This is a genomic window from Pseudoalteromonas sp. APC 3250 (assembly GCF_030407915.1).
In the GTDB taxonomy this organism is placed as follows: domain Bacteria; phylum Pseudomonadota; class Gammaproteobacteria; order Enterobacterales; family Alteromonadaceae; genus Pseudoalteromonas; species Pseudoalteromonas tetraodonis.
Map to the genome: position 1 here is coordinate 1 of NZ_JASDCM010000006.1, position 115,343 is coordinate 115,343.

The 115,343-nt window shown below is 40.6% G+C and carries 90 protein-coding genes, 5 tRNA genes and 1 other RNA gene (1 of these 96 running past the window's edge); 32 read left to right on the forward strand and 64 right to left on the reverse strand.

Annotated features, from left to right (window positions below):
* Positions 1–278: 278 nt before the first annotated feature.
* From QL986_RS08010 to QL986_RS08025, 4 genes are all read right to left on the reverse strand, one after another.
* The gene (locus QL986_RS08010) at positions 279–3,170 is read right to left on the reverse strand and encodes a TonB-dependent receptor (RefSeq protein WP_058154990.1); all 2,892 of its coding nucleotides are present in this window, start codon (positions 3,168–3,170) and stop codon (positions 279–281) included.
* 483 nt (positions 3,171–3,653) lie between these two features.
* Positions 3,654–4,349: a 2OG-Fe(II) oxygenase family protein gene (locus QL986_RS08015; protein ID WP_013465377.1), complete on the reverse strand. Its 696-nt coding sequence runs from the start codon at positions 4,347–4,349 to the stop codon at positions 3,654–3,656.
* Between the two features lie 66 nt (positions 4,350–4,415).
* Positions 4,416–7,187, reverse strand: coding sequence for a TonB-dependent receptor (locus QL986_RS08020; RefSeq protein WP_058154991.1), 2,772 nt, complete (start codon positions 7,185–7,187; stop codon positions 4,416–4,418).
* Between the two features lie 416 nt (positions 7,188–7,603).
* The gene (locus QL986_RS08025; RefSeq protein WP_096038922.1) at positions 7,604–9,949 is read right to left on the reverse strand and encodes a DNA polymerase II; all 2,346 of its coding nucleotides are present in this window, start codon (positions 9,947–9,949) and stop codon (positions 7,604–7,606) included.
* A 60-nt stretch (positions 9,950–10,009) separates the two neighbouring features.
* Here QL986_RS08025 and dinG point away from each other — a divergent pair, with 60 nt between their 5' ends.
* From dinG to QL986_RS08055, 6 genes are read left to right on the forward strand one after another with little or no spacing between them, the layout of a single operon-like run.
* Entirely contained in the window at positions 10,010–12,085 is a 2,076-nt protein-coding gene (gene dinG, locus QL986_RS08030; protein WP_028834065.1) for an ATP-dependent DNA helicase DinG, read from the forward strand.
* Positions 12,085–12,861, forward strand: a complete 777-nt coding sequence (locus tag QL986_RS08035; RefSeq protein WP_016898974.1) for a TSUP family transporter — start codon at positions 12,085–12,087, stop codon at positions 12,859–12,861. The genes dinG and QL986_RS08035 overlap by 1 nt, the downstream gene beginning before the upstream one ends.
* A gap of 1 nt (position 12,862) precedes the next feature.
* Positions 12,863–13,471, forward strand: a complete 609-nt coding sequence (locus QL986_RS08040; RefSeq protein ID WP_096038607.1) for a primosomal replication protein — start codon at positions 12,863–12,865, stop codon at positions 13,469–13,471.
* Positions 13,471–14,358 (forward strand): histone deacetylase, encoded by an 888-nt coding sequence (locus tag QL986_RS08045; RefSeq protein WP_290191450.1) that lies wholly within the window; start codon positions 13,471–13,473, stop codon positions 14,356–14,358. The genes QL986_RS08040 and QL986_RS08045 overlap by 1 nt, the downstream gene beginning before the upstream one ends.
* A gap of 50 nt (positions 14,359–14,408) precedes the next feature.
* Complete coding sequence (locus QL986_RS08050) at positions 14,409–14,681, forward strand: late competence development ComFB family protein (RefSeq protein WP_013465384.1); 273 nt, start codon at positions 14,409–14,411, stop codon at positions 14,679–14,681.
* A complete protein-coding gene (locus QL986_RS08055) occupies positions 14,674–14,826 on the forward strand; it encodes a YbaM family protein (protein ID WP_138764509.1) in 153 nt (50 codons plus the stop codon). Before QL986_RS08050 ends, QL986_RS08055 begins: the two co-directional genes overlap by 8 nt.
* A 2-nt stretch (positions 14,827–14,828) precedes the next feature.
* Here QL986_RS08055 and QL986_RS08060 read toward each other — a convergent pair whose 3' ends face one another.
* Together QL986_RS08060 and QL986_RS08065 are read right to left on the reverse strand one after the other, a co-directional pair.
* Positions 14,829–15,356 carry a sel1 repeat family protein gene (locus QL986_RS08060; protein WP_290191451.1) on the reverse strand — a complete coding sequence of 176 codons (528 nt, stop codon included), beginning with the start codon at positions 15,354–15,356 and terminating at the stop codon, positions 14,829–14,831.
* A 240-nt stretch (positions 15,357–15,596) separates the two neighbouring features.
* Positions 15,597–17,753: an exonuclease domain-containing protein gene (locus QL986_RS08065; RefSeq protein WP_096038610.1), complete on the reverse strand. Its 2,157-nt coding sequence runs from the start codon at positions 17,751–17,753 to the stop codon at positions 15,597–15,599.
* A gap of 486 nt (positions 17,754–18,239) precedes the next feature.
* Here QL986_RS08065 and QL986_RS08070 point away from each other — a divergent pair, with 486 nt between their 5' ends.
* The 4 genes from QL986_RS08070 (at position 18,240) to QL986_RS08085 (ending at position 21,947) form a co-directional block, all read left to right on the forward strand.
* The gene (locus QL986_RS08070; RefSeq protein ID WP_096038611.1) at positions 18,240–19,664 is read left to right on the forward strand and encodes a sugar porter family MFS transporter; all 1,425 of its coding nucleotides are present in this window, start codon (positions 18,240–18,242) and stop codon (positions 19,662–19,664) included.
* A gap of 201 nt (positions 19,665–19,865) precedes the next feature.
* Positions 19,866–21,125, forward strand: coding sequence for an outer membrane protein transport protein (locus QL986_RS08075; protein ID WP_096038612.1), 1,260 nt, complete (start codon positions 19,866–19,868; stop codon positions 21,123–21,125).
* A gap of 3 nt (positions 21,126–21,128) precedes the next feature.
* Positions 21,129–21,542, forward strand: a complete 414-nt coding sequence (locus QL986_RS08080) for a YeeE/YedE thiosulfate transporter family protein (protein WP_076922230.1) — start codon at positions 21,129–21,131, stop codon at positions 21,540–21,542.
* A 3-nt stretch (positions 21,543–21,545) separates the two neighbouring features.
* The gene (locus QL986_RS08085; protein ID WP_076922229.1) at positions 21,546–21,947 is read left to right on the forward strand and encodes a DUF6691 family protein; all 402 of its coding nucleotides are present in this window, start codon (positions 21,546–21,548) and stop codon (positions 21,945–21,947) included.
* A gap of 74 nt (positions 21,948–22,021) precedes the next feature.
* On the opposite strand, the gene QL986_RS08090 is transcribed toward QL986_RS08085, so the two are convergent.
* The 3 genes from QL986_RS08090 to QL986_RS08100 form a co-directional block, all read right to left on the reverse strand.
* A complete protein-coding gene (locus tag QL986_RS08090) occupies positions 22,022–24,778 on the reverse strand; it encodes a hybrid sensor histidine kinase/response regulator (RefSeq protein WP_096038613.1) in 2,757 nt (918 codons plus the stop codon).
* Positions 24,779–24,980: 202 nt separating this feature from the next.
* Positions 24,981–25,077, reverse strand: an RNA gene (ffs, locus tag QL986_RS08095) — signal recognition particle sRNA small type.
* Positions 25,078–25,216: 139 nt separating this feature from the next.
* On the reverse strand, positions 25,217–26,095 hold the full coding sequence (locus QL986_RS08100) for a DUF3014 domain-containing protein (protein ID WP_016899296.1): 879 nt from the start codon (positions 26,093–26,095) through the stop codon (positions 25,217–25,219).
* Between the two features lie 346 nt (positions 26,096–26,441).
* Between QL986_RS08100 and QL986_RS08105 the strand changes: the two genes are divergently transcribed.
* On the forward strand, positions 26,442–27,587 hold the full coding sequence (locus tag QL986_RS08105) for a patatin-like phospholipase family protein (RefSeq protein WP_290191452.1): 1,146 nt from the start codon (positions 26,442–26,444) through the stop codon (positions 27,585–27,587).
* Positions 27,588–27,605: 18 nt separating this feature from the next.
* Here the strand turns inward: QL986_RS08105 and QL986_RS08110 are convergent, their stop codons facing one another.
* Positions 27,606–29,579 (reverse strand): monovalent cation:proton antiporter-2 (CPA2) family protein, encoded by a 1,974-nt coding sequence (locus QL986_RS08110; protein WP_096038614.1) that lies wholly within the window; start codon positions 29,577–29,579, stop codon positions 27,606–27,608.
* A gap of 127 nt (positions 29,580–29,706) precedes the next feature.
* On the opposite strand from QL986_RS08110, the gene QL986_RS08115 reads away from it, so the two are divergent.
* Positions 29,707–30,603: a GGDEF domain-containing protein gene (locus tag QL986_RS08115; protein ID WP_024601811.1), complete on the forward strand. Its 897-nt coding sequence runs from the start codon at positions 29,707–29,709 to the stop codon at positions 30,601–30,603.
* Between the two features lie 55 nt (positions 30,604–30,658).
* Here QL986_RS08115 and QL986_RS08120 read toward each other — a convergent pair whose 3' ends face one another.
* The 6 genes from QL986_RS08120 to lpxB form a co-directional block, all read right to left on the reverse strand.
* Positions 30,659–31,000, reverse strand: a complete 342-nt coding sequence (locus QL986_RS08120) for a hypothetical protein (RefSeq protein ID WP_008467489.1) — start codon at positions 30,998–31,000, stop codon at positions 30,659–30,661.
* On the reverse strand, positions 30,997–32,307 hold the full coding sequence (tilS, locus tag QL986_RS08125) for a tRNA lysidine(34) synthetase TilS (protein ID WP_096038615.1): 1,311 nt from the start codon (positions 32,305–32,307) through the stop codon (positions 30,997–30,999). The genes QL986_RS08120 and tilS overlap by 4 nt, the downstream gene beginning before the upstream one ends.
* 112 nt (positions 32,308–32,419) lie before the next feature.
* Complete coding sequence (gene accA / locus QL986_RS08130) at positions 32,420–33,376, reverse strand: acetyl-CoA carboxylase carboxyl transferase subunit alpha (RefSeq protein ID WP_008467493.1); 957 nt, start codon at positions 33,374–33,376, stop codon at positions 32,420–32,422.
* A gap of 16 nt (positions 33,377–33,392) precedes the next feature.
* Positions 33,393–36,884 (reverse strand): DNA polymerase III subunit alpha, encoded by a 3,492-nt coding sequence (gene dnaE, locus QL986_RS08135; protein WP_096038616.1) that lies wholly within the window; start codon positions 36,882–36,884, stop codon positions 33,393–33,395.
* Between the two features lie 2 nt (positions 36,885–36,886).
* Positions 36,887–37,486: a ribonuclease HII gene (gene rnhB, locus QL986_RS08140; RefSeq protein ID WP_096038617.1), complete on the reverse strand. Its 600-nt coding sequence runs from the start codon at positions 37,484–37,486 to the stop codon at positions 36,887–36,889.
* Complete coding sequence (lpxB, locus tag QL986_RS08145; RefSeq protein WP_096038618.1) at positions 37,476–38,633, reverse strand: lipid-A-disaccharide synthase; 1,158 nt, start codon at positions 38,631–38,633, stop codon at positions 37,476–37,478. Before lpxB ends, rnhB begins: the two co-directional genes overlap by 11 nt.
* Positions 38,634–38,925: 292 nt before the next feature.
* Here lpxB and QL986_RS08150 point away from each other — a divergent pair, with 292 nt between their 5' ends.
* Genes QL986_RS08150 through cydC form a run of 5 tightly spaced genes read left to right on the forward strand, consistent with a single transcriptional unit; the run spans position 38,926 to position 45,316 of the window.
* Positions 38,926–40,509 carry a cytochrome ubiquinol oxidase subunit I gene (locus tag QL986_RS08150; protein ID WP_013465416.1) on the forward strand — a complete coding sequence of 528 codons (1,584 nt, stop codon included), beginning with the start codon at positions 38,926–38,928 and terminating at the stop codon, positions 40,507–40,509.
* Positions 40,506–41,645 (forward strand): cytochrome d ubiquinol oxidase subunit II, encoded by a 1,140-nt coding sequence (gene cydB, locus QL986_RS08155; RefSeq protein ID WP_096038619.1) that lies wholly within the window; start codon positions 40,506–40,508, stop codon positions 41,643–41,645. Before QL986_RS08150 ends, cydB begins: the two co-directional genes overlap by 4 nt.
* A gap of 12 nt (positions 41,646–41,657) precedes the next feature.
* Complete coding sequence (gene cydX / locus QL986_RS08160) at positions 41,658–41,822, forward strand: cytochrome bd-I oxidase subunit CydX (RefSeq protein ID WP_013465418.1); 165 nt, start codon at positions 41,658–41,660, stop codon at positions 41,820–41,822.
* Positions 41,812–43,587, forward strand: coding sequence for a thiol reductant ABC exporter subunit CydD (gene cydD, locus QL986_RS08165; protein ID WP_058155029.1), 1,776 nt, complete (start codon positions 41,812–41,814; stop codon positions 43,585–43,587). The genes cydX and cydD overlap by 11 nt, the downstream gene beginning before the upstream one ends.
* Positions 43,580–45,316, forward strand: a complete 1,737-nt coding sequence (cydC, locus tag QL986_RS08170; protein WP_096038620.1) for a thiol reductant ABC exporter subunit CydC — start codon at positions 43,580–43,582, stop codon at positions 45,314–45,316. Before cydD ends, cydC begins: the two co-directional genes overlap by 8 nt.
* Here the strand turns inward: cydC and QL986_RS08175 are convergent.
* From QL986_RS08175 to rpsB, 14 genes are all read right to left on the reverse strand, one after another.
* Entirely contained in the window at positions 45,313–45,720 is a 408-nt protein-coding gene (locus tag QL986_RS08175) for a septal ring lytic transglycosylase RlpA family protein (RefSeq protein WP_013465421.1), read from the reverse strand. The genes cydC and QL986_RS08175 overlap by 4 nt on opposite strands.
* Before the next feature lie 178 nt (positions 45,721–45,898).
* The gene (lpxA, locus tag QL986_RS08180; RefSeq protein ID WP_013465422.1) at positions 45,899–46,669 is read right to left on the reverse strand and encodes an acyl-ACP--UDP-N-acetylglucosamine O-acyltransferase; all 771 of its coding nucleotides are present in this window, start codon (positions 46,667–46,669) and stop codon (positions 45,899–45,901) included.
* Between the two features lie 2 nt (positions 46,670–46,671).
* Positions 46,672–47,124: a 3-hydroxyacyl-ACP dehydratase FabZ gene (gene fabZ, locus QL986_RS08185; protein WP_008110974.1), complete on the reverse strand. Its 453-nt coding sequence runs from the start codon at positions 47,122–47,124 to the stop codon at positions 46,672–46,674.
* Between the two features lie 27 nt (positions 47,125–47,151).
* Positions 47,152–48,174, reverse strand: coding sequence for a UDP-3-O-(3-hydroxymyristoyl)glucosamine N-acyltransferase (gene lpxD, locus QL986_RS08190; RefSeq protein WP_013465423.1), 1,023 nt, complete (start codon positions 48,172–48,174; stop codon positions 47,152–47,154).
* Positions 48,175–48,181: 7 nt separating this feature from the next.
* Positions 48,182–48,700: an OmpH family outer membrane protein gene (locus QL986_RS08195; protein WP_008467513.1), complete on the reverse strand. Its 519-nt coding sequence runs from the start codon at positions 48,698–48,700 to the stop codon at positions 48,182–48,184.
* A gap of 11 nt (positions 48,701–48,711) precedes the next feature.
* Positions 48,712–51,183 carry an outer membrane protein assembly factor BamA gene (gene bamA, locus QL986_RS08200; protein ID WP_058155514.1) on the reverse strand — a complete coding sequence of 824 codons (2,472 nt, stop codon included), beginning with the start codon at positions 51,181–51,183 and terminating at the stop codon, positions 48,712–48,714.
* Between the two features lie 106 nt (positions 51,184–51,289).
* Entirely contained in the window at positions 51,290–52,642 is a 1,353-nt protein-coding gene (rseP, locus tag QL986_RS08205) for a sigma E protease regulator RseP (RefSeq protein WP_058155036.1), read from the reverse strand.
* Between the two features lies 1 nt (position 52,643).
* A complete protein-coding gene (ispC, locus tag QL986_RS08210) occupies positions 52,644–53,846 on the reverse strand; it encodes a 1-deoxy-D-xylulose-5-phosphate reductoisomerase (protein WP_138764499.1) in 1,203 nt (400 codons plus the stop codon).
* Positions 53,843–54,709 (reverse strand): phosphatidate cytidylyltransferase, encoded by an 867-nt coding sequence (locus tag QL986_RS08215; protein WP_008110985.1) that lies wholly within the window; start codon positions 54,707–54,709, stop codon positions 53,843–53,845. Before QL986_RS08215 ends, ispC begins: the two co-directional genes overlap by 4 nt.
* Positions 54,710–54,730: 21 nt before the next feature.
* The gene (locus QL986_RS08220) at positions 54,731–55,510 is read right to left on the reverse strand and encodes an isoprenyl transferase (RefSeq protein ID WP_008110986.1); all 780 of its coding nucleotides are present in this window, start codon (positions 55,508–55,510) and stop codon (positions 54,731–54,733) included.
* A 256-nt stretch (positions 55,511–55,766) separates the two neighbouring features.
* Entirely contained in the window at positions 55,767–56,324 is a 558-nt protein-coding gene (gene frr / locus QL986_RS08225; RefSeq protein ID WP_008467521.1) for a ribosome recycling factor, read from the reverse strand.
* Between the two features lie 14 nt (positions 56,325–56,338).
* Positions 56,339–57,088, reverse strand: a complete 750-nt coding sequence (gene pyrH, locus QL986_RS08230) for a UMP kinase (protein ID WP_290191453.1) — start codon at positions 57,086–57,088, stop codon at positions 56,339–56,341.
* A gap of 158 nt (positions 57,089–57,246) precedes the next feature.
* Entirely contained in the window at positions 57,247–58,098 is an 852-nt protein-coding gene (tsf, locus tag QL986_RS08235; protein WP_013465429.1) for a translation elongation factor Ts, read from the reverse strand.
* A gap of 104 nt (positions 58,099–58,202) precedes the next feature.
* The gene (gene rpsB, locus QL986_RS08240; protein WP_013465430.1) at positions 58,203–58,931 is read right to left on the reverse strand and encodes a 30S ribosomal protein S2; all 729 of its coding nucleotides are present in this window, start codon (positions 58,929–58,931) and stop codon (positions 58,203–58,205) included.
* 272 nt (positions 58,932–59,203) lie between these two features.
* Here rpsB and map point away from each other — a divergent pair, with 272 nt between their 5' ends.
* The 5 genes from map (at position 59,204) to QL986_RS08265 (ending at position 67,126) form a co-directional block, all read left to right on the forward strand.
* Entirely contained in the window at positions 59,204–59,989 is a 786-nt protein-coding gene (gene map / locus QL986_RS08245; protein ID WP_008467527.1) for a type I methionyl aminopeptidase, read from the forward strand.
* A 167-nt stretch (positions 59,990–60,156) separates the two neighbouring features.
* On the forward strand, positions 60,157–62,775 hold the full coding sequence (gene glnD / locus QL986_RS08250; RefSeq protein WP_013465431.1) for a [protein-PII] uridylyltransferase: 2,619 nt from the start codon (positions 60,157–60,159) through the stop codon (positions 62,773–62,775).
* Positions 62,776–62,784: 9 nt separating this feature from the next.
* The gene (gene dapD / locus QL986_RS08255) at positions 62,785–63,612 is read left to right on the forward strand and encodes a 2,3,4,5-tetrahydropyridine-2,6-dicarboxylate N-succinyltransferase (protein ID WP_013465432.1); all 828 of its coding nucleotides are present in this window, start codon (positions 62,785–62,787) and stop codon (positions 63,610–63,612) included.
* Between the two features lie 236 nt (positions 63,613–63,848).
* The gene (locus tag QL986_RS08260) at positions 63,849–64,865 is read left to right on the forward strand and encodes a tetratricopeptide repeat protein (RefSeq protein ID WP_016899279.1); all 1,017 of its coding nucleotides are present in this window, start codon (positions 63,849–63,851) and stop codon (positions 64,863–64,865) included.
* Positions 64,866–65,095: 230 nt separating this feature from the next.
* The gene (locus QL986_RS08265) at positions 65,096–67,126 is read left to right on the forward strand and encodes a BCCT family transporter (RefSeq protein ID WP_013465434.1); all 2,031 of its coding nucleotides are present in this window, start codon (positions 65,096–65,098) and stop codon (positions 67,124–67,126) included.
* An 81-nt stretch (positions 67,127–67,207) separates the two neighbouring features.
* Here the strand turns inward: QL986_RS08265 and QL986_RS08270 are convergent, their stop codons facing one another.
* The 8 genes from QL986_RS08270 to pspA form a co-directional block, all read right to left on the reverse strand.
* A complete protein-coding gene (locus QL986_RS08270; RefSeq protein ID WP_013465435.1) occupies positions 67,208–67,552 on the reverse strand; it encodes a 4a-hydroxytetrahydrobiopterin dehydratase in 345 nt (114 codons plus the stop codon).
* A gap of 38 nt (positions 67,553–67,590) precedes the next feature.
* Positions 67,591–68,388: a phenylalanine 4-monooxygenase gene (gene phhA / locus QL986_RS08275; protein ID WP_013465436.1), complete on the reverse strand. Its 798-nt coding sequence runs from the start codon at positions 68,386–68,388 to the stop codon at positions 67,591–67,593.
* A 238-nt stretch (positions 68,389–68,626) separates the two neighbouring features.
* Positions 68,627–69,808 (reverse strand): methionine gamma-lyase, encoded by a 1,182-nt coding sequence (gene megL / locus QL986_RS08280; protein WP_290191454.1) that lies wholly within the window; start codon positions 69,806–69,808, stop codon positions 68,627–68,629.
* Positions 69,809–69,943: 135 nt separating this feature from the next.
* Positions 69,944–70,972: a TIGR01620 family protein gene (locus QL986_RS08285; RefSeq protein ID WP_028834044.1), complete on the reverse strand. Its 1,029-nt coding sequence runs from the start codon at positions 70,970–70,972 to the stop codon at positions 69,944–69,946.
* Entirely contained in the window at positions 70,969–72,387 is a 1,419-nt protein-coding gene (locus QL986_RS08290; RefSeq protein ID WP_290191455.1) for a YcjX family protein, read from the reverse strand. The genes QL986_RS08285 and QL986_RS08290 overlap by 4 nt, the downstream gene beginning before the upstream one ends.
* A gap of 63 nt (positions 72,388–72,450) precedes the next feature.
* Positions 72,451–72,849 (reverse strand): envelope stress response membrane protein PspC, encoded by a 399-nt coding sequence (gene pspC / locus QL986_RS08295; protein ID WP_013465440.1) that lies wholly within the window; start codon positions 72,847–72,849, stop codon positions 72,451–72,453.
* Positions 72,846–73,079 (reverse strand): envelope stress response membrane protein PspB, encoded by a 234-nt coding sequence (pspB, locus tag QL986_RS08300; RefSeq protein WP_008111014.1) that lies wholly within the window; start codon positions 73,077–73,079, stop codon positions 72,846–72,848. The genes pspC and pspB overlap by 4 nt, the downstream gene beginning before the upstream one ends.
* A 66-nt stretch (positions 73,080–73,145) precedes the next feature.
* On the reverse strand, positions 73,146–73,805 hold the full coding sequence (gene pspA, locus QL986_RS08305) for a phage shock protein PspA (RefSeq protein ID WP_016899278.1): 660 nt from the start codon (positions 73,803–73,805) through the stop codon (positions 73,146–73,148).
* Between the two features lie 186 nt (positions 73,806–73,991).
* Here pspA and pspF point away from each other — a divergent pair, with 186 nt between their 5' ends.
* From pspF to QL986_RS08335, 6 genes are read left to right on the forward strand one after another with little or no spacing between them, the layout of a single operon-like run.
* Entirely contained in the window at positions 73,992–75,053 is a 1,062-nt protein-coding gene (gene pspF / locus QL986_RS08310) for a phage shock protein operon transcriptional activator (protein ID WP_013465442.1), read from the forward strand.
* 14 nt (positions 75,054–75,067) lie between these two features.
* Entirely contained in the window at positions 75,068–76,675 is a 1,608-nt protein-coding gene (locus QL986_RS08315; protein ID WP_013465443.1) for an ABC transporter substrate-binding protein, read from the forward strand.
* A complete protein-coding gene (locus QL986_RS08320) occupies positions 76,675–77,709 on the forward strand; it encodes an ABC transporter permease subunit (RefSeq protein WP_008111022.1) in 1,035 nt (344 codons plus the stop codon). Before QL986_RS08315 ends, QL986_RS08320 begins: the two co-directional genes overlap by 1 nt.
* Positions 77,696–78,589 (forward strand): ABC transporter permease subunit, encoded by an 894-nt coding sequence (locus tag QL986_RS08325; protein ID WP_013465445.1) that lies wholly within the window; start codon positions 77,696–77,698, stop codon positions 78,587–78,589. The genes QL986_RS08320 and QL986_RS08325 overlap by 14 nt, the downstream gene beginning before the upstream one ends.
* Complete coding sequence (locus tag QL986_RS08330; protein ID WP_008111028.1) at positions 78,590–79,582, forward strand: oligopeptide/dipeptide ABC transporter ATP-binding protein; 993 nt, start codon at positions 78,590–78,592, stop codon at positions 79,580–79,582. It abuts the gene before it with no gap.
* Positions 79,582–80,343 (forward strand): ATP-binding cassette domain-containing protein, encoded by a 762-nt coding sequence (locus QL986_RS08335; RefSeq protein ID WP_290191456.1) that lies wholly within the window; start codon positions 79,582–79,584, stop codon positions 80,341–80,343. Before QL986_RS08330 ends, QL986_RS08335 begins: the two co-directional genes overlap by 1 nt.
* Before the next feature lie 51 nt (positions 80,344–80,394).
* Here QL986_RS08335 and ppiD read toward each other — a convergent pair whose 3' ends face one another.
* The 11 genes from ppiD to QL986_RS08390 form a co-directional block, all read right to left on the reverse strand.
* Complete coding sequence (gene ppiD / locus QL986_RS08340) at positions 80,395–82,296, reverse strand: peptidylprolyl isomerase (protein WP_028834040.1); 1,902 nt, start codon at positions 82,294–82,296, stop codon at positions 80,395–80,397.
* A gap of 174 nt (positions 82,297–82,470) precedes the next feature.
* On the reverse strand, positions 82,471–82,827 hold the full coding sequence (locus tag QL986_RS08345; protein ID WP_255314649.1) for an HU family DNA-binding protein: 357 nt from the start codon (positions 82,825–82,827) through the stop codon (positions 82,471–82,473).
* A gap of 126 nt (positions 82,828–82,953) precedes the next feature.
* Complete coding sequence (lon, locus tag QL986_RS08350) at positions 82,954–85,314, reverse strand: endopeptidase La (RefSeq protein WP_013465448.1); 2,361 nt, start codon at positions 85,312–85,314, stop codon at positions 82,954–82,956.
* Between the two features lie 149 nt (positions 85,315–85,463).
* Positions 85,464–86,747: an ATP-dependent protease ATP-binding subunit ClpX gene (clpX, locus tag QL986_RS08355; protein ID WP_013465449.1), complete on the reverse strand. Its 1,284-nt coding sequence runs from the start codon at positions 86,745–86,747 to the stop codon at positions 85,464–85,466.
* Between the two features lie 131 nt (positions 86,748–86,878).
* Positions 86,879–87,496 (reverse strand): ATP-dependent Clp endopeptidase proteolytic subunit ClpP, encoded by a 618-nt coding sequence (gene clpP / locus QL986_RS08360; RefSeq protein ID WP_013465450.1) that lies wholly within the window; start codon positions 87,494–87,496, stop codon positions 86,879–86,881.
* 159 nt (positions 87,497–87,655) lie between these two features.
* Positions 87,656–88,960: a trigger factor gene (tig, locus tag QL986_RS08365; RefSeq protein WP_024601794.1), complete on the reverse strand. Its 1,305-nt coding sequence runs from the start codon at positions 88,958–88,960 to the stop codon at positions 87,656–87,658.
* Positions 88,961–89,314: 354 nt separating this feature from the next.
* Positions 89,315–89,391, reverse strand: a tRNA-Pro gene (locus QL986_RS08370).
* A gap of 54 nt (positions 89,392–89,445) precedes the next feature.
* Positions 89,446–89,522, reverse strand: a tRNA-Pro gene (locus tag QL986_RS08375).
* Between the two features lie 17 nt (positions 89,523–89,539).
* A tRNA-His gene (locus QL986_RS08380) sits at positions 89,540–89,615 on the reverse strand.
* A 24-nt stretch (positions 89,616–89,639) separates the two neighbouring features.
* Positions 89,640–89,716 (reverse strand) — tRNA-Arg (locus QL986_RS08385).
* 55 nt (positions 89,717–89,771) lie between these two features.
* Positions 89,772–89,848 (reverse strand) — tRNA-Pro (locus tag QL986_RS08390).
* Between the two features lie 347 nt (positions 89,849–90,195).
* Here QL986_RS08390 and folD point away from each other — a divergent pair.
* Positions 90,196–91,050, forward strand: a complete 855-nt coding sequence (folD, locus tag QL986_RS08395) for a bifunctional methylenetetrahydrofolate dehydrogenase/methenyltetrahydrofolate cyclohydrolase FolD (protein ID WP_013465452.1) — start codon at positions 90,196–90,198, stop codon at positions 91,048–91,050.
* A gap of 31 nt (positions 91,051–91,081) precedes the next feature.
* Here folD and QL986_RS08400 read toward each other — a convergent pair whose 3' ends face one another.
* Both QL986_RS08400 and cysS read right to left on the reverse strand, forming a co-directional pair.
* A complete protein-coding gene (locus QL986_RS08400) occupies positions 91,082–91,978 on the reverse strand; it encodes an EamA family transporter (protein WP_028834036.1) in 897 nt (298 codons plus the stop codon).
* Between the two features lie 188 nt (positions 91,979–92,166).
* Entirely contained in the window at positions 92,167–93,546 is a 1,380-nt protein-coding gene (cysS, locus tag QL986_RS08405) for a cysteine--tRNA ligase (protein WP_290191457.1), read from the reverse strand.
* A gap of 144 nt (positions 93,547–93,690) precedes the next feature.
* Between cysS and QL986_RS08410 the strand changes: the two genes are divergently transcribed.
* Positions 93,691–94,182, forward strand: a complete 492-nt coding sequence (locus QL986_RS08410) for a peptidylprolyl isomerase (protein ID WP_013465455.1) — start codon at positions 93,691–93,693, stop codon at positions 94,180–94,182.
* Positions 94,183–94,249: 67 nt separating this feature from the next.
* Positions 94,250–94,984 (forward strand): UDP-2,3-diacylglucosamine diphosphatase, encoded by a 735-nt coding sequence (locus QL986_RS08415; RefSeq protein WP_138687235.1) that lies wholly within the window; start codon positions 94,250–94,252, stop codon positions 94,982–94,984.
* Positions 94,985–95,003: 19 nt separating this feature from the next.
* On the opposite strand, the gene QL986_RS08420 is transcribed toward QL986_RS08415, so the two are convergent.
* The 3 genes from QL986_RS08420 to miaE all read right to left on the reverse strand — a co-directional run bounded on the left by QL986_RS08420 (position 95,004) and on the right by miaE (position 100,128).
* Entirely contained in the window at positions 95,004–96,941 is a 1,938-nt protein-coding gene (locus QL986_RS08420; protein WP_290191458.1) for a HAMP domain-containing sensor histidine kinase, read from the reverse strand.
* A complete protein-coding gene (locus QL986_RS08425) occupies positions 96,934–99,162 on the reverse strand; it encodes an EAL domain-containing protein (RefSeq protein WP_138687233.1) in 2,229 nt (742 codons plus the stop codon). The genes QL986_RS08420 and QL986_RS08425 overlap by 8 nt, the downstream gene beginning before the upstream one ends.
* A gap of 195 nt (positions 99,163–99,357) precedes the next feature.
* Complete coding sequence (gene miaE / locus QL986_RS08430; protein WP_013465460.1) at positions 99,358–100,128, reverse strand: tRNA isopentenyl-2-thiomethyl-A-37 hydroxylase MiaE; 771 nt, start codon at positions 100,126–100,128, stop codon at positions 99,358–99,360.
* Between the two features lie 199 nt (positions 100,129–100,327).
* Between miaE and QL986_RS08435 the strand changes: the two genes are divergently transcribed.
* A complete protein-coding gene (locus tag QL986_RS08435; RefSeq protein WP_008111059.1) occupies positions 100,328–100,927 on the forward strand; it encodes a Yip1 family protein in 600 nt (199 codons plus the stop codon).
* A gap of 86 nt (positions 100,928–101,013) precedes the next feature.
* Here the strand turns inward: QL986_RS08435 and purF are convergent, their stop codons facing one another.
* The 10 genes from purF to fabB all read right to left on the reverse strand — a co-directional run.
* On the reverse strand, positions 101,014–102,540 hold the full coding sequence (gene purF / locus QL986_RS08440; RefSeq protein ID WP_013465461.1) for an amidophosphoribosyltransferase: 1,527 nt from the start codon (positions 102,538–102,540) through the stop codon (positions 101,014–101,016).
* Between the two features lie 18 nt (positions 102,541–102,558).
* Positions 102,559–103,053 carry a CvpA family protein gene (locus QL986_RS08445; protein ID WP_024601787.1) on the reverse strand — a complete coding sequence of 165 codons (495 nt, stop codon included), beginning with the start codon at positions 103,051–103,053 and terminating at the stop codon, positions 102,559–102,561.
* A 302-nt stretch (positions 103,054–103,355) separates the two neighbouring features.
* Complete coding sequence (locus QL986_RS08450; protein WP_013465463.1) at positions 103,356–103,979, reverse strand: SPOR domain-containing protein; 624 nt, start codon at positions 103,977–103,979, stop codon at positions 103,356–103,358.
* A gap of 11 nt (positions 103,980–103,990) precedes the next feature.
* Complete coding sequence (folC, locus tag QL986_RS08455) at positions 103,991–105,256, reverse strand: bifunctional tetrahydrofolate synthase/dihydrofolate synthase (protein ID WP_016899265.1); 1,266 nt, start codon at positions 105,254–105,256, stop codon at positions 103,991–103,993.
* Positions 105,257–105,281: 25 nt separating this feature from the next.
* Positions 105,282–106,157 carry an acetyl-CoA carboxylase, carboxyltransferase subunit beta gene (gene accD / locus QL986_RS08460; protein ID WP_013465465.1) on the reverse strand — a complete coding sequence of 292 codons (876 nt, stop codon included), beginning with the start codon at positions 106,155–106,157 and terminating at the stop codon, positions 105,282–105,284.
* 176 nt (positions 106,158–106,333) lie between these two features.
* Positions 106,334–107,128, reverse strand: a complete 795-nt coding sequence (gene truA, locus QL986_RS08465) for a tRNA pseudouridine(38-40) synthase TruA (protein ID WP_016899264.1) — start codon at positions 107,126–107,128, stop codon at positions 106,334–106,336.
* Between the two features lie 166 nt (positions 107,129–107,294).
* Positions 107,295–112,148 (reverse strand): FimV/HubP family polar landmark protein, encoded by a 4,854-nt coding sequence (locus QL986_RS08470; RefSeq protein ID WP_290191459.1) that lies wholly within the window; start codon positions 112,146–112,148, stop codon positions 107,295–107,297.
* Between the two features lie 351 nt (positions 112,149–112,499).
* Positions 112,500–113,516, reverse strand: coding sequence for an aspartate-semialdehyde dehydrogenase (locus QL986_RS08475; protein ID WP_013465468.1), 1,017 nt, complete (start codon positions 113,514–113,516; stop codon positions 112,500–112,502).
* Positions 113,517–113,561: 45 nt separating this feature from the next.
* A complete protein-coding gene (locus tag QL986_RS08480) occupies positions 113,562–114,683 on the reverse strand; it encodes a 4-phosphoerythronate dehydrogenase (protein WP_290191460.1) in 1,122 nt (373 codons plus the stop codon).
* A 108-nt stretch (positions 114,684–114,791) separates the two neighbouring features.
* Positions 114,792–115,343, reverse strand: the final stretch of a protein-coding gene (gene fabB / locus QL986_RS08485) for a beta-ketoacyl-ACP synthase I (protein ID WP_013465470.1). It continues 660 nt past the right edge of the window; the window shows 552 of its 1,212 coding nt (coding positions 661–1,212); the start codon falls outside the window, past its right edge; the stop codon is at positions 114,792–114,794.

Consider the following 115,343-nt stretch of genomic DNA (forward strand, 5'->3'; position numbering starts at 1 on the left):
TATTCATGCTGTTGTGTGGTAACAAGCCTAATTGCACGTTCACGAAATTCTGATGTATAGCGATTTGATTTTTTCATAGTTCCAGTTTCTCAAGTTATTGAGTCTCTGGCAAACACGGGGCGATTCACTGTTTATAAATTTAGAGAACTATATTATGTATAAATATAAAAAAATACCCTTAATCAAAATGATTAAGGGTATTTAATTACATACTTAACTTATCTGCAATTCTAAGAAACTCTATTAGTATAAAAATATTATATTAATAGGTAATAGCTTTAAAATTTGTAAGTAGCTTGTAGGTAGGCAAATCGACCAATATTATCGTAAATCGCTGAGCCTGCACCTGTGCCAGTCGTACTTCCTGGTAAGCCACGATTGAATAAGTTATCAACACCTAACTTAAAGCCAACACCACTGTCAAAGTTATAAGCGACTGAAGCATCAGTTATAAAATATGAACCGTAACGCATTTCATTTGACGGGTTAGGGTTTGCTTCTATTTGTGTAGGATTGTATAACTCAACACCGTTAATAAAGCGTGTGCTAAAATCTACAACCAGGTTTTCATAAGTATAATCAACAGAAATACTACCCTGCCATGTTTCATTACCTAATACACCTTCATAGTCTGTGTAATTTTCAGGCTCAGCTGAGAAAGGATAATCCTTTGCTTCAATCAAATAAGTACCAATAAAGCTAGTACCAAAACTACCACCTAGAGCATCAAAATCATAACCCACCTCAAAATCTACACCAGAATTAAGACTGCGTGCGATATTAAGTGCAAAACCTTTTAATAAGGTAATTTCACTTGTATTTGGATCACGAGTTATAAGACCACAGAATTGATTGTCAATACCAGTTGGTGAATCTACACAACGGTCTATGATAGTTTGAAACCCAATACCACTAATTGTGTCATCAATATCAATTTCCCAGTAATCGGCTGTTACACTAAAGCCTTCTAACCATTCTGGCTGGTAAACAATACCTGCCGTAATTGATCTAGATTCTTCTGGCTGTAGGTCTGGATTACCACCAACTAAAGTCTCAAGCGTTGCGCTATCATAACTTGAGTCAAAATCAGCAGGTACACCAAGCGCTGCACAGTTAGCTGCACGAATAGCTCGGCCTGCATCACTCAACTGATCAAGCTCAGATACTTTACATTTATCATCTACATTGGCAAATGACTGACTTTGTCCAGAAAAGAGTTCATCAATGTTTGGCGCACGCATCGCTTCAGATACTGTAAAACGAGCACGTAATTCAGGCGTAATAGTCCAATCTAAGCCTAATTTCCAGCTTGTAGCATCACCTATAGTTGAATAATCAGCATAACGTACAGCTGTGTCAAACACTAAAGTATCGATTAAGAATACATCTTCAATTAATGGTACTGATAGTTCAAAAAACGCTTCTGTTACATCATAACCACCATCCGTTTCACCAAGTGCATTAAAGAATGTAGCCCCTGTTTTAGCAAAAGCATCTTCAATCGTCACACTTGTTTCATCACGGTACTCAACACCACCAGCAAAACCAACCATACCCGCTGGTAGTTCATAAATTGCCGAATTACTAAATGTTGCATTGAATACAGTTTGCTTGATTTCTGATGTACCAATTGATGTTGTTGTCACATAGTCAATTGCTTCTTGGCTAATTGCGCCGTCACCCATAATATTTGCTGCAACACAACCATCTGCACGAGCAGTTTCACTACGACAAACGATATTGCCACTGTCATCAAACACAGCATCAATAGCGTTAGCATAATTAGCCAAAATAACATTTGCGCCATTAATACGTTCTATCTCTGACTTACCATGAACTAAAGAGATATCCATAGACCAATCATCAGTAATATAGCCTTGGATACCTGCTACAAACCGAGTTGTTTCACGAGTATTTTCTTCTAAACGGCGACCAACATCGTTGTACATTTTGTTTACACCGATCATTGATAGCCCTTCTTCATCCATCAATGCTGCAGTGTCAGCTGATAAAAATGCATTATCTCGCTGTATCATATTTGCGCCACTAAAGAAGCGGAAGAAAGGTTGGCCTATATTTTCACCTTCTGTTTTAGAATATTTAGCTTGAAAATATGCGTTTAATTCATCTGTTACGTCATAATTCGTTTTAAAGTTAAAATTAACGCGATCAAACTTAGGTTGTATTTCTGAATATTGGCGTAAGTTAATGAAATCACAACCAGCGCTTCCACAGAATTGGCCATCATCAATAGCACCTGTATAAACATCGTTTAATGAGCTATCACCATTAAATTTACCTAAAATACCACCTGTATTTGGATTCCAAACAGTTCCTTGATTTGAAATTAAATAATAACCAGCATTAGGGACTACTATTCTATCCGGATAAGCTTCGCTATCAATTTGACCTTCTGGGCGAGATTGACCTGTCACAACATCATATGGCATGGATGCATACGATGTTGCAGTCCAAGGGTTGTCTAAAGCATTCAATGAGTTTTGTGTATTATATTCTACAGAGAATGCAGCATTACCACGCCCTTCAGCAAAATCTTTACCGTAAGAAAAAGTATATTTTTCATTTTGATAAGAACTATTATCTGCAAAACCTTTCGTTGCAGATACATTAAAACCAGTAATATCTTTCTTTAATATGAAGTTAACTACACCCGTTACCGCATCGGCACCATATACCGCAGACGCACCACCAGTAATAATCTCAACTTTTTCAATCCAAGAGCTTGGAATGGTATTCGTATCAACAGAAGATGTTCCTGGGGCACTAGAAACATGACGTTTACCGTCAACTAGTACTAATGTACGTTCACTGCCCATACCACGTAAATCTAATAAACTGATACCAGCAGTACCGATAAAACGGCCTGAGTTTGCAAGTGAATAGGTAGTTGCTAAGGCTGGTAGTTTGTTTAGTACTTCACCGATATTCAAAGCACCAGTGCTAACTAAGTCTTCGCCCGTAATTACGGTTACCGGCGATGGTGAAATAGCGCCTTCACGTAATATACGTGAACCTGTTACTTCAATGCGTTCTACTTTTTCTGCATTTTCTTCTTCTGCAGCAAATGAACTTGCTGAGAAAGCAGCTGTAGAAGCTGCACCAAAAGCTATCGCTAAACGAACAGCTTTTGAAACTTTATTGTTCAACATTAAATTCTCCCTAAGGTGTTATTATATTTTTTATTTAACTAAACAGGCAAATATCAGCATTAAAACCTGTCTGTTATTTAACATCTTAAGCTTAATTTATGCACAAGGTCAACAACCCATTTACACATAAATTACAAGAACAAAGTTTTTAACTTTATTTTTTTACATTATCACCAAGTTCTTTCAAAAGTTAAATAAACGATTTAAATTAAAAGTATACTTTTAAAACAATTAATTATTTAATATCAAAAGCTTGGGCTAATTATAAAGTTTAAATACTAAATAACTTAAGTAATTATTTTGTATGAGGTAGTTATCACAATACTTGCTTTATTTAGAGCAAATAATAATTTTTTCATCTATCAATTTCTTAGAATTACATGGCTCCTCGTCTAAATAGAATTTTACTGATTACCTATTACTCATATTAATAAAGATGTTAATTAGTCTTAATAAAACTAACTTGGCGTCGCTTAAATAATATTATTTTAAGTTAAACCAGCCAGTAATTGAGTATCTTGCAGCACGAGCAAATGGAGTTACATAAGAAACAGAATGTGGTAATTGCACATCAAAAAGGGATAAAACATTACTTTTGGGCATAAACGTCTCTGTCAGCTTTCCATCCATTTCATAAAAATGTAACAAACCACCCCAGTCTGGGTGCCACTGTGGTGTAAAACCAAAAACAAAAGCGATTGCTCTTTGCTTTGTAGGGAGTACATCATTATGTCGTGTCAAAAAATTCCCTGGTACATAGCGTGTTAATTGCACACTTGCACTTTTTAAACCCTTTACACCTGTAACATCACTAATCAATTTTAAAACTTCTTGGCCATTAAGATAATTAAATAGATCCTTTAGTAACTCATCTTTTTCATTCTGAGTTATTTCATATCGCCCATAAAAAAAGCCAACCCCTTTACTCGCATTTTCATAAATAGTCTGCTGAAGCGCTCTCATTTTATTGGGAGACATATTTTTTAATTCATCATCTGATGATTGAATGTATTGGCCATTTAAAGAATATGCATTCAAATAAGGAATATTGTGTTTTAATTTTTCTGTAATTTTAGAAAAACCATCAAACTCTAAAACACTATCAACCATAATTCTCTTATTTTTAGAGTATTCCCTATGTAAATTAACTACATCAATATTTTTATTTAGTTGAATCATAAATATTCCAAAAATAAAAAAGCCACTAAAAAGTGGCTTTTAAATAAAGTTTAAGTTTCTAAGTTATTAGAACTTAATTGTAGCTCGTACATATACAAAGCGATCCATATTAACGTCGTACTCTGTAACAGAGAAGTTGTTAGTTGAGATTGCAAAGTCATTGTTAGTGTATTCACGAGAAGGTTCTTTCGCGAATAAGTTCTCAATACCTACACTAATTTTAGTGTTGTAAGCGTCTAGCGCATAACCTACAGATACATCATGTACAAAGTAAGAACCAATGTAATCAGCCATACCTGGGTAATTTTCTGCGCCGTAAGCTATGTCATAGTAGTTTTGCATACGGTCAACATAACGTGTTTGCCAATGCGCATCAAAGTCACCTTGAGACCAATCTAGAGCAAATGTGCCTTTATATTCAGGATAACCAGCATCACCATACTGCACGCCTACTTGATCTTCGCCATCGAACTCGTTAGTCATTACATAAGACAAATCAAGAGATGTTCTGAAGCTACCGTACTCAGTATCAAACTTGTATGCAGTATAAAAATCTATACCTTCAACATTGTAGGTACCTGAGTTTTGTAGGAAGTTACGTAAATCAACGATATTACCGTTAGCATCACGGTCAATGTAATCACAAGAAGATGCATTACTTCCTGAAGTACACTCGTTCAATATACGATTAGAACCGTAACGACCAATTGAGTTTTCAACTTCGATATCGTAGTAATCGATTGTGAATTCTAAACCATCAACATAGCTTGGGTTATAAACAATACCAAACGTTTTAGATTCTGATTCTTCTGGTTGTAAATCTGGAGAAGAAACGCGAGTTTCACGAATCTGTGTATTAGCTTGCGTGTAACCATTTGGTACGCCAGCACAACCAGGTAGGCTTGGAACAACACCTTCTACAGAGTTACACGGGTCTGTTAATGTAGGGTATGCATCTGCATTACCTGCATATAAGTCAGAGATTGAAGGAGCTCGGTAACCTTCAGCCCAAGTACCACGAAGAAGTAAATCATCCATTGGACGGTATTCAACACCAACTTTAGCTGTAGAGTTGCTACCATATGCACTGTGGTCAGAGAATCTAATTGCTGGTGCAATAGTTAAACCATCAAATACTGGAATTGAAAGCTCTACATAAGCTTCATCTAAACGGAAGCCACCTGAAGTTGCATCACGTTGGTTACCTGAAGTTTCACCACTTTGAGTTAGTGGATCAGGCGTATCGTAACCTGACTCTTCACGACGTTCAAAGCCAACGGCCATACCTACAACACCTGCAGGTAACTCAAATGCATCACCAGCAAAGTTTACTGTGTAATCTTTAAGTTCTAAACCTTCACGAGAAACACTGTCAAATGTTACAAAATCAACCATATCTTGTGTAATTGAGCCAGCACCACCAAATAGGTTAAGTGGTACACAAGAAGTAGATGCATTACAGTTGTCACCTAATGCTTGGTTTATACGAGTAAGGTTAAGTAGACCTGTTGTTAAAACGTCTTGGCTATTCTTACCATAAATGTAAGAAGCATCCCAAACCCAAGATGTATCACCAATACCGCCCTCTAAACCAACCATTGCACGGTAAGTAGTATCATTTTGTCTGTAAATACGGTTACCAGCTTCTACAAAACGACGTTGACCAGCAAATGGGATATAACCTTCTACACCTGAGCGAGAAGCATCACCATACAGTGTTTCACCAAATGGGTTGTAGATATTATTTTCGTGGATGTCTACTCGGCTAGCTGCTGCACCAAAAGATGCACCAATTGTTAATGGCATCGCTGCAAGTAGCTGTGAAGATTTACGGTTAGTCATCATGAAATCTGAAACGAAACGAACGTCATCACTTAAGTCATAAAAAGCTTGAACATAAAAACTGTTACGCTCTTGTGGCGTTGCAAGGTAGTTTTCAGGCGCGTAGTTGTAAACATCACCAGCTCGGTCACGGAATGAATCTAAACCTACAGCTGAACCTGCACCATTAGGAACTAAATCAAAACCAGCGTTTGACTTACCAGCGTTGTTTTCAGTGTAACCTTGAGCAAGTAAGCTATCTCGAAGATCAGGGCTGATTGCACTTGAAGTAAGACGTAAACGGCCTTTTTCAGTTGTAGAGCTGTTACCCATAGAAGAAATATCGCGATCACCTGCCCAAATTTCTTGTTGAGTTACATGGCTAGCATTAAACATTAAGCCACCGCGGTCTGAAGTAGTACCAACAGTGATGTCTGCAGAATACTGGCGACCATCGTTGTACTTTAAGTTTTCACCACCGTATACAGAAACCTCAACACCTTCAAAATCTTTACGAGTGATGATATTTACAACACCAGCAATAGCATCAGAACCGTAGATTGCAGAAGCGCCGTCTTTAACAACTTCAACACGTTCAATCGCTGACGATGGGATTGTGTTTAAATCAACTGTAGAACCTAAAGATGAAACCCAGCGCTTACCATTTACTAATACAAGAAGACGTTGTGCGCCTAAGTTACGTAAATCCATGTTTGTTGCGCCAGTACCACCGTTATTAAAGGCAGTATTAAGTGCAGCACCCGCAGCTGGAATTTGTTGAAGAATGTCACCGATGCTTAATTGACCACTAACATTTAAATCATCACGGCTAAGAACTAAAACCGGGCTAGCACTTTCTAAATCAGTACGCTTGATGCGTGAACCTGTAACCTGAATACGTTCAACTTTTTCTGCGCCTTCTTCTGCAGCAAATGAACTTGCTGAGAAAGCAGCAGTAGAAGCTGCACCAAAAGCGATCGCTAAGCGAACTGCTTTTGAAACTTTGTTATTTAACATTTGATTCTCCCTAGAATACTATTTGTTTTTGTATTTTTTTGATCACACCTTGTTAATTAATTTGTGATCACGCTTCAGATGATAATACTTCAAACACAAGGCGGTCAACATTAAATTAACTTTAAAAGCACTTTGCATGACTTTTCATTATCATTTTTGGCGGTATTTTATTAGTTTTTTAAATTAATTTATGGATACGATTTAGAAACAAACTTGATAATTAGAAACAACATCATGGTAAACAATTGATTTTTATGAGTTTTAATAAATGATTTTTTAAATTACGCTTTGTATTCTTTTTAGATAAAATTGTAACCAAGGCCACAATTGTTAATTTACCTTTAAATTTTTTATTCACCTTTGAAGTTTATAGGCGAATAATTAACTATAAAAGACTTTTTAAGCTCATAGTTAAGCTAAAACAACGAGGCTTGTGTAGATTCAGATGCTGTGTTTAATGCGCTTAATATCATTTGCGCAACAGGGTCGAGCTGTCTTTGAATGTACAGTGGGTAGTTCAGAGTGTTTTTACCGCTATAAAGCTCAGCGCCGGTTACTGCGTAAACATATTCAATCACTTGCCCGCGTTTTATTTCAAACTCAGGATGATTCGCTTTGTATTTTTTAACAGCTTGAACATGAGGAGGAATATTTTTGATGTAATCGTTAAGGTGCTGCCCTAACCGCTTTCTATATACTAATTTACGGTCGAACTCACCATTATAAAGTTTTTGAGTGTAGCTATTTATAATATCGTGCAGTTGCTGTATTTCGAAGTTGTCAGTAAATAACGTCTCAAATAATTGTGTTTGAAACTCTTGTGCAAACTCAGTCCAGTCACTACGTACCGTTTCCATACCTTTAAATACCAGTTTTTTTTCATTATTTTTGGTTACTAGCCCTACATATCGCTTTTTAGAGCCTGTTTTTTTACCTCGTATAGTTGGCATAAAAAACGGACTGTAATGAGTTTCAAATTCAATTTCTAAATAACTATGTAAATCATAGCGTTGTTTTAAATCAGCTTGCCACATGGTATTAATATGATGAACAAGTTGGCAGCCAATTTCGTTGCATTGCTCAGGGCTTTTATCTTCACAAAGTTTTACAAACGTAGAGTCGGTATCACCATATATCACCTCAAAGCCTTGCGCTTCTATCCATTTACGGGTTGTTTGCATTATCTCATGGCCACGTAACGTGATAGAACTCGATAAGCGCGGGTCGTAAAACCGACAACCCTTAGAGCCGAGTACGCCATATAAACTATTCATAATAATTTTAATCGCTTGTGAGAGCATAGGTTGATTAGTGTCTTTTGCCTCTTGGCGAGTTTGTGTCAGGTGTGCAATTAATTTGGGTAGATGGTGCTGCGTTCTTGAGAATAACGCCTGATTAAACCCTTCAACCGCTTGCTCTGGTGCATTTAACCCTGCGATTAAACCTAGTGGGTCAATACAAAACGTACGCATAATTGAAGGGTATAAGCTTTTAAAATCCAATACCAAAACGTTTTTATACAGCCCTGGAGTCGACTCCATCACATAGCCACCTGGGCTCTCAAATGAGAGCCCATGATCGCCTAAATTGGGGGCAACATAACCACTGCGGTGTAATAACGGTAAGTATAAGTTTGTAAATGCGGCAACCGAGCCACCCATGCGTTCCAGTTCGAGCCCTGTTATTTGGGTTCTGACAATGGCAAATTCAAATAGCTTTAATTTTTCGAAAATTTGATTAACCAAAATACAATCTTGACGATTATAAGCCGCTAGAGAAAGCTTATCTTCGTTAAATTGACGAACAATTTCAGTTAGTCGGTTGTCGGTTTTTATTAATTTAGATTCGTTAAGCACACGCTCTGCAACATTGGCTAATGAAAAGCTGTCAAATCGGTAAGTGGCATTTTTTAATGTATCAATGCCATCAATGACGCACCGCCCAGGAAGCGTTAATCGGGTGTAATGACCCTTATTAATATATAAAGGTTGATTATCTCGGCCAAAGTTTAGAGTAAGTCCTAACGCCTCTGCGCGTTCTTGCAATAAACTAAAGTCAAAATCAATAACATTCCAACCAATAATAACATCAGGATCGTTATTTATAATGTACTGCTGCAACTTGGTAAGCAGGTTAATTTCGTCATAGCACCAGTCTATTTCAAATGTCGAATCACTTTGCTGCGGCTCCCCTATCATCAATACACAATCTAAGCCATTTCCCACCAGTGCTACACTAAATAACACCCCATCGCCATTACATTCTATATCCAAAGAAATAGATGTAAGCGTTGGCGTGTAATCTTTGTTTGCTTTTAACTTTGCGTCACTAATTTCAATAAAGCCATTTTTAGTTGTGGCGTTACCCGTTACCCACACACCTCCTTTAATAAAGCGCTCCATTAAAAAGCGGTCACTGTGGCGTACATCGGCTTCGTAAATAGGCATTGCTTGCTCTAAAAGAGCGCGTGCAGTATATAAACTTTTTATATCGTTAAAGTAACAGGCAACACATTCGTTGCCACTAAAATGACACAACTCAACCTTATTAAACTGCGCTTTTATATTTGCCTGTGCGAGTAAAGTATTTGCAGTATGTTGCGCTGACAATGGGATGAAAAACACTGCCTGCTGGTTTTCAATAATAACTTTAAGTGGGCCATGATCAGAGCTTAGCCAATAACACAAAGTAATACCTTGCGTATTTTTAGCGCTGTATTGTTGCCTTGATAAAATAAAGCCCTGATAGATTGCTTGTGTCAATGTTCGATCCCACTTAATATATACACTGTAATTATATACATATTTTAGGTTAATCATCACATGCTATCGAGCTCACTTAAAAAAACAATTAGACAAGTACACCAGCATGTTGCAAATAACCTAACCGATTACCGCCCTCGCAGTAGTCAAAACTATTTAGTTGCTGAAATAGCAAAAACATTAGCCGGTGAATACCATAAAAAACAACGTATTTGTGTTATTGAAGCAGGCACAGGCACCGGAAAGTCATTAGCTTACTGCCTAGGCGCTCTGCCTCTGGCATTAGCACAAAAAAAGAAACTGGTTATTTCTACGGCTACTGTGGCTTTGCAAGAGCAGTTAATCGCTAAAGAACTGCCGTTTTTTAAAAAGCACTCAGGACTCGATTTTAAATTTGATTTAGTCAAAGGTCGCCAACGTTATATTTGTGCACACAAACTTCATAATGCACTAAACAGCGATAGCCAAACTCAAATGGAGTTTATGCCTACCCTTACATCGCCATTAAGCGATATGGAAACTAAGTGCTTAAAGCAACTTTACGATGCCTATATCAATAAAAAATGGCAAGGTGATAGAGACAGCTGGGCCGATACCATTCCTGATAGAGTATGGGGGCTCATTGCTTGCGATAAGCATGCTTGCCAACGCCAGATGAAAGCACACCAAACATGTCCTTTTCAACTCGCCCGCCAGCAGTTAATGCAAATGGATGTATTGGTTATAAACCATTCGTTACTGTTAGCCGATTTAGACTTAGGGGGCGGAAAAATTTTACCCGAACCCGACAACACCATTTATGTAATCGATGAAGCGCACCACCTTGCACATATTACCCGCGACTTTTCATCTGCTGCAGCTACGATAAAAGGCACGATAGATTGGCTCGACAAACTTACTAAATTCAGTGGCAAAATGGCCAAAGTGTTAGTGGGTCAAAAAGGCATTGGGCAAAACTTTAAGTTATGCGATAGCGTTAACGATGCCAACAAAGATTTAAAAGTGGTGCGCGATATACTCGACAACGCCGATTTTGAATATTCAAAAGACGATACCTATCGCTTTGAACATGGTGAAATTCCTAAATCGTTACACGCAAAAGCAAAAGACATTAGCGAAGCCACGCTTGATGCATTACGGTGTTTAAATAAGATGCACGATACCCTCACACAAGATGTAAGCGACGGTGATATTAAACCTTATGTTGCCGACCCCATTCTGGCTGAAAGTGGGCAATACATAAACCGGTTAGAACAACTTAATAAATTATGGTTTAGTTACGCTACTAAAGGCGAAGGCACACCGCATGCGCGATGGATAAAACGACTTGAATATAAAAGCCATCATGATCACCTGCTTAGCGACTGCCCTATTGAAGTCGGTTACTATTTAAAAGATAAGCTATGGAACGAATGTGCTGGAGCCGTGTTATGTTCAGCTACCTTGAGCGCACTCGGTTCATTTGATCATTTTGCCTATGAAAGCGGCCTTGCCAAAGAGGAAGGGGTGAAATTTATTAAAGTCCCCTCTCCGTTTGACTACCCAAAACAAGCCACTTTACGCATTCCGGCCTCAAGTATAGAGCCAACAGATAAAGAGTTTAGCGATCATATTGCTAAAACATTACCCGAGTATCTAAACACTAAAAAAGCCAACTTAGTGTTATTTGCCTCTTACTGGCAAATGGACCATGTAAGTAAGTTTCTTAGAACAAAAGGATTTAACTTATTAGTACAAGGTGAAATGTCGCGAGAAGCTTTACTCAAATTACATACTAAAAATATTGATGAAGGCAAAGGCAGTATTTTATTTGGTACCCAAAGTCTTTCTGAAGGGCTTGATTTACCTGGAAAATATTTAGAAAACCTGATTATTACCAAAATTCCGTTTGCGGTGCCCACCTCGCCAATAGAAGAAGCACAAGCGGAGTTTGTGCAAAGTAAAGGGGGGAATCCGTTTTTATCGATAACCGTCCCAGACGCAGCAAAGAAATTGGTACAAAGCTGTGGTAGACTGCTGCGCAAAGAAAGTGATGCAGGCACAATAACTATTTTAGATAGACGCCTAGTCACCAAACGATATGGCAAAGCCATGCTTGACACCTTACCACCTTTTAAAAGACAAATAGATTACTGATGTTTGAACTTGCACTCGACCCAACAACTTGGGCTATTTTATGTGGCGTTGCACTTTTAGCGGGCTTTATTGATGCTATTGCTGGCGGCGGTGGATTACTCACTGTACCAGCACTGTTAACGGCAGGATTACCTCCTCATTTAACGCTTGGCACTAATAAATTGGCCGCCAGTTTTGGCTCGTTAACGGCCAGTATCACCTATTATAAAAAACAACTATTTAACCCACGATTTTGGTTTGCTTCTATTATGGCTACCGCCATAGGTGCTTTGTTAGGCACACTTATTGTTGATCATTTAAGTATCGAGTTTTTAAATAAGCTCTTACCCATTATTATTATTTTAGTGGCTTGCTACAGCTTGTTTGGTAATTTAAGTACCACACAAAGTGATGATCTGCCTAAATTAACCCGCACAATAAAAGTAAAACAGTGGCTACAAGGATTAAGCCTAGGTTTTTTTGATGGTTTAGCTGGGCCTGGAACGGGAACTTTTTGGACTGCCTCAAACGGTATGCTTTATAAAATGAGTTTGCTACTCAATTGTGGTTTGGCGCGTTCAATGAATTTTGTTTCTAACTTCATCTCTCTGATCACCTTTGTTGCACTTGGCCATGTTAACTTTTTACTGGGAATTACAATGGGCTTCTTTATCATGCTTGGTGCATGGTTTGGCGCACATTCAGCTATTCGTTTTGGCAGTAAATTTATTCGCCCAGTATTTAATACTATGGTTATACTTTTAGCGTTAAAACTAATTTACGAGGCATACTTTTAAGATGCAATCTGCTGCTTTAGACAAACTACGCCAACAAGTTGCTACGCTTAAGCAACAAGCTGAGCAATTTGATAAAGCAAAATTATTTGCTAAAAATCGTTATATGCAGGCACAGCCAAGCTTATTTGACAGAGCCGTATTTAGCACCAAAAGCATGAACTTGGTTGATTACGTAGTAGAAATAGAAGATGAAATAGCCAGCCTACCACCGAGCGATCACCGCCATGCCTACACTTACGCACTTGAGCGCATTGCTAGTCAGGTACAAGCGGTCTTTAATGTAATTAAATCGACCCCTATTTGGGTGAAAGAAAACAAAAGTCATTATAAGCCTCGTGCCAAACAGCCTATTTACAAACAAGCAGTGCAAAAAATCATGCAATCATCCCATGAGTTATATGATGAGCTTAAACAAAACCATGAGTTTGAACGCCGCCTAGTACTGATGATTGAAGAGCGTAAGTTACAAATGGAAAAAGCATCACCTGCGCAAACACAAAAACTTAATCAAGAAATTTTAACCACTCATGCACGACTCGGGCGTTGTAGAAAAGCAATTTCTGCCACCGAAGACAAAATTCAACAAGTAGAAAAACAACAGTTACGCTAATGCAGCTTTATTATCACCATCTGTACTCGCAATTAGAGTTACCTGAACGCCATCGCTTTCCAATTAAAAAGTATCAGCAGCTCAAGCATGAAGTTGAATTTTTAGGCTACACCCAGTTTATATCGCCTTCGCCTGCAACTACAGCGCAGTTAAGCTTATGCCATAGCTCAGATTATATTGCTGACTTTTTAAACGGGTCGTTGACTGACAAAGCGGTGAAGAAAATGGGATTTCCGCACTCACCTGAACTAGTCGAGCGAACCCTTTATTCTGTTGGTGCCAGTATTCAAGCAGCTGAGAATGCAATGCAAACCGGCTTAGCGGCTAATTTAAGTGGCGGCTACCACCATGCTTACAGCAATTACGGTAGTGGCTTTTGTATTTTTAATGATTTAGCCATTGCGGCAGCCCACCTTATTGCAACAGAGCAAGCCGACACCGTATTAATATTTGATTGTGACGTGCATCAAGGTGACGGCACAGCACAAATAACCCAGCACCATGAGCACATAATTAGCTGCTCAATTCACTGTGAACAAAACTTTCCTCGGCAAAAACAGCACTCAAACTACGACTTTGCCTTACCTGCAAACACCACTGATGCAGAGTATTTAACAACACTAGAGCAAGCTCTTGAGTTATGTGTTCGCCTCCACCAGCCCGATATTATTTTATATAATGCGGGCGCCGATATTTATACCAAAGACGAACTTGGCTTATTTGATGTTTCTTTGGCTGGCGTATACGCGCGCGACTTTGCTGTTCTTAACTTTTGTAAGCAGCGAAACATCCCGCTTATGTGCGCTTTAGGTGGGGGTTATCAACGTAACATCAACAATTTAGTTAGTGTCCATAAGCAACTATTTAAAGCGGCTCTCGATTTATAACAATCCTTGGTATAGACTCATTACAGACAATAAAAAAGAGTGACAGGAATATGCGATTAGATGATGACATACACAACTTTTACGAAAAACTCGTTTTAGAAGAAATAGAAAAACGTAAACTTAATGAACGTTACAACGACGATGTAATGGCTGACTTTTGCTGTACCGTGCTCAATCAGTTACCACCTCGCTATATTCGATACGATGTAGACATGGCGTTTTATCTAACCCAAACAGATCGTTTAGATATGCAGCAACGCGTTGAACTTGCCATTAACTTTGCGATTGATCAGATTGCTAAAAAGAAAGATATTAATGAGTAACTCGCTAGAAGACGCCCCTACACACATAAAACTGGCTGTTGATTTAATTATGATATTAGAGCAACACGATGTAGAGCCCGAAGAAGTATTAAAAGCGCTCGATATCGTAAAAAGTGACTTTGAGAAAAAGCTAGTTAGTAACTAGCTTTACTCTATTGTTTGTATTTCATGAACGGTGACAATACCATCGTGTTTATTACAATCAATTTTAATTTCGCCGAATGTTCGTCTCGGTGATGTTGACCTACGGCAGGTCATGTTTTGAGCTTTAACACCAAACTGCTCAATATAAACGGCAACAATTGCATCTATTTCTTGTTTGTCTTCTGTTGTCGCTGCGGCATAAAAAGTATCATATTGTTGTGACCAATTTTCAACGCCAGCTTCTGCTGCAACACCTAACCACCCCATACCAAGCTTAGTTGATTGCTCTAGATATTGCCCTTTTAAAAACATAAACGCTAGGGTGTATTGTGCACTTTTATAACCCAATGCAGCAGGCTCTTCTAAATAGTTAAAAGCTTCTTCAAACTCCCCTTTTTTGTATGCCTTAACACCATTATATTCTTTTTTCTTCATGGTATTATCGCTGTAAAGACTTATTGGTGACGAATTACAGCCAGTTATTAAAGCCATCAATACCAGCAAAGTGGCACTCAATTGTCGATGATTCATTATTATCCTTAATTTATTATTGTTTTTGCCCAGAAACATACACCACTTTTAAAGCATCTGCCCTAAAACCTGTTAACATAAATTTAATATTATCATGGGATTGCAAAGCTTACAGCGATTATTTTTATAAGCGCAGTTTTAATCGCCCATTAAAAATAGATAAACCTATTTTTTAATACCCTGTATTTATACATAAGGTACTTTACTTTACGCACAATGCATTTAACTGACGTAAATCTATCACTGACTGTCCGTTTGCTGAACCAGTAATAATAACTGCGCGGCCGCTTTGGCATCGTCTAATGCACGGTGATGATTGGTTAAGTCTAAATTAAAGTGTGCCGATAAATTACCGAGTGAGTATGACTTTAATCCCTTAAATGCTTTGCGTGATTCAACGACTGTACACAGTTTCGGCATTTTAAAATTAATCCCTATCCTCTCAAGCTCTTTTTTAATAAATCCATAATCAAAATTAACATTATGCGCCACAAAAATACTGCCTGATAATTGATTCAGTAACGGCGCTGCAATCTCGCTAAATATGGGCGCATTGCTTACCATGGCATCGTTAATGCCTGTAAGCGAGGTAATAAAACGCGGGATGGGACGCTCTGGGTTTATCAATGTGGTCCATGTATCAACTATTTCGCCCTGCTTTATTTTAACAATACCAATTTCGGTAATGCGGTTACCGCCTTTGAGGCCTCCTGTAGTTTCAATATCAACTACACTATAAATACGGTTAGGGTCTACATACCACTTCACCGCTGCAATATTGACTTTAAAACCACTGTTTTTTAAATTATCGATGCTCACTAGCTGGTTTCTTTTAAGCTTGTCTCCGGGCGCTTTTACCTCTTCAAAATGAACTGCGCTGTTATCAACAATCATTAAATCGGGGTAACCATCTTTTAATTGTCGATAGTTTTTTGCCATGTTTTTTAAATGGCTTAATAGCGCATTTATCGGGCTGTTTAAAATAAGCATCTCTAATGGCTTTAATACATCTTTGTGCCATCTAAATAAGCCATTTGGTTGCTCATAATACTTCGCTGCATGGTGACACACTAAACGCAGCAATTTGGAGGTACTATTACACGCAGCCAGCCGCGCTTCTATTTGTGAGGATTGATTTAAGTAAAAGGAGTCTGTTTTTAACGCTTGCGGGAAAATATCAAATTCATTGCAGGGGGGGGTTGGGGTTTCAATAAAAAGTTCCTGCCAAAAAACCAGCGCAAATAAGCTTTGCCACAAGGTATTCTCAGTATAAAAAACCTGCTTGCCTTGACGAGTGTAGTGATCACTTACACCTAACTCAACATCGCCACGGTAAAGTTCATCAACTTCTATAATACAGCGTGTACTGGCTAACATTTCACTAAGCCGTGAGCGTGTTTGCTTGTTAAATTTGCGCATTAAAAAGTCATCCGCAAAGTACAGTAACTCATCGGTGAGCGGATTTTCTATAATTTTCTCAAGTTGCGCCTTTACCCATTCTTTATTACCTAAACGGTATTGCTCTCTTATTTGAATTTCTAGTGCGTGCGTATCGTCTTCGCAGGCATTAAGTACATCAAACGCTAATACAGGGTTAGTTGTTTTTAGTTGCTTATAAAGTATGACCAATAACTTATTCTTTAGCTCTCGAGCTATAACCCCTACTGCTAATTCATTAATTAATTGTTTTGCTAGCATCTCATTTTCATTGTCATCTTTCGCGTTTTTAACAGCTAACCGAAAACGGTTTAACACATAGTTAGATTGCGCTTCCTCAATTGAGTCAAAGCGAGACAAACTTTCATTATGCCCTTGCCTAACAGGAGTTACCCCTAAATCTCTTAGTACAAACCGGTTTTGATGATTAACATCACCGGCACTGAGCCTGCCAATATACAAAAATTCAAAATACTCGTAATACTCTTCTCTATTATTGATCACGTACTGATTATACAAATGCGAAAGACGCTCTGGCTTAGATTCAAAAAATGAAATAGCGACTTCAACTAAACAACTTTTAGCAGCACTTTTTTTAAATAATGGTGGCTGCTCTTGTTGAGCTAACAACTCAATTAAGGCCGGCTTTGTTAGATGACTAAGCAGTTGCTTAGCGTCTGTTTGTGAGGGTTCATATACTAATCCGGCTGTTTTTAAATTAAAAAGTGACTGATAAGGCGAAATAATCTCTTCATAATTTAATGACTGAGTTTGCACTAAATAAGGCTTACGAGAATAAATTCGTGCTAGCATGCATTGGCTTTGCTCGTCGAGCGTGTTTATTTTATTAATAAATGTAATGTGCTTTTGCTCAAGTAAATGCATACATTTATCGCTCACAAAGCCTATTAGCTCTTTAAAATGTGCCAAATAATATTTTGCTGGTAACTCTTTTCTCATAAAAACCGCCAATGCTGTATATAAAAACAGTATAATTATTTGAGCGCTTTTAGCAACCCAATTAGGAGTTAATAGCCTTTTAGAATTTAAATTGATTCAATCTCGGGCGCTTTAATTTCAGCGAGGTTTGTTACCTAATAAACTAAGTTAAAACCGAGCACCCTTTTTATACCCTGCACCTTATCTTCACCTGTGTAGATAGCAGAACCCTTCAAGCAGTGCGTGTTTAACATTAACGAAGCGTTAGTACCTATTTACGGGCATTCACATGGCAAAAGATCTATTTTGCTTAAAAACCAAACACACTGCTGAAACTTCAATCTCAAAAGATAAACAGACCCTCGCACAACTCAATTAATTTATTTATGCATACGTATTACTATTGAAATATCTTTTTTAGCGTGATTACTCTGTGCTAAGGTTGCCCGCAAATTATTAGTGGTACTTTAACTTCATTACACATAATAAAAATTAGGATTGAACAACATGACAACACAGCATGCAACTAAAGGTGAGCAAAGCGCAGCGGCAAAGTGCTCACTTTTATACGTTATTTTTATATCGGCTGTTGCCGCCATTGGTGGCTTTTTATTTGGTTTTGATTCAGGCGTTATAAACGGCACTGTATCGGCATTAGGTAATACATTTAACTCAAGCAGTGTAGCAACAGGGTTTAATGTTGCCTCTGTTTTACTTGGTTGTGCGCTGGGTGCTTTAGCTGCTGGCCCATTAGCTGACAAATTTGGCCGTCGCGCTATTATGATTGTCACTGCACTTATATTTGCTATCAGTGCATTTGGCTCTGGTATTGCTGATAGCTCAGCTGAGTTTATTTTTTACCGCTTATTTGGTGGATTAGGTATAGGTGCGGCATCTGTTTTAGCGCCGGCTTATATTGCAGAAGTAGCACCTGCCAGCTTACGCGGCCGTTTAGCAACACTGCAGCAGCTTGCTATTGTGCTGGGTCTGTTTGCTGCCTTTTTAAGTAACTACCTAATTGCTAATGCCGCAGGCGGTGCCGAGGGTATTTTACTGTTAGACTTAGCTGCATGGCGCTGGATGTTTTGGGCTGAACTGGTTCCTGCAGGCTTATTTTTGATTGGCGTACTTTTTATTCCTGAGTCACCGCGTTACTTAGTCGCACAAGGCAAGCTTAAACACGCTAAAACTGTATTTAATAAAATCTCAAATGACGATGCTGATACACAAATCAGTGACGTAAAGCAGTCTCTGAAAAGTGATAAAAAACCAAGTATTCGCGACTTATATATTGATGGCAGTAAAAAAGTACACCCTATTGTTTGGGTGGGTGTGGCCTTGTCAGTGTTTCAACAATTTGTTGGTATTAACGTGGTATTTTATTACGGTTCAGAACTTTGGCAAGCCGCTGGTTTTGATGAATCACAATCACTGTTTATAAACGTGCTTGCGGGTACCACTAATATTTTGTCTACTTTTATTGCCATTGCTTTAGTTGATAAAGTGGGACGTAAGCCATTGTTACTGGTAGGTAGTATAGGTATGTTTATTAGTTTAAGTGCACTTACCTACACCTTTGGCAGTGCAGGCCTTGATGAAGCGGGCAAGTTAGCACTTAGTGAAAATATGGGTACCTTTGCTTTAATAATGGCTAACCTGTTTGTGGTATTTTTTGGTTTAAGCTGGGGCCCAATTGTGTGGGTACTGCTTGGCGAAATGTTTAATAACCGCATCCGTGGTGCAGCGCTTGCAGTTGCTGCTAGTGCGCAGTGGATAGCTAACTTTGCTATTACTATGACCTTCCCTATCATGCTAGGTAGTATTGGTTTAGCAGGCGCCTATGGTTTTTACACTCTCTCAGCGTTTATTAGTGTGTTCTTTGTGGTCAAATACATTAAAGAAACACGCGGCATGAAATTAGAGTCAATGTAATTACTTGGCTGGAGTAAAATAGCGCTTAATAATGCTGTTTTACTCCAGCGTATTTAACCCTCCTTTGTAAGCACTTTCATTACCTGTTCCTCATCCACAAACAATATGCTTTTTTAGTATATATAATCTTTTAAAGTTCTTTTTTGGAATATAAAAAGTTAGCTATTGTTCACCAACTTTTTCTACTTAATCTCAATTTAAATGAAAAAACAGTTACTCTCAGGCCTTGTTTTCACCTCTGCGTTAAGCACATTTAATGTATTTGCAACGAATGGCTATTTTACCCATGGCTACGGTATGACTCACAAAGGCATGGCAGGTGCTGGTGTAGCGTTATCAGAAGAATTAATGTCGGGTGCAAATAACCCGGCTACTTTTTCAGCTAATGGCACGCAAATGTCGGTAGGTATAGAATTATTTGCTCCTGAGCGTAACTACACCGCTGCAAAGGTCGATGAATACTTTCCCAATGCACTGTATTTGGACGCAACCACCAAAAAAAGTGATAACAGCTTATTTGCAATTCCCGAATTTGCTATTGGCCATCAACTAAATGAGCGCATTAATATTGGCCTATTAGTTTACGGTAACGGCGGAATGAACACAGAATATGTGGCTGATTCTGCCCCTCAAGGCACATTTTATGGCGGCACCACTGGTGTTGACTTAAAACAGTTATTTGTCAGCCCAACCATGAGCTATCAATTAAATGAACAAATACGCCTAGGTGTATCTGCTATTTATGTAGTGCAACAATTTGAAGCACAAGGTTTGGCAAATTTTGCCGCCTTTTCGCAAAAGCCAGAGGCGCTGTCTAATAATGGCGTTGATACCAGCACAGGCATTGGAATGCAACTTGGGATCAGCCACATTATTAACTCGTCATTTAGCTGGGGCGCCAGTTACCGTTCATCAGTGTCTATGGATGAATTTGACCGTTACAGCGGCCTGTTTGCAGAGCAAGGCGGGTTTGATTTACCAAGCTCTATTCAGCTCGGTACCGCTTGGCAGTTTTTACCATCGCACCAAGTGGTGTTTGATTGGCAAAAAATAAATTACAGTGAAGTAAAAAGTATCGCCAACCCTATTACTAATTTAATGTCAGCGCCACTAGGGGCTGAAGCCGGAGCAGGCTTTCGTTGGCACGATATGAGTATTTATAAACTGGGTTATCAATGGCAACGCACTGAGCAACAAAAAATTAGGTTTGGTGCTTCTTATACCGAGCAACCCATTCCATCATCTGACATTTTATTTAATATTTTAGCGCCCGGTGTACAAGAATGGCATTTTACAGCAGGCATTAGTCATGCACTTAGTGACGCGGTGCAATTTAACGCAATGGCTTTTTATTCACCTTCTAAAAATGTAGCAGGTGCAAACTATTTAGCGCCTAATCAACAACTATCAATTTCAATGGAACAATCAGGATTGGGTGTATCCCTTGCTTGGAGGATTTAAACGATGACAACCGAATTCACACCACTATCTGGGGCTATTGGCGGTGGTTTAATTGGTCTAGCCTGCGCGTTATTACTGGTTTTATTTGGTAAAGTGGCGGGAATTTCAGGGCTTATAAAATCAATTTTTAATCCACTGGCAGCAGCTTCTCGTTGGAAACTTTGTTTTATGATGGGGTTATTACTAGCAGGTGTATTTATTCAATTATTTGCCCCTGAGCTGTTAGTAGGTGAATTAAGCTTATCCCCTTGGATGATTATTATTGCAGGGCTTTTGGTCGGTGCGGGAACCACGTTAGCGAATGGCTGCACCAGTGGTCACGGCGTGTGTGGTATGTCGCGCTTTTCGGCTCGTTCATGGGTATCAACCTGTACGTTTATGGCAATCGCCATTATCACCGCTAATTTAGTAGGGTAAATCATGCACGCAATTATTACGCTTATTTTAGGGTTTGTATTTGGTTTGGGACTAATTATTAGTGGCATGACCAACCCAGATAAAGTGCTTAACTTTCTCACTTTTAATCAGCAATGGGACGGTAGCTTAATTATTGTTATGGCTGTTGCAATGACCATTATGATGGGCGCATGGTTTTGGCTCACTAAAAAAGGCACGCCGGTGTTTACCGACAAACTAAGCCTTAGCGATTTAAAAAAGGTCGATACGCGGTTAATTACTGGCTCTATTTTATTTGGTTTAGGTTGGGGCTTAAGCGGCGTGTGCCCGGGCCCCGGGCTTGTACAACTGGTATCACTTAAAACAGAGTTTTGGTTATTTTTTGCTTCCGTACTTGGCGGTATGTGGCTGACCAAAAAAGTATAATATGAATTGCCGAGCACGCCTCGGCCACTTAGCATGCTAACCGTGATCTATGCTGTGTGCTCTTCAGCTGCTGCTCAACTGAGTATATTACCAATCACTGTATATAAATCATCGCTATTAAAGGGTTTGGCTATAAAGTCATCCATACCAACAATTAAACAGCGCTGCTTATCTTCTTCATAAGCATTTGCAGTGATCGCCACTATAGGTACTCGTAAGCCGGTTTTAATTTCAGTGGTTCTAATCGCGCGAGTGCATTCATAGCCATCTATGTTCGGCATTTGGCAATCCATTAAAATCAAATCAAACGACTGACTCTTCAATACTTCAAGCGCCTTTAAGCCATCTTCAGCCATTGTTAAACTCACTTTAGTAGGCTCAAGCATTTTTGCAATCACCTGTCGGTTAATCGCATTATCCTCTACCAACAGTATGCGTTTATCCAAAAGATTTGGCTGCGAAGCTGTTTTTTTAGGTAACTTTGAAGGAACGTCTGCTGATTCTGGCGCACTAATACTAAAGGTGAACGTACTACCTTTACCCTCTTCACTGTGTAAATGAATTTCACCGTCCATCATTCTTATTAGCTTTTGAGAAATAGCCAGCCCCAGCCCTGTTCCGCCATACTTACGTGCAACGCCCACATCAGCTTGAGTAAACTCACTAAATAATAATGATTGCTGTGTCTTTGCAATACCAATACCGCTATCTTCAACGCTAACCTGAAGTTTATTATCGCTATAATCGAACGATAACCGCACAAAGCCTTGCTCTGTAAATTTATACGCATTAGAGAGTAAATTAATAATCACCTGATTTAAGCGTAATTCATCAACACTAATGTACAGTGGTAAATTTGTGGTTTGAATTATGCTAAATTCTACTTCTTTAGTACTAACAATCGGCGTAAATAAAGAGCGTATATTTTCGATAAATGGAGCTAGCTGCGTGGGTCTACTATTTAGCTCCATGGCATTTGCTTCAATTTTAGAAAAATCTAAAATATCGTTAAGAATATTAAGCAAATTTTTTGCGCTTTTTTGCTGCGTGAGCAACAACTCTTTTTGTTCATTACTTAAAGACTGATCTCGAAGCAAAACCTCTCCCATACCTAATATTCCATTCATAGGTGTGCGAAGTTCGTGACTCATATTAGCTAAAAATTGTGACTTAGCGATATTTGCTTCATTAGCGAGTTTAACGGCTTGTGTTAGCTCAGTTGTTTGTTCTGCTACTTTATCTGCTAGTTGCTGATTAAATTGACTAAGTTGTTTATTAAGGTCTTCATTTTTTACATTAGAGGCTTGCAAACTTTTGATTGAATGCTGAAGTGCATTGCCCAGCATTTCAAATTGTTGCTGTAATTGCAGTACTTCATACCAACTAGAATCGGTATTAAATACGTGTTTTTTAGTTTTACTAAAGCTGTTGATTAAATTAGTTAACTCTATGATGGGTTTAACCAGCAAATGGGTGAATTTATAAATAAATAATACCACCAGTGCAATGGAAAATAGCCCCAGCAACATAGTGGGCAACCAAGCAGCCACTACCACCAAGCTTAAATATTTACGATTGTAAAGCGATATAACCTGCCAACCTGTGGTGTCGTCAACATACTGATTTGTATGATACACCTCGTTATCATTAGAACGAAAAAGCTGATTACCACTTAAACGTTGGATACTAAGATCCTGCTGTTTAAAATCAGTCAGCACCGTAAACTGACTTAACGAGCTAAATACCACTTTTTTATCGGCATCAAGAATAAGTAAATCCCCTTTATACTCAAATAAATTGGGAATAAACCGCTCTAACTGATCTAGCTTGAGCGACCCCTCAACTACACCATAAAACTCATCATTTTTATAAATGGGAGCCGAAAGCGCAACAATAGGTTGATCGCCTAATCCTCTGCCTTGAAAAACGCCACTGCTGTAGCCTAAGGGGAACTGCTGAGCCTCAGCGAAATAGGGACGATCATTAACATAACGCTGACTCTGACTTAAACCACTGAGCAATTCACTGGGTATACTTTTCTCAACATAACCTTCGGAGCTCGCATACAGACTAGTTGCAAAACCAGGGTATAAAGCCATTAGCCGCTCAAGCTGCTGCTGTATTGGTACTCCGGCACTCATTGCATCACTGGTTATTACCATTGCATTTTTATGAAACAACAAATAGTCACTAAGCTGGGCACTGATCGAGCGTGATTTTTCTTTAAGTTGCGTATTTACTTCGTATTCTAAGCGCGAGTAATGCTGATTAACCAAAAAGACACTGGTGATCAAAACCACCAAAACAATAATGATACTGACAACATAACTTAATATACGGGCCAGAGGCTGCCCTTGATAAGCCCGGCTTGCGTGGGGAACAAACACACTCACTAAGTCGACCAAAGCTAACGCTATCATGGCATTGATAAAGTATTTTGAGGCAGCCACAACAAGCGTGAGCCAAGGCAGGCCTATAACAAAGTGACCCAAAGCCCACACCAGTGGTAAGCCGACTAAAAACCAAAACACTGCGCCTAAAGGAAGTATTGGCTTAGAACGCTTTAAGCAAAAGGTATAAAGCCAAAACAGCTCAAGCACATAAACAATACTGGTCCAGCTATGCCCCCAGCGATAAAATAAAAAACCAGTGACAATAGTTAAACTAAGGAGGGAATAACGAAGCCCAGCAAACACTAAACTGAGTATTACAAACGTCTGACCAAATAAAAATTCAGAGCTATCAAAAAAATACAGAGGTAAAAGGTTAGCGCATCCCCCCAAAAGCCCTAATAATATAGCAAGCGCCCACTTATTCCTCTGAGACGTCATATTGACCCTTAATAGCTTATTAAACACCTGCGGCGTAAAGTATAATCATGAGTTTTAATTATTGCTCACTCATTAGCTATTGTCTATAAAGGTAAAAATTTAGCTAAGTGGGTATGATCTAGAATTAGTGTACGAATAATATAAATAAGAAATATTGAAAAATGGAATTTTAATACACCCAAATGAGGAATTTGGGTGGCAGTCTTACCAGCCACATCTCGGCACACACGTCACAAACTGTGGCTGCTCCCTTCCGGGCCTGACCAGGTTCGCCTGCTAGTGTTGCGAGAGGACCAATAAGACTACCATTGAGGGCCTTGGTTGGCGCAATTGAGATTATCTCTACTTTTACTCTGTTATTCAAGGGATAATCAAAAAAGAAAGTGCGATTGCACACTTCATATACAATCGCAGGGTATTTAGTTATTAAAGCGGTTATTAATTACTCTCTAACTGCGCTTTTATATTACGTAGCGCTGCTTTTACCTTTTTCATGTTCTCTGGGCCCATGCGTAAAAGTTGTTTTTGTGCAGCGGGTAATTGCTCCCACTCAGAAAACGCATACTGATAAGTAACCGAGTCACGCAATAAAGGTAAGCTGCCTTTTGGCTCTGGAGTATCAAGTAGCAAGTCAATGGCATCTTCAAGTGTTTGTGTAAACTCATCATCGCCATAGCCAATTTCAGTGTATGCACTGTTGATTAGCGGTTTATATTCTTCATATAAACGAACAGCTTGTGCGGCACTCATACTTGTTAGTACTTTTACATATGGGGTGTAGCGTTCATAGCTATTAGGATCAATGGTTAAAATATCGCCTTCGTTTACGCTAAAACCTTCTTCTAACTTTACAACTGGGGTATGTTTCTTAGCTACCTTACCTTTTGCTAAGTTATCGATAAACACCACACCACGACGAATAACATCATCGTTTAACACTAGGCTCATTGCCGCATCGCCTAAGTATTCATCTAATTTTGCAACCACGACAGGATCACTGTCATTTAATGTTGGTAAAGGCACAACCTCAGACTCTGGCTCAACGTCTGGGCGCTGTGTTGGCACTGCTAACTCTTCAGGTTTTTCTGGCTTAACCGATGGTGCACCGACCACTGGGTCGTTTTCAGGTTTTAGCTCCATAACGGGTTGCTCTTTTATGGGTTCTTCAACCTGCATAACTGTTTCTGGGGCTTCGCTTGGTTTTAATAATACAAACGCGGCGGCAATAATAATGATTAATAAAATAACCCCTGCGAAGATAAGGTTGTTATTCGGTGGACGTTTTTGAACATCTGATTCTGATGGTTTATCTGACATACGAACTCCATAAATATAAAAATGCGATACCGTTTAGAGTACTCTAAACAGATTTAATTCCTAACTTACACTAATATTCATTAATAAGTAGGGTCTGTTGACCTTTCCGGATTAAAATTTGTTCAGCCCCCTTGGGTAGAGGATGTTTAATTTTTAAGCTACGTTATCACCTATTTTTGGGAAGTAACCACAATACATAGGCTCAGCCTTGCCTAAAAAACAAACACACTACTAAAAATTCAACCTCGAAAGATAAATAGACTCTAACATATCCTTTGATTCTTCTAGCTTAAAGACTTACAGTAAATAAATAAAGTAAAGACAGCGAACAGTTTAAATACCTAACATGAAAATTAAGCAAGTCGATCCTAGTAAACCTAAAATTGCCTTATTACTAACAGGTGGTGGTGCCCGAGCGGCTTATCAAGTGGGTGTTTTGAAAGCGTTGGCGCAAAGTATGCCCAGAACCGCCCCGCTCCCCTTTAGAGTGATAAATGGCACCTCTGCCGGTGCAATTAATTCTGCGGCCTTAGCATGTTACGCCTCATGTATGCATTTAGCGGTAAGAAAACTAGAAACAGTTTGGAAAAACTTTTCAACTTCGATGGTATATAAAAGCGACTTTTTAAGTGTGTTTGGTCATATTACCCGTAATATTTTAACCAGTTTCCAGTCAGAGCATATAAACCATCCACCAGCAAGCTTGTTAAATAACCGACCACTTAGAAAACTGTTAAACGATATACTGGATTTACATCGTATTGAGCGTAATTTACACCGTGACTATTTAGAGGCGCTGTCTATCACTGCATCCAGTTATACTACTGGCGATTCTGTTGCTTTTTTTCAGTCAAATACGCAGCATTCTTGGCAACGAGCCAAGCGCGAAGGACGCGCTACTCGTATCAATGTTGAACACCTAATGGCCTCAAGTGCCATTCCTATGGTGTTTCCAAGTGTGAATATTTATAACTATTACTTTGGCGATGGCTCAATACATCAGCTTTCACCTTTAAGCCCCTCTATTCACTTAGGGGCAAATAAAATATTTATTATTGGGGTTGATCAACCCAAAGAGCCACATCCTCCAGGGTACTCTGCACATTTCCCAGGGCTTTCGGCCGTGGCAGGGCATTTACTCGACAGTGTATTTACCGACACTATGCAATCTGATTTAGAGCGCTTGGACAGAATAAACCGCACACTCGGTTTACTGCCCAATAAGCATAAGCATCAAGAATTGAAACAAATAGATAGCTTTATTATTAATCCATCGCAAAACTTCAATGCCATTGCCGCGCAGTATTACGATGATATGCCTTGGGCGATAAAAGTTTTATTACGTATGATCGGGGTAAAAAAGCGCTCTCAGTCGAGTTTGACCAGCTATTTGTTATTTGAAAAACGCTACACCCAGCATTTAATTCAAATCGGATACGACGATGGTATGAAACAACTCCCTGAAATCAGAAAGTTCTTAGAGCTAGAGTAAGTTTTTTTGCTTGATGGGCTACTCTATACCATCAAGTAAATAATGCTCAACACGTTCTACACGCCGTGGTTTACCTTGCAGCACTAGAATATCATTAGCATACAATATTGTGTGTTCTTGTGGTGTGTCTATTTCTTCGCCCTCGCGGCGAAGCGCCTTAATTAGCACTTTTCTTTTTGCTAAATTGAGTTCGCTAATTGCTTTATTAACCGCAAATGCTTTATCTGGTAAGGCTATTACATGTAAATACTCTAAACGCTCTGGCAAGTTGGTATCGCTGTCAATATTTTCGCCGGCAAAAAAGCTTTGCAATAATTTATAACGGTTTCGTCGCTCACTACTAACACGGCGAATAATACGGCTCATTGGCACACCAGACATTGACAAAGCATGCGACACCAACATTAAGCTTGCTTCAAGCGCCTCAGGCACAACCTCAGTAACCCCTAGCGCTTTTAAGCGCTCTAACTGACTATCATCACGGGTTCTTATGAGTATTTTAACCTTAGGTGCAACCTGTTTAATGGCATTAATGACTATTTGAGTTTGTTGAAATTCGGTAAAAGTAATAATGACTAGTCGCGCTCGCTCTACCCCCGCACACTTTAAAATATCTTTTTGCTCAACATGACCAAATATTAAAGGCTCGCCCGCCGCTTTTCCTTCTTGTACTAAAATGGGGTCGCTCTCTATTGCCACATAATCAATTGCCTCTGGGGATAAAAAGCGGGCAATAGTTTGTCCTACTCGAGAAAAACCGCATATCACCACATGGTTATGATAAAGAGTGCTACTTTGAAGCTCGTCTTCAAAGGCAAACTTTGCGCGCTCTAACATGCCTAGTCGTTTCAAAATAAAAGGGGTTTTATCAATTAAATAGGGCGTAAGCGCCATAGAAATTACGCCCATGGCAATTAAAAATGATACTTGCTCAACGCTCAGCAAGTTATGCTGTGCAGCGAGTGCAATTAACACAAAGCCAAACTCACCCATTTGCCACAACATTATAGCGCACGCTAACGCATCTTGTTTTCGCTCTCCCATAAATAAAGAAGATAACATCACTACGGCAATTTTTAAGATTAAGATGCCCATCAAGGCAACAATAATAATACCCGCATGATCAACAACAAAACCAATGTCTAACTGCATCCCCACGGTTACAAAAAATAACCCCATGAGAATATCGCGAAACGGGCGAATATCGGCCTCTAATTGATGACGATAGTGGCTCTCCCCTAGCATCATGCCTGCTAAAAAAGCCCCTAATGCCATCGATAAACCAAAAGAGTATGTGAGTAACCCTGCAAACAAAGACACCAATAACGTGGTTAATACAAACAGCTCATCGCTTCGTGCTAGTGCCACTTCTTTAAACACCTTGGGCAAAACCCACTTGCCAATAGCCCATAGCAATACACACACAAACGCGCCTTTAGTCAGCGCAAACAGTAATGCCCAACCAATACTATTGGGATCACTGCTGGCAAATAATGGCAAAATAATGAGTAACGGCACAACCGCAATGTCTTGAAATAGTAAAACACCGATTGCCAATTGCCCTCGGCGTTTATTTAAATCACCACTCTCTTTTAATAATTTAGCAACCACCGCCGTAGAGGAGAGCATAATAATAATGCCGATGGTAAAACTAGTTAATAAACTAAAATTTAATAAATAAAGGATTAAAATAAGCAAGATACTGCTGACTATGACTTGCAATGAGCCTAAGCCAAATACGATATTTCGCATTGCCATTAAGCGCGATACAGAAAACTCCAGCCCTAAACTAAATAACAAAAACACAATACCCAGCTCAGCAATAAAGTCCATTTCATGGCTTTGTGCCATCCAACCAACGCCATGGCCACCAGCTAGTAAACCTACCGCTAAATAAGCTAATACAGGGGGAAGCCCTATTCGCTTAAATAGCCATACAAATAGAACCGCAGCAACTAAAAGTCCAAAAACCTGAGCATTAATATTTTGCAATGCAATCCTTATAAGCAATCAATGGAATGTAACTTAACTATAGCAACCGTATAAGTTTCAGCCAGAATGTAAATATGGCATATAACCTGCTTAGTTATAAAAAGTAATACTATAGGGGGAAGAAATAGTGGAAAACGTTCATATTTTGACACAACGTATCTCTGGTCGCGGCGAATTTTTGCCGTTCTCAGCAGAGCAATATAATAGCAATACACCGACAGCACTGCATGAGCTAGCAGCTAAACTGCAAACGAGCTTAGTTTTAGAAGATATTTTAGGAACGTTTGCAAATTTTGCAAGACAACTGCTTAATTTTTCTGGTGTGCATTTTAAAGCAACAAGTATTGATGTAAAAACACCCAATAGTGATGTTGAAAATCCAGCGTACTCGTTTGATTTAAAAGTTGAAAATGAGTACTTAGGCACATTAACTTATTATACAAAGTATCCGCTTAGTGCGGCTATTGAGAAAAAGCTACAACACTTTCATAGTGTACTAATTTATCCATTGCGTAATGCGCTTATGTATAACCGTGTATTAAGGTTAGCCACAAAAGATTCATTAACCGGATTAAACAACCGTAGTCAATTTAATGACATGTTGCTACAAAAGCTTGAAAATCATCGACGTAACGGTCATTCGTTTAGTTTAATGCTGCTTGATTTAGATAATTTTAAGCAAGTAAATGACAACTATGGTCACAAAATTGGCGATGACGTTTTAATCGAGTTTGCTGCGGTTTTATCTAGTAGTATTAGGGGGACTGATTCGGTATTTCGCTTTGGTGGCGATGAGTTTTCAATATTAATCGAAGACCCGGCTTTTACCACCAATAAAGTGGTGGCTGAACGTATTATGCGTTTAGTCAGAAACTCACCGATTATGTCTAAATACAACGTCACAGCCAGTATTGGTTTTACGCTGACTAATAGCGACGATTGCCAGAACGAGATATTTTCTCGCGCAGATAAAGGCTTATATAAAGCAAAAGCATCTGGGCGAAACTGCGCAAAAGCCTATTAAGTAATAAAAACATTATTTTTAAAAAGCCTAGCCTCCCCCGCTGGGCTTTTTTACGCTACTTTTTTAATATCACGTGCTTATAAATGAGCAACATGGCGCAAAAGCCAAAAAAGAAGCCACTGAGTAAATTAAGCAATGCGGCAATTGTCGCAAGCGGTGTAAAAAGCACTAACAGTAAGGGCATACTCACCCCTAAAATGAAAAATACGCCCCCTTTACCTAACCAATAGGCAAGTAAAATGGCGGCACATACCATACCGCCCAACACAGCGTAGCCTAATGTAATTATATTAAGGGTTAAAAATACATTCGCTAAAACCGCAATCAATAGCGTAATTAATATGCCAGTAGGTGCCTTATTTATAAGCGACAGCCCAACATGAGGTTGTTGACTCATGATTTATACTCCCAAATAACTCCATTCTCATCTTTATGGTTATCACTAACAAAATAACCAACCACTTGAACTAGCTCATCATTGTAAAAAATTAATGGAATATGAGCACGCAGCCAAGGGGCTACTTTTGCATCTTTAAACCAATGTTTAAGACTATTACTGCCTGGTTTTTTGAGTGGTTTAATACGCGCACTATTACAGTTAAAACGAACACTGACTTGTTCATCAAGTTTAGGGGCGCGTATACCCACTCCCTGCAGGCATTGTAGTATTTGTCCGTCATTCAGCACTAATTCGTGATTTGTTACGCGTTCAATATTAACGGCTAAAGGCGTCGGTTGCACAAAATACAGATAACCTTGATGACGGCGTATTTGTCCATCGCTTAGCTCAATAACCATTTGCGCATCAGCTTTGGCATGAATAGCCTGACTCATTATTTGCATTAACTGTTTTTGCGAAGGCATGGTATGAGTAAATAAAGCCAGCCATGCGCGCAGAAGATTCGCAATGCGAATAGCGCTGTAATGAGCCATATTTTGTATATTAAGCGCCTGATGTTGGTTAATACACTGTGCGAGATCTTGCTGGGTATATTCATCAAGCAGTGCTTGTTGCTGTTGTAATAATTCTATACTACGGGCTGTACACTGCTCAAACCCAGTAAAACGCTCAGCCAACTTAGGCACGATTTGTTGACGCAAAAAATTACGATCAAAGCGTTCATTGGAGTTTGACTCATCAGTAATATGGCTAATATTAAATTGCTGAGCAAACGCTTCTATGTCGCTGCGTTTTACCCCAAGTAATGGCCTGTAGCACTCACGGCCACTTTCAAGCACGCGAGTTTGCTGCATAGCGCCGAGCCCTTTTAAGCCTGAGCCGCGCTTTAAACGAAGTAGAAATGTCTCTACTTGGTCGTTTAAATGCTGGCCTAACAAAATGACACTATCACTTGGGCTGTGTTCATCAAGCGCTTGATAACGCGCTTCGCGAGCCTGCGCTTCAATACTGGTGCGCGATTTCGGCTCAATAATGACGTTTGCCGCCTTAAAATCAATTGAAAGCTGCTCACAGCGTGCATGGCAAAATTGCCGCCAGTGATGGGCGTTATCACTTAAGCCATGATTGACATAAATTGCACTTAAATCTAATTGCGGGCACTGCTGTTTTAACGCATGCATTACCTGCAACAGCACCACCGAGTCTACCCCACCAGATAAGGCTACTGTAAATGTGAATTGCCCATTTTCTAAGTAGTGATTAAGGGATTTTTTTACCTGCAGATAAATAGGTGTTTTGTGCATTAATATACCCAATGAGTAAATTGCTAATAACCCGAACAATAAAGGCTCTACGTTACGGTATTTTAAAACAAAAAAAGCCGCATAGGCGGCTTTTTTCTATATTTAGCTATTTTTAACAATAACCAAACGACATTAAACGCTTGTAACGTTGGTCAAGCATCTCTTCAAGCGATAACGCTTGTAGGTCTGCTAAATCTCGCTTAAGGCGTACTTTTAAGTTACGTGCCATCGCATCATAATTACGGTGCGCGCCGCCTAGAGGCTCTTCAACTAAATTATTAATTAAATCTAGCTCTTTAACACGCTCTGCTGTTACACCCATTGCCTCTGCAGCCAATGGTGCTTTGTCAGCACTTTTCCATAAAATAGAGGCACAACCCTCTGGTGAAATAACCGAGTAAGTGCTGTATTGCAACATGTTTACTCTGTCGCCCACACCAATGGCTAATGCACCACCTGAACCACCTTCACCAATAACAGTACAAATTGTTGGTACTTTAAGTGCGGCCATTACTTTTAGGTTACGTGCAATTGCTTCAGACTGACCACGCTCTTCAGCGCCAACACCAGGGTATGCACCTGGGGTGTCGATAAAGGTCATGATTGGCATTTTAAAACGCTCTGCCATTTCCATTAAGCGCAATGCTTTACGGTAACCTTCAGGTTTTGGCATGCCAAAATTACGTTTGATTTTTTCAGCAGTACCACGGCCTTTTTGCTGACCGATCACCATTACTGGCTCACCATCTAAACGGGCTACGCCGCCTAAAATGGCAGGGTCGTTAGCAAACGTGCGATCACCCGCAAATTCGTCAAATTCCGTAAAAATACGCTCGATATAATCTCGAGTATAAGGACGCAACGGATGACGTGCTAACTGTGATACTTGCCAAGCGCCTAGTTCAGAGAAAATTTTCTCCTTCATTTGTGCGCTCTTTTCTTTAAGTTTACTGACTTCCTCTTCTAATCCAAGGTCTAATTCGCCAGCGCGGCTTACATTTTGTAATTCTTCAATTTTTGCTTCTAATTCTGCAATTGGAAGCTCAAAATCAAGATAATTGAGGCTCATGCTCTAAACTACCTAATTAGTTAAATTCTAGTTCTACATTTTGCGCTGCCATCAGCGATAACTTATGAATTAAGTCGTCACTTGGCGTAACACACCATTCGATCCCTAGGGTTAATTGCACCAACGCATCGGGGCGTTGATAATATACCTTGATCGGACACGTTCCCATTTTGTATGGTTCGAGTACTTTTTGTAATTTATCGAAGAAACCAGCCTCGATCTGCACCATATTCAGCGTCATCTTAATCGCTTTTATACGCTTTTCACGCGCCTGAGCAATGGTGTTTATTTCTCTGGCGGTCATTGTAATACCACCAGAGAAGTTATCAAAGCTGACCTGTCCGGATATCACCAAAATATTGTTGATTTGCAACATATCTTGGTACATTTCAAACTGTTCTGGAAACAAGCGTACATCAATTCGGGCGCTTTTGTCATCTAAAGTTATCAGCCCCCAACGATTTCCTTTTTTATTAATTAAGGTTCTCGCTGCAATCACTAAACCTGCTCCGGTTGAGACTACATCACGATTAGTTGGTTGTAAGTCGATGAGTCGCCCACTGGTATAATGCCCAAGCTCTCGTCGATACTGGTTTATAGGATGTCCGGTTAAATAAAGGCCTAGGGTGTCTTTTTCGCCATCAAGCCACTGATTATCCGTAAGCGGTGTTGCTTTTATAAACGCTTGCTCTACTTCATCAGGCTCTGTAGCCAATAAACCAAATAAATCACTTTGCCCTAATAATTCAGCTTTGTTGTGCTGATCGGCTGCGCGCATCGCATCTTTTAAGCTGGCTAATAGTGTTGCTCGCCCTGGCTGAGTTTTTTCAGGCCCTAGTTGGTCTAATGCGCCTGCATAAATTAATTTCTCGGTAACGCGTTTATTTAAGCGTTTTAAATCAACACGCGCACAAAAATCAAATAGGTCTTTAAATGAGCCGCCTTTTGCTCGCGCCTCTAATATGGCATCAACCGGCGCTTCACCTACGCCTTTAATTGCCCCTATGCCGTAAACAATTTCACCTTGAAGGTTAACAGTAAACTTGTATTCACCCGCGTTTACATCGGGCGGTAACAAAGTGAGTTTCATGTTTTCACACTCATCCACCAGCGTTACTATTTTGTCGGTGTTATCCATATCAGCCGACATTACCGCCGCCATAAACTCGGCCGGATAATGCGTTTTCATCCACAGCGTTTGATACGATACTAATGCATAAGCTGCTGAGTGAGATTTGTTAAAACCGTAACCCGCAAACTTTTCAACCAAGTCAAATATTTTTATTGCCAGTTCGCCGTCAATACCGTTGTTACGTGCGCCTTCTTCAAAGGTTGAGCGCTGTTTTGCCATTTCTTCAGGCTTTTTCTTACCCATAGCACGACGTAACATATCAGCGCCACCCAGTGTATAACCGGCCAGCACCTGCGCTATTTGCATAACTTGTTCTTGATACAAAATAATGCCGTATGTCGGCTCAAGAATCGGCTTTAAACTTTCGTGTTGGTATTGCGCATCGGGGTATGAGATTTCTTCTCTGCCGAGCTTTCGGTCGATGAAGTTATCTACCATGCCTGATTGCAGTGGACCTGGGCGGAACAAGGCCACTAGGGCTATCATATCTTCAAAGCAATCGGGCTTTAATCGGCGGACTAGGTCTTTCATGCCGCGTGATTCTAGCTGGAATACCGCGGTGGTTTCAGCGCGCAGCAGTAACTCTATACTTTTTTTATCATCCAATGGAATGGTGTTGATATCGACCGGCTGTTTGCCTTCACGCTTTAAGCGCTCATTGGTCATATCCAGCGCCCACTGTAATATGGTGAGCGTACGTAAGCCTAAAAAGTCAAACTTAACTAAACCGGCGGTTTCTACATCGTTTTTATCAAACTGGGTAACAGGAAACTTGCCTTCGTCATCGCAATAGAGCGCCGCAAAATCGGTAATGGTGGTCGGCGATATTACAACCCCCCCGGCATGTTTACCGGCATTACGCGTACAGCCCTCAAGAATACGACACATGTCGATTAAGTCTTTAACTTCTTCATCGCCGTCGTAGGCTTCTTGCAAACGGGGTTCTACGTCAAATGCTTTAGCCAGTGTCATCCCAGGGTCGCCCGGAATAAGCTTAGAAATACGATCGACAAACCCATACGGATGACCAAGTACCCGGCCTACATCGCGTATTACCGCTTTTGCTGCCATAGTACCAAAGGTAATAATTTGCGATACCGCGTCACGGCCATACAAGGCCGATACATGATCAATTACTTCATCACGCCTATCCATGCAAAAGTCGACGTCAAAGTCGGGCATAGAAACACGTTCAGGGTTTAAGAATCGCTCGAAGAGTAGGTCAAATTCGAGCGGATCAAGGTCGGTAATTTTGAGGGCATAAGCCACTAATGAACCCGCACCTGAACCACGCCCTGGGCCTACTGGAATATTGTTATCTTTACTCCACTGAATAAACTCCATTACGATCAAGAAGTAACCAGGGAATCCCATTTGGTTAATTACATCAAGTTCTATTTTTAAACGTTCATCGTATTCGCCACGTTTTTCTTGACGTTCTTGCTCGTCAGGAAATAAAAACTGTAATCGTTCTTCAAGGCCGTCTTGTGACACTTTAACCAAAAACTCATCAATTTTTAGTGAGCCCGTCGGGTAATCTGGTAGGAAATACTCACCTAATTGCACGGTTACATTACAGCGCTTTGCAATTTCTACGGTATTTTGTAGCGCTTCTGGAATATCACTAAATAGCTCTGCCATTTGTTCTGGCGTTTTTAGGTATTGCTCTTGTGAAAAACGCTTTGGTCGGCGTTTATCATCTAGAGTGTAACCATCAAAAATAGCCACACGAATTTCATGGGCTTCAAAGTTTTCAGGTTTTAAAAATACCACTTCATTGGTGGCCACTACTGGCAATTGCTCATTTGTTGCAAGCTCCACCGCCATGTGCAAATAATTTTCTTCTTGAGCACGGTTGGTACGAATAAGCTCTATATAATAATGATCGCTAAAATGCTGTTTATAAAAACTGACCACCGACTCAACAATAGCGGGGTTACCTTTTATTAAGGCTTTTCCTAAATCGCCATCTTTGGCGCCCGAGAGTATGATAAGCCCCTCTTTTAAATCAACTAACCACTCACGGTCAATGACAGGGCGATGAAAAACATGGCCACGTTGATAGGCTTTAGAGATCAATAAAGTAATATTTTTATAGCCAATGTTATCTTTGGCTAATAATGTTAATCGGCTTGGTTCGTCGGGGAATTCTGGGCTACGTACCCAAAAATCCGCACCAACAATCGGCTTAATACCCGCATTATGCGCTGCGCCATAAAAACGCACCAGACCACAAAAGTTCATTTGATCGGTAATTGCCAACGCTGGCATTTCAAGCTCTTGTGCTTTAGCGACGATTGGTTTGGTTTTTGCCAAACCATCAACCATTGAAAAGTCTGAGTGAACTCTTAGATGAACAAATTCAGGAGCCGCCATAATTACTCCTTACCCGAAAGCGCAAGCACACGCTGCACAGGTTTAAAGCTCTTGCGATGCTCATCTATCGCACCGTATTGTTCAAGCGCTGCAAAATGTGCCTTAGTTGGATACCCCTTATGCCCTGCAAACCCATATTGTGGGTAGCGTGCATCAAGTTCAATCATTTCATCATCCCGGGCAACTTTTGCTAAAATAGACGCGGCTGATATTTCAGCAACTAGGCTATCGCCTTTTACCACCGCTTGTGCGGGCATGGCTAATTTAGGAAGGCGGTTTCCATCTACAAACACAAATTCAGGCACTGTGTTAAGTGCTTCCACCGCGCGGCTCATAGCAAGCATAGTGGCTTGTAATATATTTAACTCATCTATTTCACTGGGGCTACAACGGCCAATGGCGTAACACAGTGCTTTTTCTTTTATTTCGATGGCTAATAATTGGCGCTTTTTATCGGTTAATTTTTTAGAGTCGGCAAGGCCAGCAATCGGTTTAGCGGGATTTAAAATAACAGCGGCTGTAACCACATCACCCACCAGCGGTCCACGACCAACTTCATCCACACCGGCTATTAAGGTTACATTGGGTCGTTCAATTTGCATCTATTAACTCCGCCACTGCATTTGCAGCTTGTTTACTTGCATCTAATCTAATTTTTTCATGTATGGCTAAAAAGCGTGCTTTTAATTCTTTATTATCGCTATTGAGTATAGGGGTAAGTGCTGCTGTTAAGTTAGCGACATTACACTCACTTTGTAAAAACTCTGGTACTAACTCTTCATCTGCCAATAAATTGGGTAGCGAAAAATATTTAATATTAAAGGTAAATAAGGTTTTAAAAATCCAGTAACTCATGGGTTTAATTTTATAACCAACCACCATTGGCTTTTTATATAACATGCCCTCAAGCGTTGCTGTACCTGATGCAAGCAATATAGCATCGGCGGCTTGCATGGCTAAATTTGATTGCCCATCCAGTAAGTTAACATTAAGTGAGGGCGCTGTGGCATTTAAAATAGCAATAAACTGCGCTTTGCGCTTTTCGTTCACCAGTGGCACCACGACTTTTAATGCAGGGTTCTGCGCTTGTAACTGCGTCGCTGTTTTTATGTAAGTTTCGCTTAACAAGCCCACTTCTGAGCCCCGGCTCCCGGGCAATAACGCTAACACCTTATCATCAGCACTTAAGCCTAGTTGGCTGCGGGCTTGGCTATCGTCGTGCTTAAGTGCAATGTCGTCAGCTAATGTATGGCCTACAAAAGTACACGGTACTTGGTGTTTGTCGTAAAATTCTTTTTCAAAAGGCAATAAAGCCAATACTAAGTTAGTTGCTGCACTTATAGTGTGAATACGTTTTTCACGCCACGCCCACACTGAAGGGCTTACGTATTGCACGGTTTTGATGCCTGCATCTTTTAACGGTTTTTCTACACGTAAATTAAAGTCCGGCGCATCAATACCAATAAATACATCAGGAGGGTTATTAACAAAGTGCTGCACGAGTTGTTTGCGGATTTTTAGCAAGCGCGGTAAACGGCCTAGGACTTCAACCAAGCCCATAACCGACAACTCATCCATATCAAACAGCGTTTTGCAGCCTTGAGCTTGCATTTTAGGGCCTGCAATACCTTCAAAAGTGGCATCAGGAAAGTGTATTTTAAGCGCTTTTATGAGCCCTTCACCTAAAATATCGCCCGACAGTTCACCTGCCACAATACCAATTCGTAGTTGTTTTTTATCTTTTTTCATTTGCTATTTTTTCACAAGTAAACCCGGCGTTCATACCGATTAGTTTACCGTGTTTTAAGGCTAGGTTAAACGCTTAAAACACACCACTTTTTTCTAACTTACTCTTAATTGATGATTGCGTATTTTATAGACTGATGTAATGTCATAGTATATTAAAGTTTTCTAATATACATATTGACAAAAATTGTACAAACGCTAATAATGATGCAAACTTTCAGAAATTACTGAAAGTTTATTAAAACATTAACAATTGCTTTGTGCTGTCACTGCATCACAACCAAAGGAGCCAAAAATGATAGATGAAACCTTTGTGGATCTATCGCGATTACAGTTTGCTGTCACCGCTCTATTTCATTTTTTATTTGTGCCGTTAACAATCGGTATGACCTGGATTTTAGTTATCATGGAATCGGTTTATGTTATGACCGGTCGCGAAATTTATCGTGATATGACTAAGTTTTGGGGCAAGTTATTTGGTATTAACTTTGCTATTGGCGTGGCGACGGGCCTCACCATGGAATTTGAGTTTGGTACTAACTGGTCGTATTACTCGCACTATGTGGGTGATGTATTTGGTGCGCCACTGGCCATTGAAGGCTTAATGGCATTCTTTTTAGAATCAACCTTTGTGGGAATGTTCTTTTTAGGTTGGGATAGGCTCTCTAAACGCCAGCATTTAGGGGTCACATTTTTAATGGCGCTGGGCACAAATATGTCTGCGCTGTGGATTTTAGTCGCTAATGCGTGGATGCAAAATCCAGTAGGGGCTGAGTTTAACTATCAAACCATGCGCATGGAAATGACCAGTTTTGCAGAGCTGGTATTTAACCCTGTAGCACAAGTTAAGTTTATTCATACCGTGTCTGCAGGTTATGTGGCCGCCTCTATGTTTGTACTTGGAATTAGTAGCTGGTACATATTAAAAGGACGTGATTTGGCATTTGCTAAACGGTCGTTCTCGGTGGCATCAGGCTTTGGTTTAGCCTCTATTTTGTGTGTTATTTTACTCGGTGATGAATCTGGCTACGAAGTCGGTGAAGTACAAAAAGTAAAACTCGCGACCATAGAAGCTGAATGGCATACAGAAGAAGCTCCAGCAGCCTTTACTGCAATAGGTTTCCCTGACTCAGAAGAGCAAGTCACTCATGCTGCAGTAAAAATTCCCTACGCATTAGGGATTATTGCAACTCGCTCACTTGATGAGCAAGTGATTGGTATTTCAGATCTTGAGAAAAAACACGAAAAGCGTATTCGCAATGGCATGATTGCTTATGAATACCTAGAAAAACTTCGCGCAGGTGACGATACCCCTGCAAATATCGAAAAGTTTGATAACGTCAAAGATGATTTAGGCTATGGCTTATTACTTAAACGTTACACTCCTAATGTGGTAGATGCCAGCGAGGCACAAATACAACAAGCCGTTAAAGACTCCTTCCCTAAAGTGGGCCCTATGTTTTGGTCATTTAGGATTATGGTTGGCTGTGGCGTAATTATGCTTGGCGTGTTTATTCTCTCTTTTTATTACAACGCCCATCGTATTATTGAACAAAAACGTTGGTTGTTGTGGGCGGCGGTATTGAGCATTCCTCTGCCTTGGATTGCTATTGAATTTGGTTGGATTGTGGCTGAATATGGCCGCCAGCCATGGGCTATTTCTGAAGTATTACCGACCTTTTTAGCAACGTCATCGCTGACGGTAAATGATATTTTAATTAGCTTGACCGGTTTTATTGTTTTCTATACTGGATTGGCGATTGTTGAAGCATGGTTAATGATTAAATTTATTAAGCAAGGCCCAAGCTCCCTTCATACCGGTAAGTACCATTTTGAATTACCTGATCACAGCACGGCTGCTAAAGGAGAACTATCATGATTTTTGATTATGAAACATTAAAAATGCTCTGGTGGTTAATTATTGGTGTGCTGTTAATTGGTTTTGCCATTACCGATGGTATGGACATGGGCGTTGCTATGTTACTGCGCTTTGTGGGCAAAACAGACAGTGAACGTCGTACCGTTATTAATACCATTGGTGCCCACTGGGATGGTAACCAAGTATGGTTTATTACTGCTGGCGGTGCCTTGTTTGCAGCGTGGCCTATGGTTTATGCGGCAGCGTTTTCTGGTTTTTACTTTGCCATGATGCTGGTGTTATTTGCATTATTTTTTAGACCTCTTGGCTTTGATTATCGCTCTAAAGTTGACTCTAAACACTGGCGTAATAACTGGGACTGGGGCTTGTTTGCCGGTAGTGCCATACCTGCGCTGGTATTTGGTGTCGCGTTTGGTAACTTGTTTTTGGGTGTACCGTTTAATATCGATAATTTATTAAGAGTCAGTTACCAAGGGTCGTTTTTCGCCTTGCTTAATCCATTTGCGCTCATTGCCGGTTTAGTTAGTATTACCATGTTAATTGCACACGCGGGAATGTGGCTACAACTGCGCACTGCAGATCAGGTTGCTGAGCGCTCAGGACAATACGGTCGCTACTCATTACTTGCCTTTATAGTGTTATTTGCGGCGGCTGGTGTGTGGGTTGCCAACCTAACGGGCTATCAAATTGTTTCTATGGGTGATACTCAAGGCCATGCAGATCCACTGGCAAAAGTAGTCACAACCGCCCAAGGCGCATGGCTGAATAACTACAGCGAACGTCCATGGACAATGACCTTCCCTATTTTGGCATTTGCAATGGCACTGTGTGCACTGCTGTTTTCTAAAGTAAATAAACCCGCTTTAGGCTTACTGGCAACCAGTGTGATGTTAATTGGAGTGATTATGACCGCGGGCGTTTCGTTATTCCCATTTATCATGCCCTCAAGCAACAACCCTGATATTAGCTTAACCATTTGGGATGCGGTATCAAGCCACAGAACACTCAATGTTATGTTTATTGCTGTGGTTATATTTGTGCCACTCATTTTAGCCTACACCACGTGGTGTTATGTAAAAATGTGGCGCAGAGTGACGGTTGATGAAATTGAAAACAACCCTCACGGCAGCTATTAAGGAGACTAAATTATGTGGTATTTCGCGTGGATTTTAGGTGTATTACTTGCCTGTACATTAGGCGTAATAAATGTAATGTGGTATGAGTTTCATCAAAATAAAAACAGTATTGCTGATGATGAACAAGCCACCCATGATTTATTAAACGAGCATAATACAACTCATAATGACGACTAACCCCCGACCTAATCGCGCGCAGCAACAGTCTCTGCGCGCTTTTTTAAAGCAGCAAAGTAAGCCGGCAGCAATGTGGTTAAAGCTAAGCATTGCCCTAGGTACAGTTAATGCGATTTTAATGATTGCAGGCGCTTATTTACTTGCACAAACCATTCATGATGTGATGTTTGAAGGGCGTAATTTAGCCCAAGTAACCCACTTTTTATGGCCTTTAGCGGGTATTATTTTACTGCGCGCCATTTTTTTAGCGTTAAGTGAGCGCTTAAGCGCATTTGCAGCGCTTAAAATCAAATCGGCTATTCGCCAAACTTTACTCGATAAACTCACGCTACTTGGGCCAAGTTATATAGAGCAACACGGCCAAGGCGCTACGCTCAACACGCTGCACAATGGTGTAGAAGCACTGCATGACTACTATGCAAAGTACTTACCAGGGGTTGCCTATAGTGCGCTTATTCCTCTGGCAATATTAGTGGTTATATTTCCGACCGATTATAAAGCGGGACTGATATTTTTATTAACCGCACCACTTATTCCGTTTTTTATGATTCTAGTTGGTCATAAGGCAGAAGCGCTTAACCAAAAGCGCTGGCAACAACTGGCGGTATTAGGCAACTACTTTTTTGACCGCATACAAGGGCTTACCCAACTAAAATTGTTTAATGCTACGCGCAAAGAGCTAAAGCAAATAGCCCAAATTTCAGATGATTTTAGGCATGCAACGCTAAGCGTGTTAAAAATTGCTTTTTTATCTTCTTTTGCACTGGAGTTTTTAGCCACAATTAGTGTGGCACTGGTAGCGGTTATTATTGGTTTTAGATTATTTTTTGGCACGCTCGATTTTGCAACCGGCTTTGTAGTATTGCTGCTAGCGCCTGAATTTTACTTACCGCTTCGCCAATTAGGCAGCCATTATCATGCGCGCTTACAAGGAATTAGTGCTGCTGCAGATATGCTAATCATTTTAAATGCACCACTGCCATCAAAAAATAATAACCACACAGCTCATATAAACATGGAGGGTAACAGCACTATCAGCGTCCATGATCTCAATTTTAGTTACCCTAATAGCAATGAGGGAATTAATAATATTAATTTAACCCTGCCAAGCACAGGACTAGTAGCCATTGTGGGAGCTAGCGGCTCAGGTAAGAGCACCCTACTTGATTGCATGCTTGGTTTTCACCCAGAAGTAATACAACACATATCCATTGACCAACAACCATTGACGACAGCCGATATAAGCCAATTACAACAAAACATTGCCTGGATCCCACAAAAGCCAACCTTATTTTACGACACCATTGGCGCTAATATAAAGCTAGGTAACCCAGGCGTTTCAAATGCAGCACTTGAGCAGGCGGCGCAGCAAGCTGGTGCGCTGGAATTTATTAACGACTTACCTGATGGGTTTAACACATTAATAGGTGAACAAGGCGAAGGGCTCTCTGGAGGACAAAAGCAGCGTATTGCTTTAGCTCGTGCATTTTTAAAAAACGCCCCTATTTTAATGCTTGATGAGCCAACCGCTCATTTAGACAGTCAAACTGAACAGCTCATTCAAAACGCTATTGCTGAGTATGCAAAAGAACACTTAGTGATCACCATAGCGCACCGCTTAAATACAGTAAGAAATGCCAAACAACTTATCGTTATGGAAAACGGTGCCATCGCTCAGCAAGGCGACTTTATAACGCTCAGCCAGCAAGCTGGCGAATTTGCAAAGCTGCTGCAAACAGCGCAACATGGAGCGACTAATGACTAACTTTATTCGTTTACTTAAATTGTGCCGCCCTCATTATAAAGCGATGCTTTTAGGGACGTTTCTAGCGTCACTCACGGTGCTAGCTAATGTAGGCTTACTCGCTATTTCCGGCTGGTTTTTAGCTTCTATGGCTGCCGCAGGAATTGCGGGCGTCCATATGAACTACTTTACCCCAGCTGGCACCATTCGTTTTTTGGCGATTGTGCGCACCGCTTCACGTTACGCTGAACGCTTAGTTACTCACAACGCCACATTTTTATTGTTAAGTGAAATACGAGTAAATATGTTCGCCACACTCAGTAAACTTAATAATCTTGATTTGGCTATGAGCCGCAGTGCCGATTTAGTTAACCGCTTACAAAATGATGTAGACGCACTAGATAAATTTTATTTAAATGTGTTGCTGCCGATGTTAGTTGCTCTACTAACAGTGCCTATTATTATGCTGTTTATGTCTGCTTACAGCCCAAGTGTAGCCTTAATTTGCTTTACGGGCATCGTTGTTATTGGGGTGGTTATACCCGCTATATTGAGCAGACAATTAGATAAAAACAGCCACCAAGAAACATTACTCAGCGCCCAATTAAGAGCTGAGCTATCTGATACCTTAACGGGTCTTAGAGAACTAAATATTTATCAAGCTCGAAACCAACAACTCACTAAGTGTGATCAGTTAAGTAAGCAGTATAATCAGCAATTATTTATTCGTCATAAGGCTCTTGGCAATGCTGATGGTTTGAGCTTACTTATAGTGCAACTGGCTATGATCGCCAGCATTGTCACTATTGTGCCGCTGGTGTTTAGCGCCGAGATGGTAAATGTTGAATTGGCGATGTTGAGTTTGTTTGTACTGGCCAGTTTTGAAAGTGTATTGTTACTACCCAACGCGTTTATTGAACTACCTAATGTATTAAAAGCAGCTGAGCGACTATTTACCCTTGAAGATAAAGTACTGAAGAAAAACGAGGTACCTTCACAAGTTATTGATTCAAAAAATAAAAAATGGACACTTTCGCTAGATAAAATTAGCTACCACTATGGCCAAAAGCAGGCATTAAATAATGTGAGTTTTGAGCTACCTGCAAAGCATAAAGTGGCGATTGTTGGACGAAGCGGCAGTGGTAAAACAACCTTAGTGAATTTACTCAGCGGTTTATGGCCTCTGCAACAAGGTGCAATTAGCTTACAAAACGAAAAAGAAACAATAAACCTGCATAATTTAAATAATGAAAGCCGTGCAAAAACATTAAATATTTTAGCCCAGCAGCATCATATTTTTGATGGTACATTAAGCGATAATCTTGCCTATGCGGCACCTGATGCAACACCGCAACAAATGACAGCGGCGTTAAAACAAGCCGAGCTGGGTGACTGGTTTAGCGCGCTAAAAGAAGGCTTAAATACTCGTTTAGGCACAGGGGGACGCAGTGTCTCTCAAGGCCAGTCAAGACGCATTGCCTTGGCACAAGCGCTGCTGCAACAACCCGCCATTGTAGTGCTCGATGAACCCACTGAAGGGCTCGATAATATTTCTAAACAAGCCGTAATGAACAGTATTTTACAGCTAAAAGAGCATGCTAGTGTATTAACAATTACTCATGATCCAGCGTTGTTATCGCAAATGGATAGTGTCATCTGGTTAGACAGTGGACAAATCATCGCTCAAGGTTCACATCAACAATTGCTCAATGAACACCCTGACTATGTGGCGTTAACGACCCGCTTTTAGTCCTTAGCAGTATTACTTTTATCAATAACGGTGACCGTTACATCAATAACGCCGACTTTAGGGTCGGCTATTTTTTTAAACATCGCCTTAGATAAATCAATAATTCGACCCCGAATATAAGGCCCCCTGTCATTAATTCTGACCACTACAGACTTATTATTAGCAATATTGGTAACTTTCACTTTTGTACCAAATGGGAGTCTTAGGTGCGCAGCCGTTGCCGCCTGTTGGCTAAAACGTTCGCCATTAGCCGTGGTTCTGCCATGATATTTGTCTGCATAGAATGATGCTTTACCTCGCTCTGACATATCACTTTGTTGATTAATTATTTGCCTTGGCGCAGTACTACAAGCAGTTAACATAACCAATAGCATTGAAAGCAATACTAACTTTATCCGTTTCATTATTAATACTTTATAGGAAAATGTGTAGGGAGTGTAATAAGGTAAGCCTGAGTAGAGACTGAATTTAATAAACATAGCAACATGCACTTCATGGCTGAGTTATTAATCAAATATCAGCTAATAAAAAACCACCTTGATTACTCAAAGGTGGTTTTTTTATAAATTAAAATGCTCTTTATTAACGCACGATACCGCGCTCTGAGCTTTTAACAAAATCAATCATCAGCTGCACAGCAGGGTATTTTTCAGCGTCTTCTGAAAGCGATTCTATCGCTTCATCAACGCCTAGGCTCTTGCGATAAAACGCTTTGTACGCGCGGCGTACTGCCATTATCTCATCACTTTCAAAACCACGGCGTTTCATACCTTCGGTATTGATTGCTGCAGGGCCTGCTGGCATCCCAATGGTGGTAACAAAAGGAGGTACGTCTTTATTTACACCAGAATACATACCAACAAATGCATGAGCACCAATTTTACAAAATTGATGCACACCTGAGTTACCCGCTAAAATAACCCAATCACCAACATGAACGTGACCTGCTACACTGGCATTATTTGCAAAAATAACGTTATCGCCAATCACCGCATCGTGTGCAACATGAGTGTAAGCCATAAATAAGTTATTGCTACCTATTTTGGTAACACCTTCATCTTGGATTGTACCGCGATGAATAGTCGCACATTCACGAATAACATTATTGTCGCCAATAATTAAGCTTGTTGGTTCGTTGTTATATTTTTTGTCTTGGCAGGCTTCGCCCACAGAAGCAAACTGAAAAATATGGTTACCAGAGCCAATAGTAGCAGGCCCTTTAACAACAACGTGAGACTCAATAATACAGTCATCACCAATAACAACATCATTACCGATGTAACTGTATGGTCCAACTGACACATTGTTACCAAGTTTTGCACCCGGTTCGATTATTGCCGTAGCATGGATCACAATTAAAACTCTCTTCTAGCACACATGATTTCGGCGCTACACACTGTTTTGCCGTCAACTTTAGCTTCAGCCGCAAATTTCCATATGTTACGACGCTCTTTTAAAAACTTAACATGAAGATGCATGGTATCACCTGGCACAACCGGCTGCTTAAAACGAGCATTGTCTACGGCTGCAAATAGATAAAGTTCGTTTTCACTACGATTTTCAACCGTTTTAAACCCTAATAGGCCAGTTGCTTGTGCCATTGACTCTAATATTAGCACACCAGGAAAAATCGGCTGGTTTGGGAAATGGCCGGTGAAAATGGGTTCATTAATCGATACATTTTTAATTGCATGTAACGATTCACCAGGGGTGAAATCTATAACGCGATCAATCAGTAGCATCGGGTAACGGTGCGGTAATAAACTTAAAATTTCTTGAATATCAAGGCTATTTAATTCGTTTGCCAAAATAGCATCCTTATTAGTGTTCAACGTTCATGACTTATTCAATGCTTCAAGCGCTTTTAGACGTGACTTCATGTCTGAAAGGTTACGCAAATGAGCAATTGACTTTCGCCATTCTTTGTTAGTCGTATGAGGCATACCGGATGAGTAAATACCCGGTTCGGTGATTGATTTAGTCACCATACTCATACCAGTAATTATAACACCATCACATACAGACATGTGACCGTTAATTGCGGTCATGCCGCCAATCTGGCAATTTTTACCTATGCTGACACTGCCTGCAAGTACAGTACAACCGGCAATTGCAGTGCCTGACTGAACTTCAACGTTGTGTGCTATTTGACACTGATTATCAATAATAACGTTACTGTGAATAATAGTATCATCGAGTGCACCACGATCTATGGTGGTGCTTGCACCAATTTCGACTTTATCGCCAATGATCACTGAGCCTAGTTGTGGAATTTTAAGCCACTGACCACGTTCATTCGCATAACCAAAACCGTCGCTGCCAATAACAGTATTCGCTTGAAATAAACAGTCTGCGCCAATCTCAACATCATGATAAACGCTCACACTTGACCATAGTTTGGTGCCTGAGCCTATTTTAACACGTTCACCAATAAAACTGTTCGGACCAATTTGTACGTTATCGCCAATCACAGCGTCAGCTTCAATTACAACATTCGCGCCTATGGCTGCGCTTTTACTGACTTGCGCACTGGCATGTATAACCGCACTTGGGTGTATACCACTAATGGCACTACGTGGCGTGGTATCCATTAACTGAGCGAGTTTGGCGTAATTCACATACGGATTGGCGACGATGATTTTGTTGCCTGAAAAATAAGGCGCATCCTCAGGACTCAGTATCACAGCACTGGCTTGTGTTGTTTCAAGCTGAGAGCGATATTTCTTGTTCGCTAAAAATGCAATATGCCCAGTCTGGGCATTTGCAAGTGTTGCTATTTTTTTAATTTCTAAAGCGCCATCACCTTGTAGCTCGGCGCTTAGAAGTTCCGCAATTTGCGAAAGCGTATAATTTTGCATAGATTAATTATTTCTTACTTACAGCGTCTACAACTTTTTCAGAAAGATCAGTTACTTCTTTAGGGTTAAAGTAAATTGTTGTGTCTTTTACTTTAACTTCGTCGAAGTCGCCTTTTTTAGCAATCTCTTGGATTGTTTCAATGATTAGAGTCTGAACTTTAGCCAACTCTTGATTTTGGCGTGATTTAATTTCTTGCTCTAGAGGACGACCTTTTTCAGCAAGATTTTTTTGCATACCTTGAATTTTATCACGTAATGCGTCTTTTTGGTCTTGACTCATTGTAGTGCTTTCACGCTTAAACTTTTCAGCTTCAAAGCGAATGTCACCTTGTAACTTTTCAAGCTCTTGACGACGCTCTGCAAACTCAGTTTGCAGAGACTGTTCAATTTTAGCCATTTGTGGAAGCTGCTTGTAGATTTCTTGCATATCTACAATACCCACTTTATGAGCAAAAGCGTTAACTGATGTACCCATCATAAGTGTAGCTAAAACGGCAACTGCTGTTGATTTGAATAATTTTTTCACAATAAACTCCTTTAGAAAGTGTTACTAATATTAAAACTGATGGTCTTGGTATCGTCATCTTCTTCTTTTTGCAACGGATACGCAAAGCTGATCAGCATCGGACCCATAGGTGAGATCCACTGTAATGATAAACCGGTTGCAACCCTAAAGCGCATTGGGTCTGAGTAGTCATCTAATTTTGCACGCTCATCAATCCCTAAGTTTTGATAGCGATCAACACTGAATTCGGTATCCCATACGTTGGCAGCGTCAACAAAGAAACTCGTTCGCACTGAACTAGTATTTTCTTCATCTAAGAATGGAGTAGGTACAATAAGCTCCATACCTGCCACTGCTTTAGCATTACCACCAATACGACCTTGTGGTATTAGCACGTCAAACTCTGACGCCCCACCAATGTTGCCTGTGGTTGTGCCATCACCTGATGGCGTACCTGGTATTGATTGCGGTATACGCGAAACAGCACGCGGTAAAATGGTATTTCTATCAAAGCCACGTAATTCCATTTCAGTGATACGGAAGTATTCTTGGAACGGTAAAGTTTGATCATAGCCATTGGTAGAGCCATAACCATTACCATAACCTAATGCAGCACGCGTTGAGAAAACCCAACGATGATCGTTAGAAATCGGCCAGTAAAAACGCGAATCATAATTTAATTTAAAGTACTGTAAATCAGAGTTTGGCGTTGTGGCTGTTAAGTTTAATGTTTGTCGTGAACCTGCCGTTGGGAATAAACCACGGTTAACTGTAACACGTGACCAACCAACACTTAGCTCGTACTTTGTAAATTCAAAGCCCGCATCTGGATTTTCTGGATCTAAGAAGGTTTCACGTAGTACACGTGTTTGCTCATATTCAGCAATATCTGACAATTGTTCTTCTATCCAACGTGCGCCAAAGTTAATACGGTTAATGGCATCAATTGGGAAACCAATGTTTGTCCCTAACCCATAACTTTTTGACTTATAGTCAATCAAGCTAAACTGACTGGCATCGTAGTTACTGTAAAAGATACTGCTGCCCTGCGATACGCCATCCGGCGTAAAGTAAGGGTCGGTATACGATACACTGACACGCTCAGAGCCGCGTGAAGTATTAATATTAAAGCCAATTTGGTTACCTGTGCCTAAAAAGTTAGACTCGGTTACACCAATATTAAACTGCAGACCTAAGTATGAGCCATAGGCAAGACCGGCATTGAAGCTGCCCGCAGATTGCTCTTTAACAGTAAAGTCAACGTCCACTTGGTCATCCACACCTGGAACTGGCACCACATTAAAATCAACGGTTTCCATATAAGGTAAACGTTGAATTTGTAGTTTAGAACGCTCTAGATTTTGATTAGATAACCATGCGCCTTCAAGCTGTGTCATTTCACGACGCAGTACTTCATCAGCCGTGTTTTGGTTACCACCTACAATAATTCGACGAACATACACACGCTTGCCTGGGTCAACCGACAGAGTCAATTGTACTTCTTGGTTCTCGTCATCAATTTCTGGAATCGTACGTACTTCAGCATTGGCGTAACCAAAACGCGCCAAGTAGCTTTTGATAAATTCTTCTGATGAGGTAACCACTGATCCGTTATAAAGCTCGCCTGTACGCAGTGGAATAACACTTTTTATTAATTCTTCACGACCGAGTAAATCACCGATGAAATCAAAGCCTTTCACTTTGTATTTAACGCCTTCGGTAATATTTGCCGTTACATAAACAGACTCACGTTCAGGGCTAACTGATACTTGAGTTGAGTCAATATTAAAGCGTAAATAGCCACGGTCTAAATAAAAGCTGCGAATTTTCTCTAAATCGCCTTCAATGGTTTGTTTTTGATAGCGGTCGCTACCCATAAACTGCCACCATGGTAAGTCTTGCTGTGACTCAACTAGTTGCAATAACTCTTCGTTTGAGAAAAGCTCATTACCTACTAAGTTAATTTGACGAATGGAGGCTGCATCGCCCTCGTCAAACTCAAGTCTTAATTTAACCCGATTACGTGGTAATTTAGTAACACTGATATCCACTTTTGCATTGTATTTACCAATACTGTGGAAAAATTCAATCAGGCCTTTTTCGATGTTATCGATTACCGTTTTATCAAGCGGCTCGCCTTGGCGAATATCTTGTTGATCGAGTGACTGATTTAACTGCTCATCTTTTATGTCTTTATTGCCTTCAAATTCAATAAAGCTAATGGTTGGACGTTCAGTTACTTTAAAAATAACGTTATTACCATCACGTAACGCTTTTATATTGTCAAAGTGACCAGAGCGATAAAGTGACTTAATTGTTTTTGAAATTGTATATTCATCAACATTGTCGCCCACGTTAATAGGAATATGCGTTAATGCAGCACCAAGTGCAACACGTTGCAATCCCTCAACTTTTAAATCTTCAACAATAAAGGAGTTTTGGCCTAGGGCTGCAAAGCTTGCACCCAATAAACTTGAAACTACCAAATGTTTTTTTATAGCCATTTTATTATCTTTATCCTTTACAACTGTATTACCGCTTAGCATCGAAAATTAAATATTTACGAGCTTTACAATCGTGTTCTAATTTGTCGTTACCACGCTTACATAACTACAAGCGCGATACATCATTGAACAAAGCGAAACATGTTAGAAAAATGAGTAGCAAGGCTCCCACTTTAAAACCAAACTCTTGTGTCTTTTCAGAGACTGGCTTTTTACGAAAAAGTTCAATTATGTAATACATTAAGTGCCCACCATCAAGCACTGGCAGAGGAAGTAAATTAAATACTCCCAAGTTAACGCTTATCAAAGCTAAAAAGCTTAAAAATGCGACTAATCCATAACTAACACTGGTGCCGGCGCCTACGGCTATGCCGACGGGTCCACTTAGGTTTTTAACCGACACTTGGCCTGTTATTAAGTTACCTATCATGTCAAAACTCAGCGTAATTAAACGCCATGTTTCTTTTGTGCCCAGCACAATACTATCTAGTGGCCCATAATGTCTAGTCTCTACAAAATCATCAGGCCACTGCTCTACAACGGGAGCAACACCCAAAAAGCCTTGCTCTATGCCATTACTGACGACCCGGCTCTTTGGAGTAACTGTTATTGTTTTTATACTATCTTGTCTTTTTACACTAAATTGTAAGGATTTGTTAGCCGATTGAGTAATAAGATTAACTAATTGCTGCCAACTGCTCATTGTTTCACCATTCACAGCTAAAATAACGTCGTTAACCTGTAAATTAGCCTGTTCAGCAGCTGAGTTTTTAGTAATAGCAGCAATAACCAAGGTTGCCTGAGGACGAAACGGTACAATACCTAACGAACTGAGCGGCGGTACATCTTGTTGATCAAGCTTCCAACCATCTAGGTTAAGCGTTTGCACTGTTTGCTGATAATTTTCGTTACGTAAGGTTACGGCAACGCTTTTATCACCTAAATGAGACATCAAAGAAAAGGTCGCATCTTGCCAATTACTTATGTCGTCATCACCAATTTTAATAATTTGCTGGGTTGGCATAATACCGGCCTGTTCAGCTCGACTGCCTTCAACAACACTACCCACAACTGGTTTTATGGTTTGCACACCTACCATGTACATCACCGCTAAAGCAAAAATAGCGAACAAAAAGTTCGCCATCGGCCCTGCTGCCACAATGGCTATGCGGGCTTGAACTGATTTAGCATTAAACGATAAATGACGTTGATTGGCAGGCACTTCATCAACACGCTCGTCGAGCATTTTCACGTATCCGCCCAGCGGGATTGCCGCAATAACGTACTCAGTATTATATTTATCGTGCCATTTTAGTAAGGGTTTACCAAAACCAATTGAAAAGCGCAGTACCTTTACACCCGCTTTACGCGCAACCCAAAAATGACCATATTCATGAACGGTCACTAGAATGCCTAGTGCGAGTATAAACGAACCTAAATTCCAAAAAAAATCGAACATATCAATGCACCACTTTTGTTATAAACTGCGCAGCGCTGATGCGTGCTAAACGGTCACACTCTAAAATTTCATCGAGAGTTTTCGCATCAGTAAATTGTGCGGCGTCTAGCGTTTGCGCATTCACTTTATAAATATCCGTAAACCCAATCTGCCCCTGTAAAAACGCATTAACTGCAATCTCATTAGCCGCATTAACGGTGGTGGTGGCTCCTTGGCCTGCATCACAGGCTGCAATTGCAAGCTTTAAATTGGGGTAACGTGAGAAATCAGGTTTGGTAAACGAAAAATCACAAATATCAGAAAAATTTAACGGCTTGACACCCGCATCAATGCGCTCTGGATACGCAAGTGCATGCGCTATCGGGGTGCGCATATCAGGGTTACCCATTTGCGCTAAAATAGAGCCATCTTGGTATTGCACCATAGAATGGATAATACTTTGAGGATGAATCACCACATCAATATCGCTTGCATCACAGTTAAATAACCATTTAGCCTCAATAAACTCTAAGCCTTTGTTCATCATCGTAGCTGAGTCTACTGATATTTTTTGCCCCATAGACCAATTAGGATGAGCAACCGCTTCACTGACGCTAACGGTGTTAAGGGTATTGATATCGCGATTTAAAAACGGGCCACCTGAGCCAGTTAATAAAATTTTGCTAACCCCATGTTGCTCAAGCCTTGCTTGCCCTTGGGTATTTTGTAAAGCACTAGGTAAACACTGAAAAATAGCATTATGCTCGCTGTCGATGGGTAATAAAGTTGCTTGATGCTTTTTAACTTTATCAATGAATAACTGACCCGACATCACCAGTGACTCTTTGTTGGCAAGCAATACTTTTTTGCCCGCTTCAACAGCGCTCAAGGTAGGTAGTAATCCGGCTGCACCGACAATCGCTGACATAACCGTATCAACATCACCATGAGCACAGAGCTCACTCATGGCTTTCTCGCCATGCATTACTTGCGTTTTACTCTCATGCTTTAAAAGCGCAGAAAGCTGCTTAGCCGCCGATTCAGATGCCATTACAGCATAACGAGGCTGGTGAGCTATACACAGTTCAGCCATTTTTTTTGCATTTTGTCCTGCGGTCAATGCAAAAACTTTAAATTGCTGTTGGTTTCTTGCAACAACATCTAACGTGCTAAGACCTATCGACCCCGTCGCACCCAAAATAACCAGTTGTTGCACAGCACTCATAAGCTAAGCGTCCAAGCAAAGCAAATAACAAACATCGGTGCTGCCGCAGTTAAACTATCAATACGGTCTAAAATACCACCGTGTCCTGGTAAGCAACTGCCGCTATCTTTAAGTCCCGCTTCGCGCTTAAACATACTCTCAAGTAAATCACCTACCGCAGAAAACAAGGCAATAAACGCTGTCATAACTGCATAAATAGGCCATACAGAGGTATCAACGTTAGTGTAATAACAAAAAGCCAGTACAAATAACACCGCGGCAACCACGCCACCTGCGAGGCCTTCTATGGTTTTATTTGGACTAACTTTAGGCATTAACTTATGTTTACCAAAACTTTTACCTGTAAAGTAAGCGCCTATATCGGCACTCCATACAATGCCTAATACAACTAAAATGAGCATAGAGCCATAGTGAGTAGATTCCGTATATTGCGCACTACGCAGTGTGTTAAGTGCAAGCCATAGCGGTACTAAGGTCAACAAACCAGCAATGCCGCGCATCACAAGCCCTTCGTTCCACCCTTTCGCCATAGCAGGGTAACGCCACACTAAGTAACTGGCTACCAACCACCAAGAAAACGACAAGGTAAATAAGTAATTAGCATCGCCTACAAGTTGACCATCTTGCCATAGAGTCTCTATAGGCCAATGCAAATTGAGTAACCCTAGTAATACTGCCACTAATAACACGAAGGCGCCACGTTTTAGCTTATCGCATAGTCCCATAAAGGCAGACCATTCCCACGCGCCCATTAATACAATAGCACCCGCAAAATAACTAAATAACGTTAGTGGGGTGTAAAAAACCAAAGCCAGTGCTAATGGCGCTAGCACTAGTGAGGTTAAAATACGTTGTTTTAACAAAATGATGACCCTTAATCTATTTTAGGTTTGAGCGAGTAATTGTTTTATTTGTTCGCCCGTGCAACCAAAACGTCGCTCTCTGGCAACGTAACATGCAATGGCCTCTGCAAAAGCAGCTTCATTAAAATCAGGCCAAAGTGTATTTGTGAAATAAAGTTCAGCGTAGGCTGCCTGCCAAAGTAAAAAGTTACTAATTCTGACATCGCCACCGGTACGGATCAATAAATCAGGCTGAGCTTGATCTGCCATACTCATATGCTGTGCAATATGTTCTTCTGTAATATCTGCTGGGTCAATTTCTCCATTCGCTACTTGTAAAGCAACTTGCTTAGCAGCGTGAGTCATATCCCAGCGACCACCGTAATTTGCCGCAACATTTAAGTGCAGCCCGGTATTGTTCGCTGTTAGTTCTTGAGCTGTATGTACTTTAGCGCGCAAGCTTTCAGAGAATCGAGATAAATCTCCAATGATGGTTAGTTTTACGTTATTTTTATGCAGCTTTTTAACTTCTTTACTCAGTACAAATAAAAAAAGCTCCATAAGTGTATTTACTTCGTCTTCAGGGCGGCGCCAGTTTTCACTACTAAAAGCAAATAAGGTTAACGATTGTATTCCTAATTTAGTACAAAACTGCACGGATTGACGAACTGCATCCACGCCTTTTTTATGCCCATATACACGAGGTCTATTTCTAGCTTGTGCCCAACGCCCGTTCCCATCCATGATGATGGCAACATGTTTAGGTAAACATTGCTGTGAAATTGTATCAGCGTCTAGAACCATAAATTTTGTGTATTCCATAAAAAAACGCCGCCTAGTATACCCCAGACGGCGTTTCAAAACTAATAATTTTAACCTGTACCCGTGATAATAAATCTACATAAAGCAAATAATTATACAGCTAACAACCTTGTATTTACTGATAATCGAGCCAATAGCAAAGAGTAAACACAATCTGTTACCCTTTAAAATCACACAATTAAAGTTAAGTGCGAAGGCATATAAACAACGACTTAGTTACTTCAGTAAAGCTGTTAATCCGAGCCTAGATTAGCAATTAGATTTCCATCAACTCAGCTTCTTTCGCTGTTAGTTGCGTATCCATTTCTTTGATAAACTTATCAGTGATTTTTTGAATAGCATCTTCAGCTTGACGCGCTTCATCTTCAGAGATGTCTTTATCTTTTAATAAGTTTTTAATATCGCCATTTGCATCACGACGAATGTTACGAATAGCAACACGACCGCCTTCTACTTCACCACGTACGATTTTAATTAAATCTTTACGACGTTCTTCAGTCAATGGAGGAAGTGGTACACGGATCACTGTACCTGCAGACATTGGATTTAAACCAAGGTCAGATGCCATAATCGCTTTTTCAACAGCTTGCGCTAATGACTTATCAAATACACCAATAGCCAATGTACGTGAGTCTTCAATTGTTACATTTGCAACTTGGTTTAACGGTGTTGGTGCGCCGTAGTACGACACCATGATGCCGTCTAAAATTGCAGGATGAGCACGGCCAGTACGAATTTTAGATAATTGACTACCAAGTGCTGCTACACTTTTTTGCATGCGCGCTTGCGCATCTTTTTGAATATCGTTAATCACGGTTTAATCCTAATCTAGTTACTAACTTCATCTGAGGCTTGTGAAGAAATAAGGGTTCCTTCTTCTTCACCCATTATTACGCGTTTTAATGCGCCTGATTTATTCATATTAAATACGCTCAATGGCATAATATGGTCGCGAGCTAATGTAAATGCCGCTAAATCCATTACTTTTAGTTCTTTATCAATAATTTCATTGTAGCTTAAGTGACGGTAAAGTGTCGCATCTGGGTTTTTAACCGGATCATCGCTAAATACACCATCTACTTTGGTTGCTTTAATTACTGTGTCAGCTTCAATTTCAATGCCACGTAAACACGCTGCAGAGTCAGTTGTAAAGAACGGGTTACCCGTACCGGCTGCAAAAATAACAACACGACCTGTTTTTAATAAGCTAATGGCTTCTGCCCAGTTATACGCATCACATACGCCATTTAAAGGAATGGCTGACATTAAACGGCAATTTACAAATGCACGGTGCAACGCATCACGCATAGCAAGACCATTCATGACGGTTGCAAGCATACCCATGTGGTCGCCAACAACGCGGTTCATACCCGCTTCGGCTAGTGAGCCACCACGTAAAAAGTTACCGCCACCAATAACTAAACCCACTTCTACGTCGAGTTCTACGAGCTCTTTAATTTCTTGTGCCATACGATCTAAAACTTTAGGGTCGATGCCGAAGCCTTCGTCTCCCATTAAAGCTTCACCACTTAATTTGAGAAGAACACGTCTAAAAATAGGTTTGCGATTGATAGTCATAGTTTTGGGGCCAACTTTTATTGAATTATGGATAAAAAATAACCGCGCTTATGTTAAACATAAAAGCGCGGTTATTTTAAAGAATTTCTAAGCGTGACGCAAAAGCAAATAGTACTTTAATTGCATCTATTTTCCTTTGGCATCACAAATAGCTAATCTTACTTAGCTTTAGCAGCTGCAATTTGAGCAGCAACTTCAGCAGCAAAATCTTCTTCTTTCTTCTCGATACCTGCACCAACTTCCATACGTACAAAGCCAGTAACTGTTGCGTTTTTCTCTTTAAGAATTTCGCCAACAGACTTTTTAGGTTCCATGATGAAAGCTTGACCAGTAAGAGAAACCTCACCAGTAAATTTCTTCATACGACCAACAACCATCTTCTCAGCGATTTCAGCAGGCTTGCCTTCATTCATCGCGATGTCGATTTGTACTTGCTTTTCTTTTTCAACAACATCAGCAGGTACATCATCTGGCGTTAGGTAGTCTGGGTTTGAAGCAGCAACGTGCATTGCAACGTGCTTAAGTGTTTCTTCATCAGCAACACCTGCAACAACAACACCAATACGCTCGCCGTGACGGTACTCAACTAGTTGCTCACCAGTGATGTACTGAAGACGACGTACATTGATGTTTTCACCAATTTTAGTTACTAGCTCAACACGATCTTCTTCAAACTTAGCTTGTAAGTCTTCGATAGATGAAGTGTCAGCGATAGCAGCATCTGCAACTTTATTAGCAAATGCTAAGAAGCTTGCATCTTTAGCTACGAAGTCAGTTTGACAGTTAACTTCTACAAGTACTGCAACACCTGCGTTTTGCTTGATGATGATAGTACCTTCAGCAGCGATGTTACCTGCTTTTTTAGCAGCCTTTGCAGCACCGCTCTTACGCATGTTTTCAATCGCTAACTCGATGTCACCATCAGTCTCAGTTAACGCTTTTTTACAATCCATCATGCCAGCGCCAGTACGCTCGCGTAATTCTTTAACTAGGGCAGTAGTTACAGCCATTAGTAAATCCTCAAATCTGAAATCAGGTTTAGATAAGCGGGTTACCCGCTCCACAAGAATAGCAAGTCTTCACCTTTAAAAGATGAAGACTTGATGACAGCTAATTACTCAGCTTCTACGAAGTCATCTTTTTCAGCTTGAGCAACGATGTTACTCTCACGGCCTTCAGTGATCGCAGCTGCAACAGCACTAGTGTAAAGGTTGATTGCACGGATAGCATCATCGTTACCAGGTACGATGTAATCAACACCGTCTGGGTTAGAGTTAGTATCAACGATTGCAACAACTGGGATACCTAGGTTGTTAGCTTCACGGATAGCAATGTGCTCGTGGTCAGCATCGATTACAAAGATAGCGTCTGGAAGGCCACCCATGTTTTTAATACCACCAAGGCTTTTTTCAAGCTTGTCCATTTCACGAGTAAGCATTAACGCTTCTTTCTTAGTTAACTTCTCGAAAGTACCGTCTTGGCTTTGAGCTTCAAGGTCTTTAAGACGCTTGATTGATTGACGAACTGTTTTCCAGTTAGTCAACATGCCGCCTAACCAACGGTGGTTAACGAAGAATTGATCGCTTTGTAAAGCAGCTTCTTTTACTGCTTCGCTTGCTGCGCGCTTAGTACCAACGAAAAGAACTTTACCTTTGTTTGCAGCAGCACCAGATAAAAACTTAAGTGCAGTGTTGAACATTGGTACAGTTTGCTCAAGGTTGATGATATGTACACGGTTACGTGCGCCGAAGATGAAAGGTTTCATCTTAGGGTTCCAGTAACGTGCTTGGTGACCAAAGTGAACACCAGCTTGAAGCATATCGCGCATTGAAACGTTTGCCATTTTGTAAATCCTCTAAGTTGTTTAGGGTTAGGCCTCCACATATCCCATAGCACCAACACCGCAGTTAAATGAAACTGAAATGCACCCAAGTGTATGTGACGATACGTGTGTGTGTTAAAATAAAATTGTGTTTGCCTTAAATACAAAAAATCATTTAAGAATTTATTTGTAAAAAGACGGCGCGCTTTATACCATATTAAAATTAAATACTCAACGTCTCGTGCAAAAATTGTGCGACGATAATCATCTAAAAACGCAACTTTGGAGCCTCAATGAGCGCTGTGATTAAGACCCCTGAAGAAATCGAGAAAATGCGTGTAGCCGGCCGTTTGGCTGCTGATGTGCTAGAAATGATCGAACCACATGTGGTACCAGGTATCACCACCGATGAGCTAAATACAATTTGTCATGATTATATTGTTAATGTGCAAGATGCCGTTCCTGCTCCTCTTAATTATCATGGTTTTCCAAAATCAATTTGTACCTCGGTAAATCATGTAATTTGTCACGGAATTCCGAACGACAAAGCATTAAAAGACGGTGACAGTGTCAATATTGACATTACTGTTATTAAAGATGGTTACCATGGTGATACTTCAAAAATGTTCCATGTTGGCACACCTAACATTCAAGGCAAACGCCTTGCAGAAGTGACTCAAGAAAGCCTTTACCTTGCCATTAAAATGGTAAAACCGGGTGTTCGCCTTGGTGATATTGGTGCAGCTATTCAAAAATATGCAGAGAGCTTTAATTACTCTATCGTACGTGAATACTGCGGGCACGGTATTGGCAGTGAATTTCATGAAGAACCACAGGTAATGCATTACGGAAAACCAGGTACAGGCGAAACATTAAAAGCCGGTATGTGTTTAACAATCGAGCCCATGGTCAATGCAGGCAAACGCCAATGTAAATTACTAAAAGACGACTGGACTGTGGTAACAAAAGACCGTAGTTTATCAGCTCAGTGGGAACATACCTTACTGGTAACTGAAAATGGTGTTGAAATTTTAACACTACGATCAGATGATACTATCGATAGAATCATCGAGCACTAATAGTAGTGTGTGCTTAATCATAGTAATAACGGGCTTTAGCCTGCGTACAGATTAAGTGGTTTGCTGCAAAGGGAAATAACATGATTTATTCCCTTTGCAGCAAACACAGTATAAAAATAACTTAATCCAAGACTTATAATGCAGTCCATATATAGGAGCCAGCCTAAGTGGCATTACCTAACAAAGTAAAAAAGTTGCTCAATGATGCTCAGCAACTTAGCGAATACCGCGATTGCTCCGCCTATTTTTATAAATGGTTGCATAATGAATTCTCAAAACAACCTGTTGGTAATCTAATAAACGCCCGTGCAGAATTTATAGACCGGTTACTGATTAAACTCTTTCATGTTTTCGATTTAGCCCACGAGCCCGATCTCGCTTTAATTGCTGTAGGAGGTTATGGTCGCGGTGAACTTCATCCCTACTCCGACATTGACTTTTTACTGCTTGTTACCCAGCAACCCAATGACGATATTTGCGAAAAAATTGGCCAGTTTGTCACTATGCTGTGGGATCTTAATTTAGAAATAGGTCACAGTGTACGTACCATTGAACAAGCCATAGAGCAAAAACGTGAAGATGTTACCTTTGCCACCAGCCTACTAGAAAGCCGATTAATTTTCGGCAACCATATTGAATTCGAAAAGCTCAAAAGTCACCTCATCGAAAGGCCTGTATGGGGCTCTGGAGAGTTCTTTGTTGCAAAAGTACAAGAGCAAAATTTACGCCACAAAAAATGTCATGGTACGGCTTATAATCTAGAGCCTAATATAAAAGAAAATCCAGGCGGGCTGCGCGATTTACAAACCATTATTTGGGTTGCTAAAAAACACTTTAGAGCCGAAACCCTGCAAGAGCTGATAAATCACGGCTACCTAACTCACGAAGAATACCAAGAACTGTTAGAGTGCCTTGAAAATTTATGGAATATTCGCTTTGCTTTGCATTTAGCCGCAGGTCGCTCAGAAAACCGCTTATTATTCGATCACCAACCGCAAGCGGCTGAAATTTTGGGTTTTGGTAGTGATGGTAAAGCCTCTGTTGAGCGCATGATGAAACGCTTGTTCAGAATAATGAGCCGGGTGCGTGAACTTAATCAAATGCTACTTTCGTACTTTGAGCAAAGTATTTCACCAGACAGCAGCCAAGCCACTGTTGAAGAACTTGATCGTAATTTTGAACGCGTGGGCCATCAAATTCGGGTAAAAAGCCCGTCAGTATTTTTTAGGCGTGACCAACTTTTTGTATTATTTGAGCACATTGCTGATCACCAAGAAATTACCCATATATACCCAAGCACTATTCGAACTATCCGCCAAGTACGTCGTCGCTTATTAGGTGACTTACAAGATTATGCCGCGTGCCGCGAAGCTTTTTTACGTATTATAAAGCACCCTAACGGCATGGGCCGTGCATTTACGCTAATGCATAAGCACGGCATGATTGCCGCTTACCTTCCGCAGTGGCGCAATATTTTTGGCCAAATGCAGTTTGATTTGTTTCATGCCTATACCGTAGATGAACATACCCATAAATTAATTAATAATATTTACCAATACTTCGATAAAACCAGCATTAGTGACTTTCCAATTTGCAGTGAAATAGTTACGCGCATGGATAAACCCGAATTACTGTATTTGGCTGGTATTTTTCATGATATTGCTAAGGGGCGTGGTGGCGATCACTCAGAGCTGGGCGCGGTTGATGCCATAGCGTTTTCAAAGCTGCATGGTTTTGCCTCTTCAGATGGTAAACTCATAGCGTGGTTGGTAAGCAACCACTTACTTATGTCGGTAACTGCGCAACGTAAAGATATTAACGACCCCGATGTAATAAAAGATTTTGCATCGCGAGTAAAAACCGAACGCCAACTCGATTACCTCTATTGTTTAACCGTGGCTGATATTCGAGCCACCAATGACAACCTATGGAATGACTGGAAAAACACGCTGCTGCGCGAGCTTTATTTGCACACACAGCGCGCCTTGCGCCTTGGGCTTGAAAACCCAATGGATCAACGCGACCAAATTCGTGATAAAAAGCACCAAGCTAAGCAACGCCTGCTTAATTTGCATTATCACGAGGAGCAAATTGACTTAATTTGGAGCCGTTTTAAAGCAAATTACTTTACCGCTTTTAGTGAGCAACAAATTTCTTGGCATACTGAGCACTTACTCAAGTGCACTGATTTAAGCCAGCCCAGTGTTATCGTTTCTAATAAAGCGATGCATGGCGGTACCCAAGTGTTTGCTTATAGCCCCTATTCAGGTGCCCTTTTTGCTCGACTGGTAAGTGTTATTGGCTCTAAAAAAGCGCAAATTCAGCACGCCCAAGTACTGACCACCAAAGATGGCTACGTACTGTTCAACTTTGTTATTTTAGAAGTTAACGGCGATCCGATTGCCAGTAGCCGCGCACAATCGATTAAACGCGGATTAGAGCAAGCGCTTCATGATCCACGTAAAAAAATACGCTTTAAAAAGAGCCGATCACAGCGTTTTAAAGACTTTAATATTAAACCTAAAATTGTACTGCGCCCGCACCCTCGTAAGGATCGTAGCTTAATAGAAATTCAAGCGGTTGATATACCTGGACTATTAACTAAAATAGCCGAGGTTTTTCAAGCTTACTTACTCCACATACATGCCGCACGTATTACCACGGTAGGCGAACGTGCAGAAGATTTCTTTGTGGTATCAAATAACGAATATCAAGCGCTGACTGATGAAGAGCAAGCAAAAATTCATCAGGCATTACGTAAAAAACTCAACGCCGAAATTGAATAAGAGGACACTATGTCAGATTTAAAAACCATGATTGAAAATGCGTGGGATAACCGCGACAGCATTAGCCCTGCTACAGTATCAAGCGATGTTAAACAAGCGATTATAGATGCGCTTGAGCTATTAGATAGCGGCGCTGCTCGCGTTGCAGAGAAAATTTCAGGCGAATGGGTTGTTCACCAGTGGCTTAAAAAAGCAGTACTACTTTCATTTAGAATTCGTGAAAATCAGCCAATGAACGACGGCGTAAACCAATTTTACGACAAAGTACCGCTTAAATTTAGCGACTACACGCCGGAGCAATTTCAGCAAGGCGGCATGCGTGTCGTGCCCAACGCCGTTGCTCGTAAAGGCAGCTTTGTAGGTAAAAATGTCGTATTAATGCCATCGTACGTAAACATAGGTGCATTTGTTGACGATGGCACCATGGTTGATACATGGGCGACAGTGGGCTCATGTGCTCAAATTGGCAAGAACGTACACTTATCTGGCGGCGTAGGCATAGGCGGCGTTTTAGAGCCGTTACAAGCGAATCCTACCATCATTGAAGACAACTGTTTTATTGGCGCACGTTCAGAAATTGTTGAAGGCGTAATTGTTGAAGAAGGCGCCGTTATTTCAATGGGTGTTTACATTAGCCAAAGTACCCGTATTTACGACCGTGAAACCGGTGAAATTCACTATGGCCGCGTACCTGCCGGCGCTGTTGTGGTTCCAGGTGCACTGCCTTCAAAAGATGGCAGCCATAGCTTGTATGCGGCTATTATTGTGAAAAAAGTAGATAAACAAACTCGCGAAAAAGTGGGCATTAATGCCCTACTGCGCTCGATTGATGAGTAATACGGTGCTTGGATTGAGTGAAACGAAACCCAACGATACTTTTAAAGTTAAGTACTTTAGCTAAACTTTAATTGAATCTTTAAAAGCCTTAAATCCTTCTGGGTTTAAGGCTTTTTTGTTTTTTAGCTATAGCAGATAGCCACATCGTTGAGTATGCTCATCGCAATTGCGTTGCTTTGTTAGATGCCTACAACTATAGTGAATTAACGCATAGTTCGATTGTCGAGGTTAAGTTGTTGCGGCTTTTTGTAATAAGTTGGTTGATATTATTATGTTCAAAACACGTCTTTGCTAATGACTTCAATACCTTTGAAAAAAAATTAGACGAAGCCGAAGATTATCTTACTGTTAATCCAGCTCAATCTATTACTATTTTAGAAAACCTCACAGGGTTACAACTCATGCCGCCAGAATTATTTATCCGCTGGCACCTTATCTATGCCCGTACAGCAGTACCTACAAGTCACTATGACGAGCTTTATACATCGATTGACGCAATATTTCAGCATCATCAAACTGATTATTTCAAACAAAAACTGACCACCATTATGAGTGCCTTGGGAATATGGCTTCGCCATGCAGAATATTTAGACGATGCCCAGTACTCATTTAAATGTGCTTACAAATATGCGCAAAACGATCGTCAACGCTTAACACTCACCAACAGTATGGCATTGGTTGCTCGCTCGCAAGATGACTTTGCAAAAGCGCGTGCTTTATACCTCGACAGTCATAAGATCACCACACAATTACAGCTTCCCAATGTAACCGCACTGATAGAAAGTAACTTAGGTTATTTAGCCCTGGATGAGGGCAATGTACCCGAAGCTGAGCGCTATTTTAGAAGTGCATTAAGAAATAACCAAAACATTGATAAACGCGCGGGGCAAATCTCAACCGGGCTTAATTTATTAATGGTTTTTTTGATTCAAGAGCAGCAAATTAATTTTGAGCGACTCTATAGCCCAACGGCCACATTAACCCATGCCTTTCCCAATGAAGCGAAACAAGCATTACTTTTTTGGCTTGAAATAGGCTACAAAAATTTGACCGGTGGTTTTATAAGCCAAAAAGACAAACAACAGTTACAAACAGCGTATGAGCAATTAGAAAGCGATAAAATGAAACAACTGGTCGCGCGCTATTTAGCCAACAAACTAGATGTAGCTGTAGCCTTACCCGCTCCTATTGTCGCTAAGGACTTTACCAGCCCTTGGTTTGAGCTGGTAAAGCAATGTGATTGGAAACGCTAAGGCTCGAATTAGTCCTTAGTCTATATAAGGCTATACCCCTCTAAAATAAATACTTTAATACTCTCGCATCAACTTTCTCTTACTTTCTTTTTTAAAACCAAGCTGCTGTATATATTAACTTTAATTTAAAAAAGTGACATTTTTAAGCTGCAAAATTAGCCAACCCTAGTGAATTTATAATAAGGTAGTCAGGCATACTTGAAAGTTAGCAATTAATATTAAGGATTAATATGACAAAAACTGCTTTACGCTCAACCATTTTGCTACCTGTATTTTTGCCCGCAGTATTTATTATTCTACTTTTGGTGATTGGTACAAGTAGTAACCCTGAACTCGCTGGTCAGGCATTTAGTGTTGCCCTTGCGTGGATTACTGAAACCTTTGGCTGGTTTTATATGTTGTCTGTCGCTATTTTCTTGGTATTTATTGTCTCGGTCGCGGCTTCTAGTTGGGGGAATATAAAATTAGGCCCTGATCATGCAGAGCCACAATACAGCTTTGGTGAATGGTTTGCCATGCTCTTTTCTGCCGGTTATGGCGTGGCACTGCTTTATTTTGGTGTTGCTGAACCTGTGCTGCATTACGCATCCCCGCCATCGGGGGCGGCTGAAACCGTTGATGCCGCCAAGCAGGCAATGCAAATTGCCTTTTTCCATTGGGGATTTCATATTTGGGCTATCTATGGAATTGTTGGTTTAGTGCTTGCTTATTTTGCATTTCGCCATGGCTTACCACTGTCTATTCGCTCTGCCTTGTATCCACTTATTGGAGATAAAATTTATGGCCCAATCGGCCATACTGTGGATGTATTTGCCATATTAGGTACTTTATTTGGTATTGCCACTACACTAGGGCTTTCGGTTACACAAATAAATGCTGGCCTACATTACTTATGGCCAAACATCCCTATTAATACCACAGTGCAAATTACCGCGATTGCCGTTATTACTGCCGCAGCTACGCTCTCAGTAGTGGCCGGGATGGATAAAGGGGTTAAGCGATTATCAATTATAAACATGGCATTGGCCATCTCATTAATGGCCTTTGTCTTTTTTATCGGCCCGACTATCCATATTCTAGAATCATTTTTACAAAATACCGGCAGTTACCTAAGCGGCATTGTTGAACGTACCTTTAATTTACAGGCATACAGCCGCAGTGATTGGATTGGTAACTGGACCTTATTTATATTTGGCTGGACGATTGCGTGGGCACCGTTTGTGGGTATGTTCATCGCAAAAATTAGCCGCGGAAGAACCATCCGACAATTTGTTGTTGGGGTAATGTTAGTTCCCACTATTTTTACCTTTTTATGGTTTTCAGTCTTTGGTGATACCGCACTTAACTTAATTATGAATGAGGGATTTGATACCCTTATTGGCGATGTACAAGCAAATCATGCCGTCGCATTATTTCAATTATTTGAAGTGTTACCACTGTCATTTTTCATTTCACTGCTCACTGTCATTTTGATCATAACTTTTTTTGTTACATCATCTGATTCAGGCTCTTTAGTCATTGATTCACTCGCCTCTGGAGGAAGCATTAATACTCCAGCTTGGCAACGCGTGTTTTGGGCGGTACTTGAAGGTGCTGTGGCGGCTGTTTTATTAGTGGCAGGCGGACTAAGTGCGCTGCAAACCATGACCATAGCCAGTGCCTTACCCTTTGCTATTATTATGCTAATTGCCACGGCGGGGCTTTGGCGAGCTCTAAAAATTGAAGGCCATCGAGACACTAGCTTGCAAGCACATACTCTTAATAGCCGCAACATTAACTTGTCTCACTGGAAACGCCGTTTAGCGGCTATGGTCAATTACCCTAATAAAGAAAAAGTACATACTTTTATTGGTAGCGTGGTAGTTGAGGCAATGAAAGCCGTACAAGCAGAATTGAAATCTAGACAATGGCATGCAGTGGTGGAATTTGATACTGATTTAGGTCGCGCTCATTTAACGGTACTGCGCCATGAACATGTGGATTTTGTTTATGATATTCGCCTTACCGAGCATCCTATGCCAAGCTTTGCTTACTCAGAGCTAAAACCTGATAACAACGATGCTGAAAAGTATTATAAGGCCGACGTGTTTTTACGTCGTGGTGGTCTGTCATACGATGTTTATGGCTACACTGAAGATGATATTGTGAAAGATATTCTTGATCAGTTTGAGAACTACTTACACTTTCTAGGTAATAGCCCAGGCGAACTTCCTTGGGATATGGCCGAACATGATGACATGTTAAATACCGATAAAGCTTAACGGATACAGCCAGTATTGGTAAAACGGTAATTAAAAATAAAAAAGGCACTGTAAAGTGCCTTTTTATTTACTCAAATATAATTACAGCGCGTTAAATACATCGTCTGTTTTAGCAGCACAAATAAAATCGTTTTTATGCAAACCTTTAATTGAATGGCTCCACCAAGTAACAGTTACTTTACCCCATTCGGTTAATAGACCAGGGTGATGGCCTTCGTCTTCAGCCATATCGCCAACTTTATTAGTAAATGCAATGGCCTGCTTAAAGTTTTTAAACTTATAAACGCGCTCTAATTGCATAATACCGTCGCGTACTTCCGGCACCCAATCAGGGATTTTTTTAATTAATTCAGCCAATTCTGCATCTGATACTTTTGGAGCATCTGCATGACAGGCTTCACATTTTTGTTCACTTAATGAAGACATTTTAAATCCTTAATTCTAGTGTTACTTTTATTAAAAAACTAACTAGCTAATTTTTCTTTTGGGGGAAATTTCGGCTCGTGTAAACCAAGCGCCTTAGCTTGCTCAACTAAAGTCATTATATCCATTTGCGATATTTCAAACAGATCATGAATCGAATTAATGGTGTAGTACAGCGGCTGCATAATATCAATACGGTATGGCGTGCGCAGCACATCTAGCACATTCATTGGATTAATTTCTGGTGTATCAGAGTACACGTATTGGGTTTCTCCTGGGCTTGATAAAATACCGCCCCCGTATATACGCAATCCTTTTTCAGTTTGCATCAAACCAAATTCGACCGTAAACCAATACATGCGCGCTAAATAAACGCGGTCTTTTTTCTCTGCCGCGTAACCTAGTTGCCCGTACTTATGCGTAAATTCAGCAAAGTCAGGATTTGTTAGCATGGCACAGTGGCCGAATATTTCATGAAAAATATCGGGCTCTTGTAAATAATCAAATTCTTCACGGCTACGAATAAACGTAGCAACAGGAAACTGCTTGTTGGCCAGTAGTCTAAAAAACTCATCAAAGTCGATAAGTGCAGGTACAGGTGCTACTTGCCAACCTGTTGTTGCCAATAGCACTTCGTTTAGCTCACTTAGCTGTGGAATACGATCATGCGGTAGATTAATTTTTTTTAACCCTTCCATGTACTCGTCACAGGCTTTGCCTTCAATGCACGCAAGTTGGCGTGCTACAAGCTCAGACCAAATTTTATTTTCTTCATCGCTCCAATGTATAACGCCATTTTCATCTGGTGTTTTAGAGGTGTAATTACTTGCTTTAGCCATAAATACCTTCTTTGGGTTTAAACCCTAAATCGGTGTCAAAATAATAGCCAGGTGCTCGGCTATTCGATGTAGACATACTATGCAAAAGTGAACAAAAGTTTAATAGCTTGACTCAGATCAATACTTTCGCATATTGCACAGATCGTAAAATTATAATTACACCAGAGCAAAGATAAAAACACACCCCACATTTAACAGCACTTACAGATCGAAATCACTGTAAACAATAAATTACACGTTACGATATTTTAGTAAATGCTTGGTTGAGATCGTTAATAATATCATTAACATCTTCAAGCCCAACAGATAAGCGAATTAAACCATCACTAATTCCGGCTGCTAATCTTTCTTCGGGTGTGTAAGGCGAATGGGTCATCGATGCAGGGTGTTGAATAAGTGTTTCGGCATCGCCTAAGCTAACCGCTAAAGTACATAGCTTCATGCTATCAATAAACTGCTCACCGTCGGTTAAACTCCCTTTAATTTCAAAAGCAATAACACCGCCAGCAGCTTTCATTTGCTTACCAATAAACCGATGACCTGGGTGCGACTTCAGTCCAGGATAGTACACTTTACTCACTTGAGGGTGAGCCTCTAAATATTCAGCAATCGTTTGCGCACTCTGGCAATGACGCTCTACCCGTATAGCTAATGTTTTTAAACCTCGGTTAATTAACCATGCATCGTGTGGGCTAATCGTCGCGCCTATATCTTTTAACACCGTCATTTTAATATGTGTAATGTGCTCAAGGGATCCACACACAATACCTGCGACTACATCGCCGTGACCATTTAAATACTTGGTAGCACTGTGCATAATAATATCGATGCCGTATTGTTTAGGTGACTGTAGCAGCGGCGTTAAAAAGGTATTGTCGACCACACTTATTAAATTATGCCGTTTTGCTACATCACCAATAAGTGCTAAATCAATAACGGCCATCGTTGGGTTTATCGGTGTCTCTGCAAATATCATTTTTGAGTTTGGCTTTATTGCAGCACGTAACTCATCTTCATTGGTCATATCCACAAAGGTAACTTCAATGCCCCAACGCGGCAACATATGCGCAAAAAAAGCAAAGGTGCAGCCATAAAGCGCACTTGATGCAACTAAGTGATCGCCTTGTGATAAAAAGCTCAGTACCGAAGCCGATACCGCTCCCATACCTGTAGCCGTTGCCGCTGCAGCCTCACAGCCCTCTAATTGCGCCACTTTTTGTTCAAGTTCAGTGGTGGTAGGGTTACCCAAACGCGTATAAATATAACCTGGCTCATCGCCAGCAAACCGTGCAGAACCCTGCGCAGCATTTTCAAAATGAAATGTCGATGTTTGGTATAATGGCGAGGTTAATGCGCCATGGGGATCATTGGCTTTTTGTGGGCCATGAATACATTGGGTGTGTGGATGATGCTTGCTCATTGTGTGCTCTCGTTTTTATTATGTGTGTCAATTACATAAATAAAACGCACCGCACTTTAAATCGCAAGCATGCCGGATGCTCAGATGGCTATTTGTGCAAACTTTACTCAAAAAGCTGTACACAAATATTGCCAACTATTTACTCTCCGCTCTCTTAGTGCGACTCATAATTTTACTCGCAATCCCTTGAACAGTGCCTTTTAACAAGCTGCGTTTATTTTCAAGACGCGGTAAGGGTCGGCTTAATTCCATGGCTTTATAGCCTATACGTGCTGTAAATATACCCGCACTGACGCCTTGCGCGGCTCGCCCTGAAAGTTTGCCTAATAGCTCAGCACTGAGTGCCGTGGCAGCTAAATCAGATACAAGCTCTGCACTGCCTACAAACATGACTTGTTTTAACAGCATTCGATAGAGTTTAATGCGACTGGCGTAACCAAAACCAATGCCATAAATTTTACCTATTTGTTCAATTAATTTTGTACCGCGCCATAACACCGCCATCATATCCACCAGCGCAAGAGGGCTTAATGCGACTAATAAGGCTGACTCTGTTGCAAAGCGGTTTATAAGCTTTTTAGCTTGTGTGTCTTGCGTTACCAGTAGGCTATTAGCGTAAAGTGTCATTATTTCTTTATCACTATGGTGCGTAGCAACTTGGTTTTTAAAGTTTTCAAAATTGTCTAACTGCTGGTGCTTGTTCAATTTTTCAAGCCAAGGGAGTGCACCACCCACTTGCTCACTGTTTAATAACCTATCGGCTTCATGGCGATGCAGCTGATTACGCTTTAAACTGCGCAACATCCGATACTCTCGCCATAACAATCTTGTTATTAATAACACACCGCTTACCACAGCGGTTAAATAAACACTGCCCAAAATAAGCGATTGCTGATAAGCAAGCACAATAGAAAACCCAAACTCTAGCAGTACTAAAATAATAAAGCTGAGCGCAAACAAGCCTTTGAGCGTTTGCCATTTTGACTTTTTATACACCGGCTCTAAATCAACTTCAGGCTCAAGCGCATCATCCTCAAGCTCAGAGATGTAATCACTTTGTCCGTGTTCAATAATTTTAGCGGGTGTTAACGCAGGCTCGTTTTGCTCAATATTTTGTGCATTAATACGACGCCCTGCTTGAAACTGTTGCGTTGACTCACTCATGTTAATTTGTCTCCTAGCAGGTACTGCATCACATGATCTAATCGAATATGTTTAAGTTGTTTGTCGGGGCTTGGCATCGGCGAAAATGACAAAAATTCAAACCCTTGCGCTGGCCACTCACTTTTATTAAGCATTCGACTTGGCGGCTCTGGTGGTAAATAAGTCAGCCACTCATGCTCATTTAAAGGTTTACCGTAAACGCAATCAAGAGTTTGACCTTTATCAACCACTTGGCGAGGTTGGGTTGCGGTAATTGATGACATAGCCATAGTTTCAATTTGTACACCATCAAACTTTAAATGATTACTTTGCTCTTTGACCAGCGAGTCTAGTAACAAGGCTAACGCTTTATGATGCTTAGCACTGATGTGATCTGACTTATTAGCAGCAAACAATATTTTATCAATATTCGGTTTGAATAAACGTTTAAAAAAGCCAGACTCCCCATAACTAAAATGTGCCAACAATTGATTAATAACACGGCTTTGCTCATGCAACGTTTCATGGCCTTCATTTAATGCACTGAGTACATCAACCAACACAATTTGGCGGTCAAAATGACGAAAATGCTCATTATAAAATGGCTTAACGACTTCTTTCACGTAAGCATTAAAACGTTTAATTAAATGCGCTAAATTAGAACCCGCCACCACATCGTCTTTCATTTTTTCAGGATTAATTGGAAAAAATAACAATAACGGCGCACCTTGCAAGTCGCCTGGCATTAACATTCGCCCGGGTTGTAACATCGCAAGTTTGGTGTCTTTTTTTAGCCCTACTAGCATGCGTTGATAAAGTTGTGCAATGTTAGCAAGCTCACTTTCATCCACAGGCGCATGTAAATCAAGTTGCTCTACGGCGTGTAAAAAATCGCCTGAGGTAGCGCTGCGAGGAGACTGATTTAATAATGGGTATTGCTGTTCACACCACGCAGTATAGCTTTTTTCAAGCATAGGTAAATCGAGCAGCCATTCGCCTGGATAGTCAATAATATCAAGGTATAACGTTGATTGCGGTGAAAAATGACCTCGCAGACCCGCATTACTTTGGTATTTAATCGCCAAGCGTAGGGTATTTATTCGCTCAGTAGACGCCGGCCAAGCAGGGTCACCTTCCATTGGCAGTAAGGCACTCATTGCACGGTTATAATCAAAAGTGGGCACGTTTAATGCCTCTTGCGGCACAATTTTAGTGGCAATATGACGATGCTCGCGCATCACATCAAAAAAAGGTAAGTTGTTGTCATTCGCCTGAGAGGTTAAGTGCTTAACTAACGCACTTATAAACGCGGTTTTACCACTGCCGCTCAACCCAGTTACAGCAAGCTTAACATGTTGGTCTAAACTACGGTGCAGGGCTTTTTGTGCTTTGCCTTTAAAGGTTTTAAAGGTCTTTTTTGCAAATGATTGGCTCATAAAGTGTTTTGCACCCTATCTGCCGTAATTGTTCACGTTACAAACAAGGTGCTTATCAATCCTTTAAAGTTTATTAATTTCACGACTGACCGTAAATTCGCTTGAGGTAACGTAACGTTCCATCTCTTGTAAGCGAACATCAACACGTGTTAAACGCTCTTTTAAGTCTTGTAATGCACGACGAGGTGGCTCGCCCTTTTGCCATACTTTAAACTTAACTTCCAGTGGGTCATCACTATAAGTTGAATGCGTTTTATGTGTTGCAGCAGGCTTTTTATCTAAAATAAACCATGCTGCAATGTACGCTACCACAAATAATGGGCCACCGGTTAGTAGTACCGCACTAACAAATATAATGCGAACTAACCATAACTCCATATTAAAGTAGTCACTTAAACCGGCACATACGCCAGCTATTTTGCCGCGTTGTGGGTCTCTGAATAATTCGCGTTTAGTGTTCATACTTTTTGTCTCCACTGAGGTGACTCTTGATCAAGCAACGCTTCTAATGTTTCTACTCTATCAGCCATTTTCTCAGCTTTTTGTGCAAGCTCCAATAATTGGCGATGCTCATGCTCACTCAACCCTTGGCTTACTTGCTTTTTGCTACGGTAGTGTAAAATTAACCACAGTGGCGCAACAAAAATCATAAACAAGATAAAGGGGGCAACTAGTATCTCTGGATCAAACATAATCCTCTCCTGACAATCCGTATTCTATGTTGATGTCAGGGGCACGTGGCCCCTGATATTATCGTTTTATTTATTTGCGAGTTTCTTTTTAAGTTCAGCTAACTCGTCATCAATCTTTTCATTCTTTTGTAAGTCTGCAATTTCATCAGCTAACGTTTGTTTACCTAAATCATAAGACTCTATTTGAGATTCTAGCCCATCAATTTTGGTTTCGTAACGTTCAAAGCGATTAAGTGCATCCTCTACTTTAGAACTATCAAGCGCTTTTTTAACTTCAAGGCGCGACTCAGCCGAGCGTTGACGTAAAATAATCGCTTTTTGACGTGCCTTAGCATCTGCTAGCTTTTCTTGTAGCGTAGTTACCTCTTGTTGTAGCTTCTCAATATGAGACTCTACATGGTCAAGTTCACTTTCTACCGCAGCAACTGCGTCGGCTGATTTTTGCTTTTCAAGTAATGCTGAGCGTGCTAGATCGTCACGATCTTTGCTCAGTGCCAATTCGGCTTTGTCTTGCCAATCGTTTACTTGGGCTTTTAGTGTGTCTACGCGACGTACTAATTCTTTTTTCTCAGCGAGTGTTTTTGCTGATGTAGAGCGTACCTCTACCAGTGTATCTTCCATCTCTTGGATAATAAGACGAACCATTTTTTCAGGGTCTTCTGCTTTATCTAAAATGGCATTGATATTAGAATTAACAATGTCTGCAAAACGTGAAAAAATTCCCATAACATATACCTCTATTATTTAATCTAAATGTGTCTGCTTTTATTAGTATCAATATGCTTGCCAACTTTTTTAATTTTAAAATAGCAATAAATTTCAAATAGTTAAATCCAAATTACAAATTGCTTTTGTTATCAATCATAATGAAATACACTAACTGTTAGTAAAAATGACTAAGAGTTAGGAAATATGAGTCAATATCGCCAACAGGATAATTTGCTCGGCCAATCAGACAGCTTTTTATCGGTTCTTGATCAGGTATCGCAGCTAGCAAACCTAGATAAACCCGTACTTATTATTGGTGAACGCGGTACCGGTAAAGAGCTTATTGCAGCACGTTTACACTTTTTATCCAAGCGCTGGGATCAAAGTTACGTCAAACTCAACTGTGCGGCATTAAACGAAAATCTACTCGAAAGTGAATTATTTGGCCATGAAAGTGGTGCATTTACCGGCGCAAGTAAACGCCATGAAGGCCGATTTGAGCGGGCTAATAGCGGCACCTTATTTTTAGATGAGTTGGCAAATACTTCTGCCCTAGTGCAAGAAAAGCTATTAAGGGTAATAGAGTATGGTGAGTTTGAGCGTGTTGGCGGCAAACAAACGGTTAAAGTAGATACGCGCTTAGTCTGTGCGACCAATGAAGACTTACCCCATTTAGCGCAGCAAGGTGAGTTTAGAAGCGATTTACTCGATAGGCTCGCGTTTGATGTAATCACTCTACCGCCACTGCGCGAACGCCAAGACGATATTATGTTACTGGCTGAGCAATTTGCAATGAATATGGCACGCGACTTAGAGTGGGAGTTATTTAGTGGCTTTACTCGCAATGCACAAGAAAGTTTACTCAGTTATGAGTGGCCGGGTAATGTCCGTGAGCTTAAAAATGTGGTGGAGCGAAGTCTGTATCGCCACGGCAATGAACATATCCCTGTGCATAAAATTATTTTAGACCCATTCGAAAGCCGCTTTAGACCTAAAGCACGTATTAAACATACACAAGCCCCTGTTGCTGTGCAAAATGAAGTTGTTAATACCCAGCCCATAGAAGCGCCTGTAACACCGAGTTTGAGTAACGCAGAACCTGAGTTTCCTTGTGACTTAAAAACACTCTCTAATGAATTTGAGATCACATTAATAAAAAAAGCATTAGAACATAGCCAATTTAATCAAAAGAAGACTGCAGAAGTACTTGGTTTAACGTATCATCAATTACGTGGTTATTTGAAAAAATACAATTTGCTGGAATAGTAGAGGTTGTGCGGGTGCATAAATTATTACTTGCTTTATTATCATTGAGTTTAGTAGGTTGCATTGATAGTAAAGAAGAAATCTTAGAAGAAAAAAACCAAGGCCTCGTTTATTGCGCTGAGGCAAATCCTGTGTCGTTCAATCCACAAGTCACAACCACAGGATCAACCATCGATATTATTGCTAACCAGTTGTACGACCGGTTAATTAGTATTGACCCTGTGACTGCTGAATTTAAAAGCGAACTAGCCACCGACTGGAAAATTAGCAAAGACGGTAAGTCTGTCACTTTTACTCTGCGTAAAGGTGTTAAATTTCATACCACCGCGTATTTTACCCCAACACGCGAATTTAACGCTGATGATGTCATTTTCACTTTCAGTCGTTTATTTGATGTATACAACCCCTATCACTTTGTCGGTGATGCGAATTACCCCTACTTTCAAAGTGTGGGTATTGACCAACTTATTCGTAAAATTGTCAGGGTGTCTGATCACCAAGTTCGGTTTGAATTATTTAACGCAGAAAGCAGTTTTTTAGCGAATATGGCGACCGATTTCGCAGTGGTGCTCTCTAAAGAATATGCCATGGCGCTCAAAGCCAACAACCAAGAAAACCTATTTGATCAATATCCAGTTGGCACCGGTCCTTATATTTACAAAGAATACCGACGAGACCATTTAGTACGCTTTTATAAAAACGCTGACTATTGGAAACACGAGGTGGCACTTGAGCAGTTGGTGTACGACATTACCCCTAATGGCACCACGCGTATTGCTAAAATTCTTACCAAAGAGTGTGACGTAACTGCGCATCCTAGCAGTGCACAGTTAAGTATTTTAGCTCAGCGAGATGATATTAACGTTGAAAGGGAAACCAACTTAAACATAGGTTATTGGGCATTTAATACCGAACGCCCTCCGTTTGATAACTTAAAAGTACGCCAAGCCTTAGTGCATGCCATTGATATAGAAAAAATAATGCAGGCAGTTTACTACGGTAATGGACTTCGTGCGCGGTCAATACTGCCACCCACGTCGTGGGCGTTTGAACCACAAAAGAACATGCCAATTTTCGACCCACAACTGGCAAAAAAACTATTAACTGAAGCGGGTTATGAAAAAGGGTTTGATATGAGCATTTGGGCTATGCCTGTCAGCCGTATTTATAACCCCAATGCACGAAAAATGGCAGAGCTGATGCAAAGCGATTTACGCAAAATTGGCGTTAACGTTAATATTGTCGAGTATGAGTGGAACACCTTTATTCAACGCATAGGCGAGCACCGTCACGACAGTGTATTATTAGGTTGGGCAGCAGATACGCCTGACCCTGATAACTTTTTTAGCCCGTTACTTAGCTGCACCGCGACCTTCAGTGGCAAAAACCCAGCGAACTGGTGTAATCCTGAATTTGATTTACTGTTAACTAAAGCTCTCGATACGACCGATTTAAATTTACGTAAACAATATTACGACGCTGCACAAAGTATGATCATCGAACAATTACCCTTATACCCAATAGCCCACGGCATGCGTTTTCAGGCAAGTAGTGCTGATGTTGAGGGGATCACACTCGGGCCATTTGGCGCTATTTCATTGGCTAACGCGAGGAAGAAGTAATGTTATTCGATTATATTTTACGCCGCCTCGGATTGTTATTTTTCATGGTGTTATTACTGAGTATTTTTACTTTTTCGCTGAGCTACTTATTCCCTGGCGATCCACTGAGTAACTTAAGCGGCATACCAGACACTAACTTTACTCAAAATGCACAGCTAGAAGAAAAGTACCTGTTTAACAGTAACTACTTTATGCAGTACATTGCCTTTGTTGGGCGAATAGTACAAGGCGATTGGGGCGTGTCGTTTGCCTCAGGAGATAGTGTTTTTGCTCACGTGGTTGATTTAATTCCAGCGACCTTAGAGCTGAGTATTTATGCGTTAGTCATCTCGGTTGTAGTAGGCGTGCCTGTCGGGATTTTAGCATCGGCTTATCATAAACAATGGCCTGATAAATTAATTAGCTCAACAGCTATGGTTGGTTATTCTATGCCTATTTTTTGGCTCGCGTTATTACTAATTATGGTTTTTTCGCTCAAACTTGGTTGGTTTCCTATGTCGGGGCGAGTGAGCTTATTGTATGAAATACCTGCCAGTACGGGGTTTATCTTACTGGATATTTTACTTGCTGATTTTCCCTACAATGGCATGGCAATGCTTGATGCACTGCATCACCTAACGTTACCTACCATTGTACTGGCTATGTATCCGACCACTGTATTGGTGCGCTTTACTCGCGAGTCAATGTTAAAAGTAATGGATCAAAACTTTATCAAAACAGCTCGCGCCAAAGGCCTCAACCGTGGACAGCTTATTATTCATCACGCCCTGAGAAATGCATTACTGCCAGTCATAAAGCAAATTGGTTTGCAATTTAGCACCTTAATCACCCTTGCTATGATCACCGAGGTTATTTTTTCATGGCCGGGGATTGGCCGTTGGTTAATAGACAGTATTTATCAACGTGACTACCCTGCCATACAAGGGGGGTTAATGGCCGTTTCTTTTTTCATTATTATTGCCACAATTATAGCCGAACTAACATACACCCTACTCGATCCTCTGTCTCGGAACCAAGCGCATGGCAAAGTTTAATTTATTTTCAGAAGATTCAAATAAATCGCCATTAGCGAGACTATGGCGAAAATTTAAAAATAACCATCCTGCTTTGGTGGGTTTATGGGTGTTTATTGCCTTTAGTATATTAGCTGCAACAGCGCCGTTTCTTGCGCCCTATGGAGTAAACCAACAGCACAGTAATGCACTACTGCTGCCACCTTCATGGAATGAAATGGGCGATGTACGGTTTATTTTAGGCACCGATGACTTAGGCCGAGATGTGCTTTCACGCTTGATGAATGGTGCGACTTATACTTTTGGTTTGTCGGTCGTGGCTGCCCTAATTACCACCATAATTGGCGTGTTAGTCGGGACATTTGCTGGTATTAGCAAAGGCATACGCTCTAGCTTTTTGAACCATTTACTTGATGTAACCTTGTCTATCCCCTCATTATTATTGGCCATTATTATTATTGCCATACTCGGCCCAGGGTTAATGAATACCGTTTGGGCAATTATTTTAGCGCTGTTACCACAGTTTATTCATTCCATTAGAAACCTGATCGTTGATGAGCTAGGTAAAGATTATGTCACAGCGTACCGGCTCGATGGGGCCTCTAAGTGGCATATTTTATCGCGCGGTATTTTTCCTAATGTGTATGAATATATTGTGGTTATTTTTACTATGGCCCTCTCTACTGCTATTTTAGATATTGCTGCGCTAGGGTTTTTAAAACTTGGCGCACAGCCGCCGACCACTGAATGGGGTGCTATTTTGGCCGAAAACTTAGGGCTTATTTATTTAGCGCCATGGACGGTGGCTCTTCCGGGTGTACTGCTATTTTTAGCCGTTCTTTCAACAAACTTGGTGGGCGATGGACTTCGCAAAGTTTTACAAGCGCGTAAGGCCGATTAAATGCATTTACTAGATATTCGAAACTTAACCATAGAGCTGCAAACGTCTGAAACCGCTATTCGCGCTGTTGACCGGGTAAGTTTTAGTTTAAAAGAAGGTGAAGTACACGCCTTAGTGGGAGAGTCAGGCTCAGGAAAAAGCTTAATTGCAAAAGCCATTGTAGGCGTACTTAACGAACGCTGGGTTATAACCGCCGATAGAATGCATTGGCGCGGTGTTGATTTAATGCGCCTCACACCAGAGCAGCGCCGTAAAACCGTCAGCCAAGACATTGCAATGATTTATCAAGATCCAAGTCGCTGCCTTGACCCTACTGCAAAAATATTTAACCAAATCGCTGAAACACTGCCTGAAGTAGCCGCCAAAGGGTTTTTCTTAAAACGCAACCGAGAACGTAAAGATCGTGTAAAAGCACTGATACACAAAGTGGGCATTAAAAATCATGAAGCCGTGCTTGATAGCTACCCTCATGAACTCTCTGAAGGTGTGTGTCAAAAAGTCATGATAGCCATGGCCATTGCGCGTACACCTAAATTGCTCATTGCTGATGAGCCAACAACCGCACTAGAAAGTACCACTCGTGCGCAGGTATTTCGATTATTAAAAAGTTTGAATCAGCTAAAGAATATGTCTATTTTGATGATTTCCCATGAGCTAGAAGAAATAGTAAATTGGTCACATGGTATTCATGTTTTGTATTGCGGACAAATGGTTGAAGCGGGTCCAACGCACCGTATTTTTAGCCAACCGCGTCATCCCTATACGCAGGCTTTATTAAAAAGCTTACCTGATTATGAGCACGGCTTAGCCCATAAAGAACCTTTTTATGCATTAAAAGGCACCATACCTACACTACAACATTTACCGATTGGTTGTCGTTTAGGACCGCGTTGCCCGCAAGCACAAAAAGAGTGTGTGGTTGCCCCTAAACTCTCTAAACACCACGGCCATAGTTACGCGTGTCACTTTCCATTGATCAAGGAAGTAAAATAATGCAACCCTTGTTAAAAGTTCAAGCCTTGTCAAAAACCTTTAACATGCGTGCAGGTTTATTTAGCCGTAAAAAATTTGATGTACTAAAAAACATCTCATTTAGTATTGGTAAAGGTGAAACGATTGCCATTATTGGTGAAACCGGCTCAGGAAAAAGCACCCTCGCTAAATTGTTAGTTGGCGCATACAGTGCAGACAGCGGACAAATATTATTAGAAAATAACACCATTGAAAACAACGGCCAGCGCGATGCTCAGTGCCGTTATATCCGAATGATTTTTCAAGATTCGGCCACCTCATTAAACCCGGCATTAACCATTGCAGAAATGCTCGACGATTGCCTAAAATTTAATACCGATTTTGATAAAGATCAGCGCAGTGAAAAAATTGGCAGTACTTTACTTAAGGTCGGTTTGCTGGTTGATCATCAACAATACTATCCGCATATGTTTAGTATTGGGCAATTACAGCGTATAGCGCTCGCTCGCGCACTTATTTTAGATCCCAAGGTCGTTGTACTCGATGAGGCACTTTCGTCGCTTGACCCCTCTGTGAGGGCGCAAATAGTTAACTTATTACTTAAATTACAGCTCGAAACCGGTTTAACCTATATTTTGATCACCCATCACTTAAGTTTAGTGCGTCATATTAGCGACCAATTAGTCGTTCTCAATAAAGGTGAAATTGTTGAATACGGTCCCACTGAAGCTATTTTTCAAAGCCCACAGTCAAAGGTTACTCAACGCTTATTAAGCTGTTAATACAAAAACAAAAAAGGCGCCAATTGGCGCCTTTTATAGTTTAGCTATTACTTATTCAGCAGGTTGCGCTGCTTTTGGTACATTTAGTTCCGCTTGTTGCTTAAGCGACTCAATAAATACCGTATAGTTTTTCTGTGCTTGGGCCATCGTGATATTTTGCTTCATTTGTGGCTCAATGCTGTCACTTACAGGTGCATCCGTGACTGAGTTAAGCGCAACAATGGCAGCATCACCATTGTTTAAGTTAACTACATCATAAACTGCGCCATCACGTGGGTGCGCCATTTTAAATACTTGAGTAACAATAGCAGGCGAAACAGCAAAGCTTTCACGAGTAAGTTGCGACTCTTGACGAACACTTAGTGACTGCTCAGCAGCAACATCGTTTAAGCTCTTACCGTCTTTGATTTGTGCAAATAAGGTACGTGCTTTTTCTTTAGCAAGATCCGACGCTTTTTCGTTTACTAAGCGTGTTTTAATTTGCTCGCTTACTTCGCTCAATGCTTTAGTTGCAGCCGGTTGATGCTCGTTAACACGAACCACAATCACGTGCTCATTACCTAGTTCGATTACTTCTGAGTTTACTTTATCTTCTAGTAATTCAACTGATGATAATGCGGTTATAACCGCAGGATTATTAAGCGGCTCAGGAAGCGCACTCAGTGCTAATAGCGGTGTAGATTGTACTTCAACACCCGCCACTTCAGCAGCATCGTCTAAGCGGTCAGAAATCTCAAATGCTAACGCACCCATTTCTGTTTGCTTCTCGTAAAACGCATCCACTTTTTCAGCTTGTTCAAGTTCAGCACGTAAATCGGCTTTCACGGCATCGTAAGGTTTAACTTGCTGCGATTGAATGTCTGTAAGTTTAATGATGTGATAACCAAATTCAGAGGCTACTACATCAGAGTAATCACCTTTGTTTTGCAGTGCAAAAGCAGCATCTTCAAATGCAGGCTCCATGACATCACGTTCAATCCACTCTAGGTCACCACCCATTTCGGCGCTAACAATATCATCTGACGACGATTCAGCTAATTGTGCAAAATCAGCACCCGCATTAAGCTGTGCTAATAAAGACTCAGCTTTCGCTTTTGCCGCATCGTCATCTTCACTGTTATCAATTAAGATATGTGATACACGACGTTTTTCAGGCTCAACATATTGCGCTTTACTCTGCTCATAATATGCTTTTACGTCGTCTTCGCTTACCGATGCAACATCGATATCATCTGCATCTAACTCAATGTAATTAACTGAAATAAGCTCTGGCGATAAAAATTGCCCTGCATTTAATTCGTAATAATCAGCCACTTCTTGATCAGTAACGTCAACATCAGCCTGCATTGCTTGTTTATCAATGACTAAATAATCAATGCTGCGAGTTTGTTGTTGCAGTGCAATGGCTGATTTAAGCTCGTTTTGCAATGCAAAGTCAGTTCCTGCAACCGCTGACACTAACTGGCTACGTGTCATATCATCACGAAGGTACTCTCGAAATGAATCAGGTTGGAAGTTCATTTGACGAATCACTTGTAAGTAACGGTCGTTATTAAACTGATCGCCAATTTTAAAATAAGGAAGCTCTAAAATTGTTTGACGAATACTTTCATCACTCACACGCAGACCCAGCTCAGTCGCTAACTGGCTTTGTAATTCTTGTTGTACTAAACGGTCAATCACGCCTTGACGTATTTGAGCCATATAAGTTGGATCGGCTGCTATTTGGGTAAAATATTCACCAAATTGTTGTTCTAAGCGGCTACGTTCATTTTGAAACGCACGGCTAAATTCTGTTTGGCTAATTTTAATTCCATTTACTTCAGCAACGGGTTGTTCTGTGGTTTGACCTAAGTAACTACCGATCCCAGCTAAGGCAAAAGATAAAATCACCGCGCCTAAAATGACTTTGGCTACCGGCCCTTGCGAACCTTCTCTGATTTTCTCAAGCATTTGTTTATCTCTTTTCTGACCAAGGTCTTTTCTACCTTGTCATATGTAAAAAAAGCGTATCTTACCAGATACGCTTTTTCACTTGAAGTAACTGGCGGTGAAGTAACTTAATTCATCGATTAGAATAATTAAGCGTATTGTTCACTCGCCATAACTAATTTGTTTACACAGTGATTAGTTTACTGCGTCTTTAAGCGCTTTACCGGCTTTAAAAGCTGGGATGTTAGCAGCAGCAATTTGAATCGTTTCACCAGTTTGTGGGTTACGACCTGCACGAGCAGCACGCTCACGTACAGAGAAAGTACCAAAACCAACAAGTGCAACTGAGTCGCCATCTTTTAGCGCGCCAGATACAGATTCGATGAATGAATCTAGTGCACGACCTGCAGCCGCTTTAGAAATGTCAGCATCAGCTGCGATTTGATCGATTAATTGAGATTTATTCACAATATCATCCTCTTTCATTGTTGTTATCAAGAGCGATTGTTTTTTTAAACTAACATCACTGTTTTGAAATTTTTGAGCATTTATTTAAAGCTCATATGATTATATTTTTCTTAAGCCTAGGCCCTGCAAGGGCTAGGCTTGAAAACCAGTGCTTAACTTATCATACCGTTTAGATTTGAAAAGCCCCTAAAAGCACTTTTTTTGGCTTTTTTACTGCTTTTTCGGTGTTTCGACTGAAAAACTATCAACTGGATGCACTAAAGCAAGCTTTAATACCTCATCAATCCATGTAACTGGGTGAATATCAAGACCCGCCAATACATTGTCAGGTATCTCTTTTAAGTCACGTTCGTTAATTTTTGGAATGATGACCGTTTTAATCCCACCACGGTGAGCCGCTAATAATTTCTCTTTTAAACCACCAATAGGCAATACTTCACCACGTAAGGTAATTTCACCTGTCATGGCTACATCAGAGCGCACCGCATTACCGGTTAAGCTTGAAACCAAACACGTTACCATTGCAATACCGGCACTTGGGCCATCTTTAGGTGTTGCGCCCTCAGGTACGTGTACGTGAATATCGCGTTTTTCATAAAAGTCGCTATTAATACGCAGCTCATCAGCACGATTACGCACAACGGTCATCGCCGCTTGAATCGACTCTTGCATCACATCGCCTAACGAGCCGGTGTAAGTCAATTTGCCTTTACCTGGTACTGCAGCGCATTCAATCGTGAGTAAGTCACCGCCTACTTCTGTCCATGCAAGGCCTGTAACTTGACCAATACGGTCGCCGTCTTCTGCTTTACCGTAATCAAAGCGTTGCACACCTAAGTACTCTTCAAGGTTATCTGCATCGATAGTCACTGTTTTAGTGTCTTTTTCGATTAAGATATTTTTAACCGCTTTACGACATAGCTTAGATACTTCACGCTCTAAATTACGCACGCCCGCTTCACGGGTGTAATAACGGATAATACCAATGATGGCACTGTCGGCAATTTCAACTTCTTTAGCTTTTAAACCGTTACGCTTAATTTGCTTAGGAATTAAGTGCTCTTTAGCAATATTTAGCTTTTCGTCTTCGGTGTAACCCGATAATCGAATCACTTCCATGCGGTCTAATAAAGGACCTGGAATATTAAAGCTGTTTGAGGTTGCCACAAACATCACATCAGATAAGTCGTAATCAACTTCTAAGTAATGGTCCGCAAAGTGACTGTTTTGTTCAGGATCCAATACTTCTAACAATGCTGATGCAGGGTCACCGCGCATATCTGCTGACATTTTGTCAATTTCATCTAACAAGAATAATGGGTTTTTAACGCCCACTTTAGTCATGTTTTGAATTAACTTACCAGGCATAGAGCCAATGTAAGTACGACGATGCCCACGAATCTCAGCCTCATCGCGTACGCCACCGAGTGCCATACGAACGTATTTACGACCCGTTGAACGCGCAATAGACTGTCCAAGTGATGTTTTACCTACACCTGGCGGTCCAACTAAACATAAGATTGGCCCTTTAAGTTTATTTGTGCGCTGTTGTACTGCGAGGTACTCAATAATGCGCTCTTTGACTTTATCAAGGCCGTGGTGATCGCTATCTAATATTTTTTGCGCGCCGGCTAAGTCTTTTTTCACCTTGGAGCGTTTTTTCCACGGTACGTTAATTAACGTATCTATGTACGAGCGAACAACACTGGCTTCTGCCGACATTGGCGACATCATCTTAAGCTTATTTAACTCAGCTGTGGCTTTTTCTTTCGCTTCTGATGGCATGCCAGACTCTTCAATGCGCTTTTTCAACGCTTCAAATTCATCCGGTACGTCATCAATTTCACCCAACTCTTTTTGAATCGCTTTCATTTGCTCATTGAGGTAATACTCACGCTGGGATTTTTCCATTTGCTTTTTAACGCGTGTGCGAATTTTCTTCTCAACTTGCAATAAGTCTATTTCACCTTCCATCAGCGCCATTAAGTACTCTAAACGTTCTGTAACGCTAGATATTTCAAGTACTTTTTGTTTTTCAGGCACTTTCAATGGCATATGTGCTGCCATAGTGTCAGCAAGACGCGCAGGCTCATCAATACCCGATACCGAGGTCATGACTTCAGGTGGGATTTTTTTATTTAATTTTACATAGCCTTCAAACTGGCTCAATGCACTACGAATAAAGATATCTTGTTCTTGTTCGTTCACTGAATCCGATTCAATAAACTGTGCATTGGCAACGAAAAAGTCTTCGTTATCAACAAACTCTTCGATATTCGCACGTTGTGTGCCTTCAACTAATACTTTTACTGTACCATCGGGTAGCTTTAATAATTGAAGTACAGTCGCAATTGTCCCAACACGATAAATATCGTCTTTCTCAGGCTCATCTACAGTTGCATCTTTTTGTGCAACTAAGAAAATTTGTTTGTCTTTATCCATTGCCGCTTCAAGGCATTTTATTGATTTTTCACGGCCTACAAAAAGCGGGATCACCATGTGTGGATACACCACCACATCGCGCAGTGCTAGCACAGGGATTTCGACTCGATCGTTTCTCTCAAGCGTCATTGTATTTTCTCTTTGCACTTCATTTATTTAAAGATTACTCAAGTATATGGGGATAACCTAATTAAAGTTCAACAATTTTTGTTAACTCGATTAAATTAATTATAAAAAAAGGAGCCATTGGCTCCCTTTTTTTATAATTCGCTCAGAATTTAATCTGCCGCAGCGTGTTCTTGATTACTGCTATCATAAATTAAGATAGGATCAGACTCGCCTTTAATAACGGTTTCATCAACAACCACTTTGCTAACGTTATCAATTGAAGGCAGCTCATACATAGTATCAAGCAATACACCTTCTACGATTGAACGTAAGCCACGCGCACCGGTTTTACGTTCCATTGCTTTATGAGCAATAGCACGCAGTGCATCATCACGAAACTCAAGCTCAACATCTTCCATACCAAACAATACTGAAAACTGTTTAGTAATGGCGTTTTTAGGCTCACTTAGAATTTGTACCAGCGCGGCTTCATCAAGTTCTGTCAGTGTTGCAACCACAGGTAAACGTCCAATAAACTCTGGAATTAAACCATATTTTACTAAATCTTCTGGCTCAACATCTTTAAATGTTTCACTCAAAGAACGGCTCGCCGCCGACTCTTTAACGTCAACACCAAAACCAATACCGGTGTTTTTGTGGCTACGCTGTTCAATAACTTTATCAAGACCAGCAAATGCACCACCACAAATAAACAGTATTTTAGAGGTGTCTACTTGCAGGAACTCTTGCTGTGGATGTTTACGTCCACCTTGTGGAGGAACAGAAGCCACTGTACCTTCAATCAGTTTAAGTAAGGCTTGTTGTACACCTTCACCTGATACATCACGTGTGATTGATGGGTTATCTGATTTACGAGAAATTTTGTCAATTTCATCAATGTAAACAATACCACGTTGTGCTTTTTCTACGTCGTAGTCACATTTTTGTAAAAGCTTTTGAATAATGTTTTCAACATCTTCACCTACATAACCGGCTTCGGTTAGTGTGGTGGCATCGGCCATAGTAAACGGCACATCAAGTAAACGAGCTAACGTTTCAGCTAATAATGTTTTACCACTCCCGGTTGGGCCAATTAATAAAATATTACTTTTACCTAGTTCAACGTCTTGTTTAGTTGATTGATTGCGTAAACGCTTGTAGTGATTGTAAACCGCTACAGACAATACTTTCTTCGCATGGTCTTGACCAATAACGTAGTCGTCTAAGTGGTTACGAATTTCTTTTGGCACAGGTAATTTGTCAGCGGCATCATGCTTAGGCGCGATGTCTTTAATTTCTTCCCTGATAATATCATTACACAGCTCTACACATTCATCACAAACGTATACTGAAGGTCCTGCAATTAACTTTCGAACTTCATGCTGGCTTTTGCCACAAAAAGAGCAGTATAACAATTTATTACTTTTGTCGCCGTCTGTAGGAGTGTCAGACATTCAGCTACCTCATTTTATTACGTTGGCCACCAAAGTCTTGGTGGCTATTTTAATACGCTTTAACTATACCAAAATTTAGTGTTTTTCGCATAGTAACTCTCATTAGCAAGCATCACTGCTTGCAGGCATACTTACTTGCTACCGCGATTAGTAAATACTGAGTCAACAATACCGTAATCTACAGCTTGGCTTGCACTCATAAAATTGTCACGGTCTGTATCGCGTGAAACAACGTCAAGCGGTTGGCCAGTATGCTCAGCCATTAAGCGATTTAACTTGTCTTTAATAGACAGGATTTCTTTTGCGTGTATTTCAAAGTCAGACGCTTGACCTTGGAATCCACCTAACGGTTGGTGAATCATCACGCGTGAATTTGGTAAACAAAAACGTTTACCCTTCGCGCCACCAGACAGTAAAAATGCGCCCATGCTAGCCGCTTGGCCTACACAGATTGTGCTTACGTCTGGTTTAATGAAGTTCATTGTATCGTAAATAGCCATTCCCGCAGTGACAGAGCCACCCGGTGAATTGATATATAAGAAAATATCTTTTTCTGGGTTCTCTGATTCTAAAAATAGCATTTGCGCTAAGATCAGGTTTGCCATGTTGTCTTCAACTTGGCCCGTTAAAAAGATAATACGCTCTTTTAATAGTCTCGAATAAATATCAAACGAGCGCTCGCCTTTAGCTGTTTGCTCAACAACCATAGGGACTAATGCGTTTAGGGGATCTGTCATACCAGTGTTCATACTTATTTAATTCCTTATGCGCTTATACTTATTCTAAGAAAAGCATAATGATCATTTTTAGCTAATTAAGAACCACAAACTAAAATGGCCCGGGCACACTGCATAAACAGAGTAACACGAGCCATTTAATCGTTAGCGAGCGCTTAAGTCAATGACTTATTATGCACCTTGCTGTGGATTCATGATGTCATCAAATGCTTTTTCAACATCAGTCACAGTTGCTTTAGCTAAAATAGCTTCAACAGCTTGTTCTTCCATTGCTACATTACGCATTTGCTGCATTAGTTGATCATTTGCTTTGTAGTATTCTACTACTTCAGTTGGATCTTCGTATGCAGAAGCTACAGTAGCAATCAATGCTTCAACTTTAGCGTCATCAACTTTTATGTCATTCGCTTTAATCACTTCACCTAATAATAGGCCAGTTTTAACACGTGTTACAGCTTGTTCGTGGAACAATTCAGCTGGAAGCTCTGGCATGTTTTGACCATTACCACCAAAACGTTGAGCAGCTTGCTGACGTAGTGCGTCAACTTCTTGGTCGATTAATGCTTTAGGCACTTCAACTTCGTTTTGCTCTAAAAGACCTTTAATTGCTTGGTCTTTAACGTTAGCTTTAACCGCTTGGTCTAGCTCACGCGTCATGTTCTTTTTAACTTCTTCTTTAAGCGCGTCTACGCCGCCTTCGGTAACACCGAATTTAGTTGCAAACTCATCGCTTAATTCAGGTAATTCTTGCGCTTCCACTTTTTTCACTGTGATAGTGAATTGAGCCGCCTTACCTTTTAAGTTTTCAGCATGGTAATCTTCAGGGAAGTTTACATCAGCAACCACTTCTTCGCCTGCTTTTTTACCAACGATGTTATCTTCAAAACCTGGGATCATACGACCTTGGCCAAGTTCTAATGGGAAGTCTTCAGCTTTGCCGCCTTCAAATTCTTCGCCGTCGATAGTACCAACGAAATCAACCGTTACACGGTCGTTTGCGCCAGCCGCTGCATCAACATCAGCCCAAGAAGCGTGTTGCTTACGAAGTGTTTCTAGCATGTTTGCTAAATCTTCGTCAGTAACTTCTACCGCTGGTTTTTCAACGGCAATTTTCTCTAAACCTTGAACTTCAACTTCAGGATAAACTTCAAATGTTGCTGAGAACTCTAAATCTTTACCTGCTTCAAGTGCTTTAGGAGCAAATGTTGGTGCGCCTGCAGGGTTAATTTTTTCAGCAACAATTGCTTCAATGTAATTACGTTGCATTACTTCGCCAGCAACTTCTTGACGAACAGCTGGTCCGAAACGCTTGTTGATTACTGATACTGGAACTTTACCAGCACGGAAACCGTCGATACGCTGCGTTTTTGACAGTTGTTGTAAGCGTTTTTTTACTTCGGTCTCAACGTTCTCTGCAGGAACGGTGATGGTCAGACGGCGCTCAAGGCCTTGAGTCGTCTCAACAGAAACTTGCATGATTTACCTCAATATTCAATTTTGGCGACTGTTCGCCTTCCTTACAAACAAAGTAATCTATAGGCGTCTTGATAAAATTCAAGCTTTGGGGCTTAAAAAAATCCGTCGCTACCAGGAGATACCATTGCTGCTCTGCCCTTAGGGCACTATATTATTAAACAAATAGACGCGGCATTATAACCTAATATTTATGATAGTCGAGTGTAGGGGGCAATTATTTGGGGTAGATCAGGGTAGATAACGACTAAGCGAATAAAAAACAGACTAATTAAGTGAAAATACGATTAATAAAGAAAAAATTAAGGATGTTGTGTAATAAAAGTAGAATTTAGATGTGTTTTACTTAGGGGAAAATGGTCGGCGATGCAGGATTTGAACCTGCGACCCCTTGGACCCAAACCAAGTGCGCTACCAAACTGCGCTAATCGCCGATATAACTTTTTTTGAATACTTAAATGTTGGATTTAAGACCACTTATAAGAAAGTGGTCGGCGATGCAGGATTTGAACCTGCGACCCCTTGGACCCAAACCAAGTGCGCTACCAAACTGCGCTAATCGCCGATATTCTTTTTGTAAATTGGGGTGACTGATGGGGCTCGAACCCACGACAACCGGAATCACAATCCGGGGCTCTACCAACTGAGCTACAATCACCACGGCATTACAGTGTTTTCAAAATGGCGCACCCAGAAGGATTCGAACCTTCGACCGACGCCTTAGAAGGGCGTTGCTCTATCCAGCTGAGCTATGGGCGCATCGAAAACTTCATAGTTCACTAGTAAGTTAAATTGTTATGAATAAACATAAAAATGGTCGGCGATGCAGGATTTGAACCTGCGACCCCTTGGACCCAAACCAAGTGCGCTACCAAACTGCGCTAATCGCCGATACTTACTATTGTCTGCGAGTGACCTCGTTGACAACGGGGTGCATAATAGTGATTTGACTGGGTTAGGTCAAACGTTTTTTTAAGAAAACAAATCAATTGCTCATTTTTAGTTCATAATGGTCAAATATTACGATACAGGGATAAAATTTAAACTCTTTTTTATAATTCGAGCGCTTATACTTTAAAAGCAACTTGGCGCTTAACCGCTTTTCTGCGAAAATAGCTGCCATATTAAAAAATGAGTAAGATAAAGGTGTTTTCTTTATCGGCATTTTAACCCCTATATATGCATTCGTTTTTTAAATGTATCGGTATCAAGTTAATTAACCTAATTAAAGGTCACCCATGACGGCAAACATCATTGATGGTAAAGCAGTAGCAAAACAAGTACGTAGCGCAGTGGCTGAACGAGTTTCAGAACGTGTTGCACAAAACCTTAGAGCCCCAGGATTAGCTGTGGTACTTGTTGGACAAGATCCAGCAAGCCAAGTTTACGTTGGTTCAAAACGTAAAGCCTGTGAAGAGGTTGGTTTTATTTCTAAGTCATTCGACTTACCAGCAGACACCACAGAGCAAGCGCTATTAGCATTAATTGATGAGTTGAATGTTGATGGTGAAATTGATGGTATTTTAGTGCAGCTCCCTTTACCTGAGGGCTTAGATGCAGAAAAAATTCTTGAGCGTATTACTCCACACAAAGACGTTGATGGTTTTCACCCTTATAATATTGGCCGATTAGCACAGCGTATGCCCGCTCTTCGTCCATGTACACCTAAGGGTATTATTACTTTACTAGATTCAACCGGCGTACGTTACAAAGGCATGCATGCTGTGGTTGTTGGTGCCTCTAATATTGTGGGTCGACCTATGTCACTTGAGCTGTTACTCGCCGGATGTACCACCACTGTTTGTCATAAGTTTACCCAAGATTTAGAAACTCATGTACGCCGTGCAGATTTACTGGTTGTAGCAGTGGGTAAACCTGAATTTATTCCTGGCGATTGGATAAAAGACGGCGCCATTGTTATTGATGTAGGTATTAACCGTTTAGACAACGGTAAATTAGTGGGTGATGTAGAGTACGCCGTCGCAGAACAAAAAGCTGACTTTATTACCCCTGTACCAGGCGGTGTGGGCCCGATGACGGTTGCTAGCTTAATTGAGAATACGCTAGAAGCGTGTGAAAAATATCACAGCTAATAAACAAAAAATAAAGTAATGAAGAGCCCGCTTAATTGCGGGCTTTTTGTATCATCATTCTTCGTTTTATTAATGCCAAGCCTTGTGGCAATACCGAAAATACGATCATTAATAACATAATCGTGTACTGCCAACTTTCATATTGTTCGTTAATCAATAACCCTGCACATAAAATGCCGGCAATTGGGTTAGCTATAGTGCCAAAAGTAAATTCAACCACTGTCATTCGCCCTAATAACCAAACATACAAAATATAGGCTAAAGCAGTGTTAGGCACCACCAGCCAAAATAGCGCCAGCCATTGGGTTGTATTTATTGATGCAGTTAAAAATTGATACTGCTGGGGAGCAAAATAAAAAGCCTGTATTGCAGCAGCAATCGCTAGCAAACTGCCACCAATGATTAATTGCCACGTTAATACTGTCCACCAGTGTACTTTAGCGGTCACTTTTTTTACCAGCGTACTGCCTATAACAATAGTCAATAGCGCCCCTATCAGTGCCACTACTCCCAATAAATTAAGTGCAATATGTTGTGGGTCAAATAAGCGCCATGCTAAAACCACTAAAGCAAGGGCACAAAATCCTTGCACTAACGCTGGCTGTTGCCGTTTAACAAGCCAGGCATACAATAATGCCACTACCGGTACAGACACCATACCGACACCTGCAATCGCAGCAGGTAAATTAATCGCCATTACAAAAATAAAACTAAAAAACAACGCAATATTGATTGCGCCTATTAGAAAAATGCCTGGCCACTGTTTAGCCGTTGGCCAAGAAGGTTTAAATAACAACAATAATAAACCAGCAGGGAGTGCACGTATGGCTCCTAGCAAGATTGGCGGCCACTCTGGGGTTGCGTATTTAGTTACCGCATAAGTCGTTCCCCATAAAAAAGCTGGGATCATGGCAAGTAAAATATTCATTAATTTTCCATTTTTAAATTGATGAATGCGAGTTTAAAACCTCAACTATAATTGAGGTCAACAATATCAATTTTATTAAAAGCATAATCAATCTAATGCAATTGATATAACCAAAAAAGGGTTACCCTATGGCAACCCTTTTTTTGTGTTCAGCGCTTTATGGCTAAATCCGCAAAGCTCAACAAACCCTAAGCTTTACGCCACGTTGTTTTTCCCGCTGAATCTTCAAGTACTACACCTAACGCATTTAGAGCATCGCGAGCTTCATCTGCTGCAGCCCAATTTTTACTGGCACGTGCGTCATTACGTTTTACAATCAGTGCCTCAATTTCAGCCACTTCATCGTCGTTTTGACCGCCTTGTAAAAATGCCTCTGGTACTTGTTGAGCAATACCAAGTATTTCACCTAAGCTACGTAGAATAAAGGCTAAATGTCCTGCTTTTTCGCTATCACTGTCTTTTACACGATTTAGCTCTTTAGCAACTTCAAACACAACCGGTAATGCTTCTGGCGAATTAAAGTCATCATTCATGGCTTTTCTAAACTTAGCCACATACTCATTACTCTCAAGCTCACATTCAACTGGCTCAACGCCACGTAATGCGGTGTAAATACGCTCAAGAGACGAACGTGCTTGGTCTAAGTTTTCTTGAGAGTAATTGAGCTGACTGCGGTAATGACCTGATATTAAAAAGTAACGAACCGACTCTGCGTCATATTGTTTTAATACCTCACGAACGGTAAAAAAGTTATCTAACGATTTAGACATCTTCTCTTTGTTCACTTGTACCATACCGGTGTGGATCCAAGTATTTACATACTGGCCATTATTTGCACAGCACGATTGCGCGATTTCGTTTTCGTGGTGCGGGAACTGTAGGTCTGAACCACCACCATGAATATCAAAATGCTCACCTAAATGCTTAGAGCTCATTGCTGAACATTCTATGTGCCAACCAGGGCGACCCTCACCCCAAGGTGATGACCACGACGGCTCCCCTGCTTTGGCTTTTTTCCATAAAACAAAATCAAGAGGATCGTCTTTATCTTGAGCTACTTCAACACGCGAACCTGATTGCAACATGGTTAAATCTTGTTGCGAAAGAGCTCCGTATTGCTCAAAGGTAGAAACATCAAATAAAACGTCGCCATCGGCTGCAACATAAGCGTGGCCTTTGGCAATCAAACGCTCAACCATAGCAATAATTTCATCCATGTGGCCGGTTACGGTTGGCTCTATATCAGGACGTAGCATATTTAAACTGTCAAAGTCTTCATGCATGGCTTTAGTCATACGCACGGTTAAGTCGTTAATCGGCTCACCGTTTTCATTTGCGCGCTTGATAATTTTATCATCAACATCGGTAATATTACGTACATACTTTAGATCGTAACCTAAGTGGCGAAGGTAGCGAACAATTACATCAAAACCCACAAATGTGCGTGCATGGCCAATGTGACAGTAATCATAAATGGTGATACCACACACATACATGTCGATTTTTCCATCGACCATAGGTTTAAACTCTTCTTTTTGGCGTGTCAGTGTGTTGTATATTTGTACCATTTAGTTGCTTTCCTTCACGATTAACAGAAAAGCTATGTTACCACTTGCTAAGCATGGGCTCTAGCGGTTTATCAAAGCTCTTTGTTAATCTGGGTCAACTACGATAAAATAGCGTCAATATTCAAACCAGCTATAGGAAATCTCATGGTTGTTCTACACACAAATTTTGGTGATATCACCATTAAAATGCACGAAAGCGAAGCTCCAAATACAGTTAAAAACTTTTTAGAGTATGCAAACTCAGGTTTTTATAATGGCACTATTTTTCATCGTGTAATTGATGGTTTTATGGTTCAAGGCGGTGGTTTTGCACCGGGTATGGAACAAAAAGAAGTAAACGACCCAATTGAAAATGAAGCGAACAACGGCCTATCTAACAAAGTAGGTACATTAGCAATGGCACGCACGCCTGATCCACACTCAGCTACAGCGCAATTTTTCATTAACGTAAATAACAACGACTTTTTAAACCACAGCAGTGAAACATCACAGGGCTGGGGTTACTGTGTGTTTGCTGAAGTAGTAGAAGGCATGGACGTAGTAAATAAAATCAAAGGTGTTGCTACAGGTAGCAATGGCTTCCACCAAGATGTACCACTTGAAGATGTGGTAATTGAAAGTGTAACTGTCAGCTAAGACCGCATTATTCTTCAAAGAATACATAAAGCGGGTATTCACCCGCTTTTATCTAAATGGAATCACCATGACTCGCCAAACTTACTTTATCGCCGATTTACATTTGAGTGAAAATCGCCCTGATATTACAGCGGCATTTTTTAAATTTTTACACGCCCATATTACTCCTCAAAAAGTAGACGCCCTATATATTTTAGGTGATTTTTTTGAAGTGTGGGTTGGTGACGATTATGTTAGCGAACTCTCAGCGGCAGTGGCAGAACAACTAAAAGCGGTTAATAACTTAGGTATTCCTATTTATTTTGTACACGGTAATCGCGACTTTATCATGCGAGAACAGTACGCCGATATGGCAGGAATGACCTTACTGAATGAGCAAACAGTGATCGACCTCTACGGCACTCCTACTGTCATTTTGCACGGTGATGAAATGTGTACCCAGGATGTTGAGTACCAAAAGTTTCGTCGAAAGAGCCGTGGTTGGTGGTGGCCTAAACTTATGCTTGCTATGCCATTGTGGTATCGTAAAAAAATAGCGCGTAATGCACGTGAAAAAAGTAAACTTAGCCAAGCAGACAAACCTATAGAAATACTGGATGTGGTGCAAAGCGCAGTACTCGAAACCTTCGCCAAACATAACGTGGCTAATATGATCCACGGCCATACTCACCGCCCTGATGTACATACCTATGAAGTTAATAACCAAACGCTTACTCGCACAGTATTGGGCGATTGGTATACTCAAGGTTCGTATTTAGTGGTTACCCCTAATTCTCAAGAGTTAGTTTCGACCCCCTTGTAGGGTTTTTAGCCTTTATTGACTAATCGTAATGAGACTTTGCTTTTAAGCCAGGTAAAGTAATAATAAATTGCGTTTTAAAATAGGTATCGCTTTGTGGTTCTGAATGAAGTTTGATGTCCCCTTTTAAAATCTGGGTTACCCATTGATAAACCATATATAAACCTAAACCCGTGTTACCTTTACCTCTAGCTGTAGTATAAAAGGGTTCAAATATATCTGCCTTTATCTCACCATCAACACCTTTGCCATTATCTGACACGCTCAGCCTCACGCTATTATTAGTCGCTTGTTCGACTTTTATTTCTATTACCCCCTCCTGCTTTTCATCAAAAGCATGGTTTAGCGCATTAACCACTAAGTTTTCGACCACCTGAGAAATAATACCAGGCAAGCTAATCACCTGTTTATTAAGTAAAAAAACAGTTTTCACTTTTATTGGCGAGTTTTTTAACCTGGAGTTTAATGACAATAATAGCTCTTCAATAATTTTTTCAATATCACATACTATAAATTCATCATTATGGCGATCAATCGCCATTTTTTTAAAACTTTTTACTAATACGGCGGTTTTATTTAAATTAACTTTAGCCAGCGCTAGGTTCTCTCCAATACTTGTTGTAGTACTTTCTAACGTTGATTTAGTCAGCCCCTGTTTCATCGCTTCATTTAATTTATTCAATGCCATATCTGCATTTGAAACAGAAATAACGGCTCCACCGATAGGCGTATTCATTTCATGAGCAACACCTGCCACGAGCAACCCTAATGAAGATAGTTTTTGCGCTTCAATTAACCCTTCTTGCAGTTGCTGCTGCTGCTTAATTGTGGCATCAAGCTCACGGTTAACGATATCTAGTTCTATCTTTTCAATATGTAATTTATGTGACAGGGCTAATAGCTGATTTTGAAACTTATACTCACGATAAATAAAACCAAAGCTAATTAAACATAGTAATCCACTGCAAATTAACGCTAACCGTAAGGCCGCATTTCGTACAGTTATTAACAATTCATTGGGGCTACTTATAAGAATAATTAATTCTTTGTCAGCATTACTAATTCTACCTTTTTTCTCGCGCAACGAAAAAATAGAAAAACGGCGGTAGGTATAAAGACTATGGTTAAAAAAGTGCGAACCATATTCTACATTGCCATCAATAATTTGCTGCCAAAGCTCTGGTTTTTTTAAAGCGAGTGTTTGCTCATTTTTACCATACATAAACCCCCACTCTAATTCAGCATCAGGATTTAATAACCAAAAGCCATCGTGGTTTAAAATGCTAATTAAAGTGCTCTCTTGGTTGTAACTTTTAATCTGATCAAACAAATAATCTAAGTTAAAGTTTACCACTAGCAAACCATCTAATAGGTAATTTTCTTTATCCGTACGGTAGGTTACACGGATTGTTGGTTGATGAGGCATTACAATTTGGTTGCGTTCGATATTTAAATCTATTTCTGTGGCAAAAATGTCAGGCGCACTGACCTGCATCCCTTTTTGAAAGTAGTAACGGGTTTGCTTATTTTGCAACTCATCAGGCGATACAATTTCGCCAATACCATTGGCTGCGTTAATGCGGTATTGCTCTTGGCCTTGTGTATCTAGCCAGCGAATTTGCGCGATATTAGTAGAGATAGCAGCAAAATTTAAAAAATAGTTATTTATTTCATCTCTTCTTTGCTTTGATTGTAAAGGCTTGTTTGGTGTGTCGCTTTTTAAAATCGGCCCTTGGGCCAGGATACGTGTAAGCTTTTTAATACTACTGAGCTCTTTAGAAAAATCTCCACTGATAAGGACTAACTTTTCATCTTGCTTAGCTTTTATGGTGTTTATTTTTTCTTGATATGTTTGTTCGTATATAAGCCAGCCAATAAATAAAGTGATAAATAAACTGAACGAAGACTTTAATAACACACTTTTTTTTGAGCCGACCGGCAAGCTGTTAAGGCTATTCATTCTTACTCACTTCAAACTGTTTTAGCCACACAATTAAATCTTTTAAAAATAATGGTTTAGAAAAGTAGTATCCTTGAGCAGTTTCGCACCCCTGCTGATGTAACCACTGAGCCTCAAATTCATTCTCAACACCTTCAGCAATTACCGAAAAGTTAAACTGATTCGCTAAAGATAATATCATCTTAATCATGTACTGATTGTTGTCATTAAATTCAAGATCACTAACAAAGTAGCGATCTATTTTTATCGACGTAGACGGTATTTCATTGATGTGAGCTAACGACGAGTAACCAGTGCCAAAGTCATCAATGCTGACTTTCATACCTAAGGTGATAAACCGTTCAAGTGCTTCTTTAATTAAGTTATAGTTACTTATGGCTTGCGTTTCTGTCACCTCTAGCTCAAGCATAGAAGGCAGAATGTTGTACTCTTCAATTTTAGTTTTTATTTGCTCAAAGTAACTAGGTTCAACTAAATCATAAGAGGATGCATTAAATGCAACGGGTAAGTTGCAGCCTTGCTCTTTAAGTTGATTAATAGTCTCTAGTATTTTTTCGAAAATCACATGGTCTAGTTCATTAATTAATCCGGCTGTTTCAGCTAACTCTATAAATTCATCAGGGCGTACAAAGCTGCCATCAGCTCTTTGCCACCTAGCGAGCGCTTCAAAACCTGCTGGTTTCAAGGTTGATAAGCTGATTTTGGGTTGTAACGCCACCTGTAAACTTTTATTACCTATAGCCGTTCTGAGCTCAGCCATCAGCTCATAACGACGAGTAATTTGATCTGTTTTTTCCTCGGTATGCTGAATATACTTAGTTTGGTTTAGCTGCGAAGAGTTCAGGCTTGACTCTGCAAGGCTGATTACTTTTTCAGGTGTTAAGTTTAAAGCTACATTTAATTTTAATTCTAAAATACGGACATCAATGTATTGCTTAACTTGTTCAATTTCGAATTTTTGTTTATTTTGAAAGTAACTAACTGCATCTGAGATATCAAAGTCAACGCTCACTAACATGCCAAACGCTTTGTTACTAATCAATGCTATGCGGGGGTCATACCTAGTAAAGCTATCAACAATACTCTGGTAAACTAACTTCATTAATTTATTACAAAATTCATGACCAAAGGTGAATGCTTTTTCGTCAAACTGATAAATATCAAAAATGACCAATCGCGTTTTTAGCCGCTCCTGCGCATTCATGTTCTTTATTTCACGGGTTAGCCAGTTACGGTTTTGCAAGTTAAGTGACACATCGGTATAAGCAAGCTCGGTTAAGCGATTTAATAACGAAATATTAGCAAATCCTGTGCTCACATTTTCACTAAATACTTTAAGTAAATATTCGTTTTGCTCACTAATTGGGTTGTCTGATTTGACGATAGTTATGTAATCAGCGCCCTGCTGATCTGGCGTTTCGAAAAAAAACACACTGTGGTGCTTTGAAAAAATATGACGACGCTCTCTAATCGCTTGTTTAAAGTCTTGCAGCATTTCTGCAGGCAGATTAGGTCCCACAGGTTGCCCTTTAATGCCACTAAAGCAACCATGGGTTGAGAGTATTAAACATTCAGAGCTAGGGTCTGAATTACTCGAACAAAAAATACCACCACCTTCGGTTATTTTTAAAATGTTGCTAATTTCTTTAAGCACAGCATAAGAGAAAGAGGCCATATCGTGCTTACCGTTAATACTTCTAGATGCATCAAGCACCAACTGTAAACCTTGCTTGGCTGACCTAATTTGTGAGATATACTCCCAAGTGCGCATGTTGCTATTAACAATTGATTGCAGCTTCTCGGCAGATAGGTCTGATTTATTCCAGTATTCATCGATATCGAGCATTTTCATGATATCGCTCTCTGGTGCAAAACCAGGTTGCCCTGTTAAGAGCACAATACGCATTTCTGCGTTACCGATGACCTCTCGAATAGTATTCACTAAACGCAGACCTGAGTCATCCTCCTCCATCACCACATCTATAAAAATAAGTGCAATATCAGGGTGCATGCTCAACGCCAAAGCCGCCTCTGGTACCGAATTTGCTGTTAACAACTCGTATTTATAACCATCTTTGGCTTTTAGCTCTTTTAAGCTGTTAACTAACGCGTTTTGATAATCAAGATCATCCTCAACGGTTAATATTTTCCAAGTTTTCAGATCTGTATCTGCTTGTTCTTCTTCAGCTGCAAATACAAATAATCCCTCTTTATCTTGCATACATTCTCACCCAATAATAAATAAGGTATGGCCCTTTTATTAAAATGAATTACAAAGCAATATAGACCGTTGATAACTCAAAATTCGACTTGCTTAAATATTAGGAGAGAGTTTTGGAAGTGTCTAATTTAAAAATAATTTTGATACTAAAGTATGTGCTACAACAACATAACCCATTTGTAGCACTCAAGTATACTAAGCACTTTTACTTAACGGTGTTCCACTGTGAAACTTAAAGTCTTCGTCATCAGATAAAATTAACTGTGCTTCTATTTCAGCAAATTCTTTTACCCGCTCGGTAATATCAAAATCAGCAATGTCTTGAGCAAGGGTTAAATAATCTTGGTAATGACGTGCCTCAGAGCGCAGCAATGAAATATAAAAATCCCCTAAGCGTTTATCTACATGGGGTGCAAGCTTGGCAAAGCGTTCACACGAGCGAGCTTCTATGTAAGCACCTACAATAAGCTTATCAACTAAGGCATTAGGCTCAAACGTTTTAACATTGCGTAGCATGCCTTTGGCATAACGACATGGCGTTATACTTTTATATTCAACACCGTATTCATCCATAATTTCGAGCACTTGATAGAAATGATGCAGCTCTTCTTTTATCAGCATTACCATTTTATCAATTAAATCTTGGCCATAAGGCGAGTCAGATTTAGGGATAATGGATTTAGTGAGTTTATTTTTAGCCGCTAAATCACGCCAATTTCCCTCACGTTTATAAATAAGCGTTTCAAACGGTTTAAGCCATTCAAGCAGTGCATCACTGCTCTCTTTATCTACCGCATACTTACGAATTAAAAACATGGCACTTTGCGCCGCTTTTAATTCACATATTAAGTGATCAATTAATATGATGGGTAAGTTTTCTTTTTTGATTGCTTGTTCAACCCACTCATCGGGAGTACTGCATAATAAAAAATTGTTAATTGGCTCTAAAAGCTGGCTATGTGGCACGCTGACTACTCATTGCTAAAAATTGCGATTATGGCATTTTAACATGAAATATTACTCTGAATAAAATAAACACTCGCCCTTATTGCAAGCATGTGGATAACTTGACTTTGTATACTTACTGAACCATAACTAAATGGACTGTATAAAAACAAACCAATTATAACCAAACAGTAATATATCCTTTTATGGAGAGCACGCAATGATACTAAATCACCTATGGGGTTTATACGCCCATCCACTCGAAGAATGGCAAACAATTGATAACCGTCACGAAAGCTTAACCTATAGCTTATCGCACATTTTGCTTATCGCTTTATTTCCCTCTGCAATGGGGTACTACTCATCGGTTTACTTAGGCTGGAGTATAGGTACAGGTAATCCAGTATTTTTAACCCATGAAAGCGCACTGATGATTGGCGCAGCCATGTATGTCGCTTTAATTGGCGGTGTATTTGCACTGGCCTATTTAGCCCATTGGATGGCGGTTACTTTTGGTGCTAAACCGACTTTTACCCAAACAATTGAGCTGGCAGCTTATACCGCTACACCGGTGTTTATGTCGGCATTGGCCGCTTTTTGGCCTGAGCTGTGGTTTGTGGTGTGTGTTGGATTAGTTGCACTCGCCTACTCAGTTTATTTACTGTACACCGGCGTGCCAATTTTGATGCACATTCCGCAAGAGCGCGGCTTTATTTATGCAAGCTCTGTTGTTACATGCGGGTTAATTTTACTGGTTATTATATTAGCACTTACCGCTATGCTATGGACCAATGGTATTATCAGCCCCATGTTTACTTAAATATTCCTTTTCTATAGACGCAAAAAAGGAGCTTAACAGCTCCTTTTTTATTGGCCTTAACCTACTATCAGGCTGACATTACATTATTAATCAGATTCGTTTTCATCTTGATTATGTATTTCTAAACCAGATGACATTGCGTTTTCACGGATGCTTTTAGCTGAATCGTTGCGCAGCTTATCTATACGGTTTAAGTAATCTTGATCAATGTCGCCAGTAATGTATTGTCCGTCAAACACTGATGTTTCAAACTTAGTGATCTCTGGGTTTTCTTGGCTAACGGCAGCAATTAAATCGCTTAACGATTGAAAGATTAAACCATCAGAGCTAATGCTTTGGTTAATATCTTCTACTTCACGGCCGTGTGCAATAAGTTCTGCCGCAGATGGCATATCTATACCGTATACATTTGGAAAGCGTATTTCAGGTGCTGCTGATGCAAAGTAAACATTTTTAGCGCCTGACTCGCGTGCCATCTCTACAATTTGTGCTGAGGTGGTACCACGTACAATTGAGTCATCAACAAGTAGGACATTTTTACCTTTAAACTCACGGTCAATCGCATTGAGTTTTTGGCGAACTGATTTTTTACGAAGCTCTTGGCCAGGCATAATAAACGTACGACCAATATAACGATTTTTAACAAAGCCTTGGCGATACGGTAAGTCAAGCACGCGTGCCATTTCTAATGCAATATCACACGAGGTTTCAGGAATAGGAATAACCACATCAATGTCTTTGTCTGCCCATTCACGCGCTACTTTTTCACCTAACTTAGTCCCCATATTTACACGCGCTGCATACACTGACATGCGGTCAATGGTTGAATCCGGTCGCGCAAAATAAACAAATTCAAAAATACACGGTGAGTAAGACACTTTATCTGCACAGCTTAAAGAGTGAAACTCTCCATTTTCAGTGACATAAATAGCTTCGCCTGGGGCAACGTCACGAACAAATTCAAAACCGTCAGGCTTTAATGCTACGCTTTCTGAGGCAAACATGTATTCAGTGCCGTTTGCTGATTCACGTTTACCAAACACCAATGGACGAATACCGTTTGGATCGCGAAACGCCACAATACCATGACCGATAATCATGGCGATAGTGGCATAACCGCCACTTACTTTATTGTTAACTTCAGTAACCGCGGTGAAAATATCTTCAGGGTCTAATTTTAGTTTGTCTGATTTACTTAGCTCATGCGCCATGATGTTAAGTAAAATTTCAGAATCAGAGGTCGTATTAACATGGCGACGTGCCTCTGAAAATAACTGCTCTTTTAACGACTCGGCATTGGTTAAGTTACCATTATGCGCAAGCGCTATACCAAATGGAGAGTTTACATAAAACGGCTGAGCCTCTGACGAACTTGAAGAACCCGCTGTTGGGTAACGCACATGGCCAATGCCAATATTGCCTTGCAAACGTTTCATATGACGAGTGTGAAATACATCTTTCACTAGGCCATTTGCTTTGCGCAAGCTAAATGTATTGTTCTCAATAGTTATGATACCCGCAGCATCTTGGCCACGGTGTTGCAAAACGGTTAAGCCATCATAAATCGCCTGATTAACTGGCGATGTTCCGACTATTCCAACGATACCACACATGTAATTTATCCTCGCCGATTAACGGTTTACTGAATTTAAAAAGCTCGAGTTGTTTTCTAGGTACGAAAAGAACCATTCAACTACAAAGCCAAATTCTGGAATCAAAATAGAGTTGCCCCACCAATGCGTACTTGGCGCACCAGTAAAAGCATCAAGAAAGAAGAGTAACGCGCTCACGACCAACACGCCTCGAAGAGCACCAAACACCACACCAAAAACACGGTCTGTGCCGGATAATCCGGTTCGCTGTACAAGCTCACCTAAAATATAGTTTAGTAAACCGCCTAACAATAGCGTCGCAAAGAATAATATGGCAATGGCCGCCGCATTTCTTAAAAGGGGTTCAGAAATGGATGTTAGGAAGGAAGCTAAATATTGATAAAATAAGCTGGAGATGATGAAAGCCCCTGCCCATACCGCTAATGACATAGCTTCTTTAACAAAGCCGCGTATTAAACCGATGATGGTAGAGAGTGCAATAATGCCAAGAATGGCGTAATCAACCCAGATCATAAGAACCAATTAGTCGCTAATTTTGGGCGCATTCTATACCTAAACCTCCTTGTGATGCAAGTTTAAGCGTGAGATTACAGGTGAGTAAACACACACCATTATTAGATTAAAAATAGCGCAGTCTCACCGTTATAAAAACAACAAACATTTTGTTTATAGCGCATCTATTTTGCTATTTTTGTGTGGGCATTGATAAGTAAAGGAGCGAAGCTAAAAATGCGATAAAGGTCTATTTAAACGTATAAAATAAGACGAGGTAAGTGTGTAATATCTCGCGATAAACACACTTCCTTTTATTGAATTTATTTGGTCACTTCAAATTGGGTGACTTTACCGTTGAGTTTGGTTAACTCTTTAAGTGCAGGAAGTTGAGATTGCAGTTCTTGTTTATTCAGTGATGGTCCGACAAAAACTTTCGTTAACGTCCCATTTGGCGTTTTAACTGGTTTAGTAAAAGTTTTAAACCCTTTAGCCTTGAGCTTAGCTTGCAGCGCTTTTACATTGGCTGCATGTGAAAAACTACCTAACTGAATAACATACGCCATGCTAGTTAAGTTTTCGTTAGCTGGGCGCGTAGGTTCTTGAATTGCAGCCGTACTGCTTTGGTTTGTATCAGGTATTACCGCTTCAACCATTGCAGGCTGGTCGGTAATGTCTGTTTGAGCAGCACTGTTTTGCTGTTCAAATGCGGCATCATCAGGCTGAATATCTTCAACTTCATCCTCTTTTAAAGGCTGTGCATTTGCCACTTTTTGATCGATTGATTCTTGCAAATCAATGGTCTTGAACTCAGAGCGTTCTGGAATCGCTTTAAAGCCTTCTTTATAGTGCACTTTTTCACCATCGAGTATATTGGGAATAAACACAATTGCTGCGATCACCACAATACTTGTTCCGACTAAGCGATTAATAAAACCTGAGTTCACCGACATCCTCTCTATTTTTTAAAGTAATGAATAGCGCCAGCCACGGTAAAAAATGAACCAAATACAATTAATAGTGTGTTAGTTGGCTGGTTTGGCAAGATAGCATCCAATGCTGCCTCTACGCTATTATAACCCTGTTTAAAATAACTATTAGGAATGCTTAAAAGTGCCTGATGTAAATTAGCAGCGCTATCGCCGCGTGGGCCCTCTAAGCTCGCAAACGACCACTCATCTACTACATCACTAACTTCTTTAAGCACACCAACCTTATCTTTATCAGCAAGCATAGCGGCTAATGCATGAATTTTAAAGCCTTTATCTTTATAGCTTGCTAATTTAGTCGCTAAATAGCGAGCTGATTCAGGGTTATGTGCTACATCGGTATACACTAATGGCTCTGCACTTAGTTGTTGAAAACGTCCCTCAACGACTAAGTTCGCTAAACACTGAGTAATCACCTCATCGCTCGGTAATAAGTTTAATACCGATAGAGCGGTTAATGCCGTGGCTACATTTTGGCATGGAATTGCTGGTTTAGGTAACTCAAGATTATGCTCTTTAAATTGCCAACTAAAACTCTGCGCGTGCTCTTTAAAAATAAAGTCGCTGCCAGATAACACCATATTAGCGTTAATTTCTTTACCATAATCGGTCATTGTATGTGGAATATTTAAGTCCCCAATAATTGCAGGAGTACTCTCTCGAAAAATACCCGCTTTATCATAAGCAACTAATTCACGCGTGTCACCTAAGTATTCTTTATGATCTAAGTCGATGGTGGTGATGATGCTGGCATAGGGGGTAACAATATTGGTCGCGTCAAAACGCCCGCCTAAACCTACCTCTAACAGCACGTAATCAACCTCTAAACGCTTGAATATTGCTAACGCGCCTAAGGTGCCATATTCAAAATATGTCAGTGGGGTGTCACCACGACCTTGTTCTAATAAATTAAACGCATCGACATGGTATTGATCGTCAAGCTCTGCGCCATCAACGCGTACGCGCTCATTGTAACGAATTAAATGCGGAGAAGCATACGTACCAACACGATAACCTTGGGCTAATAACAGTGACTCTAAACAACGTGCTGTTGTGCCTTTGCCATTGGTGCCTGCAATAAGAATGATTTTACTTGAGGAGGTTAAAAGCCCAATGTTGTTAGCAACACGAGCAACGCGTTCTAAACCCATTTCTATATTAGCAGGATGAACACTCTCTAAATAACAAAGCCAATCATCAAGGCTTGATGATTGGCTAGGAATTGTTTTTGTCATAGCATGTAATCAGTAAAGCTGAAATTTACGCTACTCTATGCTCTTGTTCCGTAGAAGGCAAGTTCATAAATTTTGCTAAGATACGTGCTAGCGTATCGCGCATTTCTCGACGGTCTATAATCATGTCGATTGCGCCATGTTCTAACAAGAATTCACTGCGTTGGAAACCCTCTGGTAGCGTTTCGCGAACAGTTTGTTCAATAACACGCGGACCGGCAAAACCAATCAAAGCTTTAGGCTCTGCAACATTAATATCACCAAGCATTGCCAATGATGCTGATACACCACCCATTGTTGGATCTGTCATTACAGAAATAAACGGTAGGCCTTTTTCAGTCATTTTAGCCAGTGCCGCACTGGTTTTAGCCATTTGCATAAGTGACATAAGGGCTTCTTGCATACGAGCACCGCCCGATGCAGAAAAACAAATCAGCGGCATATTATGCTCTAAACATTGGTCAACCGCGTCAACAAAACGAGCACCCACTACCGATGCCATTGAGCCACCCATAAATGAGAATTCAAATGCAACAGCAGCAACCGGAATGCCTTTTAGGTTCCCTTTCATTGCGACAAGCGCGTCTTTTTCACCGCTTGACTTTTGAGCTGCATTGATACGATCTGAGTATTTTTTTGAGTCTCTAAATTTAAGCACATCTTTAGGTTCATGTTGGGCACCTAACTCGTGACGATCGCCTTCATCTAAAAACTGTTCAAGACGTTTACGACCACTAACACGCATATGATGATCGCATTTAGGGCATACGTTCAGTGATTTTTCTAATTCTGCTTTATATAAAATTGAATCACATGACGTACATTTAGCCCATACACCTTCTGGAATTTCTTTACGACCTGAAGATTTAGTCGTTTTTGGTAAGATTTTTTCTAGCCAACTCATTTGCAACTCTCTTAATGCTGTTCTGTGTCGCGAGTCTACATGTTAACCATGCAAACAAATTTTTCCAATTAAAACATGAATTACGCTGTCACGGTATAAAAAACTGGTCTTAGTAGTTAGCAATACGAATAACAGCGTATAAATTTAGCCTCAAAATATACACATCTCGTTACTTATCAAATATCACTGTCGGCTAAAAACAATGGTCCTAGCGGCGTTCTAGGGATATTAAAATGATCTGGATAATCAACATCCACTAAATATAAACCTGCTGCTTTTGCTGTAGCGCTCGCTTTAGCTCGCTCTTTAACATCTAGCAGCTCTTTTAACCAAATTGGTTCATGTTTGTGTAAGCCAATATCCATTAAACAACCCGTAATATTACGTACCATATGGTGTAAAAACGCATTGGCTTTAATATCAATAATGACATAAGCACCTTGGCGCTGTACCGATAAATGATGAATCGTTCGCGTTGCCGTATTAGCTTGGCAGTGCAGCGCTCTAAACGAGGTAAAGTCATGCTCACCTAGTAAATATTGACACGCCTGCTGCATTTTCACTTCATCTAGTGGGTGATGAAAATGTGTAACACCTTCATTTAATACCGCACCACGAAACGCATAATTGTAAATAACATAACGATAACGACGAGCAGTTGCACTAAAGCGGGCATGAAAGTCTTCCGCCACAGGTTGTGCAAAACGAATAGCAATATCTTTGGGTAATAAGGTGTTCATACCTAATGTAAAGGCCACCATTTCACGCTCAGCATGTGTATCAAAATGCACTACTTGTCCAGTGCCATGTACACCGGCATCGGTACGCCCTGCACATACAATTTCAACTGGATGATTACAAATGCGCGACAACGCTTTTTCTACTTCTTGTTGTACACTATTTACGTGTGATTGACGCTGCCAACCACTGTAACGTGCGCCATTGTATTCTACTCCAAGTGCTACTCGCATAATTACTGCTTTACCTACTGTGCTAATCGACGCTGCATTTTATGCTATATGGCGTCCCAATAAAAGCAGCGAACTAAGGTTCCTAACTATGCAATACAAAAAACCCGCTATTAGCATCACTAATAACGGGTTTTCATATCAACCATACCTTACAGGAGCTTGGTTATTAATTTTTAAGTTTAGCCTTTAAGCTTTGCGCTTCTTCTTGCACATCATCCGGGCCATTATTAATGATCTCATCCAGGATTTTAACTGCTGAGTCTGCATCATCAATCTCAATATAGGCATGTGCAAGATCAAGCTTAGCTGAGTAACCCCCGCTTTGGGTATCAACATCCATAGGGTTATCACCAGCCAGAAGTGAATCATACTCACCTAAACCAACATCCATATCGACGTCTGTGTAAGGTTCGTGATCTAAATCAGCTTCATCGCTTTGCTCTAACAATGCATCAATATCAACAAAGTCATCCTGCGCTAATGGCTCAGTAACCTCAGGTTGCTCAATAGGCTCTTGCAACGAGGATGCGCTTTCGTCAGCTAAGTCTTCACTTAGTAAGCTATTAAAATCAACATCAAACTCACTGCTGTCACTTAAATCAACATTTTCAGGTTCTGCCAGTTCATTAAGCAAGGCATCAAAATCAGTTTGTGTTAAATCAGCCATGAACTCATCGTCAAGCTCATCATCTGAAATCATGTCTGATTCTGGCGATACTGGGCTTTGCGTTAAATCAGCTTCACGGTCAGCGTTCGTTTGCTCGTCAGTAAACTCTGATGATTCAGCTAAAACATCAAGTTGTTCATCATCAAACTCATCGTCTGTGCTAACGCTTTGCTCATCTGTAATTTGTTCAGTCAGCTTTTCAGGCTCTGAAACTTCATTATCTAGACCTTGCGCAGTGTTTGACTCTGAAAACTCATTGTCTAGTAATAATTCATCATCAAAATCGTCTTCTAAGCTATCGAGATCATTACCTGCGGATAGTGCATTAGCGAGATCTTGCTCTGCTTGACTTGGTGACATACCCGTTGCATCACCGTCTAAATTATCACCTTGTAGCTCTTCTGGTGTTAGTGATTGATGCTCTTCATCAGATAAAGGCAACTCATCATCAAGCTCTAACTCAGGATATTCTTCAAGCTCTTCACTCGGTGTAACTATTTCTGGCTCGTATAGCTCATCGTCATCTGTCGATAAATCATTGTTTTGGATATCACCAGCAAGCGGATCATCACCTAAATCAATTTCATCTTCATCAAGCTCATCGTTTAAATCGTCGAGTGACCAATCAGGAACGTGTTCATCTGCATCGCTTGTTTGCTCAAGTTCACTTAAAAGATCATCAACGCTTTTAAAGTTTTCACCGTCGTACTCGTCAAGCGCATCTTCTGGGTCGAGTAAGGTTGAAGACGTATCGGTAAAGTCATCTTCTGATTCAACGTCAAACTCAGGATCTTGTTCAAGCTCTGGTTCTACTTCAAGCTCAGGCTCTGCTTCAAGCTCAGGCTCTGGTTCTGCTTCAAGCTCTGGTTCAAGTTCAGGCTCTACTTCAAGCTCAGGCTCTGCTTCAAGTTCAGGCTCTACTTCAAGCTCAGGCTCTGCTTCAAGCTCAGGCTCTGCTTCAAGCTCAGGCTCTGCTTCAAGTTCAGGCTCTGCTTCAAGTTCTGGCTCTGCTTCAAGCTCAGGCTCTGCTTCAAGCTCTGGTTCTGCTTCAAGCTCAGGCTCTGCTTCAAGCTCAGGCTCTGCTTCAAGCTCTGGTTCTGCTTCAAGCTCTGGCTCTACTTCAAGTTCAGGTTCTTCTTCAAGCTCCGGCTCGGCTTCAAGTTCAGGTTCTGCTTCAAGCTCCGGCTCAGCTTCAAGCTCAGGTTCTGCTTCAAGTTCAGGCTCTACTTCAAGTTCCGGCTCAGCTTCAAGCTCAGGTTCTACTTCAAGTTCAGGCTCTACTTCAAGTTCAGGCTCTGCTTCAAGCTCAGGTTCTACTTCAAGTTCAGGTTCTACTTCAAGTTCAGGCTCTGCTTCAAGCTCAGGTTCTACTTCAAGTTCAGGTTCTACTTCAAGTTCAGGCTCAACTTCAAGTTCAGGCTCTGCTTCAAGTTCTGGCTCTGCTTCAAGTTCTGGCTCTGCTTCAAGTTCTGGCTCTGCTTCAAGTTCTGTCTCAGCTTCAATTTCTGGCTCAGCTTCTACTTCAAGTTCAGATTCTGCTTTAAGTTCATCATCTACACCATCAACTGACCAATCTGGTGTTTCTACATAGTCGTCGGTAGGTTGTTCTAACTCACTTAACAGATCATCAATACTTTCAAGGTTTTCATCGTTAAATTCATCTAAGGCATCCTCTTGATCGAGTAATGTAGAAGATGTATCGGTGAAATCACCTTCAGATCCAACGTCAAACTCAGGCTCAGGTTCAAGTTCTGCTTGAAGCTCCGGCTCAGCTTGAAGCTCCGGCTCAGCTTCAAGCTCTGGTTCTACTTCAACTTCTGGCTCTGCTTCAAGCTCTGGTTCTACTTCAAGTTCAGGTTCTTCTTCAAGCTCCGGCTCAGCTGCAACTTCTGGCTCTGCTTCAAGTTCTGGTTCTACATCAAGTTCAGGCTCTACTTCAAGCTCAGGTTCTACTTCAAGTTCAGGTTCAGCTTCAAGCTCTGGTTCTACTTCAAGTTCAGTCTCAACTTCAAGCTCCGGCTCAGCTTCAACTTCTGGCTCAGCTTCAACTTCAAGCTCAGGCTCTACTTCAAGTTCAGGTTCAGCTTCAAGCTCTGGTTCTACTTCACGTTCTGGTTCTTCTTCAAGTTCAGGTTCTTCTTCAAGCTCCGGCTCAGCTTCAACGCCTGGCTCAGCTTCAACGCCTGGCTCTGGCTCTACTTCTGGCTCAGCAAAAGATGAAGCGATAGATTCTACATCTTCACTATTTAACTCTTCTTGCGCGTCAGCTAAATCTTCAATTGAGTCCGCCAATGCATGATCTATTTCAGAATCATGAACATCACTTTCAGGTTGCTCCGCATCCAGTACATCGTCAATATCTACTTCGTCTTCATCAACTAGGCTGTCGATGTCTGGCTCTTCACTTTGAGCTTCAGTAGCCGATTGTTCTGCATCAAGTAAATCGTCAATATTAACTTCATCGTCTTCATCTACTAAGCTGTCAATATCAGGCTCTTCACTTTGAGCTTCAGTAGCCGGTTGCTCAGCATCAAGTAAGTCGTCAATATCAACTTCGTCATCTTCATCAACTAAGCTGTCAATATCAGGCTCTGCATTTTCGACTTCAGCAGCAGGTTGCTCTGCATCAAGTAAGTCGTCAATATCAAATTCGTCACCTTCATCAACTAAACTGTCAATATCAGTTTCTTCACTCTCTGCAGCAGCGGGTTGCTCTGCATCAAGCAAGTCATCAATGTCAATCTCGTCATCTTCTTCAACTAAGCTGTCAATATCAGTTTCTTCACTCTGTGCAGCAGCGGGTTGCTCTGCATCGAGTAAATCGTCGATATCAAATTCGTCATCTTCATCAACTAAGCTGTCAATATCGGTTTCTTCACTTTGTGCAGTAGCGGGTTGCTCTGCATCGAGTAAATCGTCAATATCAAATTCGTCATCGTCTGCTGATGTGTCAGTTGCCTGCTCATTATTTTCATCGAGTAAATCATCAATGTCGAAGTCTTCGCCCTCTTCGGCGAGCTCTTCACTGAGTGCAGCCATATCATCATTCGATTCACCTTGGGGTTCATCTGGTAATGAATCGTCATCTTCTTCATCAAACAGGCTATCTAAATCATCCGCACTTAAAATATCATCCGATTCGTCAAGATTAATTGTATCGCCCGTGTCATCTTCATCAGGGCTATCAAAATCTTGTTGCATGAAAACATCAAGTTCATCGCCCTCAGTATTTTCATCTTCAAAAACAACATCATCATTAAGTAAGCTTTCTAACTCATCTTGATCTAATAAACTGTCATCATCGAGATCATCATTAAACTCCACATCATCATCAAGTAATACGTCATCCATGTTCTCATCTAACTGCACACTTAAATCATCAAGTGGATCGGGAGCAGGCGCTTCGTCAAGCGTGGGTTCTGGCATTTCATCTAAAGGGTCAGTATAAGCAGGCGCTTGTGGTATAAATTCATCATCGTTACTCTCAGGCTCTTGGTTATTACCACGCTTACGCAGCCACATAACTACAGCAAAAATAATCAACAACGCTGGAATGGTCATTAATAAAATGAGTACCAAAGGATTCGAGAGTAATGCAGCAAAGCTAAATTCATTCTCTTGCTTTGCATCTTTTAATTTTTGCTGTGCAATGATCTCGTTTTGCTTAACGATTAATTCTTTTAACTGTTGTTGAATTTCACTATCTTGCCCTAGTTGTAAACGAACGTTTTCTAACTCGTTTGAAATACCTGTCAGCTGTTTTTTAAGGTTGTTGTTTTCAACTAAAATCTCTTCTACGTTACTAACCGAACTTTTAAACTGCTGCTGAAGCTCAACTAATTTATTACCTTGATCTGTTTTAATCGCTTTTAATTCTTGTTGTAATTCTTTTTTGGCTTCATCAACGTCTGCTTTGCGGGCTTGGGTTACTTGTGTTTGTGCTGAATTGATCTCTGCTTGAGTGAGTGTGCCATTTTTCTTTTTTTCCCACAGTTCATCGTCTTGCTCAGAACGTTGCTTAGCTAATTGCGGGTTTACTCGTCTAATTTCTGCCAAAGTAGGTATTTTTAAATACGAACCACTTTGCATGTGATTTAAGTTTTGTTCTAAAAATGAGTTGGGGTTTTTGTTATACAAGGCCTGCATAACTTGATAAATGCTGACTGAGTTATCTGGGCGAACTTTAACGGCAATACGCCAAAGTGTATCGGTTGGTTTTATTGGCCCAATAGAGCGACCCTGCGCGCCGTAATCTGCGCCTTTAGGCCCTCTTAATTGGGTACTGTCTTGAGAGTAAACAGTCGTTACCATCAGTGCAGACGCTAATATAATAAGTGAAACGAAACCGCGCATGCTGATCCTTTAATGTTTAAATGTTAACGCAGCGCTTTAAAATTGGCGCTTAAACATTGATTATTCTTGCCGTTGTTAGCCACGTGGCCAACGCACATTTTTATTACAATCTATTTTTATTGCAAGCTCTATTCCAGTTACAAACTATAAACCAGTTAAGCCATAATATCCATCGCAACGCATTGAAAATAAATACCTTAAACATCATGATAAAAATGTTTTTATGTTGTTTATCAAGATGTTTACACTCTCTCAGTTAATAAGTGGCAAAAAAATGGCGGTTAAAGCATAAAAAAACGGCAAACCACTGTGGTTTGCCGTTTATTGAAATTATCACTATTTTCAGGCTAATTACATATAATTAGCAATCAGTTCTTCTGCTATTTGTACACTATTGGTTGCAGCCCCTTTACGGGTATTATCACTTACTACCCACATATTTAATCCATGTGGGTGTGAAATATCAGCACGTAAACGGCCGATATAAACAGTATCATTACCACTGGCATCCGACACAGCCGTTGGGTAGTCGCCAGCATCATCAATTAGCTCAACACCTGGCGCATCACTCAATAGTTGCTTTACATGCTCAAAGTCATAAGGCATACGCGTTTCAATATTAATTGACTCAGAATGACCAAAAAATACAGGGACGCGAACACAAGTCGGGTTTACCGCAATGGTTGTATCGCCTAAAATTTTATGCGTTTCGTTTACCATTTTCATTTCTTCGCGCGTATAGCCGTTATCTTCAAAGCTATCGATTTGCGGTATTACATTAAACGCAATTTGCTTAGGAAATATTTCGTTTTCCATTGGGCGTGCATTCATTAAATTTGCAGTTTGTTTAGCCAGTTCATCAACTGCCTCTTTACCCGCTCCCGACACCGCTTGGTAAGTTGAAACGTTAATACGATCAATGCCGTATGCATCATAAATAGGTTTAAGCGCAAGCATCATTTGAATGGTTGAACAATTAGGGTTGGCAATAATATTACGATTTCTAAAATCGGCTAAGCTCGATGCATTTACTTCTGGCACAATAAGCGGCACTTCAAAGTCATTTCTAAAATGAGATGTGTTATCAATAACGATACAGCCAGCGTCTGCGGCAATAGGGGCATATTTTTCTGATACACTGCCACCAGCAGAAAATAAACCGATATGCGCTTGGCTAAAGTCAAAACCTTCAACATCACGTACTTCTATGGTCTCACCACGAAACTTTATATCTTCGCCAGCACTGCGGCTGCTTGCTAATAAAAACAGCTGATCGACCGGAAATTTACGATCTTCCAAAGTTTCAATGATTTGACGACCTACAAGGCCTGTAGCGCCGAGTACGGCAACGTTATATTTTTGCGACATATTTCATCCTCTGTAAGCACGATTAAAACAACCGTGCTAATTAAATTAGTTTGCTGTAGTAAAACCAAGCTGCGCAAGTGCAGCAAGCTCGGTGCTATCACCTTCAACCACCACGGTGCTAAATTCACGTCGGGTTGGATAATTTTTTCGTAAACTGTCAAAGCCTTCATCGGCCAAGTGACGCAGTAAAATGCCATCATCACGGCGAACGTCATAAACTAAGTGCACTAAACGGGCTATATCTGTTTCGCTAAAACTACTTCCTAGGGCGACTTTTTTAATTGCAGGAGGCGGTAAAAAATCATCAAGTGATTTTATTGCGTTAACCCCTTTTAGCTCACACAAGCTTTGATACAACATTTGTGTACCCCGAGCTTTACCCTCAAGAGTATGTCCGGCAATGTGCACACTGGCATAGCGAACATGCTCAAGTAACTCGGTTAAAATGTTAGGTTCGTTTTCCCACACATCCAACACTAAATCGAGCTCAGCGCCGGCTTCCATCACCTCAAGTAATGCTTGATTATCAATCACATCACCTCTGCTGGCGTTAATTAAAGTAAGCCCAGGTTTAAGCGTAGTTAAGCGCTTTTTATCAAGCATGTGCAGTGTTTTATGCGTACCTGTTTTTACTAACGGCACATGAAACGTGACTATATCTGACTGCGCTAATAGCTCATCAAGCTCAACGTGCTCGGTTAATAGCCCTTGCTCATACTTTATTGGGTCGCACAATAGTAAATTAACGTTAAGTGCTTTTAGCTTGTGCGCGAGGCAACTACCAATATTACCCAGACCCACAATACCAATTGTTTTCCCGCTTAATGGGCTGGCGTTTTCTTGACTTAATGCAAATAAACTACTGATCACATATTCAGCAACCGCAATCGCATTGCAGCCAGGTGCACTGGTAAAATCAATATTTTTTGCGTTGAGCAAATCGGTATCAATATGATCCACACCAATAGTGGCTGTACCTACAAAGCTTAGCTTATTAGCCTGTGCTAATAATTCACTATTGACCTGCGTGACTGAACGAGTGAGTAATACATCAACATCAATGAGTTGTTCTGGAGTTAATTGCCTGCCATCAAATCGTTCAACCTCACCCATATCTTTAAAGAATTGCTCAACTAAAGGCATATTTTGATCGGCAAGAATTTTCATTGTGAATCCGTTTGGCAAAATGAGGCTCTATTGTAACGAACAACCGCCTATTTGCACAAACGAAAAAGCCGAGCATTTTGCTCGGCTTTAAAATAGTTAAAGGTTAACTTAGCCTTTGTATTTGCTCATTACTAATGTGGCATTGGTGCCGCCAAAACCAAAACTGTTAGACATAACCGTATTTAGTTCAACGTCTTTGGCTTCAGTTACAATGTTCAAGCCCGCTGCTTGCTCATCAAGCTCATCAATATTGATAGATGGCGCAACAAAACCATGCTCAAGCATTAGCAATGAAAAGATGGCTTCGTGTACACCTGCCGCACCCAGTGCATGGCCTGTCATTGCTTTAGTTGCGCTGATCATTGGCGAGTTACCACCAAATACTTCTTGAATAGCGCCCAGCTCTTTCACATCGCCTACGGGTGTTGACGTACCATGGGTATTCAAGTAATCAATGCTATCAACGTTTTGCATTGCTTGGCGCATACAACGTACTGCGCCCTCACCCGATGGTGCAACCATGTCGTAACCATCTGAGGTTGCGCCGTAACCGGTAATTTCAGCATAAATGTGCGCGCCACGTGCAAGTGCGTGTTCTAGCTCTTCAACAACCACAATACCGCCACCGGCTGAAATCACAAAACCATCACGGTTAGCATC

Coding starts and splice junctions, on each gene's coding strand:
- QL986_RS08010 (WP_058154990.1), bottom strand. CDS start 3,170: ATGTTGAACAATAAAGTTTCAAAAGCTGTTCGTTTAGCGATAGCTTTT.
- QL986_RS08015 (WP_013465377.1), bottom strand. CDS start 4,349: ATGATTCAACTAAATAAAAATATTGATGTAGTTAATTTACATAGGGAA.
- QL986_RS08020 (WP_058154991.1), bottom strand. CDS start 7,187: ATGTTAAATAACAAAGTTTCAAAAGCAGTTCGCTTAGCGATCGCTTTT.
- dinG (WP_028834065.1), top strand. CDS start 10,010: ATGCTATCGAGCTCACTTAAAAAAACAATTAGACAAGTACACCAGCAT.
- QL986_RS08035 (WP_016898974.1), top strand. CDS start 12,085: ATGTTTGAACTTGCACTCGACCCAACAACTTGGGCTATTTTATGTGGC.
- QL986_RS08040 (WP_096038607.1), top strand. CDS start 12,863: ATGCAATCTGCTGCTTTAGACAAACTACGCCAACAAGTTGCTACGCTT.
- QL986_RS08045 (WP_290191450.1), top strand. CDS start 13,471: ATGCAGCTTTATTATCACCATCTGTACTCGCAATTAGAGTTACCTGAA.
- QL986_RS08050 (WP_013465384.1), top strand. CDS start 14,409: ATGCGATTAGATGATGACATACACAACTTTTACGAAAAACTCGTTTTA.
- QL986_RS08055 (WP_138764509.1), top strand. CDS start 14,674: ATGAGTAACTCGCTAGAAGACGCCCCTACACACATAAAACTGGCTGTT.
- QL986_RS08060 (WP_290191451.1), bottom strand. CDS start 15,356: ATGAATCATCGACAATTGAGTGCCACTTTGCTGGTATTGATGGCTTTA.
- QL986_RS08065 (WP_096038610.1), bottom strand. CDS start 17,753: ATGAGAAAAGAGTTACCAGCAAAATATTATTTGGCACATTTTAAAGAG.
- QL986_RS08070 (WP_096038611.1), top strand. CDS start 18,240: ATGACAACACAGCATGCAACTAAAGGTGAGCAAAGCGCAGCGGCAAAG.
- QL986_RS08075 (WP_096038612.1), top strand. CDS start 19,866: ATGAAAAAACAGTTACTCTCAGGCCTTGTTTTCACCTCTGCGTTAAGC.
- QL986_RS08080 (WP_076922230.1), top strand. CDS start 21,129: ATGACAACCGAATTCACACCACTATCTGGGGCTATTGGCGGTGGTTTA.
- QL986_RS08085 (WP_076922229.1), top strand. CDS start 21,546: ATGCACGCAATTATTACGCTTATTTTAGGGTTTGTATTTGGTTTGGGA.
- QL986_RS08090 (WP_096038613.1), bottom strand. CDS start 24,778: ATGACGTCTCAGAGGAATAAGTGGGCGCTTGCTATATTATTAGGGCTT.
- QL986_RS08100 (WP_016899296.1), bottom strand. CDS start 26,095: ATGTCAGATAAACCATCAGAATCAGATGTTCAAAAACGTCCACCGAAT.
- QL986_RS08105 (WP_290191452.1), top strand. CDS start 26,442: ATGAAAATTAAGCAAGTCGATCCTAGTAAACCTAAAATTGCCTTATTA.
- QL986_RS08120 (WP_008467489.1), bottom strand. CDS start 31,000: ATGAGTCAACAACCTCATGTTGGGCTGTCGCTTATAAATAAGGCACCT.
- tilS (WP_096038615.1), bottom strand. CDS start 32,307: ATGCACAAAACACCTATTTATCTGCAGGTAAAAAAATCCCTTAATCAC.
- accA (WP_008467493.1), bottom strand. CDS start 33,376: ATGAGCCTCAATTATCTTGATTTTGAGCTTCCAATTGCAGAATTAGAA.
- dnaE (WP_096038616.1), bottom strand. CDS start 36,884: ATGGCGGCTCCTGAATTTGTTCATCTAAGAGTTCACTCAGACTTTTCA.
- rnhB (WP_096038617.1), bottom strand. CDS start 37,486: ATGCAAATTGAACGACCCAATGTAACCTTAATAGCCGGTGTGGATGAA.
- lpxB (WP_096038618.1), bottom strand. CDS start 38,633: ATGAAAAAAGATAAAAAACAACTACGAATTGGTATTGTGGCAGGTGAA.
- QL986_RS08150 (WP_013465416.1), top strand. CDS start 38,926: ATGATAGATGAAACCTTTGTGGATCTATCGCGATTACAGTTTGCTGTC.
- cydB (WP_096038619.1), top strand. CDS start 40,506: ATGATTTTTGATTATGAAACATTAAAAATGCTCTGGTGGTTAATTATT.
- cydX (WP_013465418.1), top strand. CDS start 41,658: ATGTGGTATTTCGCGTGGATTTTAGGTGTATTACTTGCCTGTACATTA.
- cydD (WP_058155029.1), top strand. CDS start 41,812: ATGACGACTAACCCCCGACCTAATCGCGCGCAGCAACAGTCTCTGCGC.
- cydC (WP_096038620.1), top strand. CDS start 43,580: ATGACTAACTTTATTCGTTTACTTAAATTGTGCCGCCCTCATTATAAA.
- QL986_RS08175 (WP_013465421.1), bottom strand. CDS start 45,720: ATGAAACGGATAAAGTTAGTATTGCTTTCAATGCTATTGGTTATGTTA.
- lpxD (WP_013465423.1), bottom strand. CDS start 48,174: ATGCAAAATTATACGCTTTCGCAAATTGCGGAACTTCTAAGCGCCGAG.
- bamA (WP_058155514.1), bottom strand. CDS start 51,183: ATGGCTATAAAAAAACATTTGGTAGTTTCAAGTTTATTGGGTGCAAGC.
- rseP (WP_058155036.1), bottom strand. CDS start 52,642: ATGTTCGATTTTTTTTGGAATTTAGGTTCGTTTATACTCGCACTAGGC.
- ispC (WP_138764499.1), bottom strand. CDS start 53,846: ATGAGTGCTGTGCAACAACTGGTTATTTTGGGTGCGACGGGGTCGATA.
- QL986_RS08220 (WP_008110986.1), bottom strand. CDS start 55,510: ATGGAATACACAAAATTTATGGTTCTAGACGCTGATACAATTTCACAG.
- pyrH (WP_290191453.1), bottom strand. CDS start 57,088: ATGACTATCAATCGCAAACCTATTTTTAGACGTGTTCTTCTCAAATTA.
- tsf (WP_013465429.1), bottom strand. CDS start 58,098: ATGGCTGTAACTACTGCCCTAGTTAAAGAATTACGCGAGCGTACTGGC.
- rpsB (WP_013465430.1), bottom strand. CDS start 58,931: ATGGCAAACGTTTCAATGCGCGATATGCTTCAAGCTGGTGTTCACTTT.
- map (WP_008467527.1), top strand. CDS start 59,204: ATGAGCGCTGTGATTAAGACCCCTGAAGAAATCGAGAAAATGCGTGTA.
- dapD (WP_013465432.1), top strand. CDS start 62,785: ATGTCAGATTTAAAAACCATGATTGAAAATGCGTGGGATAACCGCGAC.
- QL986_RS08265 (WP_013465434.1), top strand. CDS start 65,096: ATGACAAAAACTGCTTTACGCTCAACCATTTTGCTACCTGTATTTTTG.
- QL986_RS08270 (WP_013465435.1), bottom strand. CDS start 67,552: ATGTCTTCATTAAGTGAACAAAAATGTGAAGCCTGTCATGCAGATGCT.
- phhA (WP_013465436.1), bottom strand. CDS start 68,388: ATGGCTAAAGCAAGTAATTACACCTCTAAAACACCAGATGAAAATGGC.
- megL (WP_290191454.1), bottom strand. CDS start 69,808: ATGAGCAAGCATCATCCACACACCCAATGTATTCATGGCCCACAAAAA.
- QL986_RS08285 (WP_028834044.1), bottom strand. CDS start 70,972: ATGAGTGAGTCAACGCAACAGTTTCAAGCAGGGCGTCGTATTAATGCA.
- QL986_RS08290 (WP_290191455.1), bottom strand. CDS start 72,387: ATGAGCCAATCATTTGCAAAAAAGACCTTTAAAACCTTTAAAGGCAAA.
- pspC (WP_013465440.1), bottom strand. CDS start 72,849: ATGAACACTAAACGCGAATTATTCAGAGACCCACAACGCGGCAAAATA.
- pspB (WP_008111014.1), bottom strand. CDS start 73,079: ATGTTTGATCCAGAGATACTAGTTGCCCCCTTTATCTTGTTTATGATT.
- pspA (WP_016899278.1), bottom strand. CDS start 73,805: ATGGGAATTTTTTCACGTTTTGCAGACATTGTTAATTCTAATATCAAT.
- pspF (WP_013465442.1), top strand. CDS start 73,992: ATGAGTCAATATCGCCAACAGGATAATTTGCTCGGCCAATCAGACAGC.
- QL986_RS08320 (WP_008111022.1), top strand. CDS start 76,675: ATGTTATTCGATTATATTTTACGCCGCCTCGGATTGTTATTTTTCATG.
- QL986_RS08325 (WP_013465445.1), top strand. CDS start 77,696: ATGGCAAAGTTTAATTTATTTTCAGAAGATTCAAATAAATCGCCATTA.
- QL986_RS08330 (WP_008111028.1), top strand. CDS start 78,590: ATGCATTTACTAGATATTCGAAACTTAACCATAGAGCTGCAAACGTCT.
- QL986_RS08335 (WP_290191456.1), top strand. CDS start 79,582: ATGCAACCCTTGTTAAAAGTTCAAGCCTTGTCAAAAACCTTTAACATG.
- ppiD (WP_028834040.1), bottom strand. CDS start 82,296: ATGCTTGAGAAAATCAGAGAAGGTTCGCAAGGGCCGGTAGCCAAAGTC.
- lon (WP_013465448.1), bottom strand. CDS start 85,314: ATGACGCTTGAGAGAAACGATCGAGTCGAAATCCCTGTGCTAGCACTG.
- clpX (WP_013465449.1), bottom strand. CDS start 86,747: ATGTCTGACACTCCTACAGACGGCGACAAAAGTAATAAATTGTTATAC.
- clpP (WP_013465450.1), bottom strand. CDS start 87,496: ATGAACACTGGTATGACAGATCCCCTAAACGCATTAGTCCCTATGGTT.
- tig (WP_024601794.1), bottom strand. CDS start 88,960: ATGCAAGTTTCTGTTGAGACGACTCAAGGCCTTGAGCGCCGTCTGACC.
- folD (WP_013465452.1), top strand. CDS start 90,196: ATGACGGCAAACATCATTGATGGTAAAGCAGTAGCAAAACAAGTACGT.
- QL986_RS08400 (WP_028834036.1), bottom strand. CDS start 91,978: ATGAATATTTTACTTGCCATGATCCCAGCTTTTTTATGGGGAACGACT.
- cysS (WP_290191457.1), bottom strand. CDS start 93,546: ATGGTACAAATATACAACACACTGACACGCCAAAAAGAAGAGTTTAAA.
- QL986_RS08410 (WP_013465455.1), top strand. CDS start 93,691: ATGGTTGTTCTACACACAAATTTTGGTGATATCACCATTAAAATGCAC.
- QL986_RS08415 (WP_138687235.1), top strand. CDS start 94,250: ATGACTCGCCAAACTTACTTTATCGCCGATTTACATTTGAGTGAAAAT.
- QL986_RS08420 (WP_290191458.1), bottom strand. CDS start 96,941: ATGAATAGCCTTAACAGCTTGCCGGTCGGCTCAAAAAAAAGTGTGTTA.
- QL986_RS08425 (WP_138687233.1), bottom strand. CDS start 99,162: ATGCAAGATAAAGAGGGATTATTTGTATTTGCAGCTGAAGAAGAACAA.
- QL986_RS08435 (WP_008111059.1), top strand. CDS start 100,328: ATGATACTAAATCACCTATGGGGTTTATACGCCCATCCACTCGAAGAA.
- purF (WP_013465461.1), bottom strand. CDS start 102,540: ATGTGTGGTATCGTTGGAATAGTCGGAACATCGCCAGTTAATCAGGCG.
- QL986_RS08445 (WP_024601787.1), bottom strand. CDS start 103,053: ATGATCTGGGTTGATTACGCCATTCTTGGCATTATTGCACTCTCTACC.
- folC (WP_016899265.1), bottom strand. CDS start 105,256: ATGACAAAAACAATTCCTAGCCAATCATCAAGCCTTGATGATTGGCTT.
- accD (WP_013465465.1), bottom strand. CDS start 106,157: ATGAGTTGGCTAGAAAAAATCTTACCAAAAACGACTAAATCTTCAGGT.
- truA (WP_016899264.1), bottom strand. CDS start 107,128: ATGCGAGTAGCACTTGGAGTAGAATACAATGGCGCACGTTACAGTGGT.
- QL986_RS08470 (WP_290191459.1), bottom strand. CDS start 112,148: ATGCGCGGTTTCGTTTCACTTATTATATTAGCGTCTGCACTGATGGTA.
- QL986_RS08475 (WP_013465468.1), bottom strand. CDS start 113,516: ATGTCGCAAAAATATAACGTTGCCGTACTCGGCGCTACAGGCCTTGTA.
- QL986_RS08480 (WP_290191460.1), bottom strand. CDS start 114,683: ATGAAAATTCTTGCCGATCAAAATATGCCTTTAGTTGAGCAATTCTTT.